Source organism: Fulvimonas soli (assembly GCF_003148905.1).
Taxonomy (GTDB): Bacteria; Pseudomonadota; Gammaproteobacteria; order Xanthomonadales; family Rhodanobacteraceae; genus Fulvimonas; species Fulvimonas soli.
This window is the reverse complement of record NZ_QGHC01000010.1, coordinates 1-102,481: the sequence shown is the minus strand read 5'-3', so window position 1 is coordinate 102,481 and position 102,481 is coordinate 1. Positions and strand designations below refer to the sequence as shown.

General features: G+C 71.5%; 90 protein-coding genes. 45 read left to right on the top strand and 45 right to left on the bottom strand.

Features of this window, described 5'->3' with window-relative positions; translation table 11 throughout:
• The 3 genes from asnB to C7456_RS13525 form a co-directional block, all read left to right on the top strand.
• Nucleotides 1–2,042: asparagine synthase (glutamine-hydrolyzing) (gene asnB / locus C7456_RS13535; RefSeq protein WP_211306324.1), on the top strand; the 2,042-nt coding region annotated here is incomplete at its 5' end.
• On the top strand, nt 2,039–2,953 hold the full coding sequence (locus C7456_RS13530; protein WP_170120221.1) for a glycosyltransferase family protein: 915 nt from the start codon (nt 2,039–2,041) through the stop codon (nt 2,951–2,953). The genes asnB and C7456_RS13530, both read left to right, overlap by 4 nt.
• Nucleotides 2,950–4,113, top strand: a complete 1,164-nt coding sequence (locus tag C7456_RS13525) for a glycosyltransferase family 4 protein (RefSeq protein ID WP_109724352.1) — start codon at nt 2,950–2,952, stop codon at nt 4,111–4,113. Before C7456_RS13530 ends, C7456_RS13525 begins: the two co-directional genes overlap by 4 nt.
• A gap of 1 nt (nt 4,114) precedes the next feature.
• On the opposite strand, the gene C7456_RS13520 is transcribed toward C7456_RS13525, so the two are convergent.
• From C7456_RS13520 to C7456_RS13505, 4 genes are all read right to left on the bottom strand, one after another.
• The gene (locus C7456_RS13520; protein WP_245889874.1) at nt 4,115–5,035 is read right to left on the bottom strand and encodes a glycosyltransferase family 4 protein; all 921 of its coding nucleotides are present in this window, start codon (nt 5,033–5,035) and stop codon (nt 4,115–4,117) included.
• 92 nt (nt 5,036–5,127) lie between these two features.
• Nucleotides 5,128–6,291, bottom strand: a complete 1,164-nt coding sequence (locus C7456_RS13515) for a glycosyltransferase family 4 protein (protein ID WP_109724350.1) — start codon at nt 6,289–6,291, stop codon at nt 5,128–5,130.
• The gene (locus C7456_RS13510) at nt 6,284–7,138 is read right to left on the bottom strand and encodes a glycosyltransferase family 2 protein (RefSeq protein WP_109724349.1); all 855 of its coding nucleotides are present in this window, start codon (nt 7,136–7,138) and stop codon (nt 6,284–6,286) included. Before C7456_RS13510 ends, C7456_RS13515 begins: the two co-directional genes overlap by 8 nt.
• Before the next feature lie 258 nt (nt 7,139–7,396).
• The gene (locus C7456_RS13505; protein ID WP_109724348.1) at nt 7,397–8,566 is read right to left on the bottom strand and encodes a DegT/DnrJ/EryC1/StrS family aminotransferase; all 1,170 of its coding nucleotides are present in this window, start codon (nt 8,564–8,566) and stop codon (nt 7,397–7,399) included.
• Nucleotides 8,567–8,742: 176 nt separating this feature from the next.
• Here C7456_RS13505 and pilB point away from each other — a divergent pair, with 176 nt between their 5' ends.
• From pilB to coaE, 4 genes are all read left to right on the top strand, one after another.
• The gene (gene pilB, locus C7456_RS13500) at nt 8,743–10,467 is read left to right on the top strand and encodes a type IV-A pilus assembly ATPase PilB (RefSeq protein ID WP_109724347.1); all 1,725 of its coding nucleotides are present in this window, start codon (nt 8,743–8,745) and stop codon (nt 10,465–10,467) included.
• Nucleotides 10,468–10,616: 149 nt separating this feature from the next.
• The gene (locus C7456_RS13495) at nt 10,617–11,885 is read left to right on the top strand and encodes a type II secretion system F family protein (protein WP_109724359.1); all 1,269 of its coding nucleotides are present in this window, start codon (nt 10,617–10,619) and stop codon (nt 11,883–11,885) included.
• A gap of 190 nt (nt 11,886–12,075) precedes the next feature.
• Nucleotides 12,076–12,933 carry a prepilin peptidase gene (locus tag C7456_RS13490; protein WP_109724346.1) on the top strand — a complete coding sequence of 286 codons (858 nt, stop codon included), beginning with the start codon at nt 12,076–12,078 and terminating at the stop codon, nt 12,931–12,933.
• The gene (gene coaE, locus C7456_RS13485; RefSeq protein ID WP_109724345.1) at nt 12,930–13,580 is read left to right on the top strand and encodes a dephospho-CoA kinase; all 651 of its coding nucleotides are present in this window, start codon (nt 12,930–12,932) and stop codon (nt 13,578–13,580) included. The genes C7456_RS13490 and coaE overlap by 4 nt, the downstream gene beginning before the upstream one ends.
• 264 nt (nt 13,581–13,844) lie before the next feature.
• Here coaE and C7456_RS13480 read toward each other — a convergent pair whose 3' ends face one another.
• Together C7456_RS13480 and C7456_RS13475 are read right to left on the bottom strand one after the other, a co-directional pair.
• Nucleotides 13,845–14,792: a Nudix family hydrolase gene (locus C7456_RS13480; protein WP_245889871.1), complete on the bottom strand. Its 948-nt coding sequence runs from the start codon at nt 14,790–14,792 to the stop codon at nt 13,845–13,847.
• Between the two features lie 12 nt (nt 14,793–14,804).
• The gene (locus C7456_RS13475; protein WP_109724344.1) at nt 14,805–15,293 is read right to left on the bottom strand and encodes a dihydrofolate reductase; all 489 of its coding nucleotides are present in this window, start codon (nt 15,291–15,293) and stop codon (nt 14,805–14,807) included.
• A gap of 99 nt (nt 15,294–15,392) precedes the next feature.
• On the opposite strand from C7456_RS13475, the gene C7456_RS13470 reads away from it, so the two are divergent.
• Nucleotides 15,393–16,397: a hypothetical protein gene (locus C7456_RS13470; RefSeq protein ID WP_109724343.1), complete on the top strand. Its 1,005-nt coding sequence runs from the start codon at nt 15,393–15,395 to the stop codon at nt 16,395–16,397.
• On the opposite strand, the gene C7456_RS13465 is transcribed toward C7456_RS13470, so the two are convergent.
• On the bottom strand, nt 16,375–17,169 hold the full coding sequence (locus tag C7456_RS13465) for a thymidylate synthase (protein ID WP_109724342.1): 795 nt from the start codon (nt 17,167–17,169) through the stop codon (nt 16,375–16,377). The genes C7456_RS13470 and C7456_RS13465 overlap by 23 nt on opposite strands.
• Before the next feature lie 126 nt (nt 17,170–17,295).
• Between C7456_RS13465 and C7456_RS13460 the strand changes: the two genes are divergently transcribed.
• Nucleotides 17,296–18,309 (top strand): TIGR00266 family protein, encoded by a 1,014-nt coding sequence (locus tag C7456_RS13460; protein ID WP_109724341.1) that lies wholly within the window; start codon nt 17,296–17,298, stop codon nt 18,307–18,309.
• A 32-nt stretch (nt 18,310–18,341) separates the two neighbouring features.
• On the opposite strand, the gene lgt is transcribed toward C7456_RS13460, so the two are convergent.
• Complete coding sequence (gene lgt / locus C7456_RS13455; protein WP_109724340.1) at nt 18,342–19,232, bottom strand: prolipoprotein diacylglyceryl transferase; 891 nt, start codon at nt 19,230–19,232, stop codon at nt 18,342–18,344.
• 250 nt (nt 19,233–19,482) lie between these two features.
• Between lgt and C7456_RS13450 the strand changes: the two genes are divergently transcribed.
• Nucleotides 19,483–21,396: an alpha/beta hydrolase family protein gene (locus C7456_RS13450; protein WP_245889870.1), complete on the top strand. Its 1,914-nt coding sequence runs from the start codon at nt 19,483–19,485 to the stop codon at nt 21,394–21,396.
• Nucleotides 21,397–21,460: 64 nt separating this feature from the next.
• On the opposite strand, the gene C7456_RS13445 is transcribed toward C7456_RS13450, so the two are convergent.
• The 4 genes from C7456_RS13445 to C7456_RS13430 form a co-directional block, all read right to left on the bottom strand.
• Nucleotides 21,461–21,964, bottom strand: coding sequence for a TPM domain-containing protein (locus C7456_RS13445; protein WP_109724338.1), 504 nt, complete (start codon nt 21,962–21,964; stop codon nt 21,461–21,463).
• A complete protein-coding gene (locus C7456_RS13440; RefSeq protein ID WP_245889873.1) occupies nt 21,964–22,848 on the bottom strand; it encodes a TPM domain-containing protein in 885 nt (294 codons plus the stop codon). Before C7456_RS13440 ends, C7456_RS13445 begins: the two co-directional genes overlap by 1 nt.
• 19 nt (nt 22,849–22,867) lie before the next feature.
• The gene (locus C7456_RS13435) at nt 22,868–23,488 is read right to left on the bottom strand and encodes a LemA family protein (RefSeq protein WP_109724336.1); all 621 of its coding nucleotides are present in this window, start codon (nt 23,486–23,488) and stop codon (nt 22,868–22,870) included.
• A gap of 67 nt (nt 23,489–23,555) precedes the next feature.
• Nucleotides 23,556–23,930, bottom strand: coding sequence for a diacylglycerol kinase (locus C7456_RS13430; RefSeq protein WP_109724335.1), 375 nt, complete (start codon nt 23,928–23,930; stop codon nt 23,556–23,558).
• Nucleotides 23,931–24,167: 237 nt separating this feature from the next.
• Here C7456_RS13430 and C7456_RS13425 point away from each other — a divergent pair, with 237 nt between their 5' ends.
• The 3 genes from C7456_RS13425 to C7456_RS13415 all read left to right on the top strand — a co-directional run bounded on the left by C7456_RS13425 (nt 24,168) and on the right by C7456_RS13415 (nt 27,740).
• The gene (locus tag C7456_RS13425; RefSeq protein WP_109724334.1) at nt 24,168–25,715 is read left to right on the top strand and encodes a peptide MFS transporter; all 1,548 of its coding nucleotides are present in this window, start codon (nt 24,168–24,170) and stop codon (nt 25,713–25,715) included.
• 107 nt (nt 25,716–25,822) lie between these two features.
• On the top strand, nt 25,823–27,088 hold the full coding sequence (locus C7456_RS13420) for an ATP-binding protein (protein WP_109724333.1): 1,266 nt from the start codon (nt 25,823–25,825) through the stop codon (nt 27,086–27,088).
• Between the two features lie 70 nt (nt 27,089–27,158).
• A complete protein-coding gene (locus C7456_RS13415; protein WP_109724332.1) occupies nt 27,159–27,740 on the top strand; it encodes a response regulator transcription factor in 582 nt (193 codons plus the stop codon).
• 316 nt (nt 27,741–28,056) lie between these two features.
• Here C7456_RS13415 and C7456_RS13410 read toward each other — a convergent pair whose 3' ends face one another.
• Nucleotides 28,057–29,058 carry an isoaspartyl peptidase/L-asparaginase family protein gene (locus C7456_RS13410; protein ID WP_109724357.1) on the bottom strand — a complete coding sequence of 334 codons (1,002 nt, stop codon included), beginning with the start codon at nt 29,056–29,058 and terminating at the stop codon, nt 28,057–28,059.
• 125 nt (nt 29,059–29,183) lie between these two features.
• A complete protein-coding gene (locus C7456_RS13405) occupies nt 29,184–29,795 on the bottom strand; it encodes a hypothetical protein (protein WP_139942812.1) in 612 nt (203 codons plus the stop codon).
• On the opposite strand from C7456_RS13405, the gene C7456_RS13400 reads away from it, so the two are divergent.
• Together C7456_RS13400 and C7456_RS17690 are read left to right on the top strand one after the other, a co-directional pair.
• Entirely contained in the window at nt 29,788–30,480 is a 693-nt protein-coding gene (locus C7456_RS13400) for a hypothetical protein (RefSeq protein WP_109724330.1), read from the top strand. The genes C7456_RS13405 and C7456_RS13400 overlap by 8 nt on opposite strands.
• 92 nt (nt 30,481–30,572) lie before the next feature.
• Nucleotides 30,573–31,928 carry a 3-oxoacid CoA-transferase gene (locus tag C7456_RS17690; RefSeq protein ID WP_109724329.1) on the top strand — a complete coding sequence of 452 codons (1,356 nt, stop codon included), beginning with the start codon at nt 30,573–30,575 and terminating at the stop codon, nt 31,926–31,928.
• Between the two features lie 91 nt (nt 31,929–32,019).
• On the opposite strand, the gene C7456_RS13390 is transcribed toward C7456_RS17690, so the two are convergent.
• The 3 genes from C7456_RS13390 to C7456_RS13380 form a co-directional block, all read right to left on the bottom strand.
• Entirely contained in the window at nt 32,020–32,922 is a 903-nt protein-coding gene (locus C7456_RS13390) for a sensor histidine kinase (protein ID WP_342767302.1), read from the bottom strand.
• A 111-nt stretch (nt 32,923–33,033) separates the two neighbouring features.
• Nucleotides 33,034–33,756, bottom strand: a complete 723-nt coding sequence (locus tag C7456_RS13385) for a response regulator transcription factor (protein WP_109724327.1) — start codon at nt 33,754–33,756, stop codon at nt 33,034–33,036.
• Nucleotides 33,757–33,879: 123 nt separating this feature from the next.
• Nucleotides 33,880–34,488, bottom strand: a complete 609-nt coding sequence (locus C7456_RS13380) for an arylesterase (protein ID WP_109724326.1) — start codon at nt 34,486–34,488, stop codon at nt 33,880–33,882.
• Between C7456_RS13380 and C7456_RS13375 the strand changes: the two genes are divergently transcribed.
• The 4 genes from C7456_RS13375 to C7456_RS13360 all read left to right on the top strand — a co-directional run bounded on the left by C7456_RS13375 (nt 34,487) and on the right by C7456_RS13360 (nt 39,522).
• A complete protein-coding gene (locus tag C7456_RS13375; protein ID WP_109724325.1) occupies nt 34,487–35,185 on the top strand; it encodes an ABC transporter ATP-binding protein in 699 nt (232 codons plus the stop codon). The genes C7456_RS13380 and C7456_RS13375 overlap by 2 nt on opposite strands.
• Entirely contained in the window at nt 35,182–37,662 is a 2,481-nt protein-coding gene (locus C7456_RS13370; protein ID WP_109724324.1) for an ABC transporter permease, read from the top strand. The genes C7456_RS13375 and C7456_RS13370 overlap by 4 nt, the downstream gene beginning before the upstream one ends.
• A 97-nt stretch (nt 37,663–37,759) precedes the next feature.
• Complete coding sequence (locus C7456_RS13365) at nt 37,760–38,389, top strand: glutathione S-transferase family protein (protein WP_109724323.1); 630 nt, start codon at nt 37,760–37,762, stop codon at nt 38,387–38,389.
• The gene (locus C7456_RS13360) at nt 38,383–39,522 is read left to right on the top strand and encodes an SLC13 family permease (RefSeq protein WP_425454637.1); all 1,140 of its coding nucleotides are present in this window, start codon (nt 38,383–38,385) and stop codon (nt 39,520–39,522) included. The genes C7456_RS13365 and C7456_RS13360 overlap by 7 nt, the downstream gene beginning before the upstream one ends.
• On the opposite strand, the gene C7456_RS13355 is transcribed toward C7456_RS13360, so the two are convergent.
• Entirely contained in the window at nt 39,523–40,296 is a 774-nt protein-coding gene (locus C7456_RS13355; protein WP_109724321.1) for a DUF4097 family beta strand repeat-containing protein, read from the bottom strand.
• Nucleotides 40,297–40,451: 155 nt separating this feature from the next.
• Here C7456_RS13355 and C7456_RS13350 point away from each other — a divergent pair, with 155 nt between their 5' ends.
• On the top strand, nt 40,452–40,991 hold the full coding sequence (locus tag C7456_RS13350; protein WP_109724320.1) for a hypothetical protein: 540 nt from the start codon (nt 40,452–40,454) through the stop codon (nt 40,989–40,991).
• 86 nt (nt 40,992–41,077) lie between these two features.
• Here the strand turns inward: C7456_RS13350 and mazG are convergent, their stop codons facing one another.
• From mazG to C7456_RS13325, 5 genes are all read right to left on the bottom strand, one after another.
• Entirely contained in the window at nt 41,078–41,875 is a 798-nt protein-coding gene (gene mazG / locus C7456_RS13345; protein ID WP_109724319.1) for a nucleoside triphosphate pyrophosphohydrolase, read from the bottom strand.
• Between the two features lie 255 nt (nt 41,876–42,130).
• Nucleotides 42,131–42,964 (bottom strand): 3'(2'),5'-bisphosphate nucleotidase CysQ, encoded by an 834-nt coding sequence (gene cysQ, locus C7456_RS13340; protein WP_109724318.1) that lies wholly within the window; start codon nt 42,962–42,964, stop codon nt 42,131–42,133.
• Nucleotides 42,961–43,515, bottom strand: a complete 555-nt coding sequence (gene nudE, locus C7456_RS13335) for an ADP compounds hydrolase NudE (RefSeq protein ID WP_109724317.1) — start codon at nt 43,513–43,515, stop codon at nt 42,961–42,963. Before nudE ends, cysQ begins: the two co-directional genes overlap by 4 nt.
• A 10-nt stretch (nt 43,516–43,525) precedes the next feature.
• Nucleotides 43,526–44,308: an inositol monophosphatase family protein gene (locus C7456_RS13330; protein WP_109724316.1), complete on the bottom strand. Its 783-nt coding sequence runs from the start codon at nt 44,306–44,308 to the stop codon at nt 43,526–43,528.
• A 12-nt stretch (nt 44,309–44,320) separates the two neighbouring features.
• Nucleotides 44,321–45,079: a type II secretion system protein N gene (locus C7456_RS13325; protein ID WP_245889868.1), complete on the bottom strand. Its 759-nt coding sequence runs from the start codon at nt 45,077–45,079 to the stop codon at nt 44,321–44,323.
• A 78-nt stretch (nt 45,080–45,157) separates the two neighbouring features.
• Here C7456_RS13325 and C7456_RS13320 point away from each other — a divergent pair, with 78 nt between their 5' ends.
• Nucleotides 45,158–46,522, top strand: a complete 1,365-nt coding sequence (locus C7456_RS13320; protein WP_109724314.1) for an adenosylmethionine--8-amino-7-oxononanoate transaminase — start codon at nt 45,158–45,160, stop codon at nt 46,520–46,522.
• 225 nt (nt 46,523–46,747) lie between these two features.
• The gene (locus tag C7456_RS13315) at nt 46,748–47,479 is read left to right on the top strand and encodes a 16S rRNA (uracil(1498)-N(3))-methyltransferase (RefSeq protein WP_109724313.1); all 732 of its coding nucleotides are present in this window, start codon (nt 46,748–46,750) and stop codon (nt 47,477–47,479) included.
• A 177-nt stretch (nt 47,480–47,656) separates the two neighbouring features.
• Here the strand turns inward: C7456_RS13315 and C7456_RS13310 are convergent, their stop codons facing one another.
• The 7 genes from C7456_RS13310 to pilG form a co-directional block, all read right to left on the bottom strand.
• Nucleotides 47,657–48,133 carry a chemotaxis protein CheW gene (locus C7456_RS13310; protein WP_109724312.1) on the bottom strand — a complete coding sequence of 159 codons (477 nt, stop codon included), beginning with the start codon at nt 48,131–48,133 and terminating at the stop codon, nt 47,657–47,659.
• A gap of 4 nt (nt 48,134–48,137) precedes the next feature.
• Nucleotides 48,138–49,874 carry a chemotaxis protein CheB gene (locus C7456_RS13305; protein ID WP_109724311.1) on the bottom strand — a complete coding sequence of 579 codons (1,737 nt, stop codon included), beginning with the start codon at nt 49,872–49,874 and terminating at the stop codon, nt 48,138–48,140.
• Nucleotides 49,867–55,836: an Hpt domain-containing protein gene (locus C7456_RS13300; RefSeq protein WP_109724310.1), complete on the bottom strand. Its 5,970-nt coding sequence runs from the start codon at nt 55,834–55,836 to the stop codon at nt 49,867–49,869. The genes C7456_RS13305 and C7456_RS13300 overlap by 8 nt, the downstream gene beginning before the upstream one ends.
• A 73-nt stretch (nt 55,837–55,909) precedes the next feature.
• On the bottom strand, nt 55,910–57,940 hold the full coding sequence (locus tag C7456_RS13295; RefSeq protein WP_109724309.1) for a methyl-accepting chemotaxis protein: 2,031 nt from the start codon (nt 57,938–57,940) through the stop codon (nt 55,910–55,912).
• Between the two features lie 119 nt (nt 57,941–58,059).
• On the bottom strand, nt 58,060–58,605 hold the full coding sequence (locus C7456_RS13290) for a chemotaxis protein CheW (protein ID WP_109724308.1): 546 nt from the start codon (nt 58,603–58,605) through the stop codon (nt 58,060–58,062).
• Nucleotides 58,602–58,973 carry a response regulator gene (locus C7456_RS13285; protein WP_109724307.1) on the bottom strand — a complete coding sequence of 124 codons (372 nt, stop codon included), beginning with the start codon at nt 58,971–58,973 and terminating at the stop codon, nt 58,602–58,604. Before C7456_RS13285 ends, C7456_RS13290 begins: the two co-directional genes overlap by 4 nt.
• A 29-nt stretch (nt 58,974–59,002) precedes the next feature.
• Nucleotides 59,003–59,362 (bottom strand): twitching motility response regulator PilG, encoded by a 360-nt coding sequence (gene pilG, locus C7456_RS13280; RefSeq protein ID WP_109724306.1) that lies wholly within the window; start codon nt 59,360–59,362, stop codon nt 59,003–59,005.
• Between the two features lie 370 nt (nt 59,363–59,732).
• Here pilG and gshB point away from each other — a divergent pair, with 370 nt between their 5' ends.
• From gshB to C7456_RS13245, 7 genes are all read left to right on the top strand, one after another.
• Complete coding sequence (gene gshB, locus C7456_RS13275; RefSeq protein WP_109724305.1) at nt 59,733–60,695, top strand: glutathione synthase; 963 nt, start codon at nt 59,733–59,735, stop codon at nt 60,693–60,695.
• A complete protein-coding gene (locus C7456_RS13270) occupies nt 60,692–61,555 on the top strand; it encodes an energy transducer TonB (RefSeq protein WP_109724304.1) in 864 nt (287 codons plus the stop codon). The genes gshB and C7456_RS13270 overlap by 4 nt, the downstream gene beginning before the upstream one ends.
• Nucleotides 61,556–61,706: 151 nt before the next feature.
• The gene (locus C7456_RS13265; RefSeq protein WP_109724303.1) at nt 61,707–62,276 is read left to right on the top strand and encodes a YqgE/AlgH family protein; all 570 of its coding nucleotides are present in this window, start codon (nt 61,707–61,709) and stop codon (nt 62,274–62,276) included.
• Nucleotides 62,273–62,710 (top strand): Holliday junction resolvase RuvX, encoded by a 438-nt coding sequence (ruvX, locus tag C7456_RS13260; RefSeq protein ID WP_109724302.1) that lies wholly within the window; start codon nt 62,273–62,275, stop codon nt 62,708–62,710. The genes C7456_RS13265 and ruvX overlap by 4 nt, the downstream gene beginning before the upstream one ends.
• A 26-nt stretch (nt 62,711–62,736) precedes the next feature.
• Nucleotides 62,737–63,663, top strand: a complete 927-nt coding sequence (locus C7456_RS13255) for an aspartate carbamoyltransferase catalytic subunit (RefSeq protein WP_109724301.1) — start codon at nt 62,737–62,739, stop codon at nt 63,661–63,663.
• Between the two features lie 82 nt (nt 63,664–63,745).
• The gene (locus C7456_RS13250; protein WP_109724300.1) at nt 63,746–65,524 is read left to right on the top strand and encodes a hypothetical protein; all 1,779 of its coding nucleotides are present in this window, start codon (nt 63,746–63,748) and stop codon (nt 65,522–65,524) included.
• A 238-nt stretch (nt 65,525–65,762) separates the two neighbouring features.
• Nucleotides 65,763–66,134 (top strand): BON domain-containing protein, encoded by a 372-nt coding sequence (locus C7456_RS13245; RefSeq protein ID WP_109724299.1) that lies wholly within the window; start codon nt 65,763–65,765, stop codon nt 66,132–66,134.
• Between the two features lie 72 nt (nt 66,135–66,206).
• Here C7456_RS13245 and C7456_RS13240 read toward each other — a convergent pair whose 3' ends face one another.
• The gene (locus C7456_RS13240; protein ID WP_109724298.1) at nt 66,207–67,373 is read right to left on the bottom strand and encodes a PilT/PilU family type 4a pilus ATPase; all 1,167 of its coding nucleotides are present in this window, start codon (nt 67,371–67,373) and stop codon (nt 66,207–66,209) included.
• A gap of 163 nt (nt 67,374–67,536) precedes the next feature.
• Complete coding sequence (locus C7456_RS13235) at nt 67,537–68,574, bottom strand: type IV pilus twitching motility protein PilT (protein WP_109724297.1); 1,038 nt, start codon at nt 68,572–68,574, stop codon at nt 67,537–67,539.
• Between the two features lie 289 nt (nt 68,575–68,863).
• On the opposite strand from C7456_RS13235, the gene proC reads away from it, so the two are divergent.
• Both proC and C7456_RS13225 read left to right on the top strand, forming a co-directional pair.
• Nucleotides 68,864–69,685, top strand: coding sequence for a pyrroline-5-carboxylate reductase (gene proC, locus C7456_RS13230; protein ID WP_109724296.1), 822 nt, complete (start codon nt 68,864–68,866; stop codon nt 69,683–69,685).
• Nucleotides 69,682–70,251 carry a YggT family protein gene (locus C7456_RS13225; RefSeq protein WP_109724295.1) on the top strand — a complete coding sequence of 190 codons (570 nt, stop codon included), beginning with the start codon at nt 69,682–69,684 and terminating at the stop codon, nt 70,249–70,251. Before proC ends, C7456_RS13225 begins: the two co-directional genes overlap by 4 nt.
• Before the next feature lie 72 nt (nt 70,252–70,323).
• On the opposite strand, the gene C7456_RS13220 is transcribed toward C7456_RS13225, so the two are convergent.
• The 3 genes from C7456_RS13220 to pdxH are packed head-to-tail and all read right to left on the bottom strand — an operon-like array spanning nt 70,324 to nt 72,182.
• Nucleotides 70,324–71,142 carry an ABC transporter substrate-binding protein gene (locus C7456_RS13220; protein WP_109724294.1) on the bottom strand — a complete coding sequence of 273 codons (819 nt, stop codon included), beginning with the start codon at nt 71,140–71,142 and terminating at the stop codon, nt 70,324–70,326.
• Nucleotides 71,143–71,147: 5 nt separating this feature from the next.
• Entirely contained in the window at nt 71,148–71,585 is a 438-nt protein-coding gene (locus C7456_RS13215; RefSeq protein WP_109724293.1) for a secondary thiamine-phosphate synthase enzyme YjbQ, read from the bottom strand.
• Nucleotides 71,586–71,594: 9 nt separating this feature from the next.
• Entirely contained in the window at nt 71,595–72,182 is a 588-nt protein-coding gene (gene pdxH / locus C7456_RS13210) for a pyridoxamine 5'-phosphate oxidase (protein WP_109724292.1), read from the bottom strand.
• A 39-nt stretch (nt 72,183–72,221) separates the two neighbouring features.
• Between pdxH and C7456_RS13205 the strand changes: the two genes are divergently transcribed.
• Nucleotides 72,222–73,052, top strand: coding sequence for a kinase (locus C7456_RS13205; protein ID WP_109724291.1), 831 nt, complete (start codon nt 72,222–72,224; stop codon nt 73,050–73,052).
• A 15-nt stretch (nt 73,053–73,067) separates the two neighbouring features.
• On the opposite strand, the gene C7456_RS13200 is transcribed toward C7456_RS13205, so the two are convergent.
• The 3 genes from C7456_RS13200 to C7456_RS13190 form a co-directional block, all read right to left on the bottom strand.
• Nucleotides 73,068–73,271: a dodecin family protein gene (locus tag C7456_RS13200; RefSeq protein ID WP_109724290.1), complete on the bottom strand. Its 204-nt coding sequence runs from the start codon at nt 73,269–73,271 to the stop codon at nt 73,068–73,070.
• A 107-nt stretch (nt 73,272–73,378) separates the two neighbouring features.
• Complete coding sequence (locus C7456_RS13195) at nt 73,379–73,723, bottom strand: YbjQ family protein (RefSeq protein WP_109724288.1); 345 nt, start codon at nt 73,721–73,723, stop codon at nt 73,379–73,381.
• Nucleotides 73,724–74,230: 507 nt separating this feature from the next.
• Nucleotides 74,231–75,070 (bottom strand): NAD-dependent epimerase/dehydratase family protein, encoded by an 840-nt coding sequence (locus tag C7456_RS13190; RefSeq protein WP_109724286.1) that lies wholly within the window; start codon nt 75,068–75,070, stop codon nt 74,231–74,233.
• 27 nt (nt 75,071–75,097) lie between these two features.
• Here C7456_RS13190 and C7456_RS13185 point away from each other — a divergent pair, with 27 nt between their 5' ends.
• The 7 genes from C7456_RS13185 (at nt 75,098) to C7456_RS13155 (ending at nt 85,165) form a co-directional block, all read left to right on the top strand.
• On the top strand, nt 75,098–75,637 hold the full coding sequence (locus C7456_RS13185) for a shikimate kinase (RefSeq protein ID WP_109724285.1): 540 nt from the start codon (nt 75,098–75,100) through the stop codon (nt 75,635–75,637).
• A complete protein-coding gene (aroB, locus tag C7456_RS13180) occupies nt 75,634–76,731 on the top strand; it encodes a 3-dehydroquinate synthase (protein WP_109724284.1) in 1,098 nt (365 codons plus the stop codon). Before C7456_RS13185 ends, aroB begins: the two co-directional genes overlap by 4 nt.
• A 209-nt stretch (nt 76,732–76,940) precedes the next feature.
• Entirely contained in the window at nt 76,941–77,201 is a 261-nt protein-coding gene (locus C7456_RS13175; RefSeq protein ID WP_109724356.1) for a WGR domain-containing protein, read from the top strand.
• 4 nt (nt 77,202–77,205) lie between these two features.
• Nucleotides 77,206–78,276, top strand: coding sequence for a uroporphyrinogen decarboxylase (gene hemE / locus C7456_RS13170; protein WP_109724282.1), 1,071 nt, complete (start codon nt 77,206–77,208; stop codon nt 78,274–78,276).
• A gap of 244 nt (nt 78,277–78,520) precedes the next feature.
• On the top strand, nt 78,521–81,454 hold the full coding sequence (locus tag C7456_RS13165; protein WP_109724280.1) for a valine--tRNA ligase: 2,934 nt from the start codon (nt 78,521–78,523) through the stop codon (nt 81,452–81,454).
• A gap of 30 nt (nt 81,455–81,484) precedes the next feature.
• On the top strand, nt 81,485–82,420 hold the full coding sequence (locus C7456_RS13160) for a glycosyltransferase family 2 protein (protein ID WP_109724278.1): 936 nt from the start codon (nt 81,485–81,487) through the stop codon (nt 82,418–82,420).
• Between the two features lie 24 nt (nt 82,421–82,444).
• Nucleotides 82,445–85,165: a hypothetical protein gene (locus C7456_RS13155; protein WP_109724275.1), complete on the top strand. Its 2,721-nt coding sequence runs from the start codon at nt 82,445–82,447 to the stop codon at nt 85,163–85,165.
• Here the strand turns inward: C7456_RS13155 and rimI are convergent.
• Genes rimI through pssA form a run of 3 tightly spaced genes read right to left on the bottom strand, consistent with a single transcriptional unit; the run spans nt 85,096 to nt 86,843 of the window.
• On the bottom strand, nt 85,096–85,572 hold the full coding sequence (gene rimI / locus C7456_RS13150; protein WP_109724274.1) for a ribosomal protein S18-alanine N-acetyltransferase: 477 nt from the start codon (nt 85,570–85,572) through the stop codon (nt 85,096–85,098). The genes C7456_RS13155 and rimI overlap by 70 nt on opposite strands.
• Before the next feature lie 3 nt (nt 85,573–85,575).
• Nucleotides 85,576–86,064 carry a hypothetical protein gene (locus tag C7456_RS13145; protein ID WP_109724355.1) on the bottom strand — a complete coding sequence of 163 codons (489 nt, stop codon included), beginning with the start codon at nt 86,062–86,064 and terminating at the stop codon, nt 85,576–85,578.
• Entirely contained in the window at nt 86,061–86,843 is a 783-nt protein-coding gene (gene pssA, locus C7456_RS13140) for a CDP-diacylglycerol--serine O-phosphatidyltransferase (protein ID WP_109724272.1), read from the bottom strand. Before pssA ends, C7456_RS13145 begins: the two co-directional genes overlap by 4 nt.
• A 106-nt stretch (nt 86,844–86,949) precedes the next feature.
• On the opposite strand from pssA, the gene C7456_RS13135 reads away from it, so the two are divergent.
• From C7456_RS13135 to C7456_RS13125, 3 genes are all read left to right on the top strand, one after another.
• Entirely contained in the window at nt 86,950–87,366 is a 417-nt protein-coding gene (locus C7456_RS13135) for a DUF4124 domain-containing protein (RefSeq protein WP_109724270.1), read from the top strand.
• Nucleotides 87,367–87,635: 269 nt separating this feature from the next.
• A complete protein-coding gene (locus C7456_RS13130) occupies nt 87,636–89,333 on the top strand; it encodes a proline--tRNA ligase (protein ID WP_109724268.1) in 1,698 nt (565 codons plus the stop codon).
• A gap of 338 nt (nt 89,334–89,671) precedes the next feature.
• On the top strand, nt 89,672–89,992 hold the full coding sequence (locus tag C7456_RS13125; protein WP_109724266.1) for an H-NS histone family protein: 321 nt from the start codon (nt 89,672–89,674) through the stop codon (nt 89,990–89,992).
• 1,143 nt (nt 89,993–91,135) lie between these two features.
• Here the strand turns inward: C7456_RS13125 and C7456_RS13120 are convergent.
• From C7456_RS13120 to C7456_RS13105, 4 genes are all read right to left on the bottom strand, one after another.
• Nucleotides 91,136–92,407 (bottom strand): threonine/serine exporter family protein, encoded by a 1,272-nt coding sequence (locus tag C7456_RS13120; RefSeq protein ID WP_109724265.1) that lies wholly within the window; start codon nt 92,405–92,407, stop codon nt 91,136–91,138.
• Nucleotides 92,404–92,856: an NfeD family protein gene (locus tag C7456_RS13115; protein WP_245889867.1), complete on the bottom strand. Its 453-nt coding sequence runs from the start codon at nt 92,854–92,856 to the stop codon at nt 92,404–92,406. The genes C7456_RS13120 and C7456_RS13115 overlap by 4 nt, the downstream gene beginning before the upstream one ends.
• Nucleotides 92,857–92,907: 51 nt before the next feature.
• Nucleotides 92,908–93,864: an SPFH domain-containing protein gene (locus tag C7456_RS13110; RefSeq protein ID WP_109724263.1), complete on the bottom strand. Its 957-nt coding sequence runs from the start codon at nt 93,862–93,864 to the stop codon at nt 92,908–92,910.
• A gap of 252 nt (nt 93,865–94,116) precedes the next feature.
• Nucleotides 94,117–95,736 (bottom strand): alpha-glucosidase family protein, encoded by a 1,620-nt coding sequence (locus C7456_RS13105; protein WP_109724261.1) that lies wholly within the window; start codon nt 95,734–95,736, stop codon nt 94,117–94,119.
• Between the two features lie 440 nt (nt 95,737–96,176).
• Here C7456_RS13105 and C7456_RS13100 point away from each other — a divergent pair, with 440 nt between their 5' ends.
• The 3 genes from C7456_RS13100 to C7456_RS13090 all read left to right on the top strand — a co-directional run bounded on the left by C7456_RS13100 (nt 96,177) and on the right by C7456_RS13090 (nt 102,385).
• Nucleotides 96,177–99,095, top strand: a complete 2,919-nt coding sequence (locus C7456_RS13100) for a TonB-dependent receptor (RefSeq protein ID WP_109724259.1) — start codon at nt 96,177–96,179, stop codon at nt 99,093–99,095.
• A 174-nt stretch (nt 99,096–99,269) separates the two neighbouring features.
• Nucleotides 99,270–100,790, top strand: coding sequence for a tryptophan halogenase family protein (locus C7456_RS13095; RefSeq protein ID WP_109724257.1), 1,521 nt, complete (start codon nt 99,270–99,272; stop codon nt 100,788–100,790).
• Between the two features lie 17 nt (nt 100,791–100,807).
• Nucleotides 100,808–102,385: an alpha-amylase family glycosyl hydrolase gene (locus C7456_RS13090; RefSeq protein WP_109724255.1), complete on the top strand. Its 1,578-nt coding sequence runs from the start codon at nt 100,808–100,810 to the stop codon at nt 102,383–102,385.
• Nucleotides 102,386–102,481 lie beyond the last annotated feature (96 nt).

Here is a 102,481-nt window from a genome sequence, read left to right as displayed (position 1 = left end):
ACTTCAGGGCGTGCGAGGTGTCGCTTGCCGACTTTGCGGGCGGCGCGAACGGCGTTATACCGCTCACGCCATGCCAAGGGAGGGGTTATTCGAGGTGCCCGTATGCAGCGAAAGGGCACCTGATTATGTGCGGGATTGCCGGCCTGTTTGTGCATGACGGCCCTGTCGATGTGAGAAGCCTCGCCCGCATGTCGCGTGCGTTGGTGCATCGAGGCCCCGATTCCGAAGGCGTATGGCGCGACGACACTGCGTCGATTGGGTTAGTACATCGACGCCTCTCGATCGTCGATCTTTCGGAGGCTGGCCACCAACCCATGCATTCCAAGGACAATCGATGGGTCATCTCCTACAACGGGGAGATTTACAACGCCGCCACGCTGAAACAGCGGCTCGAGGCGCGCGAGGCAATCCTGTGGACGGGCCACTCCGATACCGAGATCATGCTCGAAGCCATTGCCCAATGGGGCGTGGCGCGTGCGCTCGAACTGGCGGAAGGCATGCTGGCATTTGCGGCATGGGACAGACGTGACCGCAAGCTCTACCTGGCGCGCGATCGCATGGGCGAGAAGCCGCTGTATGTCAGCTTTCTGTCGAACGGCGTTGCCTTTGCCAGCGAGCTGAAAGCCTTCCACGGCCTGCGTGGATTCCAGTCAAGCCTTCACCCGGAGGCGATCCGCCAATACTTCGTTCACGGCTACATCCCATCGCCTTTGTCAATCTATCGGACGACCTTCAAACTTCCGCCAGGGAGCTGGATCTGCCTGGACCAGCACTCGATGCGGCATATAGGTACGGTAAGCGAGTTCCAGCAGGCATGCGTAACCTATTGGTCCGCGGCCGACTTGGCGGCGCAAAGCACTCCCAAGCTTGCTGCGGACGAATCGATCGAAGCCCTGAAGCATGCCTTCGAGGCATCGGTCAGCAACCGCATGCTGGCCGACGTCCCCGTGGGCGCCTTCCTCTCCGGTGGCATCGACTCGTCCCTGGTTGCCGCCGTGATGCAGCAGAAATCATCGCACCGGGTCAAGACCTTCACCATCGGATTCTCCGAAAAGGCTTTCGATGAGAGCGTACAGGCCGAACGTGTCGCCCGCTATCTCGGGTCTGACCACCAAACGGTGCGCTTCAGCCCTGAGCAGGCACTGGACTTGCTGCCCCGGTCCATTGAGGTCTACGACGAACCGTTTGCCGATACCTCGCAGCTTCCGACCATGCTGCTTGCTTCGGTCACACGCCCGCACGTGACGGTGAGCCTCTCTGGTGACGGCGCCGACGAACTGTTCGGCGGCTATCCGCGCTACTGGAACGCAATGCGCCACATGCGCACCTATCAGCGCTGGCCCGTAGCCTTGAGGCGATCAATCGGACGGTTGGCAACAACCCTCTTCGTGCACCCCGGGTTTGCCGCGGCGCGCCGGATCGACCGCGTCGCCACAGCCATGCAGCAACTCGACGCCGCCGGCGTCCATGACTGCCTTTCCTCGGTCTGGGTTCGCCCCCAAGCCGACATCCTTGCCGGCAACACCTCTTTCCCGGGGGCCGTCATGAACAACAGCTCGCTGTCCGGCAACCTAGGTGCGTCGCACATGCTTTTGAGCGACCAATTGCGCTATCTACCAGACGACCTGATGGTGAAGACCGACCGCGCGAGCATGGCTGTATCGCTCGAGGTGCGCATGCCGTTCCTCTCCCCCTCGATGGTCGAGCTTTCTTGGCGCATCCCGTTTCACGACAAGATCCAGGGTTCGCTGGGCAAACTTCCGCTGCGCCGGCTATTGCGCACCTATCTGCCGGATGACCTGATCAAGCTGCCGAAACGCGGCTTCAACGTACCCATCGCGCAATGGCTTCGCGGTCCGCTCCGGGGATGGGCCGAGCAGATGCTGGATGCTACGACGATCAAGTCCGGCGGCTATCTCAATGAACGTGCTGCACGCGCTATATGGTCCCGGCATCTTGCTGGCAAGGACGAAAGCCAAGCGTTGTGGACCATCCTGTGCTTCCAGTTCTGGCTTGGTCACACTTCAGCAAGCGCGCCATGATCACCTCAACGACTGGCGCCGCCGACACCGACGAAAACGCAGCCCACCACTCCGTCCTCGGCGCAGTGCTGATCAACTATCGCCGTGCTGACCTCACCCAGCGCTGCGTGTCCAGTCTACTGGACCAAGTGGATTACATCGCTGTTGTGGACAATTCCGAGAGCGCCGCCGAAACAACGCGCCTGCAGGATGCATTGACGGGCATTGCACGCGACTCGAAGACTATCGTAGAGATACTGGTCTCCCACACCAATGTTGGTTTCGCCCGCGGCATCCAGCTTGGCGTGGATGTCCTCGCTAGCATACCGCAGCTGGAAGCGATCCTGGTCATCAACAACGATGCCCAGCTTGGCGTGTCAGCCGTCGCTACCCTATGGCAAGCCATGCGCATGTCCCGTGGCCTAGTGTTGGTGGCCCCGCATGAAACCACGGACGGAGTGCCTTCCGTGCGCTGGTACCAGCGCACGCTGGCGCTCGTGAGCAAGCGCCGACTGCCCGGCTCTTTTGCATACATCAGCGGCGCCTGCTTGCTGATTCCGAAGCAGCTGTTGTCAACACCACTCTTCGATGCCGATTTCTTTATGTACGGTGAAGACGTCGAGCTCTCCTGGCGTCTAACCAGATCCGGCGTCGCTCTAACTACGGTCGAATGCACATTCACCCACGCGGCGAACAGCTCGTCCGTAACCAACAGCTCGTTCTATGAGTATCACACGGCGCGCGGGCATATCCTGCTCGCACGCAAGCTGGCGCACAACCTGCCCGACCGCATCGTGCTGACCCTGGGCCGCGCCATCACGTTGCCGCTCCGGGCGCTCATGCGTTCGGCGCGTGCGCGGAACCTTACCCCTGTACACGCCCTCTTGCAGGCGACCGCTCAACCCACTGTCAGCCGCAAGCCGTTGCCATGAAAATACTGTTCCTTACCTATTCGGTAGACATTACCGGAGCCGATCTCAGCATGCTGGCACTGGCGGAAGGGTTGGGCTTGCCCTGCCTGATCGCATCTCTTTCGGATGGGCCATTTCTCGAACTAGCGAGATCGAGGGGTCTCGAAGTCGAGCGCGTGTCTGCCGGAGGATCCTTGTTGGCGATGCGTTCCAAGACATCGTTGATACGACGCATATTCTCCCTCCATCAATTGCCCGCCTTGGCATTTCGCATCGCGAAGCTGGCGCACAACTATGACGTCATCTATGTCAACGCCAAGAAAGCCGTGGTTATCGGCGGGCTTGCCGCGCGCATCGCGGGCAAGCACATGATCTGGCACCAGCGTGACATCGTAGCTGTATGTTCGGGGACAAACTGGCGCAACCGCCTGTCCGAACGCATCCTGGTGGCTGCGCTCAATACCTTTGCGTCCCGCGTATTCTCGGTGTCGCACGCAGCTGCCGATACACTCGTCACTTCGGGAGCGAAGCCCGAGCTTGTGCGCATCATTCTCAATGGCGTCGATCCTGCCAAGTACGGGCAGGCAGCGCGTATTGACAACATCCGGTCCGGACTCGGGATCCCCGCCGACGCGCCTCTGATCGGGTGTTTCGGTCAGTTGCTTCCCTGGAAAGGACAGGAGGTGCTGCTCGAAGCCATGAGGAACCTTCCCACAGCCCACGCGCTCATCGTGGGTGGGGCCACCCAAGACAACCCGGACTACGCCCAAAGCTTGATGCAGCAGGCGCGAGCACCGGAACTGGCCGGTCGCGTGCATTTCCTGGGCCGACGGTCGGATATTGGCGCACTGATGCACTCGGTCGATATCGTGGTCCATCCTTCCACGGCATTCGATCCTTGCCCGCGCGTGGTCATAGAGACCCTGCATGCAGGCACTCCCATTGTCGCCACGGCCGTGGGTGGGGTTCCGGAAATCATCCGGGACGGATCAACCGGCCTGCTGATCCCGCCAGGAGATGCCCTGGCGCTGGCTTGCGCCTTACACCGACTCTTGGATGACCCACCACTGGCCCGCATGCTGGCCAACCAGGGCAAGGCCGACGCGCTGGCACGTCTGACCCTCGCCCGAGTCGTGAATGATGTTGGCCAAGCACTGGGCGAGCTGGTCGGCGTGGAATGAATCACGTACTCGACAATACGCGCCTGTAAACCTTGATGTAGTCACCAAGCATGTGCTGCAAGTCGAAACGTCTTTCGACGCTAGCCCGCGCAGCCCGCCCCATTCGCGCAAGCCTTTCGCGATCACCGGCAAGTTGACGGATGGCCGCCACAAATGCCTCGACATTGTCAGTATCGACCAGCAGCCCTGTGCAACCATCCTCCACGACTTCGGGGATGGCCGAATTCCTGGCTGCCACGACTGGCCTGCCGCAAGCTTGCGCCTCGAGCGCGACAAGACCGAAACCTTCCAGTCGGGATGGAAACAATAACGCATCGCAGGCGCGATACGCTTCAGCCAAATCCGTATCCGCCGGCAAGTCCCCAAGAAATCGGATGTTGGCCGGTACATTCCGCGACGGAGCATCGCCGGTGCACGACAGCACGAATCCATCGCCCAGAATCGTCATAATGGGGGCAAGCAGATCCGCCGCTTTGCGTCGTACCCAGCGGCCAACAAACAACAAGCGAAACGGCTTAGTCGCGCCGCGCGGCGTGCCCGGATGGAAAGGCCCATCGAGATCGATACCGTTGTGGATCACCTCGACGGGCAAGGGACCAAAGGCGTTCCGGGTAGCCCGGGCCGTGTAATGACTCACTGCGGTGATGCAGGCGGCGTTCTCGAGCATGCGACGCTCAACGCCACGAATGTAGCTGCGGTAATAGCACGCCTGCATCGCCGATCGGTATGGGGCATAAAGGGGGTCATGCACGCAATGATGCACGGTCACAACGCGAGGCAAATCCCCCTGGATCAAACTCGCCGGCAACCAGCTGTTCACATGAACCACATCGGCCCATGGCGGCGGAGACAATGGCCGTACCGTCCACGGCGCGTATTCCGCACGCGATGGAAGCCAGTCGACCTGCGTACGGATGCCCATCCGCTCGAGGCCCGACGCAAGGCGCCGTGTATAGATGTCCGCGCCACTGCCAGCACGTATAGCAGGGAACCATACGCCACGCGGCAAGCTCATCACGTGCTCCCAGTCGACGTCAAATTGCACAGGGTGCCGAAAATCTTGCGGCCGAATTGGCTCCAGTCATACGCCTGTGCATGACGCCAGACCTGCTCGCGCGGAAGCGGCCGCTCCAGTAGGGCGACAACGGCATCCGCAAACGCCTGCGGCTGGCCCGGTGCCACCAACCGTCCCGACACACCATCGGCGACCGCGTCCACTACACCGCCTGTCGCGTAAGCAACAGTCGGAACCCCGAAAGCGGCCGCCTCGATGGCCACCATGCCGAAACCCTCCGGATCACCCGGGATGGTGCGAACCGGGAACACATGCAGATCGGATCCTCGATAAATGTCCGCCAGATGCTCGCGATCCACAATCACTCCGAGGAAACGCAAATGATCGCCGACGCCGGCCCTCCGGGCTGCATCCCGTATCATCTCGGGTGTTTGCGCCTTGGCATGAAGAGCATCTTTCGGTACATCGCCCGCGATCAGGAGCATCACGTCCGGACATCTCCGGACGATCAAGGGCAGCACTTCGCTAACGAATTCGCACAATCCCTTTCTGCTGGAAAGCCGCCCCACGGACAGCAGTACCTTGCCATCCCCCAAGCCAGAGAAGGCATCCGCCACACGCTTCGGCGAATGGCCTGGTAACGCGCCGGGCACGGCGACTCCCGGATGCACGATCGCAATCCGCGCCGCTGGAATGCCTTGTGCAACAGCCATAGCCTGCGTCGCGCTACTGTTGGCAAACACGAGATCCATGCGGTGCAGGAAAGGCAACCAGAACCAGCGATAGAGCGGGTGATTCACGGCGATGTCCAGGCCGTGGAGATAAATGGCCGCTTTCGCGCCGACCAGCCGGGCCGACACCCAGGTCATCGGTGCCATCAATCCGCTGCCTCCGAAAACGACGTCGGGCCGAAACTGCCTCGCAACGGCCACGGCGCAACGCGTTGCAACGAGCAGAAAGCGCCAAAGCGGCCGCAATGGCACCTCGCGGATATCCGTCGCCGGGGGCGCAAATGCCGACGCGCCTTCCGGCCCTACGACGACGACATCGGCTGCCGCGCGAAGTTGATCGACCAGGTGCCAGTTCAACTGCTCCATCCCGCCGACCAGCGGGGGGAGATTCCGGGTGATCAGCTGCACCCGCAGCTTGCGTGCGTTATCCATCCCGCCGGTACATCAATGCCGTGATCTGCTCCGACACTAAGCCGATCAGGAACACGATCACCGCCGCGCTCCACAGCAAGGCGCTCATATTGGTAAGCCGGCCTTCACGCACGAACGTCCACGCGTAGTTCGTGCAGCCGAGCAGGAAAAACAACACGCTTGCCGGCGCAAACAGCTTCAACGGCGAATACAACGTCGCGATCTTGAAGATGATCAGCAGGAAGCGCAGCCCGTCGCGCAATGGCCTGATGTGGCTCCTGCCGATGCGCTGCGCCGCCTTGATCGGCACGTAGGCTACCGGGTAGGCGCTGCGGAAGAAGGCCATGGTGCTGGTGGTGGGGTAGCTGAAGCCGTTGGGCAGCAGGTAGAGGAATTCGCGGAACTTGTCCGCGCGCACGGCACGGAAGCCGGAGGTCAGGTCGGCTACCACGTGGCCGGTCATGCGGGTGGCCAGCCAGTTGTAGAGCGTGTTGGCCACTCCGCGCCCCACTCCGGCCTGGCTGTCCCAGTCGCGGGCGCCGACCGCCATGTCGTAGCCTTCGTCCAGCTTGGCGAGCAGGCGCGCGATGTCGGCCGGGTCGTGCTGGCCATCGCCGTCCATGAACACCAGCACGTCGCCGCTCGCGGCGCGCGCGCCGCGCTTGATCGCGGCGCCGTTGCCCATCGAATACGGCGAGGACAGGCAGGTCACGCCGGCGGCCTGGCACAGTGCCCGGGTATCGTCGGCGGAGCCGTCGTCGACCACGATGATCTCCGCGTCGGGCCGCGCGGCGCACAGGCGCGGCAGCAGGCCGGCCAGGGCGGCGCCCTCGTTCTTGGCGGGCAGGATGATGCTGAGGCGGTTCAAGGCGACTCCCCCGAGTGTGGCTGGGGATCATAGCGCGGCGGGCGAAGGGGCTGGGTGGACCGGGTGGGCAGATTCGGGAGCGGGCTTTGCCGCACTCCGCTGGCTGTCCGTGGACGCCCGGAAAGGGCAATGGATCCCCGCTTGCGCGGGAATGACGCCCTCCAATGCTTTGGCGCACGGCAGAGCCCATGCCTGCTCTCGCAAGAATGGAGTCCACTGGCCGACGCCGGCCGGAACGCAGGTTGGCGAAACGCGCTTTCAACGACGGATCAGCCCGCGCACGGCATCGATCACGCGCTCGGCGTCGGCATCGGTCATGCCGGGCGACAGCGGCAGGCTCACCGTCTGCCGTCCCAGGTGCATGGCATGGGGCCACTGCTCCGGGCGCCAGCCGAAGCGCTGCTGGTAGTAGGGGTGCTCGGGGATCGACAGGTAGTGCACGCCGGTGCCGATGCACGCCGCGTTCATACCGTCGAGGAAATCGTCGCGGGCGATGCCGCAGCGCGCCTCGTCGACCATCACGGTGTAGAGGTGGTGGCCGTGTCGGGTATCCGGCTCGGGCGTGGCCGGCAGCGTCAGCGGAAGGTCGGCGAAGGCCTCGTCGTAGCGCCGCCACAGCTCGCGGCGGCGGCGCCAGTTGGCCTCCACGCGCGCCAGCTGGTGCAGGCCGATCGCCGCCTGCAGGTCCATCATGTTGTACTTGAAGCCGCACTCCACCACCTGGTAGTGCCTGTAGCCCTTGTCGCCGAAGCGGTGCCAGGCGTCCTTGCTCATGCCGTGCAGGGCCAGGATGCGCGCGCGCGCCACGTGCTCCTCGTCGCGCCCCAGGATCATGCCGCCCTCGCCGGTCACCACGTTCTTGGTGACGTAGAAGCTGTAGCAGCCGAAGTCGCCGAAGGTGCCGGCCGGCCGGCCGTGGAATTCGGTTTCCACCGCGTGGGCGCAGTCCTCGATCACCCTGAGGCCGTGCCTGGCGGCGATCGCCATGAGGCGGTCCATGGCGCAAGGGCGTCCCGCGAAATGCACCGGCAGGATCGCCCGCGTGCGCGGGGTGATGGCCGCCTCGATGGCGTCCGGGTCGATGTTCTGGGTCAGCGGGTCGACGTCGGCCAGCACCGGGGTCAGCCCGGCGTGCAGGATGGCGTTGACGGTGGCGCAGAAGGTCAGCGGCGTGGTGATCACCTCGCTGCCCGGCTCCAGCCCGGCCGCCACCATGCTCACGTGCAGGGCGGCGGTGCAGGAGTTCACCGCCGCCACCTGCGAGGGCCGCACCCCGCGCCAGGCGGCGAAGTCCCGCTCGAAGCGCGCCACGCGCGGGCCCGTGCCGAGCCAGCCGGAACGCAGGCAGGCCTCGACCTCGGCGATCTCCTCCTCGCCGATGGCCGGGGCGCCGAAGACGAGGAAGGGAGGTGCGGCTGGGGTCGTCATGCGGGAATCCGGGCAAAAGGCGTTTTCTATCCAACCTCGGGGGCGGCGTCCATCCCGCCCTGCGGGTGCGCCGGAAGGTGACGGCGGTCGCCCCTTGCCCTCGCATGCGAGGGTGACCAGGCCGGCCATCTGGGGTAAATTCCCGTCCAATCAGGGGGCTGGGTCGGATTCCGCACATGTCATCGCAACCGCAACCATCGTTGGCCGGGCTGTCCGGCATGGCGCGCCGGCTCGTGTCCGAGGGAGTCCTGCCGGAGCTGGACGTGCGCAAGGCGGTCGCCGAGTCGGCCCAGCAGAAGGTCTCGCTGACCACCTGGCTGCTCGACCACAACCTGGTGGAAAGCCCCCGGCTCACCCAGATCGCTTCCGCCGAGTTCGGCATGCCGATGATGGACGTGGGCGCGCTGGCGCCGGCCAACATGCCGCTCAACCTGATCAGCGAGGAGCTGATCAACAAGCACAAGGCGCTGCCGCTGTTCAAGCGCGGCAAGCGGCTGTACGTGGGCATCGCCGACCCGATGCAGTCGCACGCGCTGGACGAGATCAAGTTCCACTCCAACTGCATGGTGGAGCCGATCCTGGTGGAACGCGGCCAGCTGCTGCGCACCATCGACAACGCGCTGGCCAACATGAACGCCGCCGTGCCCGACATGGGCGGCGACGAGCTGGGCGACCTGGCGCTGGAGGTCGGCGACGACGAGGCCGAGGCCACCGGCATCGACGCCACCGGCGGCGACGACGCGCCGGTGGTGAAGTTCGTCAACAAGATCCTGGTGGACGCGATCAAGCGCGGCGCCTCGGACATCCACTTCGAGCCGTTCGAGACGCAATACCGCGTGCGCCTGCGCATGGACGGCATGCTGCGCGCGGTGGCCAGTCCGCCGATGAAGCTGGCCAGCCGCATCGCCTCGCGCCTGAAGGTGATGAGCGGCCTGGACATCGCCGAGCGGCGCGTGCCGCAGGACGGCCGCATCAAGCTCAACCTGTCGAAGAACCGCGCGGTGGACTTCCGCGTCAGCACGCTGCCCACGCTGTTCGGCGAGAAGATCGTGCTGCGCATCCTGGACGGCTCGGCGGCCAAGCTGGGCATCGACGCGCTGGGCTACGAGGACGACCAGAAGCAGCTGTACCTGGAAGCCATCCACAAGCCCTACGGCATGGTGCTGGTCACCGGCCCCACCGGCTCGGGCAAGACGGTGTCGCTGTATACCGCGCTCAACATCCTCAACACCCCCGAGCGCAACATCTCCACGGTGGAGGACCCGGTCGAGATCCGCGTCGAGGGCATCAACCAGGTGCAGCAGAACGTGAAGCGCGGCATGACCTTCAGCGCCGCACTGCGCTCGTTCCTGCGCCAGGACCCGGACGTGATCATGGTGGGCGAGATCCGCGACCTGGAAACCGCCGAGATCGCCATCAAGGCGGCGCAGACCGGCCACATGGTGCTCTCCACCCTGCACACCAACGATGCGCCGCAGACCATCGCGCGCCTGATGAACATGGGCATCGCGCCCTACAACATCACCTCCTCGGTGACCCTGGTGATCGCCCAGCGCCTGGCACGGCGCCTGTGCAACCATTGCAAGCGGCCCGCGCAGCTGCCCGAGCACGCGCTGCTGGCCGCCGGCTTCACCAAGGAAGAGATCGGCGCCGGGCTCACCGTCTACGAGGCGGTCGGCTGCGACCAGTGCAACGAGGGCTACAAGGGCCGCGTGGGCATCTACCAGGTGATGCCGATGCTGGAGGAGATCCAGAAGATCGTGCTGCAGGGCGGCAACGCGCTGCAGATCGCCGAGGTGGCGCGCCAGGCCGGCATCAACGACCTGCGCGCCTCCGCCCTGCTCAAGGTGAAGAAGGGCGTGACCAGCCTGGCCGAGATCGACCGCGTCACCAAGGACTGAAGGCGGCCCCGGACGGGCCTTTTTTGGGATCGCCGTAGCGCCGGACTTGCGCCCGGCGCCACGGATTGGGTCCATGAAAATGTCGTAAGCTGCGGATATTCGCGCCGTCCCCAGGGGGCGGCCGCCGCGAACCAGAGGGGGAGATGCGCATGGCCACGGCTACCGCAACCGCAAAGAACGCCCGCGCGCTCGGCGCCCAGCGCGCCCAGGTCAGCCAGCTGACCGTCTACGACTGGGTCGCGCTGGACAAGCGCGGCAAGCGGATGAAGGGCGAGATGCCGGCGAAGAACGCCTCGCTGGTGAAGGCCGAACTGCGCCGCCAGGGCATGAACCCGCAGACCGTGCGCGAGCGCGGCAAGCCGCTGTTCGGCGCCGCCGGCAGCACGGTCAAGCCGCGCGACGTGGCGATCTTCAGCCGCCAGATCGCCACCATGATGGCCTCCGGCGTGCCGATGGTGCAGGCCTTCGACATCATCGCCGGCGGCCAGAGGAACGTCCGCTTCAAGAACATGCTCACCGACGTGAAGCAGGGCATCGAGGGCGGCTCGGCGCTGCACGAGGCGCTGGGCAAGTACCCGGTGCAGTTCGACGAGCTCTACCGCAACCTGGTGCGCGCCGGCGAGTCGGCGGGCGTGCTGGACACGGTGCTGGACACGGTGGCCACCTACAAGGAGAAGATGGAGGCCATCAAGAGCAAGATCAAAAAGGCCCTGTTCTATCCGACCATGGTGCTGGCGGTGGCGCTGCTGGTGAGCATGGTCATGCTGCTGTTCGTGGTGCCGGTGTTCGCCCAGACCTTCAAGGACGCCGGCGCCGAGCTGCCCGCCCCCACCCAGATCGTGATCTCCGCCTCGGAGTTCATGAAGAGCTACTGGTGGGTGGTGATCGGCCTGATCGTCGGCGGCATCGTGGCGATCGTGATGGCCAAGAAGCGCTCGGACAAGTTCGCCCACTTCCTCGACCGCGTGTCGCTCAAGCTGCCGGTGATCGGCAACATCCTGCGCCAGTCGGCGATCGCCCGCTTCGCGCGCACCCTGGGCGTCACCTTCCGCGCCGGCGTGCCGCTGGTGGAGGCGATGGACGCGGTCGCCGGCGCCACCGGCAGCGTGGTCTACGGCGACGCGGTGCGGCAGATGCGCGACGACGTGGCGGTCGGCCACCAGCTGCAGCTGGCGATGCGCCAGACCGGCCTGTTCCCCAACATGGTGGTGCAGATGACCGCGATCGGCGAGGAGTCCGGCGCGCTGGACAACATGCTGTTCAAGGTGGCCGAGTTCTACGAGGAAGAGGTCAACAACGCGGTCGATACCCTGTCCACCCTGCTCGAGCCGCTGATCATGGTGATCCTCGGCGTGCTGGTGGGCGGCATGGTGGTGTCGCTGTACCTGCCGATCTTCAAGCTGGCCGGTACCGTGTAAGCTTGTCCGCCACGGGCGCCCCTTCCGTTCCGGAGGGGCGCCGACGACCGGGAGGTCCCCGGGAAAACCGCCGCGCCACCGTCATTCCCGCGCAAGCGGGAATCCATACCGCAGTTCCCGCGTCCGCCCGGGACGGCGGGGCGGCCGGCGGCCTTCCGCAGGGCCTCCCGCCACCGAGCCGGAAAACCGCATGCCCGACCTGCCCCTGTGGACCTGGACCTGCCTCGCCGCCGTACTCGGCCTGCTGGTGGGCAGCTTCCTCAACGTGGTGATCCTGCGCCTGCCCGCGCGCATGGAGGCGGACTGGCGCCGCGAGGCCCGCGAGGCGCTGGAGCTGGAGGCCGTCGACGAGCCGCGGCCGCCCGGCATCGTGCGCGAACCCTCGCACTGCCCGCACTGCCGGCATCCGCTGGCGGCGGCCGACAACATCCCGCTGTTCGGCTGGCTGCTGCTGCGCGGGCGCTGCCGCTACTGCCAGGCACCGATCTCGATCCAGTACCCGCTGGTGGAGCTGCTGACCGGCGTGCTCAGCGCCGTGGTCGTATGGAAATTCGGCCCGACCTGGCCGGCGCTGGCGGGGCTGGCGTTCACCTGGCTGCTGGTCGCGCTGGCCGGCATCGATTTCCGCACCCAGCTGCTGCCCGACCAGCTCACCTATCCCCTGCTGTGGCTGGGCCTGCTGCTCTCGCTGCTGCCGATGTTCGTGGCGCCCGCGCCGGCGATCCTCGCCGCCGCCCTCGGCTACCTCAGCCTGTGGAGCGTGTACTGGCTCTTCAAGCTGCTGACCGGCAAGGAAGGCATGGGCTACGGCGACTTCAAGCTGCTCGCCGCGCTGGGCGCCTGGATGGGGCCGGGCGCGCTGCTGCCGGTGGTGCTGCTCTCCTCGCTGATCGGCGCCCTGGTCGGCGGCGGCCTGATCCTGCTGCGCCGCCATCAGCGCGAGGTGCCGATGCCCTTCGGCCCGTTCATCGCCGCGGCCGGCTGGGTGTGGTTCGTGGCCGGCGACGCCCTGTGGCAGGGCTATGCGCAGTTGACCGGCCTGCGATGAACGCGGTCCCGCGCCCCTACGTGGTCGCCCTCACCGGCGGCGTCGCCGCCGGCAAGAGCGCGGTGGCCCGGCGCTTCGAGCTGCTGGGCATGCACGTCTACGACGCCGACCAGGCCGCCCGCGCCGTGGTCGAGCCGGGCAGCGAAGGGCTGGCCGCCGTCGTGGCGGCCTTCGGGGCGGACGTGCTCACCGCGGACGGGCGGCTGGACCGCCCGGCGATGCGCGAGCGCATCTTCGCCGATCCGGCAGCGCGGCGGCGGCTGGAGGCCATCGTCCACCCGCGCGTGCGCGCCTGGCTGCACGAACGCGCGCTGGCCGACGACGGCCCCTACTGCCTGCTGGCGATCCCGCTGCTGGCGGAGAACATCGCGCATTACCGCTGGGTCGACCGCGTACTGGTGGTGGATGCGCCCGAGGCGCTGCAGCTGGAGCGGCTGGTCCGGCGCGACGGCATCGACGCCGACCTGGCGCGGCGCATGATCGCGCAGCAGGCCACCCGCGCCGCGCGGCGGGCGCTGGCCGACGACGTGATCGAGAACCACGGCGACGAGACCATGCTGGACCTCGCCGTGGCCGACCTGCACGGGAAATACCTCGCGCTGGCGGCCGAGAAGCGCCGGGCGGTCGGAAGCGCCGACCGCGCCTGAAGGCTCCGGGGCCCTGGCCCTTTTCCGAGCAAGAGCAAGCGAGAGCATGGATCGAGGCCTTGGGCGGCCCCGCACCAGGTCGATCGCGGCCGGAGGCCGCGATGTCCGACCCTCACCATCCCGCGCCGTCGTGAACCGACGTTCACGCCTATGCTCTCCCTTGGCCCGCATGCAGACGGCCCCCGGCGCGGGGGACTCGGAGACCTTGAACAGGCTGCTCCTACGAGGCGAGCGGGAAGCCATCCTGGAGTCACCGGCGCGCCGTCAATCAGCCCAGAAACCGCGGATCCCCGCCACGCCCTGCCCCGCCATGTCGCGCGCGCGCGCGGCATCCGCCGGCACCATGCCGCCCAGGGCATAGACCGGCAGCGCGGCGGCCTCGGCGGCGGCCCGGAAGCGCTCCCATCCCAGCGGCGGCTGGCCGGGATGGCTGGCGGTGGCGGCCACCGGCGACAGCGTGGCGAAATCGGCGCCCAGCCGCGCGGCCAGCGCCAGCCCGGCCTCGTCGTGGCAACTGGCGCCGACCGGCTGTCTCCATGGCAGCGGACGCGCATCCAGTTCGCGCAGCTGTGCCGCCTTGAGGTGCACGCCGATGCCGAGCCGGCGCGCCCCCTCGATGTCCGCGTTCAGCAGCAGGCGCGCCCCATACTCCTGCGCCATCGGCAGCAGTTCAGCGGCCAGTTCGCGCACCCGCGCCAGCGGCCAGCGCGGCAGGCGCAGCTGCAGCATGCGCGCCCCGCCCAGGATCGCGCGGCGCAGGCAGGCCAGCGCCTCGACTTCCAGGGAAGGCTCGAGGTCGGACGGCGTGATCGGATAATGGGGCGGCAGGCGCAGCGCCTGCAGGATCGGCCGGTCGGCAGGCGCCAGCGCCGCCGGGTCGATTTCGTCGGGAAGCCGCCACCGCAGCGCCTGCCCGTCCAGCGGAGCGGGCTCGCCGTCCCAGGCGCGTACCGTCCAGGCATCGAGCAGCAGCTCGCGGGACTCGTGGCGCCAGGGGACGCGGATCAGCGGGCCCGCCTCGCGCAGCGCGACGCCCAGCTCCTCGCGCAGCTCGCGCGCCAGCGCGTCCCGCGGCGTCTCGCCGGGCTCGAGCTTGCCGCCGGGAAACTCCCAAGCCCCGGCCAGCTGCTTGCCCGGCGGGCGCTGGGCCAGCAACACCCGCCCCCCCGCGTCGAGCAGCACGCCTGCCATCACGTGCAGCGGCATGCCCATGGCGAGGCGCGCTCAGACGTTGCGGATGTACTCGACCATGTCGAAATCGTAGGCGTGCTCGGCGTCCGCCTTGTGGTGCGTGCGCGCCACCTCGGTCCACTCGTCGAAATGCACGCCGGGGAAGAAGGTGTCGGCGCCGTCGGTCGCGGTGTTGACCCAGGTGAGATACATCCGCCGCGCCGCCGGCAGCGCCTCGCGGTAGACCTCGCCGCCGCCGATCACCATCAGGCCGGTGCCGTCCGCGCGCGCCTGCGCCTCGGCCAGCGAGCGCACGGTCACCTGGCCGGGGAACGGCGCCTCGTGCCGGCGCGACAGCACCAGGTTGTGGCGGTCCGGCAGCGCGCGGCCGATCGCCACCGCGGTGTTGTAGCCCATCAGCACGTACTTGCCGAGGGTGAGCTGCTTGAACCAGCGCAGGTCGTCCGGCAGGTGCCAGGGCAGCTGCCCCTTGCGGCCGATGGCGAAGTTCTCGTCGAGTGCGGCAACCAGCGAAATGGCCATGCAAGCTCCGGATGTGCACGAGGTCGGGGTGAGGAATGGCGCATGCAGGCCCCGGTGGAACTGGCATGCTAGCCGCACATTGTAGCGAGGAACGCCGTCATGATGATGATTCCCGGGCTGGCCGCGACAGTGCTGGCCGCCGCGCCGGCCGCGCCCGCGCCCGCGCAGGTCCTGCCCACCGCCTACGAGGCCGGCCACTTCTACGCGGCTCCCGAGACCGTCGACGGCCAGCGCCTCAGGCTCGTCGTCGACACCGGCGGCGGCGGCGCCGCCGGCATGTACTGGCTGCGGGAGGACGTGGCCGAGCGGCTGCGCCTGCAGCCCGCCGCGTGCCGCATCGGCGGCGCGTCGCTGGCCGTGGCGCGCCTTCCGGCCTACCGCCCAGGCCGGGGCCTGCCGCCGCCGGGCCCCGGCCCCTGCGGTCCGGCGGTGATGATCCAGACCGGAACGGACGGCATCTCGGGCGACGGGCAGCTCGGCGCCGGCTACCTGCCCGGCCGCGTGTGGACCTTCGACTACCCCGCCCGGCGGCTCGTGCTCGAAGGCGGCGGCTGGCGGCCCGATCCGGCCGCGCACGCGACCCGGCTCGGCTTTCCCCACGACGGCGCCGGGCGGCAGGCCTCGGGTTTCGCGCGCATCGTCATCCGCGTCGACGGCCGGCCGCTGGACATGCTGCTCGACACCGGCGCCACCGCGCACCCCACCGCCGCGGGCAGGCAGGCCAGCGGCACGCCGGTGACCGCGCAGGGCTACGGCGTCACCAGCTACATCGCCACCAGCGTGCTGGAACGCTGGCACAAGGCGCACCCGGACTGGCGCGTGGTGAACGACGGCGACGACCTGCGCCCCAGGCGTCCCACCCGCCTGATCGAGGTGCCACGGGTGGAGATCGCCGGCTGGTCGGTCGGCCCGGTCTGGTTCACCGAGCAGCCGGACGCCGCCTACCGCCAGTTCATGGCGCAGTGGATGGACAAGCCCACCGACGGCGCGGTCGGCGGCAACGTGTTCCGGCATTTCTCGATGACGCTGGACTACCCGCGCGAGACCGCCTACTTCCGCTGCGTGGAGGGCTGCGCCGCCGCTACACCGCCACCGGGGCCTTGATCGCCGGGTGCGGGGCGTAGCCCTCGACCGCGACGTCCTCGTAGCGGAAATCCTCCAGCGCGCGCACGCCGGGATTGAGCACCAGCCTGGGCAGCGGGCGCGGCTCGCGGGCGAGCTGCAGCCGCGCCTGTTCGAGATGATTGCTGTACAGGTGCGCGTCGCCCAGCGTGTGCACGAAGTCGCCCACGCCCAGGCCCGTCACCTGCGCCACCATGTGGGTGAGCAGCGCGTAGCTGGCGATGTTGAACGGCACGCCGAGGAAGACGTCGCCCGAGCGCTGGTACAGCTGGCAGGACAGCTTGCCGTCCGCCACGTAGAACTGGAACAGCGTGTGGCAGGGCATCAGCGCCATCTTCGGCAGCTCGCCCACGTTCCAGGCGCTGACGATAAGCCGGCGCGAATCGGGGTTGCGGCGGATCTCCTCCACCACCCAGCGGATCTGGTCCACCGCGCGGCCGTCGGCGGTGGGCCAGGCGCGCCACTGCCGGCCGTAGACCGGACCGAGGTCGCCGTCGGCGTCGGCCCATTCGTCCCAGATGCTGACGCCGTGCTCCTTCAGGTAGGCGATGTTGGTGTCGCCCTTCAGGAACCAGATCAGCTCGTGCACGATCGACTTCAGGTGCAGCTTCTTGGTGGTGACCAGCGGGAAGCCCTCGTTGAGGTCGAAGCGCATCTGCCAGCCGAACACGCTGCGCGTGCCGGTGCCGGTGCGGTCGGTCTTCACGGTGCCGTGGTCGAGCACGTGGCGGAGCAGGTCGAGGTAGGCGCGCATGGCGCCAAGGATAGCCGATGGGTGCGCGCCGGTTCCGGAACGGGCGGCGGCCCATGACAAGGGTCACTGCACATCCGCCCGGACGGCGGCCTAGACTGCGGCTTTCCCCCCAAGGAGTCGGCGATCATGGCGCAGTGGTATTTCAGCTACGGCAGCAGTTCGGAACGCATCGGCCCGCTCGACGACGAGGCCGCGCGCGCGCAGGCGCGCAGCCGCCCCGACGGCTACTGCTGGCGCGAGGGCTTCGCCGAGTGGCGGCCGATCCGCAGCGTCGCCGAGCTGGGCGGCGGCGCACCCGCCGTGGCGCCGCCGCCGGCGCCGTCCGGCCCGCGCAGCGGCGCCGACGAGATCGACTACCGCATCGTCGGCCACGAGATGCAGTTCGTCGAGATCGAGCTGGACCCGGGCGAGAGCGCGGTCGCCGAGGCCGGCGCGCTGATGTACAAGGAAGCGGCGGTGCAGATGGACACCGTGTTCGGCGACGGCTCCACCAGCGGCCAGGGCGGCGGCCTGATGGACAAGCTGCTGTCCGCCGGCAAGCGCGTGATCACCGGCGAGAGCCTGTTCACCACCCTGTTCACCCATACCGGCCAGGGCAAGGCCAAGGTGGCCTTCGCCGCGCCCTACCCCGGCACGGTGATGGCGATGAAGCTGTCCGAGCACGGCGGCCGGCTGATCTGCCAGAAGGACTCCTTCCTGGCCGGCGCACGCGGCGTGCGGCTGGGCATCTTCTTCCAGCGCAAGATCCTCACCGGCCTGTTCGGCGGCGAGGGCTTCATCATGCAGAAGCTGGAAGGCGACGGCTGGGTGTTCGTGCACGCCGGCGGCACCGTGGTGCAGCGCGAGCTGAAGGCTGGCGAGCGGCTGGACGTGGACACCGGCTGCGTGGTGGCCTTCCACGACACCGTGGACATGGACGTGCGCCCGGTCGGCGGCATCAAGAGCATGCTGTTCGGCGGCGAGGGCGTGTTCCTCGCCACGCTGACCGGCCCCGGCACGGTGTGGCTGCAGTCGCTGCCGTTCTCGCGCCTGGCCGGGCGCATGCTGGCCGCGGCGCCGCAGGGCGGCGGGCAGCGGCGCGGCGAGGGTTCCATCCTCGGCGGGCTGGGCGACCTGATCGGGGGAGACCGCAACTTCTAGCCGTGGAACGGGGAACGCGAACGCGGCGAAGCTCAGCCCGTTCCCCGTTCCCCGTTCCCCGTTCCCGCTTCCAGCACGGGCGCCCGCCGCGACATCACGATCAGCACCAGCCCGACCACGATCAGCGGCAGCGAGAGGATCTGCCCCATCGTCAGCCAGCCGAAGGCCAGGTAGCCCAGCTGCGGGTCCGGCAGGCGCACGAACTCCACCGCGAAGCGGAAGCAGCCGTACAGCAGCCCGAACAGGCCCGAGACCAGGTAGCGCGGCCGCGGCTTCAGCGACACCAGCCACAGCACCGTGAACATCGCCACGCCCTCCAGCAGCATCTCGTACAGCTGCGAGGGCTGGCGCGGCACGCCGCCGTACTGCTGCAGCGCGGCCAGCCATTCGGGATGCGCCTGCGCCCACGCCACGTCGTCGGTCTTCGCGTTGGGAAAGATCATCGCCCACGGCAGCGTGCTGGGCTTGCCCCACAGCTCGCCGTTGATGAAGTTGCCCAGCCGTCCCAGGCCCAGCCCGATCGGCACCAGCGGCGCCACGAAATCCACCGTGTCGAAGAAATGGACGCGGTGGCGCCGCGACCACCACCAGCCCGCGGCCAGCACGCCGAGCAGGCCGCCGTGGAAGCTCATGCCGCCGTCCCACACCTTGAACAGCGCCAGCGGCTCGCGCACCACCCAGTGCAGGTCGGTGTAGAACAGCATGTAGCCCAGCCGGCCGCCGACGATCACGCCCATCATCACGTAGAAGGCCAGGTCGCCCAGCGCGTCGCGGCTCACCGGCAGGCGCCCGCGCCGGCGGCGGTACTCGGCCAGCATCCAGCCGCCGAGGAAGCCGAGCAGGTACATCAGGCCGTACCAGTGGACCTGGACGGGGCCGAGCTGGAAGGCGACGGATTTGATGGCGACGACGGGATACACCATGGACTTAACCGCAGCGGATAAGACCCCAAGTGTATCGCGCGCCCAACGCCCCCGAAGCAAGGTTTCGCCTTGTCGATTCGCTGGCTAGAATGCCGGGTGGCCCGGCCATACTAAAAACCGGTCGATGGCCGATGCGGGCCGGAATCAACCGGCCCGGTCCAATCAGGGGTAACTAAGGGGGAATTTCTGGATGTCGCCTATCTTAAAACGGGCGTTGTTGCCCGCTGCATTCCTGCTACCGTCCGCGAATGTGACCGGCACCGACCTCATCCCTGCCGAGACATTTGCCCATCACCCGGAACTGAGCATGGTCAGGCTGTCTCCTGACGGCCAGCATATCGCACTGCGTGCCGATCTGGACAACGGAAAAACGCACGCATTGATGATCTACGCGCTGAATGACATGGCGCATCCCTTCATGCTGCGCATGCCCACGAACGAACTGCCCAACAACATAGTATGGGTAAGCAACAAGCGGCTCATCGTGGAGAAGGCCCGCCGGTTCGGTGCGTTCGACGCTCCAATGGCAACGGGCGAGATCATCACCACGGACATCGACGGCAAGCACCAGGACTACCTCTACGGCTACGACGCCGCCAAGCAGAGCAGCCGCGGCTATACCCGCAGCGACGATCAGGGATCCGGTTTCTACGATGGTCAGCCGGATATGCCGAACGACCATTTCTACATGCGCACCTATCCCTGGCAATCGAACCGCAGCAGCTTCCTTTACGACGTCGACTCCGTCCGCAACACACGGCACCTGATTGGCGACATCAACCTCGATGGCATGAGCTTCCTGGTGGGCCCGGACGGTACGGCGCGCTTCGCCTACGGCCGTGACGACAACTGGGACTTCGTCATGTTCCGCAGGATGAATGGCCAATGGACTCCTGTCCGTGCGACGCAGAGCAGCGGCTCCTTTATCCCGTGGGGATATGCGCCGGACAAAACCAGGATTTACGCCTCTTACAGTGTCGCCGGCGAACCGGCTTCGCTGGTCGAGCAGGACGAGGATGGCGGGAACCGCAGGATCCTAGCCAAGGACGGCTTCGGCGAAATCGAGAGGGTGCAGTGGACCGCCAAACCGGAGGTACCGTTCGCCTATATCACCAGCACCGGCTACCCGAAGGTCCAATACATCGATCCGAACCTGCCCACCGCAAAACTTCACATGGCACTCAGCCTGAAGTTTCCAGGCGAGTTCGTCGATTTCATCAACTTCAGCCAGGACGGTGGCCTGCTGCTGTTCAAGGTGAGCAGTGACCGCGACCCTGGCGTCTTTTACCTGATCGACACGCGTACCTACAAGGTAAGCAAGCTGTTCTCGGTCATGCCCGAAATCGATCCCGCGAAGATGGCCTCGAGGCGACCGATCCGCTTCACTGCCAGCGACGGGAAGGAACTCGAAGGCTATCTCACCCTGCCCCCTGGACGTCCCGAAAGCGACCTACCGATGGTCCTGCTTCCACACGGCGGACCGATCGACGTACGCGACGATTGGTTCTACGTCGGGGAGGATTCCGACAACACGGATGCCCAGTTCCTCGCCAACCGTGGCTACGCCGTGCTACAGGTCAACTATCGCGGCTCGTCCGGACGTGGTTACGGGTTCAAGGAGGATGGCTACCTCAAATGGGGTACGCGCATCCAGCAGGATCTGATCGATGGCGTGAAATGGGCGATCGACCAGAAAATCGCCGATCCCAAGCGGATCTGCGTCTACGGCGGCAGCTTCGGCGGCTACTCGGCCATGATGACCGTGATCCGCGCTCCCGGCATGTTCAAGTGCGCCGTGGGTTTTGCCGGCATCTACGACCTCCAGATGATGTACAGCAAGGGCGACATCAAGAGCCGGAAGTCGGGCCGCAGCTACCTGACCACAGTGATCGGCAAGAATGATGCCGATCTCGCGGCCAACTCGCCAGACAAGTTGGCCGACAAGATCGACGTCCCCGTGCTGTTGGTCCATGGCGAGGAAGACCAGCGCGCACCGATCGAGCAGTTCAAGGCCATGCGTGATGCGCTGGATGCCGCCCACAAACCCTATCAAACCCTGGTCAAGCCGGGTGAGGGCCATGGCTTCTACGACGAGAAGAACACCGTAGAGTTCTATAACACCTTGCAGGCGTTCCTGGAAAAACATATCGGCAAGGGCGCCTGAGGCGCCGCTTCACGAACGACGGAACGGCCGCCCACCGAGGCGGCCGTTCCGCTTCGCGGGGGCGTCAAAGCAGCACCGGCCGGTCCGGCAGCTCGTCGGGGTTGTCGCGGCCTTCCGCGGGAAAATGCCGCGCGAGCAGGGCGTGCACGGCGCCGATGCCTTCCAGGCAGCCCTCGCGCCAGCGGTCCTGCGCGAACGCGCCGCCCATGCGCGCCGCGATCTCGTCCCACGCCGCCTGCCCGACCTTCCGCGCGATGCCGCGGTCGGCCACGATCTCGATGCGGTGCTCGGCCATCAGCACGTAGAGCAGCACGCCGGTGTTGTGCTCGGTGTCCCACACGCGCAGCTGGGCGAACACCTGCTCCGCGCGCTGCCGCGCGCTCGTCCCCGCCAGCACGGCCGCGGGCGCCAGCCGCGATTCGACCGCCAGGCGCACCTCGCCCAGGTGGGTCCGCTCGCCGGCGGCGATCGCCCGCGCGATCTCGTCGAGCGTGCCGGGCGGGAAGCGCCGCCCCAGCTGGAACCAGCCGGCGAAGAGGTTGCGCAGCAGGCGTCCGGGCCGTGCCATCACCAGCTCCCCGAGGAGCCGCCGCCGCCGAAGCTGCCGCCACCGCCGCTGAAGCCGCCGCCGCCGAATCCCCCGCCGCTGCCGCCGCCCCAGCCGCCGCCACCGAAACCGCCCCAGCCACCCCAGCCGCCGCCGCCGATCGAACGGCCTGCGCCGGCCGGCAGCAACATCAGCGCGCCGCCGATGAGCGCGCCGAGCACCGCGCCGCCCAGCGAGGCGAGCAGCAGCCACAGCAGGCCGCCCGTGAGCGCCGCACCCAGCGGCGTGCGCACCAGGGCCGGGATGCGGCCGAGCAGGCTGCGCAGGAAGAAGGCCGCGAACACGCCGATCAGCAGGGCATGCCCGAAATCGATGCCGCGATGCGGCCGCTCGCCGCCATCCACCGGCGGCGGCAGGCTCTCGCCGTCGATGAGCTGGGTGAGCGCGCCGACGGCGTCGCTGATGCCGCCGTAGTAGTCGTTGCCGCGGAATTTCGGCGCGATGTACTCGCGGATGATGCGCGCCGTGGCGGCGTCGGGAATGGCGCCCTCCAGGCCGTAGCCGACCTCGATGCGCACGCGCCGGTCGTCCTTGGCGACCAGCAGCAGCACGCCGTCGTCGCTGCCCTTGCGGCCCACCTTGTTCGCCTCGGCCACCGCCAGCGAATAGCTCTCGATGTCGTCCGGCTGCGTGCTGCCCACCATCAGCACCACCAGCTGGGCACCCTTGCGCCGCTCCAGGTCGACCAGCTTCGCGTCGAGCTGGTCGACCTGCGACGGGGTCAGCGTGCCGGTGAGGTCGGTGACGTGGCGCGCGAGCCTGGGCACGTCGGCCGCGCGCAGCAGCGCGGGCGACAGCAGCGCCATCGCCAGCAGCCACAGCAGGCGCAGGCCGCGCCGGCGGATCATCGCCGAGTCCGCGCGCTCAGTGCGCCGAGGCCGCCGGCGCCGGCGCGCCGGTGCCGAAGTCCACCGTCGGCGCGGTGGAGATCGCCTTCTCGTTCTCCACGCTGAAGTTCGGCTTCACCTGGTAGCCGAACATCTTGGCGGTGAGATTGTTGGGGAAGGAGCGGACCAGCGTGTTGTACGCCTGCACCGCCTGCACGTAGCGGTTGCGCGCCACGGTGATGCGGTTCTCGGTGCCTTCCAGCTGCGCCTGCAGGTTCTGGAACAGGCCGTCGGCCTTGAGGTTGGGGTAGTTCTCGCTCACCGCCATCAGCCGCGACAGCGCGCTGGACAGCTCGCCCTGCGCCTGCTGGAACTGGGCCAGCTTCTGCGCGTCGTTGACGGTGTCGGCGCTCACCTGGATGGTGCCGACCTTGGCGCGCGCGTTGGTGACCTCGGTGAGCACGCGCTCCTCGTGCTGGGCATAGCCCTTCACCGTGTTGACCAGGTTGGGCACCAGGTCGGCGCGGCGCTGGTACTGGTTCAGCACTTCCGACCAGGCCGCCTTGACCGCCTCGTCCTGGCGCTGGATGGCGTTGTAGCCGCAGCCGGACAGCAGGCCGACCAGCAGCAGCACGGCGATGGCACGAAGGATTTTCATGGAGAAGGCTCCGCTCCGGTGGAGCCCGCATTCCACCATTGCCCCCGCCCGGGCGCAATCGCCGCGCTCAGCCGAGCCAGCGCGGCCCCAGCACCAGCGCCCAGCACAGCGCCAGCAGCACCAGCAGCAGGAACACCGCCGCCGAGCCCATGTCCTTGGCGCGGCCGGCCAGCTCGTGGAACTCCGGGCTGACCTTGTCCACCACCGCCTCGATCGCCGAGTTGAGCAGCTCGGCCGACAGCACCAGGAAGGCCGGCAGCGCCAGCGCGATCTTCTCCAGCGCGCCCTGCCCCAGCCACAGCCCCAGCGGGATCACCACCACCGCCAGGCACACCTCCAGCCGGAACGAGGCCTCGTGGCGCCAGCCGGCGCGCAGGCCCTTCATCGACCAGAGGAAGGCGTTCCAGAGCTGGCGCGGCCCGCGGAAGCCCTCAGCGGCCATCGCGGCGCTCCGGAACGGCGGGCGGGGTGCGGGAAAGCGGCATGCGGAAACGGACCCATGGCGGCGAAACAGGCGCCGCATGATGCCACAGCGGCGCCCGCCCCGGCCCGGCCGCGTGGTGCACCGCAGCTAGGCCGCGGGGACGTATGGGTTACCCTTCGGCGGTTGTGGCCCGTTCAGGGTTGCACGGGCGGGCCCTCGGCGGCCCCGGCAATACGCACGCATTTGGAAAGACTTATGGCAACCCGGAATCCACCCGTTTCGCAGACCCGCTCCTTCAGCACGGTGTTCCTGATCGAGATGTGGGAGCGCTTCGGCTTCTACGGCATGCAGGTGCTGATGGTCACCTACATGATGAAGAAGCTCGGCTTCGTCGACAGCAAGGCCAACCTGGTCTGGGGCGCGGCCGCCGCGCTGATCTACGCCACCCCGGCGATCGGCGGCTGGGTCGGCGACAAGCTGATCGGCACCCGCCGCACCATGACCCTCGGCGCGCTGGTGCTGATGCTGGGCTACGCGCTGCTGTGGATCCCGTCGGGCAACCCCACCCTGCTGTACTGCGCGCTGGGCGTGATCGTGGTGGGCAACGGCTTCTTCAAGCCCAACGCGGGCAACCTGGTGCGCAAGATCTACGAGGGCGACGACACCAAGATCGACAGCGCCTTCACCATCTACTACATGGCGGTGAACGTCGGCTCGATGGTGTCGATGACCGCCACGCCGTGGATCCGCGACCACGTGGGCGCGCACTACGGCGACGACTGGGGCTGGCACACCGCCTTCGGTGCCTGCGCGGTGGGCCTGCTGCTGGGCCTGGCCAACTACGCGCTGATGCACCGCACGCTGGCGCACATCGGCTCGCCCACCGACGCACGGCCGGTGCGGCCGGCGCGCGCGCTGGCGTTGCTCGGCGCCTCGCTGGCGATGGTGTTCGTGGTGGCCTTCATCCTGCAGAGCCTGCTGGCCGCCAAGGTCTGCGTGTACCTGGCCGGCGTGGTGATCCTGGGCATCTTCGCGCACCTGATCCGCACCGCGGAGAAGAGCGAGCGCGCCGGCCTGATCGCGGCGCTGGTGCTCACCGTGCAGACCATCTTCTTCTTCATCTTCTACGCGCAGATGGCGACCTCGCTGAACCTGTTCGCGCAGAAGAACGTGAACCTGGGGATGGACCTGCTGTTCCTGCACGTCACCTGGATTCCCGAGCAGTACCAGAACCTCAACGCGATCTGGATCGTGATCCTGAGCCCGGTGCTGGTGGCGATCTACAACGGCCTGGGCCGCCTCGGCAGGGACCCGTCGGTGGCCGCCAAGTTCGCCTGGGGCTTCGCCGCGGTGGCGGCGGGCTTCTTCATGTACGGCGTGGGCGCGATCTGGGCGGTAAACGGCCAGGTCTCCTCGTGGATCATGGTGTGGGGCTACGGCCTGTACTCGCTGGGCGAGCTGCTGGTGAGCGGCCTGGGCCTGGCGATGATCGCCCGCTACGTGCCGGCGCGCATGGGCGGCTTCATGATGGGCGCGTACTACGTCGCGGTGGGCATCTCGCAGTACCTGGGCAGCGTGGTGGCCAACCTCGCGCACATCCCGGAGGGACTGAACGACCCGGTGCAGTCGCTGGGCATCTACACCAGCCTGTTCAACAAGCTCGGCTTCGTCGGCCTGGGCTGCACCGCGATCGCGCTGGCCGTGCTGCCGCTGATGAAGAAGCTCTCCGACAGCCACGCCGAGCACGCCGCGGCGGCCGACCCGCTGCCGCCCGTGCACAGCGAGGAGTGGAACCAGGCCTGAGCGCCATCGAGGGGGAATCGCGGCCGGAGGCCGCTCCCACAGGGCTTGCGGCATCCTTGTGGGAGCGGCCTCCGGCCGCGATCCTTCCCCACCCGCCGGACGACGCCATGACGCACAGCCCCGCCAACCGCCGCATCGGCCCCTTCGCGCTGACCCGCACGCTGGCCTGGCTGCGGCTGTGCGCGATCGCCGGGCAGAGCATGGCGGTGCTGGTCTGCGCGCTGTGGATGCGCCTGGACATCCCGCTGCTGCCGCTGCTGGTCGGCATCGGCTCGCTGGCGGTGTTCGCCGTGTTCGCCGCCTGGCGGCTGGGCCAGCCCTGGCCGGTGCGCGAGTGGGAGACCATCGGCCACATCGCGGTCGACACGCTGGTGCTCGGCTACCTGCTGTACTTCACCGGCGGCGCCGCCAACCCCTTCATCACCCTGCTGCTGGTGCCGATCGCGCTGTCGGCGGCGGCGCTGTCGGTGCGCGCCGTGCTGGTGGTGGCGATGCTGGCCGGGCTGGCCTACCTGATCCTGCTGCGCTGGCACGTGCCGCTGCCGATGCCGGCGCAGAGCGGATTCTCGCTGCACGTGGCCGGCATGGGCGTGGACTTCGTGATCACCGCGCTGCTGCTCGGCTTCTTCATCAACCGGCTGGCGCACGCCCTGCGCGTGCAGCAGCTGGAGGTGCAGCGCGTGCGCGAGCGCGCGCTGCGCGACGAGGGCATCCTGGCGATCGCCACCCAGGCCGCCGGCGCCGCGCACGAGCTGAACACCCCGCTGGGCACCATGCGCACCCTGCTGCCGGAACTGCGCCGCGAATACGCGCACGACGGCCTGCTCGACGAGGACCTCGCCCTGCTGCAGGAACAGGTGGAGCGCTGCCGCGGCATCCTGCGCGAGATGGTGGCCTTCGGCAAGGCGCAGCTCTCGCAGGCGCCCGAGCGCATGCCGCTCAGCCAGTTCGTGCACGGCTGCCTGGAACGCTTCCAGCTGCTGCGCCCGGAGGCCGAGCTGGACCTGGTCCTGGAGCCGGCCCTGGCCGCCACCGTGCTCGGCGTGCCCGCGGGCCTGCGCCATGCGCTGATCAACCTGCTCAACAACGCCGCCGACGCCTCGGCGCTGCGCGGCTCGCAGGCAGTGGCGCTGACGATCCGGCGCGAGCGCGACTGGCTGGAATTCGTCGTGCGCGACCACGGCCCCGGCTTCGACGCCGGCGGCCAGCGCCCGAACCTCGGCCAGAGCGGCAAGCAGACCGGCCTGGGCCTCGGCCTCGCGCTGGCCGAGGCCACCGCCGAGCGGCTCAGCGGCGAGCTGCGCACCGGCAACAGCGACGACGGCGCCGAGGTGCGCCTGCGGCTGCCGCTGGCCGCGCTGGCCGCGACGTGATGCCGCGGGCTGCGCCCACACGCCGCACCCTGCGGCAAAATGCCCGCATGATCCAGAGAGGCCGTCCCCGATGAACGCCCCTTCCGCTTCCCCGCGCCCGCTGCTGATCGTCGACGACGACGCCACCTTCGCCCGCGTACTGGCCCGCGCGATCGGCTCGCGCGGCTTCGAGACGCTCACCGCCGGCAGCGCCGAGGAGGCCCGCGCGCTGGCGCGCCGCCACCAGCCGCGCTACTGCGTGCTCGACCTCAAGCTCGGCGAGGAGAACGGCCTGAAGCTGATCCCCGAGCTGCACATGCTGGTGCCGGACATGCGCATCCTACTGCTCACCGGCTACGCCTCGATCGCCACCGCGGTGGAGGCGATCAAGCGCGGCGCGCACGACTACCTGGCCAAGCCGGTGGACGCCGACGCGGTGGTGCGCGCCCTGCTCGACGGCGACGGCCCCGCCGCGCCCGACGACGAGGTGCCCGACGCGCCGGAGGCGCCGCTGGCGCTGCGCCGGCTGGAGTGGGAGCACATCCAGCGCGTGCTCACCGAGTGCGACGGCAACATCTCCGAGACCGCGCGCCGCCTGGGCATGCACCGGCGCACGCTGCAGCGCAAGCTGAGCAAGCACCCGGTGCGCGAGCGGCCGGAGCAGGGCGACTGAGCGCGCTTCTCCCGGCGGATATCCCCCACGCGGCAGCCAACGCCTTGTGCCCGGGCAACACGATGCTTCCGTGCACTCCGGGAACCCGCCCGTCATCCAGTGACGGCAAGGCTCGGGCAGGCGGCATCGTCACCGGATCCCGGCCTGCGCCGGGACGACGGGCGAAGGAGCGCGGCGCTGCCGTCGACATCGGCGGCGGCGGACCACGAACTGCTCCGAATTCGGTGGTGCGCTGGCTGCCGGACCGTCACGCGAAGAGGACGGCGCATCCCAACCCCACCGAGCGGCCGGCCACCCGCCGGCCGGCGCACCGCCCTCAGGGCTGCGCGCTGCTGTCCGCCGGCGCGGGCGGCGGCACGAGCTGGCCGGTGCCGTCGTCCTCGTCGCCGTACAGCGCCACGTGCGACACGCCGTCGTCGCCGATCCAGCCGCGGAACATGCCGTCGGTATTGAACGGCATCGCCACGTGGCCCTGGTCGTCCAGCGCGATGGCGCCGCCGTTGCCGCCCATCGCCGGGATCTCCTGGTTGATCACCTCGGCGGCGGCGCGCTGCACCGGCACGCGCATCTGGGTCACCCGCATGCAGATCTCGTGCGCCGCCACGGTGCGGATGTAGAACTCGCCCCAGCCGGTGCCGGACACCGCGCAGCCGGAGTTGGCGTAGGTGCCCGCGCCGATGATCGGCGAGTCACCCACCCGCCCCCAGCGCTTGTCGACGATGCCGCCGGTGGAGGTGCCGGCGGCCAGATGTCCCTGCGCGTCCAGCGCCACCGCGCCCACGGTGCCGAAGTGCCGCGCGGTCTCGGGGTCCGCGTGCTTCTCGTGCGCGGCGTCCTCCTTCAGCGCCTTCTGCAGCTGCCGCCAGCGCTCCTCGGTGCGGAAGTAGGACGGGTCGACCAGCGTCACGCCCTGCTCCCTGGCGAACGCCTCGGCGCCGTCGCCCACCAGCATCACGTGCGGCGAATGCTCCATCACCGCGCGCGCCAGCAGGATCGGGTTCTTCACCCGGTGCACCGCCGCCACCGCGCCGGCGCGCAGCGTGTAGCCGTCCATGATCGCCGCGTCCAGCTCGTTCCTGCCGTCGTGGGTGAACACCGCGCCCTTGCCGGCGTTGAAGTTCGGGTCGTCCTCCAGCACCACCAGCGCCGCGCTCACCGCGTCGACCGCCGGCTTGCCGGCCTTCAGCTGCGCGTAGCCCTGCTGCAGCGCCTGCGCCAGCGCGGCGCGGATGGCCTTCTCGCGCGCCGGGTCCATCTCGCGGCGGATGACGCCGGCGCCGCCGTGGACCACCAGCACCGGCGATGCGGCATGGCCCACGGACGCGATCCCCAGCCCCACGACGGCGGCGGCAAGGCGGCTGAACTTCACTGGCGCTACTCCCCACGACGTTGCGGGAGGGAGTATAGCCAGCCGCCGCGGCAACACGCCGCCATGCGGAAGCCTCAGGCGCAGCCGGGCGTGGCGGTCACGTCCAGCTTCACCGTGCGGTCCGCCGGGTGGCCGCCACCGGCCTTCTCGCCCACCTGGATCGTGGCCGTCTGCCCGGGAAACGCGTGCAGCTTCGGATGGATCGGCTGCCTGAGGATGCCGCCCTCCAGGTCGCTCAGGATTTCCACCTGTCCGCCTTGGATAGGCCGCACGCCCACCGTTCCCCGCACCGGCGGCCGCGACGCATCCCGCGTGCCGCCGAAACGGTAGACCTCGCCTTTCCCCAGGCAGACCCCGGCGGCCCTGTCCACCGGCGCGCCGTCGATGGACAGCGCCACGTCGAGCTTGAACCGCTCGACCGCCATCAGATCCCGCGCCGGCCCCGGCGGAACGGGCCGGTATGCGCAGGACGCGGCAAGCGCCTGCACGTCCGGGATGTCGGCGCTGGAGCAGGACCAGCCGACCTTCCCGGCCTGCCCGGCCGGATGCATGGCGAGGTCGAGGTGCCCCGCGGTCGCGCCGCGCGCAACGCCGGCGGGCGGCAGGTTCCTTCCCGCCGGCAAGTCAACGCATCGGCCGCCCATGCGTCTTGGCAGGATGGCCGGAGGAATCCATCGCATGCGCATCGCCCGCTCCCACCCTTTCCGCTGGCTCCTGCAGGCCTCGTTCCTGTGCGTGCCGGCCGGTGGCGCGGTGGCGCAGGCATCCGCCGGCGCGCCCGATTTCTCCGGCGCCTGGCGCCTGGACGAAGCCGGCAGCGACACCGCCGACGCCCTGCAGGACCTGCTGCGCGCCGAGGCGCAGCGCGAAGCGCCGCCCGCCCCGGACGCGGCCGGACCGGCCCCCGGCGCGGATGCCGGAGGCGGCCGTCGCGGCGGCATGGGCCATGGCGGCAGGGGCATGGGCGGCCACGGCCAGCACGGCGGCGGCCGCGGCCGCGCCGCCCCCGGTGCCGGCACCGCGCCGGCCGCGCCGCGCGCCTACGCGCTGCCGCCGCTGCTCAAGGCCGATTCGGTGCTGCTGGTGCAGCAGGCCGGCGCGTCGGTGCAGGTGCAGCTCGACGACGGCGAGCGGCTGGAGGTCCGGCCCGACGACCGCGAGCGGCAGACGCTCAACGGCAGCGCGCTGGCACGCTGCCGCTACGACGGCGCGGCCCTGCGGGTCACCCTGCGCTACGCCGGCGGCGCCCGGCTCGACCAGCGCTGGGAACGCTCGCCGGACGGCCGCCGGCTCACCGTGACCGGCGACTGGAAAGTGCCCGAGCTGAAGCAGGCCGTGCGCTTCCGGCGCAGCTACGCGATCCTGGACTGACGACGCGGCGCCCCCTGCACCTTCGTACAACATGGCCCCGACCGGTTCCGTCGTATCCTAGGAGGCTGGCTTCCAGCGAAAAGGCAACGGCAATGGACAAGGTTTACGCGACCGCGTCGAAGGCGCTCGACGGCCTGCTGTTCGACGGCATGACCATCGCGGCCGGCGGCTTCGGCCTGTGCGGCATCCCCGAGAACCTGATCGGCGCGCTGCTCGCCGCCGGCACCAGGGAGCTCACCATCGTGGGCAACAACGCCGGCGTGGACGACTTCGGCATGGGGCCGCTGCTCAAGACCCGGCAGGTCAAGCGCGTGTACGCCTCCTACGTGGGCGAGAACAAGGAGTTCGAGCGCCAGGTGCTGGCCGGCGAGCTGGAGCTGCACCTGGTACCGCAGGGCACCCTGGCCGAGAAGCTGCGCGCGGGCGGCGCCGGCATCCCCGGTTTCTACACGCGCACCGCGTTCGGCACCAAGCTGGCCGAGGGCAAGGAGACCAAGGTCTTCGACGGCAAGGAGTACGTGCTGGAGGAGGCCATCCGCGCCGACCTGTCCATCGTCAAGGCGTGGAAGGGCGATCCGCTCGGCAACCTGGTGTTCCGCGAGACCGCGCGCAACTTCAACCCGATGATCGCCACCTGCGGCAAGGTCTGCGTGGCCGAGGTGGAGGAGCTGGTCGAGGTCGGCGCGCTCGATCCCGACGCGATCCACGTGCCGGGCATCTACGTCGACCGCATCGTGCAGGGCGAGAAGTACGAGAAGCGCATCGAGTTCCGCACCGTGGCCGGCGCCAACACCGGCAAGGAGAGCCCGGCGCGCATGGCGATGGCGCGGCGCGCGGCGAAGGAGCTGCGCGACGGCTACTACGTCAACCTCGGCATCGGCATCCCCACCCTGGTGGCCAACTTCATCCCCGAGGGAATGGACGTGACGCTGCAGTCGGAGAACGGCCTGCTCGGCATCGGCCCCTTCCCCGGCGAGGACGAGGTGGACCCGGACCTGATCAACGCGGGCAAGCAGACCATCACCGCGCTGCCCGGCGCCAGCTTCTTCTCCAGCGCCGAATCGTTCGCGATGATCCGCGGCGGCCACATCGACCTGTCGATCCTCGGCGGCCTGGAAGTGTCCTGCACCGGCGACCTCGCCAACTGGATGGTGCCGGGCAAGATGGTCAAGGGCCCCGGCGGCGCGATGGACCTGGTCAGCGGCGTCAAGCGCGTGGTGGTGCTGATGGAGCACACCGCGAAGGACGGCTCGCCGAAGATCAAGCAACAGTGCGACCTGCCGCTGACCGGCAAGGAGGTGGTGGACCTGATCATCACCGACCTGTGCGTGTTCGAGGTCGCCAAGGGCAAGGGCCTCACCCTGGTCGAGCTCAACGCGGGCGTGACGCTGGACGAGGTGAAGGCCAAGACCGGCTGCGGCTTCGCGGTGGCGCCGGGCCTGGGCTGAGCGCGGCGGCGGCGGTTTTTCAGTGGAGGTCGCCCTTGCAGGGCGACCTTTGTGGGAACAGCCCTGTGGGCGCGCTCCCACGGAAGTGCCGCTAGGCCGGCAGCGGATGCGGAAAGCGGATGCTGGCCACGCGCTCGTTGCCCTCGCGTGTCTCCAGCTCCAGCGTCCACGCGAAGCGCTCGCTGATGCGCTGGGCGATGGTCAGCTCGAAGGCCTGCCCCTCCGCCCGCAACCGCCCCGCCTGCGCCAGGCAGGCGACGGTGACCGCGCCCGGCAGCACGGTGAGCACCACGCGGCCCTGGTCGAGGTGCTGGCAGGCGTTGCGGATCAGCTGCCAGCACAGCACCGCGAACACCCGCGAGGAGCCGTGCAGCGCGAAGCGCGCCGGCTCCTCCAGCGCGAACTCCACCGTCTGCCCTTCCAGCACCTGGCGCAGCTCGCCCAGCTCGCGGCGCAGCACCTCGTTGACCACGAACTCCTCGTCGCCGGTGCCCTGGTCGCCGCCCCGGGCCAGCACCAGCAGGGACTCCACCAGCGCCTCCATCTCGCGGGCCGCGCGCTTGATCCGCTGCACGGAACGGTCGCCGAACTCGCTCAGCCCGGCCTCGTCGCCCAGCATGTCCGCCGACATCTTGATCACGGTGAGCGGGCTGCGCAGCTCGTGGCTGGCGTCGCGGGTGAAGTTGCGCTCGCGCTCGTTGTAGCCGGCGATGCGCTCGGCGAAGCCGTACAGGCCGCGCGCGAGCCGGGCGAGGTCGGCGTCGGTGCGCGGCGACAGCCGCGCGAGGCTGAACAGCTGCGGGTCGGGCTGCTGCTCGTTCCAGCCGTCGATGACCCGCGCCAGCGCGCTGACCGGCGCCCACTCGCGGCGCGCGGCCAGCCAGGCCAGCACGCTGATCACCCCGATCAGGGCCAGCACGGCGGCCAGCGGCGCCACGTCGAACACGCCCAGCAGCACGGCGATCACCACGCCGGCCAGCTGCAAGGCGAACACCAGCGCCAGGCGGCGCTGGAATGCCCCCCGCCGGAACGTCGGTTCCGGCGGCGAATGACCCCTGCTGGTTTCCATGATGCGGACAGCGGGCTTGGCCTTACCTCTCGGGTTTCAGGTGGTGGGCGCCACTTCCGCGGCGAGATCGGCCAGCCGGTAGCCGGCCGAGTGGATGGTGTGCAGCAGCGGGCGGTCGAACGGCTTGTCGATCACCCGGCGCAGGTTGTACAGGTGCGAGCGCAGCGTATCCGAGTCGGGCAGCGTGTCGCCCCAGATCTCGCGCTCGATGTCGCGCCGGCTGACCACGCGCGGCGATTCGCGCATCAGGATCGCCAGCAGCTTCAGGCCGATCGGCGAGACGTTGAGCTCCTGCCCCGCGCGGGTCAGCCGCAAGGTGGCGGTGTCCAGCGTCATGTCGCCCACGGTGAGCACCTCGGCCGAGACCTGGCGGCGGTCGCGGCGGATCAGCGCGCGCAGCCGCGCCTCCAGCTCGCGCACCTCGAAGGGCTTGACCAGGTAGTCGTCGGCACCGGCCTCCAGGCCGACCAGCTTGTCCTCCAGCGTGTCGCGCGCGGTCAGCATCAGCACCGGCGTGGACTTCTTGCCCTCGCGGCGCAGCTTGCGGCACACGTCCAGCCCGTCCAGGCCCGGCAGCATCAGGTCGAGCACGATCACGTCGTAGCTGTTGGACACCGCCAGGTGCAAGCCGCTGACGCCGTCGGCCGCGTAGTCCACCGAATAGCCGCGGCGCTCGAGGAACTCGCCCACCATCTCGGCGATCTGGCGGTTGTCCTCCACCAGCAGGATCAGCCCGGCCTGCTCTTCACGCTGCGTCATGATGCCCTCCTCGCGTGCTTTCACGTCTGTGAAAGCTAGCGGCCCCGTGGGTGAGGGATACGTGAAACGAATGTATCCGGTTCAGAGTAAATTGAGGTTCGCGCTACCCGCTCGTTCGCGCCGTCACCGCAATAGCGGCTGCAAGGCGGGCCACACGTTGCCCAGCACCGCCGGCTCGCCGGCGGCGTTGGGGTGCAGGCCGTCGTCCTGCATGCGCGCCGGGTCCAGCGCCACGCCCTCCAGCAGGAACGGCACCAGCGCGGCGTGCTTCTGCCTCGCCAGGTCGGCGTACACCGCGCGCAGGCCGTCGCGGTACTGCGGCCCGTAGTTGAGCGGCAGCTCGATGCCCAGCAGCAGCACCTTCGCCCCGGTCGCCTGGGCGGCGCTGACCATCGCCGCGAGGTTGTCGCGCAGCTGCGCCAGCGGCAGGCCGCGCAGGCCGTCGTTGGCGCCCAGCTCCAGCACCACCACCCGCGGCCGGTAGGTGGCCAGCAGCGCGGGCAGGCGGTGGCGTCCGCTCAGGGAGGTCTCGCCGCTGATGCTGGCATTGACGACCTGCCAGGGCGGCACCATCTTGCCCAGGCGTACTTCCAGCAGATGCACCCAGCCCTGCTCCGCGGCGATGTTGTGCGCGGCGGAGAGCGAATCCCCCAGCACCAGCACCGTCTTCGGCGCCGCGTGGAGCGCGCCGGCGGCCAGCAGCGACAGCAGCAGAGCAAGGAACCGACGCATGAGCGAACCATCCCGTCTTCTTCTCGATGCCCGCGATGTTAGCAAGTCGGTGCGCGGGCCCGAGGGCCGGCTCGACATCCTGCGCGGGGTGGGCCTGGCCGTGCGCGAGGGCGAGAGCTTCGCCATCGTCGGCGCCTCCGGCTCGGGCAAGACCACCCTGCTCGGCCTGCTGGCCGGGCTGGACGTGCCCAGCGGCGGCTCCATCCGCCTGGACGGCCACGCGCTGGAGACGCTGGACGAGGAGGCGCGCGCCGACCTGCGCCGCCGCCTGGTCGGCTTCGTGTTCCAGTCCTTCCACCTGCTGCCCGCGCTCACCGCCGAGGAGAACGTGATGCTGCCGCTGGAGCTGGAGGGCCGCGACGACGCGCGCGAGCGCGCCCGCGAGGCGCTGCAGGCGGTGGGGCTGGACGCGCGGCGGCGGCACTACCCGGCGCAGCTGTCCGGCGGCGAGCAGCAGCGCGTGGCGATCGCCCGCGCCTTCGTGCACGGCCCGCGCCTGCTGTTCGCCGACGAGCCCACCGGCAACCTCGACCAGCGCACCGGCCACCACGTGGCCGACCTGCTGTTCGCGCTCAACCACGACCGCCGCACCACCCTGGTGCTGGTGACCCACGACCCGCAGCTGGCCGCGCGCTGCGCGCGGCGCATCGAGCTGGAGGAGGGCCGCGTGGCCGGCGCGGCGGAGCGCGCGGCATGAGGCTGCTGCGGCTGTCCCTGCGCAGCCTGCGCCGCGAGTGGCACCTGCCCGAGCTGCGCACGCTGGCGCTGTCGCTGCTGCTGGCGGTGGTGGCGCTGGGCGTGGTGGCCACGCTGTCCACCCGCGTCGAGCGCGGCATGCTGGCCAACGCGGCGGAACTGATCGGCGGCGACGCCGGCCTGGGCGCGCCGCAGGCGACGCCGGCGGAGTTCGCCGCCGCCGCGGCGGCACGCGGCCTGGCGGTGAGCCGCGACGCCGGCTTCCCCAGCGTGGCCTTCGCGCACGAGCGCAGCCAGCTGCTCGACGTGATCGCCGCCGACGCCGCCTGGCCGCTGCGCGGCACGCTGGAGGTGCGCGACGCGGGCGGCGCGCACGCCGCGCACGCGCCGCCGCCCGGCGCGGTCTACCTGGACCACCGCGCGCTGGTCGCGCTGGGCCTCGCGGTGGGCGACCGCGTGCAGGTCGGCGGCCGCGACCTGCGCATCGCCGCCGAGCTGCTGCGCGAGCCCGACGGCGGCGAGCTGGTGGCGATGGCGCCGCGCGCGCTGATGAGCCTGGCCGACGCCGAGCAGGCCGGCCTGCTCGGCGCCGGCAGCCGCGCGCGGCACCGCCTGCTGGTGGCCGGCGCGCCGGAGGCGGTGCGCGCGTGGCGGCGCTGGCTCGACGCGGCGGCGCTGCCGCAGGGCGCGCAGCCGATCACCCCGGAGCAGACGCAGGAGCGCATGCGCAGCGCCTTCGATCGCGCCGGCGCCTTCCTGCGCCTGACCGCGCTGCTTTCCGCGCTGCTCGCCGGCGTCGCCATCGCGCTGGCGGCGCAGCGCTACGCGCGGCGCAAGACGCGCGAGGTGGCGCTGCTGCGCGCGCTGGGCACGCCGCGCCGGCGCGTGCTCGGGCTGCTGCTGGGCACGCTGGGCGCGCTCGTGCTGCCCGCCGCCGCGCTCGGCGTGGCGCTCGCGCTGGGCCTGGCGCAGGGCGCCTGGCTGCTGGCCAGCCAGCTGTTCACCAGCGTGCCGACCGCGCTGCCGCTCGCGCCCGCGCTCGCCGCCGCGGCGATCGGCGTCGCCGTGCTGTTCGGCTTCGCGCTGCCGCCGCTGGCGCGGCTGGGCGAGGTGCCGCCGGTGGCGGTGTTCCGCGAGAGCGCGGCGCGGCGCGTGCGCCGCTTCGACGCGCTGTACCTGGTGCCGGCGCTGGTGGCGCTGGCGCTGATCTGGAGCCAGAGCGACTCGCTCAGGCTCGCCGGCATCCTCGCCGCCGGGCTGGCCGGCGTCGCCGCGGTCGCCGCGCTGCTCGCCGCGCTGCTGCTGTGGCTGGCGCGGCACGCGGCGCCGGGCGTGCATCCCGCGCTGCGGCTGGGCCTGGCCGCGCTGGCGCGGCGGCGCGGCATGAGCCTGGTGCAGGCCACCGCGCTCAGCCTGGGCCTGGTGGCGCTGCTGCTGCTCGCGGTGGTGGCGCCCGCGCTGCTGGAAGGATGGCGGCGCGAGCTGCCCGCCGACACGCCCAACTGGTTCGTGCTCAACCTGCAGGACGACCAGCGCGGGGACTTCGCGCAGGCGGTGGCGCGCATCGGCGGGCGGCGGCTCAACATGCTGCCGCTGGCGGTGGGCAAGCTCACCGCGATCGACGGCCGCCCGGTCGACCGGCTGCATTTCCAGGACGAGCGCGCCAGGGACTGGGCCGACCGCCAGCTGCGGCTGTCCTGGACCGGCGCGCTGCCGCCGTCCAACCAGGTCGTCGCGGGCCGCTGGCCCGGCGCCGCGCCCGCGCAGGCGGAGGTCTCGGTGGACACCTCCTGGCGCGACATGTTCGGGCTGAAGATCGGCGACAGCATGCGCTTCGACGTCGGCGAGGGGCAGATCGAGGCGCGCGTGGCCAGCGTGCGCAAGGTCGACTGGAGCTCGTTCCAGGTCAACTTCTTCCTGCTGCTCGACCCCGCCCACGCGGGGCGGCTGCCGCACACCTGGATCGCCAGCTTCTACCTGCCGCGCGGCCACGCCGACGCGCTGGCGCGGCTGTCGCGCGACTACGGCAACCTCAGCCTGGTCGACGTGGACTCGCTGCTCGACCGCGTGCGCGAGATCGTCGACCGCGTGGGCAACGCGGTGCGCTGGGTGCTCGGCTTCAGCCTGCTCGCCGGCGCGCTGGTGCTGGCCGCGGCGCTGGCCGCCAGCGCCGCCGAGCGCCGCCACGAGGCCGCGCTGCTGCGCACGCTGGGCGCACGCCGCGGCCAGCTGCGCGCCGCGGCGGCCTGCGAGTTCGCCCTGCTCGGCCTGGTCGCCGGGCTCACCGCCGCGCTCGGCGCGGCCGGCACCGGCATGTGGATGGGCCGCGTGGTGTTCCGCATCGCCGGCTTCGTGCCGCCGCTCGCGCCGCTGGCGCTGGCCGCGCTGGGCGCCGCGCTGGTGGTGATGCTGCTGGGCCTGGCCGGCACGCGGCGGATCGTGCGCACGCCGCCGATGCGGCTGTTGCGCGAAGCGTGAGGCATCGCGGCCGGAGGCCGCGACGGCCAGGCCCCGCGAGGCTTGCCGCATCGCCCGCCGCGCCGCCATGATCCGCCGACCCGCACCGGAGCCCGCGATGTACGTCCTCTACTACTCCCCCGGCACCGCCAGCATGGTGGTGCATCTGGCGCTGCTGGAGATCGGCGCGCCCTACGAGCTGCGCCTGGTCGACTTCGACAAGGACGCCCAGCACGCGCCCGACTACCTCGCGCTCAACCCGGACGGCAAGGTGCCCACGCTGGTGATCGACGGCCGCCCGCGCGCCGAATCGGCGGCGCTGCTGCTGATGCTGGCCGAGCGGCATCCCGAGGCGAAGCTGATCCCGCCGCCGGGCACCCCGGAGCGCGAGGCCTGGCAGCAATGGGCGGTGTACCTGAGCAACACGCTGATGTCGGCCTACCGGCTGTGGTTCTACCCGCACGAGCTGGGCGCGGAGGAACACCCGCCGGCGGTGCGCGCGGCGCTGCAGAAGAAGATCGAAGGCGCGTGGGACCTGCTCGAGGCGCGGCTGGCCGGACGCGGCCCCTACCTGCTCGGCGGCGAGTTCTCCGGCGTCGACCTGCTGCTGACCATGCTGATGCGCTGGTCGCGCAACATGCCGCGCCCGGCTACCGGATGGCCCGCGCTGAAGCGGCTGGCCGACCTGGTGCGCGCGCGGCCGAGCTGGCGCCGGCTGTACGAGCTGGAAGGCCTGGCCGGGTGGTGAGCGCCGCGCCCGCCGCCTGGCCCCGCCGCGCGCTGGAAAGGCTCGCCGCCGAATGGCTGCTGCTCGCCTTCGCGCTGCTGGCGCTGGCGCTGGCGGTGCTGGACCCGCAGCCGCTGGAGCAGTACCGCCGCTGGCTGCGGCTGCCCACGCTGGCGGGCCTGCTCGGCCTGATGATCGCCATCCAGGGCATCCGCGACAGCGGGCTGGTGCAGCGCCTGGCCGCCCTGCTGGCGGCGCGCGCGCACTCGCTACGCGGGCTCGGCCTGCTGCTGGTCGCCGCCACCGCGCTCGCCTCCACCGTGCTGACCAACGACGTGAGCCTGTTCCTGCTGGTGCCGCTGACCGTGGCGATCGGCGGCATCTCCAACCTGCCGGTGCTGCGCATGGTGGTGCTGGAGGCGCTGGCGGTGAACGCGGGCTCCACGCTGAGCCCGATCGGCAACCCGCAGAACCTGCTGCTGTGGCAGTACGGCCACCTGCCCTTCCTCGGCTTCGCCGCCGCGATGCTGCCGGCCGCGGCGACGATGTTCGCGCTGGTGGCTGCGCTCGCCTGGTGCTGGCTGCCGCGCGGCCGCATCGCCATCGAGGCGGCCGCGCTGGACGGGCACCGCGTCTCGCCCGCGCTGGCGGCGCTGTCGCTGCTCGCGCTGGCCGGCATGGTGCTGATGATGGAGCACGGCCACGCACTGCTCGGCGCGCTGCTGCTGCTGGCGCCGTTCGCGCTGCTGGAACGGCGCACGCTGGCGCGGCTGGACTGGCTGCTGCTGGCCACCTTCGCGGCGATCTTCCTGGGTCTGGGCCACTTCGCCGCGCTGCCCGCCGTGCAGCATGCGCTGGACGGGCTGGACTTCGGCCGCCCGGCGGTGGTCTACCTCGCCGGCATCGCCGCCTCGCAGCTGATCAGCAACGTGCCGGCCACGGTGCTGCTGGTCGAGCGCGCGCCCGACACCGTGGCGCTGGCGGTGGCGGTGAACGTGGGCGGCTTCGGCGTGGCGATCGGCTCGCTGGCCAACCTGATCGCGCTGCGCCTGGCCAGGCAGCCCGGCGGCATGCGGCTGCTGCACCTGGTGTCGGTGCCGTTCCTGCTGCTGTGCGCGCCGCTGGTCTATCTGGTCACGCGCTGGCTGGGCTGATCAATCGTCGTCGTCGTCGCGCGGCACGCTGACCTTGCCGCGCACGCCGCGGTGGTTCACGTCGCCGCTGCCCTTGGCGCCCAGGCTGAAGTCGCCGCCGACGTCGTCCACGTCCAGGTCGCCCGAGCCAAGCGTGTCGGCATGCACGCTGCCGCCGACCTGGCGCAGGCCGACGTCGCCGGAACCGATGCTGCCCACCTTCGCGTCGCCGCGGATGCCGCTGGCCTTGAAGTCGCCCGAGCCGACCGAGCCCAGCTCCAGGCTGCCCAGGTCGTGCGCCTCGACGTCGCCCGAGCCGACGCTGGCGGCGAAGCGGCCGATGCCGTTCGCATGCAGGTCGCCCGAGCCGACCCGCGCGGCGAGGTCCTGCAGGCCGCCGGCGTCGGCATCGCCGGAGCCGACGTCGAGCTTCACCGGCAGCGCCGCCGGCAGCGTGACGGAGACGTCCAGGTCGGTGTACGAGCTGCCGAACAGGCTGAAGCCGGCGCGCCCGCCGCCGAGCTCCAGGATCAGCTGGTCGCCCTCGCGGCGCTGCTGCACCACCAGCTGGTCGAGCAGCTCGCGGCTGGAGGCACAGGCGCGCCCGTGCAGGTCGAGCCCCCTGGCCTGGACGTCGCCGTGCAGGTGCAGCTCGTAGCCGTTGACCTGGATCTGCACCGCACGCACGCCCGCCAGGTCCAGCTGCAGGTTGCGCGGCGCCTCGAACTCGCAGCGGTCGTCGGCGACGGCGGCAAGCGGGACCAGCAGCAGGACGGAGGCGATGAGGCGGCGCATGGCGGCTCCCGGATGGTGGATGGGCATGCCGCTACGATGCGCGCCGCCCGCGCAGGGTTGCAAGCCTGTCCGCCCGCTGACCGCGGCGGCCGGCACGTCAACCGCCCCGTCGCACCCGCGTTTCCCGGATCACCAACCCGTGGAGACGACCACCCATGCGACACAAGACCCTGATGGCTTCCGCCCTGGCCCTGCTGCTTGCCGGCGCCGGCTCCTTCGCGCTCGCGCAGCAGGCCACGCCGCCCTCGCCGCCGCCGGCCGCCGCCGCGCCGGGTGCCAAGCCGATGCCGCACCGCGGCGGCCACGGCGACGGCGCCGGCAACGGCTTCCGCCACGGCTTCGGCATGATGCGCGGCCATGGCTTCGGCGGCCCCGGCTCGGGCACCATCGCCGACCTGCGCGCGCTGGAGCGCCTCTACCTGGTGTCCGGCCGCACCAAGGAGCTGCCGGCGCTGTACAACGAGGTGCTGTCCAGGTCGCAGGACCCGAAGGTGCGCGAATACGCCTACCACCACCTGGCCCGCGCGCAGGCGCAGCCGGCGAACGTGGACGCGGCCATCGCCACGCTGCGCAAGAGCCTGGACGAGAACCTGGCCAACGAGGCGAAGATGCGCGCCGAGCACGAGAAGATGCGCCAGGAGTGGGAGCAGCGCCGCAGCCAGAAGGCTTCCGCGGCGGGCGCCGGCCAGCCGTAGGCGGCCCGGCTGCGCGATGCAGCTGACCGAGGGCGGCTCCGGCCGCCCTTCTTTTTTCCGGAGACCTGAGCCGCGCGACGCCCGGCTCAGGTCTCCTCGCCCTTCGCGCGACGCCACAGCGCCTCCTGCTCGGGCAGCGCGTGGTCCTGCAGGCGGCTGCCGTCCGCGGCGGCCAGCGCCTCCATGCGGCGGAAGCGCCGCTCGAACTTGGCGTTGGCGTGGCGCAGCGCGCGCGAGAAATCCACGCCGGCATGGCGCGCCAGGTTGACGGCGACGAACAGCAGGTCGCCCAGCTCGTCCTCCAGCCGCGCCGGGTCGGCGCCGCCGTCGAACTCGGCGCGCAGCTCGTCCAGCTCCTCGGCCAGCTTGTCCAGCACCGGCCGCGGCGAGGGCCAGTCGAAGCCCACCGTGGCGGCGCGCTGCTGCAGCTTGAGCGCGCGCTTCCATTCCGGCAGCCCGCGCGAGACGCCGGCCAGCGCGCTGGCGTCGGCCGGCTCGCCCCTGGCGGCGCGCTCGCCGGCCTTGATCGCCTCCCACGCGCGGGTCTGCTCCTCGACGTCGGCGTAGCTGGCGTCGCCGAACACGTGCGGATGGCGGCGCAGCATCTTCGCGCTGATCGCGTGCGCCACGTCGGCGAAGTCGAACAGCCCGGCCTCCTTCGCCATCTGCGCGTGGAACACCACTTGAAGCAGCAGGTCGCCCAGCTCGTCGCGCAGGTCCGCCCAGTCCTGGCGGTCGATCGCGTCGGCGACCTCGTAGGCTTCCTCGATGGTGTACGGCGCGATGCTGGCGAAGTCCTGCTGCAGGTCCCACGGGCAGCCGCCCTGCGGGTCGCGCAGGCGGGCCATGATGGCGAGCAGGTCGTCGAGGCTGTGGCGGGTCATCGGTTTCCGGCGGGGTTGGGTGGAAGATCGGATGGCGATGGCGTCGCGCGTCCGGGCATGCCTGGCGCGACGCATCCCTCCACCGTCATTCCGGCGCAAGCCGGAATCCAGTGCAAATACGTCCCGCGAAGCGGACAAACCCCGAGGTCGTGTGCTTCGCACGGCATTGCTCGACTGGATTCCGGCTTGCGCCGGAAGACGGGTCGGAGGGTGCGGGACATCACGGTCCGCGACATGCACCGGACCGTCAACGCCCTAGGCATCCGCGCCGGGCCCCGCGCGCCGCAGCCGCGCCGCCCAGTCGATGTCGGTGTCGCCCACGGCGAGGAACTCGGGGTTGGTCAGCGATTCGCGCGTGTTGTAGCGCAGCGGGTCGCCGGCCAGGTCCAGCACCGCGCCGCCGGCCTCCTCCAGCACGCATTGCGCGGCGGCGGTGTCCCACTCGCTGGTGGCGCCCAGGCGCAGGTAGAGGTCGGCGTCGCCGCGCGCGATCAGGCAGAACTTGAGCGAGGAGCCCATCGGCAGCGGTACGTGCTCCGAGCCGAGCAGCGCGGCGAGCATCGCGTGCGTGTCGGCGCCGTGCGAGCGGCTGCCCGCCGCCACCGGCGGCGAGGCCAGCGCGCGCGTGCGCAGCGCCTGCCAGGGCGCGCCCGCGGCCGCCTGCAGCCAGGCGCCCTCGCCGCGCGCGGCGGCGTACAGCTCGCCGGTGACCGGCGCCAGCACCACGCCGAGCACCGGCCGGTGGCCCTCGACCAGCGCGATGTTCACGGTGAACTCGCCGTTGCGCTTGACGAACTCGCGCGTGCCGTCGAGCGGATCGACCAGCCAGTAGCGCGGCCACGCGCGCCGCTCGCCCCACGCCGCCGCGCGCGCCTCCTCCGACAGCACCGGCAGCGCCGGCTCGATCCCCGCCAGCCCGTCGAGGATCACCCGCTGCGCGGCCAGGTCGGCGGCGGTGAGCGGCGAGGCGTCGGCCTTGCGCTCGACCGCGAAGTCGCCCTCGTAGACGTCGAGGATCGCCTGGCCGGCCTGCCGCGCCACGCCGGCGACGGCGTGCAGCAGCGCGGACGCGGGCGTGCCGTCGCTCATGGCCGGAAGCGCCCGGCCAGGTACTCGCGCGCCATGAACAGCGCGGCGATCGAGCGGCCCTCGGTGACGTCGTCGCGGGCGACCAGCGCGTGCAGCTCGGAGAGCTTCCACGGCACCACCTCCAGCTCCTCCGGCTCGTCGCCGGGCAGCCGCTCCGGGTACAGGTCCTGCGCCAGCACCACGTGCGCCATGTGCGTCATGTACGCGGGCGACAACGAGAGGTTGTGCAGGATCTTCAGCTTGCGCGCGCCGTAGCCGACCTCCTCCTTCAGCTCGCGGTCGGCGCCCTGCTCCACCGTCTCGTCCTGGTCCAGCCGGCCCTTGGGCAGGCCCAGCTCGTAGCGGCCGACGCCGGCGGCGTACTCGCGCACCAGCAGCACGGTGTCCGCGTCCAGCATCGGCACCACGATCACCGCGCCCAGGCCGTGGCCGGTCAGGCGCTCGAAGGTGCGGCGCTCGCCGTTGGAGAATTCCAGGTCGAGCTGCTCGGCGCGCAGGAAGCGGCTGTGCTCCAGCTCGCGGGTGGCGTGGACGATCGGCGGTTTGCGCATGGGTGGCATTCTAGCGCGCCGCGCCGCGCAGCCGCGCCAGCGCCTGCGCGTGGATCGCCGGCACGCCGGCCAGCACGCTGCGCGTGTCCAGGGTCAACGCGCCGCCGTCCAGGTCGGTGAACACGCCGCCGGCCTCGCGCACGATCACCGCCAGCGCGGCGACGTCGAGGATGTGCACGTCCGACTCGATCACCAGGTCGAGGCCGCCGCGCGCCAGCAGGTGGTAGTGGCAGAAGTCGCCGTAGCCGCGGATGCGGCTGGCGTCGCGGATCAGCGCGCCCAGCGCGTCCCAGCGCGCGTCGAGGGTGAGCGTCCTCAAGTTGCCGGTGGAGATCGAGGCCTCGCGCATCGCGGCGGTGCCGGCCACCCGCGCGCGCGCGCCGTCCAGCCACGCGCCCAGGCCGCGCGCGGCCCACATCGTCTCGCCGTACACCGGCGCGCAGGACACGCCGAGCACCGGCTCGCCGCGCTCCATCAGCGCGATCTGGGTGGAGAAGAACGGCGTGCGCCGCACGAAGCTCTTGGTGCCGTCCAGCGGATCGACCAGCCACAGCAGCTCGCCGCCGCCCTCGCGGCCGTATTCCTCGCCGTAGATGCCGGCCTCGGGCAGCGCGCGGGAGAGCACCGCGCGGATCGCCCGCTCGGCCTCGCGGTCGGCCGCGGTGACCGGGGTGGCGTCGCTCTTCCACTCCACGTCCACGCCGCGGTCCCAGTAGCGGCGGATCACCGCCGCCGCCGCGTCGGCCGCTTCGCGCGCCGCGCGCAGCGCATGCTCGAGTCGTTCCGGAGTCACCGTGCCTTGTCCTTAGTCCTTGCGCAGCAGGCCGCCGCCGCGTTCGATCCGCACCGAACCGTCGGCCTGCGCCGTGCCGAAGCCGGCCAGCCAGCGGCGCAGCGCGGGATCGTCCGCGCGCGGGCGCAGCCCGGCCGTCGCCCGCCAGCCTAGCGGAATCAGCCGCAGCTCGCCCGCGGCGGCGAGCGGGCCGCTGCCGTCGTCGGCGAAACGCGCCTGCACGGCACCGCCCTCGGCGCGCAGATCGGCGTGGAAGTCGCCCAGCGCCACGCGGCCGGCGGGCGTGACCACCACGGCCTCGCGCCAGCGCGCGGTGCCGTCCAGCTGCAGCGGCCAGCCGCCCTGCAGCCGCGCGTGCGGCAGGGCCAGCTCGAACCGGCCCTGCGGCGTGCCGCCGAGCGGCGGCAGCGGCTGCGCGAAAGCGGCGAGGTCCACGGCGAGGCGCACGTCGCGCCAGTCCAGCGTCGACGGCGCCGCGCGCCGCACGTGCCCGGCGAATTCCAGCCCGTCGCCCGCCAGCGCGAGGTCGGCGACCGCCTCGCCCAGCAGCAGCCGGCGCGACAGCCGCCAGTCGAGCCGACCGAGCGCGCGCCCGTCCGGCGTGCGCACGACGTCGGCGTGACCGTCCCACACCGTGCCGCCCACGCCTTCCAGCGCGACGCCGTGCAGGCGCGGCGCGAGCCACGGCCAGGCCCAGCGCGCCGGCAGCCAGCACAGCAGCGCGGCCGCGGCGACCGGCAGCGCGACGAGGGCCGCGAGCAGCCTGCGCAACCATGACCTCACCGGCACCGCCTCCCTCGTCCGCCGCGCGGCTTGAGCCGCGCCGTCGCAAACCCCGATCATAGCCGGATGGACGACACGCCCCGCAGCAACGCCGCGCTCGCCGCGCGCGACCTCCGCCACGTCTGGCATCCCTGCACGCAGATGCACGACCACGAGCGCGTGCCGCTGGTGCCGATCGTGCGCGGCGAGGGCGCCTGGCTGGTCGACGCCGACGGCCGCCGCTACCTCGACGGCATCAGCTCGTGGTGGACCAACCTGTTCGGCCACGCCAACCCGCGCATCGCCGCCGCGCTGGCGGAGCAGGCGCGCACGCTGGAGCACGTGATCTTCGCCGGCTTCACCCACGAGCCGGCGATCCGGCTTGCCGAGGAGCTGGTGCGCGTCGCGCCGCCGGGCCTGGCGCGCGTGTTCTTCGCCGACAACGGCTCGGCGGCGGTGGAGGTGGCGCTGAAGATGAGCTTCCACTGCTGGCTCAACCGCGGCCATGGCGAAAAGACCCGCTTCGTCGCGCTCACCGGCAGCTACCACGGCGAGACGCTGGGCGCGCTGTCGGTGAGCGACGTGGCGCTGTACCGCAGGACCTACGCGCCGCTGCTGCTGACGCCGATCCTGGCGCCCTCGCCCGACGCCTACGAGGGCGCGCCGGGCGAGACGCCGGCGCAGGTGGCCGCGCGCCGCCTCGGCGAGCTGCGCGCGCTGCTGGAGCGCCACGCGCACGAGGTGTGCGCGGTGATCGTCGAGCCGCTGGTGCAGTGCGCCGGCGGCATGCGCATGCACCACCCGGACTACCTGGCCGGCCTGCGCCGGCTGTGCGACGAGTTCGGGGTGCACTTCATCGCCGACGAGATCGCGGTGGGCTTCGGCCGCACCGGCACGCTGTTCGCCTGCGAGCAGGCCGGCGTGTCGCCCGATTTCCTGTGCCTGTCCAAGGGCCTCACCGGCGGCACGCTGCCGCTGTCGGCGGTGCTCACCACCGAGCCGGTGTACCAGGCGTTCTACGCCGAGTATTCGGCCGGCAAGGCCTTCCTGCACTCGCACAGCTACACCGGCAACCCGCTGGCCTGCCGCGCGGCGCTGGAGACGCTGGCGATCTTCCGCGACGAGCCGGTGCTGGAGCGCAACCGCGGGCTCGCCGCGCACCTGGCGCGGCGGCTCGAACCGCTGCGCGCGCATCCGCACGTGGCGGACGTGCGCCAGACCGGCATGATCGCCGCGGTGGAGCTGGTCGCCGACAAGGCCGCACGCCGTCCCTTCCCCGCCGCCGAACGGCGCGGACTGCGCGTCTACCTGCACGGCCTGGCGCACGGCGCGCTGCTGCGCCCGCTGGGCGACGTGATCTACTTCATGCCGCCCTACGTGGTGGACGAGGGCGAGCTCGACCATCTGGTCGACACCGCCGTCGCCGGCATCGCGCGCGCCGTGGCGGGCTGAAGCCCGCGCGCCGGCGTGCGCGCAGGGCATCGCGGCCGGAGGCCGCTCCCACGGGCTCGCGGCAAGCTTGCGGGAGCGGCCTCCGGCCGCGACGGGTTTCCTCGCCGTCCAAGGGCCGCCGGCACCCGGCCGCCCGGGCGGCCAGGGTTCCCACCAGGCGCCAACCGGACCCGCCTGCCCGCCGCCGCAGTATGCTGGGCGGTCCTTCCCCATCCCGCCGCACCGATGCGCACGATCCGTATCCACGTCGACCTCCCGCTCGCCGCCGGCGACACCCTCGGCCTGCCGCCGCAGGCCGGCGAGCACGTGGCGCGCGTGCTGCGCCTGGGCGCGGGCGATCCGCTGGTGCTGTTCAACGGCGACGGCATGGACTACGACGCCGTGCTGCTCGCCGTGGGCAAGCGCGAGGTGACCGCGCAGGTGCGGGCGGCGCGGACGGTGGCCAACGAGTCGCCGCTGCGCCTCACCCTGGCGCAGGGCGTGGCGCGCGGCGAGAAGATGGACCTGATCGTGCAGAAGGCCACCGAGCTGGGCGCGGCGCGCATCGTGCCGCTGCTCACCGAGCGCGCGGAGGTGAAGCTGGACGGCGAGCGCGCCGGCAAGCGCCTGGCGCACTGGCGCGCGGTGGCCGCCAGCGCCTGCGAGCAGTGCGGGCGCGCCCGCCTGCCCGTGATCGAGCCGGCGCAGGCGCTGCCGGACTGGCTGGCCGCGCAGGCCGCCGGGGAGGCCCTGCGCCTGGCCCTGCTGCCCGAGGGCACCCACGCCGCGCGCGGGCTCGCGCCGGCCGGCGCGGCGACGGTCGTGGTCGGCCCCGAGGGCGGGCTGGGCCCGCGCGACGTGGCGCTGCTGCAGGAGGCCGGCTTCCTCGGCCTGCGGCTCGGCCCGCGCATCCTGCGCACCGAGACGGCCGGGCTGGCCGCGCTCGCCGCGCTGCAGGCCCTTTACGGCGACGGCTGAGCGGCCGGCCGCCGCCCGGCCGGCGGAGCCGCGCCCCTCGCGCAGGCAGCCGGGCCCGGCACGGCGAACGCGGCGGCGAGCCCGTGGAAGGGCCGGCCTGCCGCCCGGCACGGCGGCCGCCAGGAAGGCCAGCGCTGCCAGCAAGAACAGGATCTGGACGGGCGCGCGCCGGGCGCGTCAGCCGGCCAGGTCGAGCAGCCCGGCCAGCTCGTTCTCGACCCACTCCAGGTCGGGGATCACCGCCAGGTCGTCGCGCACCAGCACCTGCGCCTTCACGCCCGGCGGCAGCGGCGTGCCGTCGTGGGTGGGGATGATCAGCTCGGCGTTGAGCGTGGTCAGGCGCGGGAAGCCGCGCGTCAGCACCGCGACGAACGGCAGCTTCGGGTTGCCGCCCAGCGCCTTCAGCACGGCCACGCGCAGGGCCAGGTCGGGGTCGCCCTCGCCGGCGCCGGCGAGCTTGGTGAAGGCGACCAGCGGCACGCGCCAGCCGCGCCAGGCGATGCGCCCGAGCACCCATTCCGGCGCGCCCTCGACCGGCTCGGGCGTGGGCAGGGTGATCACCTCGGCCACGGTGGCGTTGGGCAGCAGCAGGCGCAGGTTGCCGGCCGGCACCAGCACGCAGCGGATTTCACGCGGCAGGGGGAGTTCGCTCATGCCTTCAGTCCGTCGGGATCAGTTCGACCAGCTTCGCCGCGAGCTCGCGCGGCGTGCCGGCGTAGTGGGACAGGTGCTCGGCCATCACCGCGCCGACCATGTCGGCGAAATGCTCGTGGGAGGCCTCCACCCACACCTGGCCGCCGCGGTCGTGCACGGCCTGGCAGCCGCCCACCGCGTCGGTGGACTGGCCGGCGAACAGGATCGCCACCGCGTCGCGGCCGAACACGTTGGCGGCCAGGGTGAAGCTGACGTCGATCGAGGGCGAGTGCAGCGCCTGCGCGTCGCCCGGCAGCAGCTCCACGCGGCCGTCGCGCAGCAGGCGCACCTGCTGCCCGGTCGGCACCACCAGCACCTCGCCGGAACGCGCGCGCATGCCCGGCCCGGCCAGCCGCACCGGCAGGGCGCAGTGCCCGGCCAGATGCTCCACCAGGGCGTCGGCGGGCTTGCCGGCGGTGTGCTGGGTGTGCAGCACGGTGGCGCGCAGCCCGGCCGGCAGCGCGGACAGGAACTCGCAGACCGAATGGGTGCTCTCGGTGGTCGCGCCCAGCAGCACCACGCGCGAGATCGCCGCCTGCAGGTCGTCCAGCACCATCTCGTTCGGCTGGTACTCCTGCGGCGCGATGGCCTCCTCGATCGAGACCAGCTCCAGGGTGAGGCCCGGCGTGATCGGCGACTCGGCCTCCGACCCGCTGTCCGGGGCGAGGAAGTCGGCCGCGTCGACCTTCTCGATGCCGAAGGCCGCGGCCTTTTCGCGGCGCTCCGGCGGCAGGAGGTCCGCGTCGTCGACCAGCGACCAGCTGTCGGACAGGCGCGGCGCGACCGGCGCCGCCGGCGCGGCGGCCGGCGCCTGCGGCGCCGCGGCGGACTCCGCCCGTTCGTGTTCGGCCAGGTCCGGGTCCGGGCCGCCGGAGAAGGCATGGGTGTCGCCGGCCGGCACGGCGGCGGACAACAGCGCCTCCAGCTCGTCCACCTCGTCGACCGGCGCAGCGATCGCCTCGGACAGCGCCGCGTCGTCGAGCAGCACCGGCGACCCGCTCCGCGCCTGGTCGGCGTCGTCGACGAAGCCGCCGTCGGCCAGCGCGTCGCCGGCCAGCAGCGCGTCGATGTCGCCCATGGTGTCGGCGCGGATGGCATCGGCCTCGGCCGGCACGGCGGCGGCATCGCCCTCGGCCGCGAACGACACGGGGTCCTCGCTGGCCAGCAGGGCCTCGAGCTCGGCGGCCAGATCCTCGGAGGACTCGGCCGCGTGCGGGTCGTGCGGCACCTCGTCCAGCACCGGCAGCGGCGCGGGCGCCGGCGGTTCGGCCGGCGGCTCCGCCGTCGGCGCGGCGGGCGCGGCGGCCTGCGGCGCGGGCGCCGGCGGCTCCAGCGGCCGCGCGTCCTCCGGGCGCGGCGGATCGGCGTCGCCGGAGGCCAGCACCTTCATCGCCAGGTGGCGCGCCCAGCGCGCGCGATCCCAGCCTTCCAGCGCGCGGCTGGCCTGCGCGTCGTTGAACACCACGCGCGGGTGATCGCCATCGATGGCGTCGTACAGCCGGTCCAGCGCGTCGTCGTCGCCGTCGTCCAGGTTCACCACCACGACGTCGGCGCCGACGCCCTGCAGCAGCGCGCGGTCGAGCCCGTCCAGCGGCCCCTCGTGCACGATGCGCGCGCCGTGCTCGGCCAGCGCCTCGCGCAGCTGCGCGCCCAGCGCGCCGTCGTCGAACAGCAGCGCGACCGCCGTTGCCCGCTCAGCCATTGGCCAGCTCCATTGCCCGTTGCTCCAGCACCTCGCCGATCTGCGCCAGCAGCTCGGCCTCCTGGTACGGCTTGCCGAGGTAGCGGTCCACGCCGATGTCGAACGCGCGCTGGCGGTGCTTCTCGCCGGTGCGCGAGGTGATCATGATGATCGGCACGCCGCGCAGGCGCGGGTCGGCCTTCATCTGCGTGGCCAGCTCGTAGCCGTCCATGCGCGGCATCTCGATGTCCAGCAGCATCAGGTCGGGCACGCGCGCCTCGTGCAGCTTCTCCAGCGCGTCGAGGCCGTCCTTCGCGGTGCTCACCTCGTACTCGTGGCGCTCCAGCACGCGGCTGGTGACCTTGCGCATGGTGATCGAGTCGTCCACCACCATCACCAGCGGCCGCACGCGCGACTCCTCCGCCACCGGCGCGGGGGCCGCGAGGCCCTCGGCCAAGCGCTGCTCGCGGCGGGCGACGCCGTGGCGGACCAGCGGGGCGAGGTCGAGAATGATCAGCACCGAGCCGTCGCCCATGATGGTGGCGCCGAGCACGCCCGGCACCGAACTGATCTGCGGGCCGACCGACTTGACCACGATCTCGCGCGAGCCGATCACCGCGTCGATGCGGATCGCCGCGCGCAGGTCGCCGGCGCGGGTCAGCAGCAGCGGCAGCTGCTCGTCCTCGGCGGAGTGGCCGGGCGGCAGGCCGAGCAGCTCGGACAGGTCGTGGATGCCGTAGGCCTCGCCGTTGTAGTCGAAGATGGGCGAGTCCTCGGCCATGCGCGCGGCCAGCTCGCTCGGGCTGATCCGCGCCACGCCCTGCACCGAGGTCATCGGGATGGCGAAGGTGGTCTCGCCGATGCGCACCAGGATCGCCTGGGTCACCGCCAGGGTGAACGGCAGGCGCAGCACGAAGGTGGTGCCCTGGCCCGGCTGCGACTCCACCGCCAGCGAGCCGCCGAGCTGCTTGATCTCGTTGGCCACCACGTCCATGCCCACGCCGCGGCCGGCGAGCTGGGTCACCGTGCTGGCGGTGGAGAAGCCCGGCTGGGTGATCAGCGCGAGCAGCTGGTCGTCGCTGGGCCTGGCGTCCGCGCGCAGCAGGCCGCGCTCGATGGCGCGCTTGCGCACCATCTCGCGGTCCAGGCCGCGGCCGTCGTCGCTGACGCGCACCACCACCTCGGTGGCCTCGCGGGCGACGCGGATGCGCACCGCGCCCTCCTCCGGCTTGCCGGCCCTGCGGCGCTCGGCGGGCGGCTCGATGCCGTGCGCGATGGCGTTGCGCAGCATGTGCTCGAACGGCGCCTTGAGGCGGTCGAGCAGGTTGCGGTCCATTTCGCCGTGGGCGCCGTCGACGAACAGCTGCGCCAGCTTGCCCTCCTCCTGCGCCGCCTGGCGCAGGGTGCGGCGCAGGTTCGGCACCATGGTGTCGAACGGCAGCATGCGGGTGCGCAGCAGGCCCTCCTGCAGGTCGGCGCTCACGCGCGACTGCTGGATCAGCAGCGTCTCGGCCTGGCGGGTCAGCTCGTCGAGCATGTTCTGGATCGACACCAGGTCGGACACCGACTCGGCCAGCGCGCGCGAGTACTGCTGCAGCTGCGAGAAGCGGTCCAGCTCCAGCGGGTCGAACGCGGCGATGCCCGCCTCGCGGTGCTCGCGCTGGTAGCGCGCGATGATCTGCGCCTCGGTCTCGATCTCCAGCATGCGCAGCTGGCTGCGCAGGCGCGACACGGTCTGCTCCAGCTCGACCAGGTTGAAGCGGTAGGCCGAGACCTGCTGCTCCAGGCGCGAGCGGTAGATCGCCACCTCGCCGGCATGGTTCACCAGGCTGTCGAGCAGCTCGGCGCGGACGCGGATCTGCTCCTGCTGCGGCGAGCGGGCCTCGTCCTCCGGCTGCTCCTCGGGCAGCAGCTCGGGCAGCGCGGCCAGCGGCGCGGCGGGCGCCTCCTCGTGGCCGGCGAGGCTTTCCTCGCCCGCCATGCCGAGGAAGCGGTCGATCAGGTCCTGCGGGTACTCGATGGCCTGGCCCTGGCCGATGCGCTGGACCAGCGCGTGCAGGCGGTCGAAGCCGCTCTCCAGCGCGCGGATCACGCCCACCGCCTGCTCCTGGCCACCGACGATCGGCTTCTCCAGCAGCGTCTCGATGGCGTGGGCCAAGTCGCCCACCGGCACCAGCCCGGCGATGCGCGCGCCGCCCTTGAGCGTGTGCAGGTCGCGCTGCAGGTCCACCACGTGGGCCAGCTCGGCCGGCTCGGTGCGCCACTGCGCGAGCAGGCCGTCGGCGTGGTCGAGGATGTCGCGGGCCTCCTCGACGAACACCTCGAGCAGGTCCGGGTCGATCTGGCCGGTCCAGATCTCGCCGACCGGCGCGGGCACGGCGCTCGGCACGGGCGCGGCGGCCGGCCGTTCCGCAAGCGCTTCCACCTGCGGCTGTGGCTCGGCTTCCGGCACCTCGGCGGCTTCGGACGGTTCGGCGGATTCCGACGGCTCCGTGGGTTCCGGCGCTTCGGCGACTTCCGATGCCTCGACCGCGGGGGCCTCGTGCTGCGCGATCCCGCTTCCCGGTGCCTCGATCTCCGGCTGCCCGGCTTCGGAAGGCTCGGCCACCGCGGGCTCGGCCCCGGCGGAAGCGGCAAGCTCCTCCGGCAGGGCCTCGAACGGCTCCGGCGCGGCGCCGGCGTCCGCGGACGCTTCGGCCGGTTCCGGCGCCGCCTCGTCGGCCGCGGACAGGCCGGCCTCCTCCGGCGCCGGCTCCTCCAGCAGCCCGTCGATCAGGGCATCGAGCTCCTCGTCGCCGGCGTCCGCCGCCGCGCCGTCCTCGCCCAGCGACGTCGCCGTGGCGGGGTCGAACGAATCCAGCGCGGCCAGCAGCTGCGCCTCCAGCTCGTCGTGGCCGTCCTCGTCCTCCGCCGCGGCCGGCTCGTCGGCCGGCGCGGCAGCGGCGGGCTCCGCCACGGCCGCCTCGCCTTCCTCCGGCACCTCGGCGTGCGGCTCGAACAGCACGTGCGCCACCTGCGGCTCGGGCCGCGCGTCGCGCAGCTCGGTGAAGCGCGCCACCAGCGGCTCGACGTCGGGCAGCTGCGGATCGGGCACGTCGAACTGCGCCATCACCTGGTCGACCACGTCGGCGGCGCGGGACAGCAGCCCCACGCCCTCCACCGACAGCGGCTCGCCGGCGGCGCGCAGGCGCTTGAGCAGGCCCTCGAGCGGCGAGAGCAGGCGGGTCAGCAGCTCGATGTCGACCATCGCGATGGCGCCGTGCAGGGTGTGCACGGCGCGCAGCAGGCCGTCGTCCACCGGCAGCTCGCCCTCGCTGCGCGACAGCGCGGTGCGGATGGTCTGCAGGTACTGCGCGACCTCGCTGCGCAGGATCTCCAGCAGCACCGGGTCGACCGGCGGCATCGCCGGCAGCGGGATGGCCTCCTCGGCCGCCGGCGCGGGCTCGCGCGCCGGCGCGGCGGTGGCGTCGGTGAACGCGGCGGCCGGCACCGCCTCGGCGGCGCTGTCCAGGCGCGGCACCAGCCGGCGCACCACCCGGCGCACGGTCTGCGTGCCGCCGCCGGTGGCGTACTGCTCCACCGTGGCCATCTCGCCGGCGGCCAGCCGGTCGGCGGCCTGCATGATCGCGCTGAGCGGCGCGGTGGGCGCGGCGCCGCCCTTCAGCGCCACGTGCAGCTGCGGCAGCGCGGCGATCGCGTGGCGGACCAGCGCCTGCACGCCCTCGTGCGGCTGGATCGTCTCGTCCAGCACGCGGTTGAGCATGTTCTCGACCTTCCAGGCGAACTCGCCCAGCACCGCGGCGCCGACCAGCCGGCCGGAGCCCTTGAGGGTGTGGAAGGAGCGGCGGATCGGCACCAGCGCCGACAGCTGGGCGGGATCGGCCAGCCAGGCCTGTTCGGCGGCCTGCAGGTTGTCGATCTCCTCCTGCATCTCCTCCAGGAAGATCTCGCGGATGTCGTCGTCGATGCCCTCGGCGCTGAGCTGGAAGCCGGTGCTGGCGGCCAGCGGATCGGCGGCGGGGACTTCCTCGAACACCTCCTCCTCGATCTCCTCCCAGTCCTCGCCGCCGGCCACCGGCTCCGGCGCGGACTCCCCGGTCTGCGCCAGGCGCAGGCCGTCCAGGTCGTGCGCCGGCGCGGCCGCGGGCTCGGCCTCCGCGCCGAGGAACAGCCCGCTGAGGTCGTCGCCGGGCAGCAGGCTGACCGGCTCGGACAGGGCCGGCGGCGGCGCGGCCGCCTCGGCCGGCGCGGCCTCCTCCTGCACCGCCGGCCGCGCCTCGGGCAGCGGCCAGTAGCCGAGCGCGCCGAGGCTGTGCTCGGCCACGTCGAGGATGTGGTCCAGGCCGCCGCGGTGCTCGCGCGCGGCCTCCAGGTAGTACTCCAGCGCGGCCAGCGCGTCGGCCAGGTGGTCCATCTGCTGGCTGCCCGGCACGCGCCGGTCGGCCAGCAGCTCGTTGCCGACGAAGCGGCCGATGCCCTCGGCCAGCTCGGCCGGGCGCATCGCCGACAGCATGCGCAGCGCGCCGGCGACGTCGCCCATCAGCGCGGGCACGCCGGCCAGCGCGGCGTGCTGCCAGCCGGACTCGATGAAGGCGACGATCGCCTCCTTCACCCTGCTGGTGTTGCCGATCGCCTCCTGCATCAGGGTGGCGAGGATGTGCCGCGCCTCGCTGCGCGGCAGCACCGGCGCGATTTCCTCCGCCGCGCTCTCCTCCGCGCCCAGGCTCTCGATGTGGTCGTCCAGCGAGGCCTCGACGTAGAGCAGCGCGCCGGCCACGTCGAGCAGCGTCTCCTCCTCGACCGGGCGCACGCGCTGGGCGATCTCCTCCAGCACGCGGCGCTGCTCGTTGATCACCCGGCGCGGCACCGCCAGCGCCAGCATGCCCAGGGTGTCGCCCACGCGCTCGAGCACCTCGCCCTGCGCGCTGAGCGAGGCCGGGTCGGCGCCCTGCTGGCGCAGGAACAGGTCCAGCGCGTCCTTCACGCGCAGCAGGTCCTCCTTCAGCGCCTTGGCGACCGAGTCGAGCAGCGCGCGGTTGTGGCCGGACATCGAGCCGCGCGCGTGCTCCAGCTCGCCGGCGTCGGGCAGCAGGCTGTCCAGGCGGTAGGTCTGGCGCAGCAGCTCCATCTGCGGGCTGCGCTGCTTGGCCTGGGCCACGATGTAGAGCAGCTTGCGGGCCAGGTCGTCGGCGTCGCCGCCGCGCAGGCTTTCCTCGCCCTGGTCGAGCAGCTGGCGGATGTTGCGGTCCACCTTGCCCACCAGCTGGCGCACCTCGCCGGCCTGGCTCTTGAGCAGGCCCTGCTCCAGGCCCTCCAGCACGCCGGCGGTGATCCACCACAGGCGGCGGCCCGGCACGCTCCAGCAGCGCGCGCTGATGGCCAGCAGCGCCTGGCGCATGCCGGCCAGCTGCTGCGCCGGGTTCTGGCCGCGGAACCAGGCCAGCAGGTGCTGCTGGAAGCGCACGCGCAGGTCGGCGATCTCGCCCAGGCGGCGCTCCGCCTCGGCCTCGTCGGCCGCGCCCGGCAGCTGCGCGGGCAGCGCGGCCTCCAGGTTGGGGGTGAACAGCGCGGCCTCGGAGAGCGCCTGCTGGTCGCGGCTGGCGCGCAGCTCGTTGAGCAGCGGCAGCAGCACCACCGGCACGTCGCGGTGGCCGCCGGAGAGGCGCTCGAGGTAGTCGGGCAGCTGCATCAGGCCGCGCATCAGCGCGGCATAGGCCTCCTCGCGCTGGCGGACGTGGTCCTCCAGCAGCGAGATCGCCAGCGTCTCCATTTCCTCGGCCACCAGCGCCGCGCCGTACAGCTCGACCATGCGCAGGGTGCCCTGCACCTGGTGCAGGTGGTCCACGCAGGCGCGCATGGGGGCCGGGTTGCCCGGGTTGTCGACGTAGGACTCCAGCGCCTCGCGGGCCCGCGCGAGCGTCTCGTCGAGCTCCGGCTTGACCCACTGCAGGGTGGTGAAATCGATGTGTTCTTGAAGTCTCATGCGCCCCTCTCAGCGGCTGCGCCATGCGCGCATTGCGCAACCGGCGAGGTTGCCCCCTGTGATAAAGCCCTTGTCAGCCCGGCAGCTTGAAGTGCGCCACCGAGCGCCGCAGGTCGCTGGCCAGCTGCGCCAGGTAGCCGATCGACTCGGCGGTCTGGCTCGCGCCCTGCGAGGTCTGCGAGGTGATCTCCTGGATCGCGTTCATCGACTGCGAGATGTCGGTGGCCGCCTCGGACTGCTGCCGCGCCGCGGTCGAGATGTTCTGAATCAGCGCCGACAGGTCGTGCGACACGCGCTCGATGTCGCCCAGCGCGCTGCCGGCGTCCTCCGCCTTGCGCGCGCCGGCCACCACCTCGGCGGTGGTCTGCTCCATCGAGTTCACCGCCTCGTTGGTGTCGGACTGAATGGTCTGCACCAGCGCCTCGATGCGCTTGGTGGCGCTGGCGGAGCGTTCCGCCAGGCGCTGCACTTCGTCCGCCACCACCGCGAAGCCGCGGCCCGCCTCGCCGGCCGAGGCCGCCTGGATGGCCGCGTTCAGCGCCAGGATGTTGGTCTGCTCGGCGATGTCGTTGATCAGTTCCACGATCGAGCCGATCTCCTGCGAGGATTCGCCCAGGCGCTTGATGCGCTTGGAGGTCTCCTGGATCTGGTCGCGGATCGAGTCCATGCCCGAGATCGTCTCGCGCACCACCTCGGCGCCGCGCGAGGCGATCTTCACCGAGCGCTCGGCCACGTCGGCCGACTCGGCGGAGTCCTTCGACACGCCGTCCATCAGGCTGGCGATCTGGTTGATCGCGCTGGTGGCGGTGCTGATCCGCTGCGCCTGGTGCTGCGCCGCGTCGGCCAGGTGGCGCGCGGTGGTCTGCGTCTCCTGCGCCGAGGTCGACACCTGCTCGGAGGTCTCGTTGATCGTGGTCACCAGGGTGCGCAGCTCGTCGATGGCGTAGTTCACCGAGTCGGCGATCGCGCCGGTGATGTCCTCCGACACCGTGGTCTTCACGGTGAGGTCGCCTTCCGCCAGCGAGCCCATCTCGTCCAGCAGGCGCATGATCGCCTCCTGGTTGCGCTGGTTGAGCTCGGCGCTCTCGCGGAAGCGGCGGCGCTGGTCGCCCACCAGGGCCACCACCAGGAACAGCGCGAAGGCCACCGCGGCCACCGCGCTCAGCACGCCCCACCACACGTTCGGGAACAGGCGGCGGAACGGCAGCTTGCCGATCTGGTCGGACAGCTCGTTGGCACGCAGCAGCACGTTCTGCGAGTTCAGCGAGGCCTGGTTGCCGGCCTGCTTCACGTCGACGATGTTGCCGGCGGTGGCGACCAGCTTGGCGATCGGCTCGGCCAGGCCGTCCCAGCTGGTCTGCATGTCGGCGAGGATCTTGCGCGCGTTGGCGTCGTTCATCGCCTTCACGCCGGCCTCGGCGTTGCCTTCCTGCAGGCCCTTGAGCACGGTGCCGTACAGCTGCGCGTCGCGGGCCAGGCCGTCGGCGGCGGCCTGCGCGCCGTCGCCGCCCTGCAGCACCTCCTGCACGCGGCGGATGATGCGGTCGGCCAGCAGCATCTGGCGCGAGGAGCCGAGCATCTGCTCGGCGCTGCCGTTGCGCTGCTGCAGGATGTTGGTGACCTGGTCCATGCTGGAGTTCAGCAGCGGCACCTGCTGCGAGATCTTGTCGGCGCGGTCGGCCGAGTCCAGCACCACCGCCTTGTTGGACAGGATCTTGCGGATGTCGCCGTCGAGCTGCGCCCAGGCGTTGTTGAGCGCGGTGACGGCGCGCCCGGCCGGGCTGGCGTTGTTGTCGGCGTAGGCGGGCATGCCGCCCTTCGGGTCGCCCTTGGTCAGGCGCTGCACCGCCGAGTCGATGGCGTTGCGGGTGCTCTCCAGCTCCTTGAACGAGTCGACGTTGCCGCCGGCCGATTCCAGCGCGTACTTCGCGGTCTGCTGCGAGAGCACCTGGATCTGCGTGGTCAGCGCGATGGCCTGGCGGTCCTCGCCGTTCTTCTGGAAGAGCAGGAAGAAATCCAGACCGGCGAAACCGATCGCCAACAGCAGCAGGACAATGAGGCCCGTATAGCCCCGCTCCTTGCCGACGCCCCCTGTAGTGCTCATCTTTGCCACCTCGTCCGTTCTGCATCCGCCGGCCGTGCTGGATCGCACCGGCGCCGGCATGGAACCTCTCGCCCGGAACCGGCCCCTGCGCCGGCTCCGTCCCCTCGAAGCGTGTCCCGTCAGGCCGCGGCCTGGCGGAAATCCGGCGCGCGCACCAGCCGGCCCATGCTGAACAGCGCCAGGCGCTGCTCGCCCACGTCCACCCGCTGCTCGACGAAGCGCAGCAGCCGCGGATCGTCCTCCGGCTGGGCCGCCTGGCGCTGCGTCTCGTCCACGGTGCGCTGGCCGAACACCTCGTCCACCATCAGCGCCACGCTGCCGCCGCCCTGGCGCACCACCAGCAGGCGGGTGCGCTCGGTGGGCTGGGTGCGCTCGCCGAACAGGAAGCGCGCCAGGTCGATCACCGGCACCAGGTTGCCGCGCACGTTGGCGATGCCCAGCAGCCACGGCTGCGTGCCCGGCACCTGGGCGAGCGCCGGCACGGCCAGCAGCTCGTTGATCTCCTCGATGCCGCTGACGAACAGCCGCGAGCCGACGCGGTAGCCGATGCCGCGCCACAGGCCGGGCGCGTCCATCCGCTCCTGCACGTCGGAGGCGTGGGCGAGCGACAGGCGCTCGTAGCGGGCGAGGATCTCGAACGGCGAGAGATGGGCGGTCTCGTTCATGCCGCGCTCGGCAACAGGTCGTTGATGCAGGCCAGCAGTTCCTTCTCGTTCACCGGCTTGGTGATGAAGGCGCGGGCGCCCTGGCGCAGCCCCCACACGCGGTCGGTCTCCATCGACTTGGTGGTGATCATCACGATCGGCACGTTGGCGGTGGCCGGGTCGCGGGTGAGCGTGCGGGTGGCCTGGAAGCCGTTCATGCCGGGCATGATCACGTCCATGATGACCAGGTCGGGCAGCTCGGCGCGCACGCGCTCGATGCCCTCTTCCGCGGTGCTGACCGCGGCGACGTTGTAGCCGGCCTTCTCCAGCAGCGTGGTGAACACGCGCACGTCGGTCGGAGAGTCGTCGATGATGAGGATGTTCGCCACTATGCCCCCTTCAGGCGCAGCGTCCGTCGTCAGACCGTACTGCCGACATGGCGGTGGATCGCGCCGAGCAGCTCGTCGCGGGTGAACGGCTTGGTGAGGTACTGCTCGGCGCCGACGATGCGGCCGCGCGCCTTGTCGAACAGGCCGTCCTTCGAGCTGAGCATGATCACCGGCGTGCTGCGGAACTGCGGGTTGTTCTTGATCAGCGCGCAGGTCTGGTAGCCGTCCAGGCGCGGCATCATGATGTCGACGAAGATGATGGCGGGCTTCTGGTCGGAGATCTTGGCCAGCGCCTCGAAGCCGTCCACCGCGGTGAGGACCTCGCAGCCTTCCTTCTTCAGCAAGGTTTCCGCCGTGCGGCGGATGGTCTTGGAGTCATCGATCACCATGACCTTCAGACCGGCCAGGCCGTTCGCATTCGAATTCAAGTTCACTCATCCCCCCTGCGGCCCGCCCTAGGCTCAGGTAAGCCATCGGTCGCCAGGCTGGGCCGCCGGCCGATGTGCATGAAAAAAGTCCCGCAAATGTACGTACCGGCGCCGGCTTCTTCGGCCGCGCGTTCAGGCCTTGCTGTTTACCGCCTGCACCGCGCAACGTCAAGCCGAAGCCGTCGCCGGGGCACCGGTACGCCCCGCCACGGTATCGGCCGCCGATGACGTCCGCTTGAAAGCGCGCGCGGGCTTGCCGGCGGCCGGCGCGCTCGGCGAACATCCCGTCCCCACCCGTGGCCGCGCAGCGGCCGCCCCACTGGAGAGTCCGATGCCCCGCTCGGTCGCCGTGCTGATGGACCCCATCGGCTCCATCAAGATCGCCAAGGACACCAGCTTCGCCATGCTGCTGGAGGCCCAGCGCCGCGGCTACGCCCTGTACTACATGGAGCAGGGCGCCCTGGCGCTGCGCCAGGGCGCCCCGTTCGCCCGGCTGGCGCCGCTGTCGGTGCGCGACGACCCGTCGGGCTGGTACCTGCTCGGCGAGCCGCGCTGGCGCGACCTGCGCGAGCTGGACCTGGTGCTGATGCGCAAGGACCCGCCGGTCGACGCCCAGTTCCTCTACGACACCATGGTGCTGGAGCTGGCCCAGCGGGGCGGCGTGCAGGTGGTGAACGACCCGCGCGCGCTGCGCGACTGCAACGAGAAGCTGTTCGCCCTGCACTTCCCGCAGTGCATGGCGCCGACCCTGGTCGCGCGCGACGCCGGCGAGCTGAGGCGCTTCGTGGCCGAGCACGGCGAGGCGGTGCTCAAGCCGCTGGACGGCATGGGCGGGCGCGGCATCTTCAGGGTCCGGGCCGGCGACGGCAACCTCAACTCGATGCTGGAGACCCTGCTCGGCGGCGGGCCGCACGGCGAGGGCCGCCAGTTCGCGGTGGCGCAGAAGTTCATCCCGGCGATCAGCGCGGGCGACAAGCGCATCCTGCTGGTCGACGGCGAGCCGGTGCCCTACGCGCTGGCGCGCATCCCGCAGGGCGACGAGTTCCGCGGCAACCTCGCCGCCGGCGGCCGCGGCGAGGGCGTGCCGCTGACCGAGCGCGACCGCTGGATCGCCGCCCAGGTGGCGCCGGAGCTGCGCAAGCGCGGCCTGCGCTTCGTCGGCCTGGACGTGATCGGCGACTGGCTGACCGAGATCAACGTCACATCGCCGACCTGCGCGCGCGAGCTGGACGCCCAGTTCGGCCTTAATATCGCCGGCCTGCTGTTCGACGCGATCGAGAACACTCCAGCGTGAATGCCGCCGCCCGCCGCCCAGGCGCCCCCGAGCCGATCGGGGCCACCTTCCTTTTCTCGCTGCTGCTGCACGGCGTGCTGATCCTCGGCATCACCTTCCATTTCGTGAGGTCGGCCCCCGGCCTGCCCACGCTGGACGTGACCCTGGTCGACGTGGCCAACCGGCAGGCGCCGGACAAGGCCGACTTCCTGGCCCAGGCCAGCAACCGCGGCGGCGGCGAGAGCGAGCGCAGCGAGCGGCCCTCGCAGCCGTTCTCCGGCCCGCTGCCCAAGGCCACGCCTGGCACCGCGCCGCAGCCGGTGGAGGCGGCCGTGCCGCGGCCGCAGGAGGCCACCGACGCGCGCATGGTCACCACCGCCGGGCGCAGCCGCTTCAGCGTCAGCAGCGACACCGCCCGCCAGGCGCTGGACGCGCAGGACCAGCCCACCGTCGACGAGCTGCGCCGCCGGCAGGAGATGGCCCAGCTCGCCGCCGAGCTGCGCAACCGCACCGAGGCCTACGCCAAGCGCCCGAAGAAGAAGTTCATCTCGGCCAACACCAAGGAGTACGTCTACGCCGCCTACATGCGCGGCTGGGTGGACCGGGTCGAGCGCATCGGCAACCTCAACTACCCCGAGGAGGCGCGCCGGCGCGGCCTGCACGGTGAGCTCGAGCTCACCGTCACGCTCGGCCGCGACGGCAGCGTGAAGGCGATCGACGTCAACCGCAGCTCCGGCGAGCCGGTGCTGGACAAGGCGGCGATGCAGATCGTGCGGCTGGCCGCGCCGTTCCCGCCGATCCCCGCCGGCGACGGCATCGACGAGCTGCACATCACCCGCACCTGGCAGTTCCTGCCCGGCGACGTGCTGCGCAACCGCTGATTGCGGCACGGCCCGTTCGCGGCCGGAGGCCGCTCCACCGGCTTGCCGCGACCCTGTGAGTCCGGCCGCGATGTCCCCGCCCCATGGCAGGGGATCGACCCCCCCCCGCATTAACGGCCGCGACGCCCCGCCCCCGGTTACAATGCGCCCCATGAGCTCCACCAAGCCGCAAACCCTCGCCGGCCACTTCCTGATCGCCATGCCCGCCCTGGCCGATCCGCCGTTCTCGCGCGGCGTGACCTTCCTGTGCCAGCACGACGAGGACGGCGCCGTCGGCCTGCTGGTCAACCGCCTGTCCGAGTACCGCCTGGGCGACGTGCTGGCGCAGATGAAGCTGGAGTGCCGCGACCCCGAGGTGGCCGACCGGCCGGTGCTGATCGGCGGCCCGGTGCAGCAGGAGCGCGGCTTCGTGCTGCACAGCGAGCACGGCCACTGGGAGTCCAGCTACCGCATCAACGACAGCTGGTCGGTGACCACCTCGCGCGACATCCTGGTCGCGATCGCCGCCGGCGAGGGCCCGCGCCAGGCGCTGCTGGCGCTGGGCTACGCCGGCTGGAGCGCCGGCCAGCTGGAGCAGGAGCTGAAGGACAACGCCTGGCTCACCGTCGAGGCCAACGACCGGGTGATGTTCAGCACGCCGCTGGAGGAGCGCTGGGCCGCCGCCGCCGGGCTGGTCGGGATCGATCCGCTGCAGCTGCCCGGCTACGCCGGCCACGCATGAGCTGCGCCTTCGGCTTCGACGTCGGCAGCAAGCTGATCGGCGTCGCCGTCGGCAACCGCCTCACCGCCACCGCCCGCGCCCTGGCCGTGCTGCCGGTGCGCGACGGCGCGCCGGACTGGCCCAGGCTCGACGCCCTGCGCGCCGAGTGGCAGCCCGCGACGCTGGTGGTCGGCCTGCCGCTGACCCTGGACGACGCCGAGCAGCCGGCCAGCCGCCGCGCCCGCCGCTTCGCCGAGCAGCTGCGCCGGCGCTACGCCCTGCCGGTGGCGCTGGTGGACGAGCGCCACAGCTCGCAGGAAGCCGCGCGGCGCTTCGCCGGCGCGCGCGCCGCCGGCCTGCGCAGGCGCGGCGACGCCGCCGCACTCGACGCGATGGCCGCCGCGGTGATCCTCGAGCGCTGGCTGCTCGATCCCGCCGCCGTCCCCGCCGACTGACCCCCTCCCACCGCCCGACCGCCTCCATGAGCCCACGCCTGCGCCACCTCACCACGCTGGAAAACCTGCCGCGCGAGACCATCGAGCGCCTGCTCGACCGCGCCCTCGCCGTGCGCGACGCCTGCGCGCACGGCACCCGCAAGCTCGACCTGCTGGCCGGGCGCACCGTGCTCAACCTGTTCTTCGAGCCCTCCACCCGCACCCGCACCTCGTTCGAGCTGGCCGCGCGCCGGCTCGGCGCCGACGTGGTCAACTTCGACATCGGCTTCTCCTCCGCCAACAAGGGCGAGGAGCTGTACGACACCCTGCACACGCTGGAGGCGATGCACCTGGACGCGATCGTCGTGCGCCACAAGGTCTCCGGCACGCCGGACGAGCTGGTGCGCCACGCGATGAGCGGCGTGTCGGTGATCAACGCCGGCGACGGCAACCGCGCCCATCCCACCCAGGGCCTGCTCGACGCGCTGACCATCCGCCAGCACCGCCCCGACTTCGGCAAGCTGGTGGTGACCATCTGCGGCGACGTGAAGCACTCGCGCGTGGCGCGCTCGGACGTGCACGCGCTCGCCGCGCTGGGCGCGAGGGAGATCCGCCTGTGCGGCCCGGCGCCGCTGATGCCCGACCCGGCCGAGTTCCCGCACTGCAGCTTCCACGACGACTTCGACGAGGCCATCGCCGGCGCCGACGTGGCGATCATGCTGCGCCTGCAGAAGGAGCGCATGGCCGCCACCGAGCTGCCCGACGAGGCGGCCTACTTCCGCCAGTACGGCCTGGACAACCGCCGCCTGGCGCTGGCCGCGCGCGGCTGCCTGGTGATGCACCCCGGGCCGATCAACCGCGGCATCGAGATCGCGCCGGAAGTGGCCGACGGGCCGCAGTCGCGCATCCTGGAGCAGGTCGGCAACGGCGTGTTCGTGCGCATGGCGGTGCTGGGCGAGATGCTGACCCGCTGAACGGCCGCCGCGCCGGCGCGGCGTGCGCCCGCCCGAACGGGCATAATGGCCGCGCGACACCACACCTGACTTGGGGAATGACATGCGAATGACGACGCGCACCCTCGCGCTGGCCGTCGCCGGCGCGCTGCTGGCCGGCTGCGGGCACAAAGACAAGGACGCCCCCCTGGCCTTCGTGCCGGCGGACACGCCCTACGTAGTCGCCAACCTGGACGTGATGGACGACGACACCCGCGGCGCGCTGCTCGCGCAGGCGGACGTGCAGCTGCCCGCCCAGGTCAAGCAGCTGCAGTCCGCGGCCGACGACATGGCCGCCAAGGACCCGGACGGCGCGCGCCTGCTGCGCGCCTTCGCCGGCGAGCTCGACGGCAAGACCATCGAGCAGTTCGCGCGGAACGCCGGCCTCAACATCAAGGGCTACTCCGCCTTCTACGGGCTGGGGCTGGCGCCGGTGGTGCGCTTCGAGCTGACCGACGCGCAGGCCTTCAACGCCTTCGTCGGCCGGCTGGAGACCGCCTACGGCAAGAAGTTCGACGTGGCCGACGTGGACGGGCAGAGCTACCGCCGGCACGCCTCGGCCGAGGCCGGCGTGCAGGTGATCCTCGCCGTGGTCGGCAAGCAGGCCGTCGCCGCGCTGCTCCCGGCCGACGCCGCCAAGCCGCTGCTGCGCCAGGCGCTGGGCCTGGACCGCCCGGCCCGGAGCCTGCAGGACGACGGCCGCCTCGACAAGCTGGCCAAGGCCAAGGGCTACCAGAAGTGGGCGGTGGGCGAGCTCGACCTCACCCGCGCGCTGCCGCTGGCCGCCAGCGGCAAGGACCCGCTGTTCGCCGCGCTGTTCAAGGCGCACGCCGAGGCCGAGTCGGCCAAGACCGGCGAGCCGGTGGCCAACCAGCTGCAGATCCCGCCGGCCTGCGCGGGCGACGCCGCGCGCATCGCCGCCCGCGTGCCCGAGCTCAGCTTCGGCTACACCCGCCTGGACGCCAAGCACCAGGAGATCCGCTGGGACGCGGCGCTGGCCCCCGACATCACCCAGGCCTTCGCCGGCCTGAAGGTCGAGCTGCCCGGCCTGGGCGCCGACGCGCAGGCGCCGTTCGACCTCGCGCTGGCGCTGCCGGTGGCGCAGCTGCGCGCGTTCTGGAGCGCGCAGTCCGACGCGGTGGCGGCCAAGCCCTTCGCCTGCCCGGCGCTGGCCGACCTCAACGACACCTTCGCCAAGCTCGGCCCGGCGATGCAGAAGGCGGCGATCCCGCCGTTCGGCGACCTGCTCGGCGTGCGCGTGGCGCTGGACAGCCTCGACGCCGGCAAGGACAAGCCGATGCCTTCCTTCACCGGCCGCCTGGTGCTGTCCACCAACAACCCGGCCGGCCTGCTGGCGATGGGCCAGATGATGAACCCGGCGCTGGCCCAGCTGAAGCTCGCCGCCGACGGCAAGCCGGTGGCGCTGCCGCCGGCGATGACGCAGATGCTCAACCAGCCGGCCTGGCTGGCGATGGGCGACAAGAGCCTGGCGCTGGGCATCGGCGCGGGCGAGGACGCCAAGCTGGCCGACACGCTCAAGGCCGCGCCCGGCAACGCCGGCCAGATGCTGCGCATGAACCTCGACGGCGCGATGTACCGCACCTGGGTCGGGCTGATGCAGGACAAGGCCGACAGCATCGCCGCGGCCGCGGCGGCGCTGGACAAGGACGGCACCGGCGCCCCGCCGACGCCCGCCGACCAGGCCCTGGCCGCCAGCCGCGCGCGCACCAAGGCGCAGTTCGACGCCATGCGCGCCCAGGCCGAGCGCATTCGCAACATGCGCATCGAGGCGCACGTCGAGGACAAGGGGCTGGTGGTCACCGGGCAGACCGAGCTGAAGTAGCCGGCTCCTCCGCCCGCACCACCTTCGCAAGGGGCGCCTCGGCGCCCCTTCGCGTTTTCACGATGGCGACGACGCGGCCCGCGCGCGCCGCATGCGCGGCCTTCACCTCCGCGAGCCGCCACTGAACGGCGGCGCCGCAGCCCACGCGGCGTTCACCGCCCGGCTGCTGCCATGGCCCCACCGCAGGCGCCGCCTGCCCTTCTCTCTCGACGGGACTTCACTCAAGGAGAACACAGCCATGCCCATTCCCATCCGCTTCCGCAAGGCCCTGCCGGGCATCGCCCTGGCCGCCTTCGCCCTCGGCGCCGCCGCCGCCGGCGCGCAGGAAACCAGTGCGCAGGCCCAGGCGCAGTCAACGAACCAGACCGTCCCGGACAAGGCCGCCGACGCCTGGATCACCACCAAGGTGAAATCCGAATTCGCCACCACCAAGGGCATCCACGCCACCGACATCAACGTCGACACCACCGACGGCGTGGTCACCCTGAGCGGCGGCGTCGCCAGCAGCAGCGAGAAGGCGGCGGCCGTGAAGGTCGCCCGCGCGGTGAAGGGCGTGAAGAGCGTCGACGCCACCGGCCTGACCGTCAAGGCGGCCGCGGGAACGCCCTGACCCGCGTCGCGGGGACGAACGGAAAAGGCGCCCGAGGGGCGCCTTTTCCGTGCCCGTGCCGCCCGCGCGGCTTCAGCGGTACAGCATGCCGCCGCCGAAGGTCTTGCCGTCGCGGGTCTCCTCCAGCTCGACGCCCTCCAGGCCCTGCGACAGGGTGTGCGCGTCGCCGCCCTGGGCGAGCTTGATGCGCAGGCGCACCTCGTTGGAGCTGTCGGCGTGGCGCAGCGCGTCCTCGTAGCTGATCTCGCCGGCGTGGTAGAGCTCGACCAGGCTCTGGTCGAAGGTCTTCATGCCGAGGTTGGTGGATTCCTTCATCACTTCCTTGAGCTTGTGGATCTCGCCCTGGCGGATGTAGTCCTGCACCAGCGGCGTGCCGAGCAGCACCTCCACCGCCACGCGGCGGGCCTTGCCGTCCGGGGTGGGGATGAGCTGCTGCGCCACGATGCCCTTGAGGTTCAGCGACAGGTCCATGAACAGCTGCGGCCGGCGGTCCTCCGGGAAGAAGTGCAGGATGCGGTCGATCGCCTGGTTGGCGTTGTTGGCGTGCAGCGTGCACAGGCACAGGTGGCCGGTCTCGGAGAAGTTGATGGCGTATTCCATCGTCTCGCGCGTGCGCACCTCGCCGATCATGATCACGTCCGGCGCCTGGCGCAGGGTGTTCTTCAGCGCGTTCTCCCAGCTGTCGGTGTCGATGCCCAGCTCGCGCTGAGTGATGATGCAGCCCTCGTGCTTGTGCACGTACTCGATCGGGTCCTCGATGGTGATGATGTGGCCGGTCGAGTTCTGGTTGCGGTAGCCGATCATCGCCGCCAGCGAGGTGGACTTGCCGGTGCCGGTGCCGCCGACGAAGATGATGATGCCGCGCTTGGTCATCGCCAGCTGCTTGATGATCGGCGGCAGGTTGAGCTCCTCCACCGTCGGGATCTTCGACTCGATCCGGCGCAGCACCATGCCGACGCAGTTGCGCTGGTAGAAGCACGACACGCGGAAGCGGCCTACGCCCTGCGCGGAGATCGCGAACTGGCACTCGTGGGTCTTCTCGAACTCCTCGCGCTGCGAGGGCGTCATCACGTTGAGCACCATGTCGCGCGACTGCTGCGCCGACAGCGGGCTCTGCGTGATCGGCACGATGCGCCCCTGCACCTTCATCGACGGCGGCACGCCGGCCGTGATGAACAGGTCCGAGGCCTTCTTGTGCACCATCAGCTTGAGGAAGGAGGTGAAGTCGAAGTCGCTCATGGCTGGGAGCCTCCCGGGGCGGGGAACGGGGAACAGGGAACGGGGAACGCATGGCACGGGAAGCAGCCGAAGCGCGGGCTCTGATCAGCCGGCCGGGCAGCGCCGCGGGCCGCCGTCCGCGGCAGGCGCGACGTTCCCCGTTCCCTGTTCCCGGTTCCCCGCCTCACTTGAAGATGTCCTTGTTCTTGGCATACGCCGCCGCCTGCTGGCGCGCCACCAGGCCGCGCTTGACCAGGTCCTGCAGGTTCTGGTCCAGCGTCTGCATGCCGTACTGCTGGCCGGTCTGGATCGCCGAGTACATCTGCGCCACCTTGTCCTCGCGGATCAGGTTGCGGATGGCGGGGATGCCGACCATGATCTCGTGCGCCGCGATGCGGCCGCCGCCCACCTTCTTCAGCAGCGACTGGCTGATCACCGCGCGCAACGATTCGGACAGCATCGAGCGCACCATCGGCTTCTCGCCGGCCGGGAACACGTCGATGATGCGGTCGATGGTCTTGGCCGCCGAGCTGGTGTGCAGGGTGGCGAACACCAGGTGGCCGGTCTCCGCGGCGGTCAGCGCCAGGCGGATGGTCTCGATGTCGCGCATCTCGCCGACCAGGATGTAGTCCGGGTCCTCGCGCAGCGCCGAGCGCAGCGCCTCGTTGAAGCCGTGCGTGTCGCGGTGCACCTCGCGCTGGTTGACCAGGCACTTCTGCGAGGTGTGCACGAACTCGATCGGGTCCTCGATGGTGAGGATGTGGCCGTACTCGTTCTTGTTGATGTGGTCGACCATCGCCGCCAGCGTGGTGGACTTGCCCGAGCCGGTGGGGCCGGTGACCAGGATCAGCCCCTGCGGCTGCTCGATCAGCTCGCGGAACACCTTGGGCGCGCCCAGGTCCTCCAGCGTGAGCACTTCCGAAGGAATGGTGCGGAACACCGCGCCGGCGCCGCGGTTCTGGTTGAACGCATTGACGCGGAAGCGCGCCAGGCCGGGGATCTCGAAGGAGAAGTCGACCTCGAGGAATTCCTCGTAGTCGCGGCGCTGCTTGTCCGACATGATGTCGTACACCAGCGCGTGCACCTGCTTGTGCTCCAGCGCCGGGATGTTGATGCGGCGCACGTCGCCGTCCACGCGGATCATCGGCGGCAGGCCGGCCGAAAGGTGCAGGTCCGAGGCCTTGTTCTTGACCGAGAAGGCAAGCAGTTCGGCGATATCCATCTGTCGTTCCCCTCAACCGATCGTCTGGACGGAATTCCCTGCTGCCGCTGGACGCGGGCGGGAGAACCGACGACCGGCTGGCCGGCGTCCGGCCGGATGCGCCGTCGTACGACCGTTGCCCCGGAATCCCCCTTGCAGCGGGCCGATACTACTCGCGCCGGGGCCGGCGCGACCAGTCTTTCCTCGGGTGGATGGCGAAAGTGCGAACCCGGTTGCGCCGGTGTCGCGCCCCGGTGCCCGGACGCGGCCGCTCCGGTAAGGTAGGCGCTCCCATCGACGAGGACTGACGATGACCCGACTCGCCTTCATCGGCGGCGGCAACATGGCGCGCAGCCTGATCGGCGGCCTGCTCAAGACCGGCGTGCCGACCGGCGCCATCCGCGTGGCCGAGCCGCAGGCCGGCGCGCGCGAGGCGCTGGGCCGCGAGTTCGGCGTGGCCGCCTACGCCGAGAACCCGCTGGCCGTGGCCGACGCCGACGTGGTGGTGCTGGCGGTGAAGCCGCAGGTGATGCCGGCGATCCGCGACGGCCTGCGCGACGCCCTGCAGCGCCAGCGCCCGCTGCTGATCTCGATCGCCGCCGGCGTGCGGCTGGACCAGCTCGAGCGCTGGTTCGGCGCGCTGCCGATCGTGCGCTGCATGCCCAACACCCCGGCGCTGATCGGCGCCGGCGCCACCGGGCTGGTCGCCAACGCGCGGGTGAGCCCGCCGCAGCGGGCGCAGGCGCAGCACATCCTCGACGCGGTGGGGCTGACCCGCTGGATCGACGACGAGCGGCTGATGGACACGGTCACCGCGCTGTCCGGCTCGGGGCCGGCCTACTTCTTCGCCCTGGTCGAGGCGCTGGAGGACGCCGCGGTGGCGCAGGGCCTGCCGCGCGAGACGGCGCGCGCGCTGGCGGTGCAGACCTGCCTGGGCGCCGGCCGCATGCTGTCCGAGGGCGGCGAGGCGCCGGGCGAGCTGCGCCGGCGGGTGACCTCGCCCAACGGCACCACCCAGGCGGCGCTGGAGAGCTTCGCCGCCGACGGGCTGGGACGCATCGTCGCCCGCGCCGTGGCCGCCGCCGCCCGCCGCGGCGAGGAGCTCGCCGCCGAACTGGACAAGACGGCATGACCTACCTGCTCAACGCCTTCTCGCTGCTGCTCGGCCTGGTCTTCGACGCGGCCGCCGCGCTGTTCGTGCTGCGCCTGCTGGCCGAGGCCAGCCGCGCGGACTTCCACAACCCGCTCAGCCAGTTCGTCTACCGCTATTCCAACCCGGTGCTGGCGCCGCTGCGCCGGGTGCTGCCGAACTGGCGGCGGCTCAACCTGGCCGCGCTGCTGGTCGCCTGGCTGGTGCTGCTGCTCAAGCAGCTCGCGCTGGCGGCGCTGGCCGGCTTCGTGCCCGCGCTGCCGGGCCTGCTCGTGCTGGCGGTCGCCGCGCTGGTCGACTTCGTGCTGATCACCTGGCTGGTGCTGGTGTTCGGCTGGAGCCTGCTCAGCATGCTGCAGCCGGACGGCTACCACCCGCTGCTGCGCTTCGCCGGCGCGCTGGCGGCGCCGCTGCTGCGTCCGCTGCGCGGCCGGCTGACCGTGGGCATGATCGACTTCTCGCCCACCGTGGTGATCGTGGCGCTGCTGCTGGCGCGGCTGCTGGTGGCCGCGCCGCTGTACGACCTCGGGGCGAGGCTGGCGGGATAAGAGCGAGTGGAGAGAAGTGAGGAGTGAGAGAAAGGCCGGCTCGGCCACCCGCTTCGGCTCCCCGCTCACTTCTCACTCCTCTTCACCCGCTCCCCGTCTTACCGCCCATGCCGCGATCACGGCATGCAGCGCGTCCAGCCCGTCGAACAGCGCCGCCGGGCCCGGCTGCAGGATGAGCGGCGACTTGATCTCGTGCAGCTCGCCGTCGCGCACCGCGGGGATCGCCGCCCAGCCCGGCCGCGCCGCGACCTTCTCCGGGCGGAAGCGCTTGCCGCACCACGAGCCGAGGATGAGGTCCGGCGCGCGGCGCACGACCTCGCCGGGATCGGCCAGGATGCGCCGCTTCGCCAGCGGCTCCCGTGCCAGCTCGGGAAACACGTCGTCGCCGCCGGCGATGCGGACCAGCTCGGCCACCCAGCGGATGCCGGTGATCGGCGGCTCGTCCCATTCCTCGAAGTACACCTTCGGCCGCCGCGGCAGCTTCGCGGCCGCCGCGCGCACCGCGGCGAGGTGGGCCTCGGCGCATCGCGCGTAGGCCTCGGACCGCTCGTGCGCGCCGACCATCGCACCGAGCCGGCGGATGTAGGCGAGGATGCCGTCCACGCTGCGGTGGTTGCTGATCCACACCTCCACCCCGGCGGCGATCAGCTCGCGCGCGATGTCGGCCTGGATGTCGGAAAAGCCGATCGCCAGGTCCGGCGCGAGCGCCAGGATCTGGCCGATCTTCGCGCTGGTGAACGCCGAGACCCTGGGCTTTTCCCGGCGCGCCCGCGCCGGGCGCACGGTGAAGCCGGAGATGCCCACGATGCGCCGCTCCTCGCCCAGCGCGTAGAGCACCTCGGTCGGCTCCTCGGTGAGGCAGACGATGCGCTGCGGGTAGGCGTCGGCCATGCCGCTCAATGCCCCAGCACGGTTACCGTCACCTTGCGCTGGTGCGGGTCGCGCCGGTGCTCCCACAGGTAGATGCCCTGCCAGGTGCCCAGCAGCAGCTTCCCGCCGTGCACCGGCACGGTCAGGCTCACCCCGGTGAGGATGCTGCGCACGTGCGCGGGCATGTCGTCCGGGCCCTCGGCGTCGTGGCGGAAGATCGGATCGCCGTCCGGCACCGCGCGGGCGAACCAGCGCTCCAGGTCATCGCGCACGGTCGGGTCGGCGTTCTCGCCGATCAGCAGCGAGCAGCTGGTGTGCGCGGTGAACACGTGGGCGAGGCCGGCCTGCACGCGGCTGGCCGCCACCGCGTCGTCCACCTGCGCGGTGATCTCGCTGAAGCCGCGCCCGCGCGTGTGGACGGCGAAGCCGCCCTGCGCCACGTGCTGCACCGGCTGCGCGCGCATCGCCGCCGCCTACGGGTACAGCAGCCGGCTGGTCCAGGTCTGGCCGTGCCGGCTCCAGCGCACGCGCTCGTGCAGGCGGAACTGGGCGCCGTACCAGAACTCCACCATGTCCGGCTCCAGCACGTAGCCGCCCCAGTGCGGCGGGCGCGGCACCTCGCGGCCCTCGAACTCGTGCCCGTAGCGCGCCAGGCGCTGCTCGAAGGCCTCGCGGTCGGGCAGCGTCTGCGACTGCAGCGAGGCCCAGGCGCCGAGCTGGCTGCCGCGCGGGCGGGTGGCGAAGTAGGCGTCGGACTCCTCCGCCTGCAGCTTGCGCACCGCGCCCTCCGCGCGCACCTGCACGCCCTCGCGCAGCAGCTTCCAGTGGAAGCACAGCGCCGCCTGCGGGTGCGCCTCCAGCTGCGCGCCCTTGTCGCTCTGGTAGTTGGTGAAGAAGCGGAAGCCGCGCTCGTCGGCGCCCTTCAGCAGCACGATGCGCGAGCTGACCCGGCCGGCCGCGTCGGCGGTGGCCAGGTTCGTCGCGGTGGGCTCGGGTTCGCCGGCCGCCTTGGCCTGGTCCAGCAGCAGCAGGAAGGTGTCCAGGATCTCGGGTTTCAGCATGGCTCTTGCATCGCGGCCGGCTCGCGCCATCATGGCGCGATGAACCCGGATGCTAGCATGCAGAACCAGGCCCTGGCCGGCCATCTGCTCGACCATTACGCGGGCCGCATCGCCCGCGCCAAGCGCCCCTACCTGCTGGGCCTGTCCGGCCTGCAGGGCAGCGGCAAGAGCACCCTGGCGCGGGTGATGAAGGCCGAGGCGGAGGCGCGCGGCTGGCCCACCGAGGTGCTCTCGCTGGACGACTTCTACTACTCCCGCGCCGAGCGCGAGACGCTGGCGCGCGAGGTGCATCCGCTGCTGCGCACCCGCGGCGTGCCGGGCACCCACGAGATCGAGCTGCTGCTGTCGGTGCTGGCCGCGCTGCCGCACGCCTCGGACAAGCTGCCGGTGGCCTGGCCGCGCTTCGACAAGGGCCGCGACACGCGCATCCCGCCCTCGCGCTGGCCCAAGGTGGTCCGCCCGCCGCGGCTGGTGATCCTGGAGGGCTGGGCGCTGGGCCTGCGCCCGCAGCTGCAGTCGGCGCTGGAGAAGCCGGTCAACGCGCTGGAACGCGCCGATGACCCCGACGGCGCCTGGCGCCGCTGGGTCAACAAGCAGCTGCGCGCCTACCAGCCGCTGTGGCGCAAGCTCGACGCGCTGATCGTGCTGCAGGCGCCGAACTGGGACGTGGTGCGCCGCTGGCGCAGCGAGGAGGAGGAGCGCCTGCTCGCCCGCCACGCGCCGCTGGCGATGGACGCGGAGGCGATGGTGCGCTTCCTCGCCCACTTCGAGCGCCTGAGCCGGCACGCGCTGGCCACGCTGCCGGCGCTGGCCGACAGCGTGGTCGAGTACGACACCGAGCGCCACGTCACCGGGCTCAGCCACAACTGAGCCCGGCCGGCGCGCTCACTCCACCACGAAGTTGACGCGCATGTTGACGCGCCACTCGGTCACCTTGCCGTTCTCCGCGGTGACCACCTTGATGTCGTTGACCCAGGCGCCCTTGATGTGCTTCACCGACTCGGCGATCTTGGACAGGCCCTGCTGCACGGCATCCTCGATGCCCTTGCCGGACGAGGAGCTGATCTCGATGACCTTGGCGACGGACATGGCGTGAACCCTCCGCTGGTGCCGCGGCGAACGGCGCGGCGCGCTCCCCCTGGTCCGCGCAGTCTGAAGCCGCCGGCCGCGGCGGGCAAGCCGCGCCGCGGCAAAGCTCAGCCGGCCGGCTCGGCCTGCACCGCGGTGCCGTAGGCCAGCACCTCGGTCACGCCCTGCGCCACCTCGTTGGCGTCGTAGCGCATGCCCACCACCGCGTTGGCGCCCATCGCCGCGGCGTGGCGCAGCATCAGCTCGAAGGCTTCCTCGCGCGCCTTCTCGCATAGCTCGGTATAGATGGTGATGTTGCCGCCGACCAGGGTCTGCAGGGCGGCGCCGACGTTGCCCACCACGCTGCGCGAGCGCACGGTGATGCCGCGCACGATGCCCAGCGGGCGGACGATGCGGTGGCCGGGGATCTCGTTCGTGGTGCTGACCAGGTGGGGCTGGATGCTCGCTGGCATGGCGCGGACTCCTCGTGCGGCGGGCCGTTCCCGCCCTCGCGGCGAAGCATGCCGCGAAACGCGGGCGCGCGCTGCGGCCGGCAGCGCGCCGTCCGCCATGCCCTCGGAGCCAGTTCCGTCTTCCGGGGAAGATCGCCGGGAAGGCCGGCGGGATGAAGCGCGGGCCGGTGTGGAGGTCGCGCCTGCTGTTCTTCCCTCTCGCCCGCGTGCTTCTCCGGCCGGGCAAAACCGCGCACGACCATTCGGCGCCGGCAACCTCGCGTCAGGTCGATCGCGGCCGGAGGCCGCTTCCACGAAGGCCCCGCAAGCCCTGTGGGAGCGGCCTCCGGCCGCGATGTCCGGCTCCCTCGCCCAATTCCCGCCATGCCGCGCCGTCGCGGGCCGGCGTCCACTCCTCGCGCCCCAAAGCCGGCGCCATCCACGGCGCCTCCCCGCGGACCTTCGCGCTTCCCTGTGCCCACGCGCGGACTGCTCCAGGCGGGGCATAGGCAGCGCGCGAACAGGCCCTCAAGCCACCTCCCCCAGCAGGGCCGCATAGCCCGCGCGCGCGTCCGGCCAGCGCGGCGCCCAGCCGCTGGCGCGCAGGCGCGCGTTGCGCAGCCGCTTGCCGCCCGCGCCGGCCGGCGCGGGGCCTTCCGCGGGCAACGGCGCGCCGAGCAGGCGCGCGAGGTGGTCGTACAGCGCGTCCAGCGGCAAGGGCGTGTCGTCGGCGCCCACGTAGACCGGCGCCGGCCGCTCCAGCGCCAGCAGGTGCGCCACCGCCGCGGCCGCGTCGTCGACCTGGATGCGGTTGGCCCAGTACGGCCGCGCCCGCGGCACGCGCGCCTCGCCGCGGCGCAGGCGGTCGAGCAGTTGCAGCCGGCCCGGCCCGTACAGCCCCGCCAGGCGCAGCGCCACCGCGGGCAGCGGCTGCGCCGCCAGCCAGCGCTCCGCCGCCAGCAGCACGGCGCCGTTGAAGCCCGGCGGCGCGGGCGGCGTGTCCTCGTCCACCCAGGCGTCGCCGTGCCCGCCGTACACGGCGCTGGAGGACACGAACAGCACGCGCCGCAGCACCGCGCCATCGAGCGCGCCGAGCAGGTGGCGCAGGCCGTCGACGAACACGGCGCGATAGGCCGCCTCGTCGCGCGCGGCGGGCGCGGGGGCGTAGACCACGCCGGTGATGCCGCGCGGCAGCCCGCGCAGCGTGGCCGGCTGCGTGAGGTCGCCGGCGAGCCAGCGGATGCCGTCGCCGTCCCGCGCCGGCGGGCGGCGGCGCAGCGCGTGCACCTCGGCGCCGCGCGCCAGCAGCAGCGCGGCCGCGCGGCGCCCCAGGTCGCCGCAGCCGGCGATCAGTATCCGTTCGGACATCCAGACTCCTGCTGCTACATTGCGCGCATGAACCCGTCGCGCAACCTGTTCGTGATCGGTCCCACCGGCGCCGGCAAGACCTCGGTGGGCCGCCGCCTCGCCGCGCATTATGGCCTGGCCTTCCTCGACCTCGACCAGGAGATCGAGCGCCACTGCGGCGTGCCGGTGGCGACCATCTTCGAGATCGAGGGCGAGGCCGGCTTCCGCCAGCGCGAGAGCGCGCTGCTGGACGAGTGCAGCCGGCGCGAGGGCGTGCTGCTGGCCACCGGCGCCGGCGCGGTGCTCGACGCCGCCAACCGCCGCCGCCTGGCCGAGCGCGGCTACGTGCTGTGGCTGGACGCCACCGTGGAGCAGCAGCTGGAGCGCCTCGCGCGCGACCACAAGCGCCCGCTGCTCGCCGTCGCCGACCGCCGCGGCCGGCTGGAGGCGATGGCCGCCCGGCGCGGCCCGCTCTACCGCGAGGCCGCCGACCTCGCCGTCGCCGGCGCGCACGAGGACGTGGCCGCCGCCTGCGCGCGCTGCATCGCCCTGCTCGACCAGCACTGGAAACGCCAGCACGCCGCATGAACGCCCCGCAGATGCAGACCATCGACGTCGCCCTCGGCCGGCGCGGCTACCCGGTGTGGATCGGCCGCGGCCTGCTCGCCGACGCCGCGCGCTGGCGCGCCGCGCTGCGCGGCCGCCATGCGCTGGTGGTGAGCAACACCACCGTGGCGCCGCTCTACCTCGAGCGCGTGGCGGCCGGGCTGGACGGGCTGCGCTGGTCGAGCTTCCTGCTGGAGGACGGCGAGGCGCACAAGAGCTTCGCCAACGTGGGCCGCGCGCTGGAGGCGCTGGCCGCGCTCGGCGCCACCCGCGACGCCTGCGTGATCGCGCTGGGCGGCGGCGTGGTCGGCGACCTGGCCGGCTTCAGCGCGGCGTGCTGGATGCGCGGCATCGACTTCGTGCAGATGCCGACCACGCTGCTGGCGATGGTGGATTCCTCGGTGGGCGGCAAGACCGGGGTGAACCTGCCGGCCGGCAAGAACCTGGTCGGCGCCTTCCACCAGCCGCGCGCGGTGGTGGCCGACCTGGACACCCTCGCCACCCTGCCGGAGCGCGAGTACCGCGCGGGCCTGGCCGAGGTGGTGAAGGGCGCGGCGATCGGCGACGAGCCGTTCTTCGCCTGGCTGGAGGCGCACGCCGGCGCGCTGGCCGCGCGCGAGGACGCGGCGCTCGCCGAGGCGATCGCGCGCAAGGTGCGCTACAAGGCCGGCGTGGTGGCGCGCGACGAGACCGAGCAGGGCGAGCGCGCCCTGCTCAACCTCGGCCACACCTTCGGCCACGCGCTGGAGACCGCCGGCCACTACACCGCGCTGCTGCACGGCGAGGGCGTGGCGGTGGGCATGCTGCTCGCCGCGCGGCTGTCCGAGCGGCTCGGCCTGGCCGTCGGCGCCGACACCGCGCGGCTGCAGCGGCTGCTGGAAAGGCTCGGCCTGCCCACCGCGGTTCCCGCCGGCATGGAGCCGGAGCAGCTGCTCGCGCTGATGCGGCTGGACAAGAAGAACACCGCCGGCACGCTGCGGCTGATCCTGTGGCGCGGGATCGGCCGGGCGGAGATCGTGCCGGGCGTGGACGAGGGCGAGGTGCTGGCCGTGCTGCGCGCCGGCGCGAGCGGCTGACGGCGGGCGCTCCCGGTGGGAGCAACCTCCAGCTCTATGGTGGGAGCGGCCTCCGGCCGCGATGGCCAGGCACCCGGAAATCGCGGCCGGAGGCCGTTCCCACAGGGGAGTCCTCACGGAGGCCTGCCCTTGGCGCCGCTCCCACAAAGCTCCCCGGCCCTTCTACAATGCACGCCTCTGCGGCCGGTCCGCCGCCCATGCCGAACCCCATGCGCCTCTACCTGCAAACCATGCCCGCCGCGGCCGAGGCGCCGCGCTACGTCCAGATCGTGCTGGAGCAGGACCTGCTCGGCGGCTGGACGCTGTACCGCGAGTCGGGCACGCAGGGCGGCAAGGCCACGCTGCGCCGCGAGCAGTTCCTGGAGCGCGACGCCGCCATCGCCGCCTTCGAGAAGGCGCGCGACAGCCAGCTCAAGCGCGGCTACCGCCTGATGTTCGCCCAGGGCCTCGACGGCCCGCACGGCCGCTGACCGCATGAACGCACCGCTGAAGAACGACCGCTTCCTGCGCGCGCTGCGCCGCGAGCCCACCGACACCACGCCGGTCTGGGTGATGCGCCAGGCCGGGCGCTACCTGCCCGAGTACCGCGCCACCCGCGCGCGCGCCGGCAGCTTCATGGCGCTGGCGCAGAACCCCGAGCTGGCCTGCGAGGTGACGCTGCAGCCGCTGCAGCGCTTCGAGCTCGACGCGGCGATCCTGTTCTCCGACATCCTCACCGTGCCCGACGCAATGGGCCTGGGGCTGTCCTTCGCGCAGGGCGAGGGCCCGCAGTTCGCGCGCCCCGTGCGCAGCGCCGCCGACGTCGGGCGGCTGGCCGTGCCCGACATGGACGGCGAGCTGCGCTACGTGATGGACGCGGTGCGGCTGATCCGCCGCGAGCTCGCCGGCCGCGCGCCGCTGATCGGCTTCTCCGGCAGCCCGTGGACGCTGGCCTGCTACATGGTCGAGGGCCAGGGCTCGCGCGACTTCGCCGCGCCCAAGGCGATGTGCTGGAACGAGCCCGCCCTCGCCCACCGCCTGCTCGACGTGCTGGCGCGCAGCGTGGCCGCCTACCTCGCCGCGCAGGCCGCCGCCGGCGCGCAGGCGCTGATGGTGTTCGACACCTGGGGCGGCCTGCTCGGCCCCGCGCCGTTCCGCGAGTTCTCGCTGCGCTACATGGCGCAGGTGGTCGAGGCGCTGAAGGCCGACCCGCACGCGCGCGACCTGCCGGTGATCCTGTTCTCCAAGGGCGCCAACGGCCACCTCGCCGAGCTGGCCGGTACCGGCTGCGCCGCGCTCGGCGTGGACTGGACCGTCGACCTGGCCGACGCGCGCCGCGCGGTGGCCGGCAAGGTGGCGCTGCAGGGCAACCTGGACCCGGCCGTGCTGCGCGCCTCGCCCGAGGTGATCCGCCGCGAGGCGCGCGCGGTGCTGGACAGCTTCGGGCCGCATCCCGGCCACGTGTTCAACCTGGGCCACGGCATCACGCCGGAGGTCGACCCGGCGCACGTGAAGGTGCTGGTGGACGAGGTGCACGCCTACGGGCGCGCGCTGCGCGCCGGCTGACCCGCCCTTTCCCCGGCGGCGGCCGCCCGCGCATCCACCCCGCGCCGTGGCCGACCGCCATCGTCGTGGGCCTCCCCTTCCTCGAAGCGCGGCGCCGATGCCGTCCGCAAAGGCGCGGCGCGTCCAGCCCGGCCCGTCACGCCGTCGCCGCTTGGGGTCGCGCCCCGGCGACCGTACAATCCGCCCTTCACGTCCGCTGACAGCCACCGCGCGGCGCCCCGGGCGCCGCCACCGCGAGTCCCCGATGGAAAAGAGTTTCGAGCCCCGCCCGATCGAGTCGAAGTGGTACGCCCGCTGGGAAGCCCGCGGCGACTTCAGGCCCACCGGCCGGGGCGAGCCGTACTGCATCCTGCTGCCGCCGCCCAACGTCACCGGCACGCTGCACATGGGCCACGCCTTCCAGCAGACGGTGATGGACATGCTGGTGCGCTACCACCGCATGCGCGGCTTCGACACGCTGTGGCAGGTGGGCACCGACCACGCCGGCATCGCCACGCAGAAGATCGTGGAGAACCAGCTCGCCGCCGAGGGCAGGACCCGCCACGACCTGGGCCGCGCGCCCTTCGTCGAGCGCGTGTGGCGCTGGAAGGAGGAATCCGGCTCCACCATCACGAACCAGATGCGCCGCCTCGGCGTGGCCGCCGACTGGTCGCGCGAGCGCTTCACCATGGACGAGGGCCTGTCCGCCGCGGTGCGCAAGGTGTTCGTGGAGTGGTACCGCGCGGGGCTGATCTACCGCGGCAACCGCCTGGTGAACTGGGACCCGGCGCTGGGCACCGCGGTGTCCGACCTGGAAGTGAACAACGTCGAGCGCGACGGCCACCTGTGGTCGATCCGCTATCCCGTGGCCGGCGGCGACGCATCGCTGGTGGTCGCCACCACGCGCCCGGAGACCATGCTGGGCGACGTCGCCGTGGCCGTGCACCCGGAGGACGAGCGCTACGCGCACCTGGTCGGCAGGATGCTCAAGCTGCCGCTGAGCGGGCGCGAGATCCCGGTGATCGCCGACGACTACGTGGACCGCGAGTTCGGCACCGGCTGCGTGAAGATCACCCCCGCGCACGACTTCAACGACTACGCCATCGGCCAGCGCCACGGCCTCGCGCCGATCAGCATCTTCACGCTGGACGCCAGGGTCAACGACAACGCGCCGGCGAAGTACCGCGGCCTGGACCGCTACGAGGCGCGCAAGGCGGTGCTGGCCGACCTGGAGGCCGCCGGCCTGCTGGTCGAGACCAAACCGCACAAGCTGCAGGTACCGGTGAGCCAGCGCTCCGACGCGGTGATCGAGCCGATGCTCACCGACCAGTGGTTCCTCGACCTCACCAGCGAGGCGCTGGCCGACGGCCGCCCCGGCGGCCGCAGGGCGATCACCGGGCCCGCGCTGGAGGCGGTGCGCTCGGGCGCCATCCAGTTCGTCCCCGAGAACTGGGCCGCCACCTACACGCAGTGGCTGGAGAACATCCAGGACTGGTGCATCAGCCGCCAGCTGTGGTGGGGCCACCGCATCCCGGCCTGGTACGACGAGGCCGGCAACATCTTCGTGGGCGAGGACGAGGCCGACGCGCGCGCGCATGCGGGCATCGCGCCGGTCGGCGCGCTGCGCCAGGACGAGGACGTGCTGGACACCTGGTTCAGCTCCGCGCTGTGGCCGTTCTCCACGCTGGGCTGGCCGCTGGACGGCCCGGTGAAGGACGCCGACGGCAACGTGGTCGCCGACTGGTCGCACGACCGCATCTACCTGCCCAGCGCGGTGCTGGTCACCGGCTTCGACATCATCTTCTTCTGGGTCGCGCGGATGGTGATGGCGACCCTGTACTTCACCGGCAAGGTGCCGTTCCGCGAGGTGTACATCAACGCCATCGTGCGCGACGCCGAGGGCCAGAAGATGTCCAAGTCCAAGGGCAACACGCTGGACCCGCTGGACCTGATCGACGGCATCGCGCTGGAGCCGCTGGTGGAGAAGTCCACCCGCTCGCTGCTGATCCCGCAGGTGCGCGAGAAGGTGGACAAGCGCATCCGCAAGGAATACCCCGACGGCATCAAGGCGATCGGCACCGACGCGCTGCGCTTCACCTTCGCCGCGCTGGCCAGCTACAGCCGCACGATCAACTTCGACATCAGGCGCGCCGAGGGCTACAAGGCGTTCTGCAACAAGCTGTGGAACGCGGCGCGCTTCGTGCTGATGAACGTGCAAACCCCTCTCCCCTCGGGAGAGGGTGGCGCGGAGGCGCCGGGTGAGGGTCCGGTCGAAGCGCAAGCTTCCGGCACATCCGCGCCCTCATCCGGCGCTTCGCGCCACCTTCTCCCGGAGGGGGAAGGGAACAAGCCGGTCACCGAGGCCGAGCGCTGGATCCTCACGCGCCTGAAGCAAACCCTGGCCGAGGTCGAGCAGCACTTCGCCAGCTACCGCTTCGACCTGCTGGCGCAGGCGCTGTACGAGTTCGTGTGGAACGAGTACTGCGACTGGTTCCTGGAGCTGTCCAAGCCCGCGCTCAACGGCGGGGACGCCGCCGCCGCGGCGTCCACCCGCCACACCCTGCTGGTGGTGCTGGAGACGGTGCTGCGCGCGCTGCACCCGATCATCCCGTTCATCACCGAGGAAATCTGGCAATCGGTGGCGCCGCGGCTCGGCATCGACGCCGCGGGCGGCATCCTCGGCCAGCCGTGGCCGTCCGCCGACGCCATCGCGGCGGACGAGGCGGCCACGGCGGAGATCGAGTGGTTCAAGGCGGTGCTCTCCGGCATCCGCCGCATCCGCGCGGAAATGAACATCGCGCCGGGCAGGACGCTGCCGCTGCGGCTCGCCGGCGGCGACGCGGCGGACCGCGCGCGCGCGGCCAAGTTCGCCGCGCAGATCGCCTTCCTCGCCCGCACCGAGGCGCCGCAGTGGATCGAGCCCGGCGCCGACGAGCCGGCCGCCGCCGCCGCGGTGGTCGGCTCGCTGCGCGTGCTGATCCCGCTCGCCGGCCTGATCGACCTCGGCGCCGAGAAGGCGCGCCTGGCCAGGGAGATCGCCCGCATCGAGGGCGAGATCAGGAAGTGCGAGGGCAAGCTCGGCAACGCCAATTTCGTCGCCAACGCGCCGGCCGAGGTGGTGGCGCAGGAGCGCCAGCGCATCGTCGACTGGGGCACCCAGCTGGCCGCGCTGCGCGAGCAGGCGCGGAAACTGGGCTAGGCTACGGGGAAGCCAGCACCGGGGCGCCGCATGCAGAAGCTCGAGGTCGCCGTACTCATCCCCTGCTACAACGAGGCGACCACCATTGGCGACGTGGTGGCCGACTTCCGCGCCGCGCTGCCGGAAGCGCGCATCTACGTCTACGACAACAACTCCACCGACGGCACCGCCGCGGCGGCCGCCGCGGCCGGCGCGGTCGTCCGGCACGAGCCCGAGCAGGGCAAGGGCGCGGTGGTGCGCCGGATGTTCCGCGACGTCGAGGCGGACTTCTACCTGATGGTGGACGGCGACCGCACCTACGACGCGGCCTGCGCGCCGCGCATGCTGGCGCTGGCGCAGGAGCGGCTCTGCGACCTGGTGAACTGCGCGCGCGAGGAGGCCGACGACGGCGCCTACCGCGCCGGCCACCGCCTGGGCAACCGCATGCTCACCGGCGCGGTGCGGTGCATCTTCGGCAACCGGCTGCACGACATGCTGTCCGGCTACAAGCTGTTCTCGCGGCGCTTCGTGAAGTCGTTCCCGGCCACCTCGATCGGCTTCGGCATCGAGACCGAGCTGGCCGTGCACGCGCTCGAGCTGCACATGCCGATCGCCCACGTCGCCGGCCCGTACCGCGGCCGGCCGGCCGGCTCGACCAGCAAGCTCAGCACCTACCGCGACGGCCTGCGCATCCTGCTGCTGATCCTGCAGCTGTTCAAGCACGAGCGCCCGCTGCTGTTCTTCTCGGCGATCGGCGCGGCGCTGGTCGCGCTGTCGACGGCGCTCGGCATCCCGCTGCTGCAGGAATACCTGCGCACCGGCCTGGTGCCGCGCTTCCCCACCGCGATCCTGGCCACCGGCATCATGCTGCTGGGCTTCCTCGGCTTCGTCACCGGCCTGGTGCTCGACACGGTCACGCGCGGGCGGCGGGAGACGAAGATGCTCACCTATCTCAACCATCCCTTCCCGGCGCGGCATCTCGAATAGGGTGCACACGCCTCCGGACGCGGCATGAACCTTCCGAAGACGCCTCTGAAGAACCTCCTGCCGCCGCTGTTGCTGCTGCTCCTTCCCCTGCTGGTCAACCTGCCCGCCCTGGCCGGGTGGTACGTGACCGACCCGCTGGCCTTCTTCGGCGGCACGGGAGTGAGCGGGAAGCACCACGCCGGCTATCCCTGGATCGACCCGAACGTGGGCTTCCAGGCCCAGGCGCTGGGCAGGCTCTCGGCCGAGCAATGGCTCTCGGGCCGGGTTCCCTGGTGGAACCCGTACAACGGGGCCGGGCTTCCGCTGGCCGCGGAGGCGCAGCCCGCGGCCCTCTTCCTGCCGTTCATCCTGCTGATGCATTTCCAGTCGGGCGGGCTCTGGCTGGAGGTGCTGCTGCAGATGCTGGCCGGCATCGCCACGTATGCGCTGCTGCGCCGGATCGGCCTTTCCCGGACGGCGGCGCTGGGCGGGGCGCTGCTGTTCGAATTCAACGGCACGTTCGCCTGGCATGGCGCGCCGATCAGCACGCCCATCGCGTTCCTCCCGCTGCTGCTGCTGGGCATCGAGCAGCTGCGCGCGCGCGTGGCCGCCGACCGCGCCGGCGGCTGGCTGCTGGTTCCGGCGGCGCTGGCCTGGTCGATCTACGCCGGCTTTCCCGAAACCGCCTATATCGACGGCCTGTTCGCCGGGCTCTGGACCCTGTCCCGGCTGGCCGGGCTGGAAAGGCGGCAACAGGTCCGCTTCGCAGGCCGGCTGTGCCTCGCCGTGGGCGTCGGCCTGCTGTGCTCGCTCCCGCAGATCGTGCCTTTCGCCGAATTCGTGGCGCTGTCCCACGTGGGCGGGCACGAGGGCTTCTTCGCGCACGTTCCGCTTCCCGCGCCCTCGCTCGCGCAGACCCTGATGCCATGGCTCTACGGGCCGATCTTCGCCTACGACGGCCCGGCCGGCGCCGTTGCCGCGAGCTGGCGCAACGTCGGCGGCTACTTCAGCGTGCCCGGGCTGTTCGTCGCCCTGCTCGGCCTGGCGTACGGCCGGCGAGGCCTGTGCCTGCCGCTGCTGGGCTGGATCGTCCTCTGCCTCGCCAAGACCTACGACGTGCGCCCGGTCAGCGACCTGGTCAACCTGCTGCCGATGATCAAGTCGGTCGCGTTCTTCCGCTACGCGCCGCCTTCCTGGGAGTTCGCGGGCGCCGTCCTCGCGGCGATGGCGCTGGACGGCATGCAGCGCCGGCCGCAGCCGGCGCACCTCGCCGTCCTGGCCGCCCTCGCCGCGACGGCGCTGTGCGCGGCCGTCGCCCTGCGGCTCGCGGGCGATCCGGTTCGCGCCCTGCTGGAAGCCCCGCATCATGCCTTCACGACCGGCTCCCTCGCCTGGGCTGCATGCACGGCCGTCGTCGCCGCCGCGCTCGCGCTGTCGCACGGCCGTCTGCGGCGGGCGCCGCACCTGCTGGCCGTCCTGCTCGCGCTGGACGCCTGCCTGCTGTTCGTGCCGCCGATCCGCAGCGGTTTGCGCGAACCTGTCCAACACGGCCATGGGACCGCCTTCCTGCAAGCCCATGCCAGGCTGCAGCGGGTCTACTCGCTGGGGCCGCTGGCGCCGAACTACGGCGCTTTCTTCGGCGTCGCCCAGATCAACCACAACTATCTGCCCGTCACGCGCGATTGGGTGGACTACATCCATGCGCGGCTGGACCCGCAGGCCGACATGGTCACCTACACCGGCACCGCGAACCTGTCCGGCAAGGATTACGTCGCGGAACTGGCCGGCACCCGGCGCGGCGCCTATGAGGAGCTCGGCGTCAAATACGTGCTGGCCCAGGCGGGGACCCACCCGTTCGCGGAGGCCATGCTGGCAACCACCGCGCGAAGCCAGCCGACGCGCGCGTTGCCGCTGGAGCCCGACCGTCCGGTCGTCGTCGCATGGACGCCGGCCGCATCGTCATCCCTGTCGTTCGATGCCGTCACGGTGCTGATCGGCAACTACCGCGGCGAGTCCGACGGCGTGCTGAGGGCCCGGGTCTGTGTCGCCCTGGCGGATTGCGCCGAGGGCGAGCGGGCGCTCGCCGGTTCGGTCGACAATGCGCCGCTGGCGATCCGGCTGGACCGTCCGCTGCGCATCGACGCCTCCGGTCCGCATCCTCCTGTCGTCGAGGCGACGATCACCCAGGCCGGAAGCCGCCATCCGGTGGCGCTGTGGCTGATGGACGCGGACGAAGGGCGGCGAGCGCGCATGGACGGAAACCGCGCGACGCTGGTTCCGAAGCTCGGCCTGCTTCCCGCGCCGGGCCAGCAGGACACGCTGCCGCGCGCCGTCTACGAGGGCGACGACATGGCCATCTACGAATTGCCCGCTCCCAGGCCCTACTTCGAAGCCGAAGGCGGCGACTGCAGCCTGCAGCCGTCCGGCCGTACCCGGGTGTCCCTCCACTGCGAGGAACCGGCCCGCCTGCTCCGCCGCGAGGCGTTCTATCCCGGCTGGACCGCCACGGTGGACGGCCGGCCGGTACCGCTCGAGCGGGCCCACGGGCTGTTCCAGGGCCTTGCGGTCCCCGCTGGCACGCATGCGGTCGCCTTCGACTATCGCCCCACCCATGCGCTGCCGATGCTCGGCGGATTCGGCATCGGCCTGTTCGCCCTTGCGGCGGGAGGGGTGCGCGAATGGCGCAGGAAGCCGACTCAGCGCAACGGGGACGCCAGGTCCAGCTCCATCACGATGGCGTCCTCGCGCCCGTCGCGGGCCGGGTAGTAGCGCGGCCGGCGGCCGATCTCGCGGAAGCCGATGGAGTCGTAGAGCCGCTTGGCGACCGGGTTGGACGGCCGCACTTCCAGGAACACGCGCTCGGCGCCGTTCCAGCGCGCGATGTCGAGCAGGCGGCGCAGCAGGTGGCGGCCCAGGCCGCGGCCGCGCCAGTCGGCGCCGATGCACACGTTGAGCACGTGCGCCTCGCCCGCGCCGACGGAGAGGATGCCGTAGCCGGCGGTCTCGCCGTCCACGCGCAGCACCCAGCAGGGATGGCCGGCCTTCAGGCAGTCGGCGAAGATGCCCTGCGACCAGGGGAACTCGTAGGAGGCGTTCTCCAGCGCGCTCACCGCCGGCAGGTCCTCGCGGCGCATCGCGCGGATCTCGACCTCGGGCCGTGGGGCCGCGACCATCGCTCAGCCCCCCGCGCCCGCCAGCGCGCGGCGCAGCTGGCGCAGCGCGGTCCACAGGCGGCGCTTGCCGGCCGCGCCGGCCAGCAGCTGCGCCGGCTCGTCCACCAGCACGATCTGCGCGGCGTTCAGCGCCGCGGCCGGCAGCTCGCGGCCCAGCGCCTGCGCCTGCGCCGGGCCGAACACCAGGTAGGCCGGCAGCTCCGGCAGCGCGCCGGCGGGGCGGCCGTCCACCACCATGATGCGCGGCGCGCGCGCCAGCTCCGCGCCCGCGGCCAGCAGCGCGCGGCCGAGCAGGTCCAGCTCGCGCGCCGCGCAGCCGCCGGGCAGCAGCAGCGCGCAGCGGGCGGCGGCGATGGCATCGGCCGGCGACGGCGCGCCGGCCGGCGTGGCTTCGGCGGATGCGGGCAGGCGCAAGGTCCACGGCGTCAGACCCAGCGCCCGCAGCACGCGGGCGCGGCGGGCGGGCGCGGCGGCGGCCGGCGACGGGTTCATGCCGCCGCGCCGCGCCGCGCGCGCCGCCGGCTGGCCAGGCCCCACAGGGTCAGCACCGGGCCGGACAGCAGGTAGAGCGAGAACACCGCCAGCAGCACGGTCGGCGGGTCGAGGTAGAGCAGCACCAGCAGCAGCACCAGCACCACCACCCACCAGAACGGGATGCGCTCGCCGTGCCCCATCGGCAGCGACTTGAAGCTGTAGTAGCGGAAGCGGCTGACCATCAGCAGGCCCACCACCACCGCCAGGAACGGCGTGACGAAGCACAGCTCCGCGCCCGGCACGCCGAACTTCTCCATCGTCCAGACGAAGGACATGCACACCGCCGCCGCCGCCGGGCTGGCCAGGCCCTGGAAATAGCGCTTGTCGATCACGCCGACCTGGGTGTTGAAGCGCGCCAGCCGCAGCGCCGCGCAGGCGGCGTAGAGGAAGGCCGCCGCCCAGCCGATCTTGCCCCACAGCGGCCCGAAGCCCTTCAGCGCGGCCAGCGACCAGTCGTACAGCACCAGCGAGGGCGCCAGGCCGAAGCTGACCAGGTCCGACAGCGAGTCGTACTGCACGCCGAACTCGCTCTGCGTGCCGGTGAGCCGCGCCACGCGGCCGTCCATGCCGTCCAGCAGGGCCGCCACGAACACCGCCACGGCGGCCTCGGCGAAGCGGCCGTCGATGCTGGCCACGATCGCGTAGTAGCCGGCGAACATCGCGCCGGTGGTGAACAGGTTCGGCAGCAGGTAGATGCCGCGGTGGCGCGGCGTGCGGACGGGCGTGCTGTCGCTCATGAAACAATCCGTGACGGGCTGCGCGCAGTGTAAACCATGCGGCTTGAGTCCAGCCCGGCGGGGTGCTAACAAGGGCGGCGGAATCCAGACACCTCCGGAGAGGCCCATGCGTCGTCCCCTGCTCGCCCTCGCGCTGCTGCTGCTCGCGCCGCTCGCCGCCGCCCAGGTCTACAAGTGGACCGACGCCTCCGGCACCGTGCACTACTCCGAGACGCCGCCGCCGCAGGGCACCAAGTACCAGCAGATGACCCTCAGCGGCAGCGCCGAGCCGATCGCGCAGCCGTCGAGCAGCGAGTCGAGGGAGAACCGCCCCGAGCCCGAGGCGCCGGCCAGCGTCGCCGACACCCCGGCCAACCGCGCCAGGCTGTGCGCCTCGCTGAAGTCGAACCTGGAGACGCTCAAGGGCAGCGGCCCGGTGGTGATGCAGGAGGGCGGCCAGCAGAAGGTGCTGGACGACAGCCAGCGCAAGGCGCAGATCGACGCCGCCGGCCGGCAGTACCAGCAGTACTGCGCCGCGCAGTAGGCATTGCCTGCCGGCGCGGCGGGCTGCCGTCGCCATTCGGATTTGCCTTGCCTCGCACGCCTGCGTCATTCCCGCCTGCGCGGGAATGGCGCCCGTTTACTCCGTGCGCATCCGCGCGTATCGCCACCATTGAACCACTGACAATCGACGCCTGGAGAACCCGGGCACGACGCCGCCTCTGCCGCCCGGCCGCTGGCCCGCACGGACCGGCCAGGCGCCGGCCGCGCCCGCTATAATCGGCGCCTTTATCGCCGGAAATCCCAAAGCCCATGCGCCTCAGCCAATTCCACCTGGCCACCGTCAAGGAAGTGCCCGCCGACGCCGAGATCGCCAGCCACAAGCTGATGCTGCGCGCCGGCATGATCCGCAAGCTCGCCGCCGGCCTGTACACCTGGTCGCCGCTGGGCCTGCGCGTGCTGCGCAAGGTGGAGGCCGTGGTGCGCGAGGAGATGGACCGCGCCGGCGCGGTCGAGCTGCTGATGCCGACCATCCAGCCCCGCGAGCTGTGGGAGGAGAGCGGCCGCTGGGCGAAGTTCGGCCCGCAGCTGCTGAAGATCAGGGACCGCAAGGAGCAGGAATTCTGCTACGCGCCCACCGCGGAGGAAGTGATCACCGACTACGCGCGCAACGAGCTGAAGAGCTACAAGCAGCTGCCGGTGAACTTCTACCAGATCCAGACCAAGTTCCGCGACGAGATCCGCCCGCGCTTCGGCGTGATGCGCGCGCGCGAGTTCCTGATGAAGGACGCCTACTCCTTCCACCTCACGCAGGAGTCGCTGGCCGAGACCTACCAGGCGATGTACGACGCCTACGCGCGCATCTTCGCCCGCCTGGGCCTCGAGTTCCGCGCGGTGCAGGCCGACACCGGCGCGATCGGCGGCAACGCCAGCCACGAGTTCCAGGTGCTGGCCGATTCGGGCGAGGATGCGCTGGTCTTCTCCGACGGCTCCGACTACGCCGCCAACATCGAGAAGGCCGAGGCGCTGGCGCCGGCCGCCGCGCGCCCCGCGCCGGCGCAGGAGCTGAAGCGCGTGGACACCCCGCGCGTGCGCACCGTGGAGGACGTCGCCGCGCACTTCGGCGTCCCCGCGTCCGCCGTGCTCAAGACCCTCCTGGTGCAGGGCAAGGACGGCCTGGTCGCGCTGTGCCTGCGCGGCGACCACGAGATCAACGAGGTCAAGGTCGGCAAGCTGCCGGAAGTCGGCGGCGAGCCGGTGCTCGCCACCGAGGAGCAGATCCTCGCCGTCACCGGCACGCGCCCCGGCTTCATCGGCCCGGTCGGCCTGCCCGCCGAGGTGCCGGTGATCGTGGACCGCAGCGCCGCCGTGCTGGCCGACTTCGTCTGCGGCGGCAACGCCGACGACACCCACTACACCGGCGCCAACTGGGAGCGCGACGGCCGCGTCACCCGCGTGGAGGACATCCGCAACGTGGTCGAGGGCGACCCCTCGCCGGACGGCAAGGGCACGCTGCGCATGGCCCGCGGCATCGAGGTGGGCCACGTGTTCCAGCTCGGCGCCAAGTACGCCGAGGCGCTGGGCGCCACCGTGCAGGACGAGGCCGGCAAGCAGCGCGTCATGCTGATGGGCTGCTACGGCGTCGGCATCAGCCGCATCGTCGCCGCGGCGATCGAGCAGCGCCACGACGAGGCCGGCATCGTCTGGCCCGAGCCGATGGCGCCCTGGCGCGTGGCGGTGTGCGTGATCAACCCCAAGGGCGACGCCGCGGTCGCCGCGGCGGCCGAGTCGCTGTACGCGGAGCTGTCGGCGCGCGGCGTGGAGACCGTGCTGGACGACCGCGGCCTGCGCCCCGGCGCGATGTTCGCCGACATCGAGCTGATCGGCATCCCGCACCGCGTGGTGGTGAGCGAGCGCGGCCTGGCCGCCGGCACGCTGGAATACCGCAAGCGCGACGAGGCCGAGGCCCGCGCGATCACCCGCGACGAGCTGTTCGCGCTGCTGGACTGAACCGCGCGCCCTGCCGTGCGGCCGTCCGCGACGGCCGTGCGGCGGCCGGTCGCCGGTTATCTCCGGGCCAATGCCGGCCCGAATCCCGCGGCGTTCCCCGGCTTATCCCGCGCGGCAAGGCGCATTACCGCAAGGCGCGAGTGGGGCGCCAATTCCCGGCAAATGCCCGCCCCGGCATGCCGCTAATTGATGATTCCATCACACTGATTCGCCGGTTTTGCAATCATCCTCGGAATAAGCGAGAATTCGCCGCGAACCAGGAAGGCGCATTACCTGTCAATGACGACGGGCGACGTTTTTCCCTTTACTTTGCGCGATGGCTACCCGGAGATAAAACCATGGCGGTCGATATCAAAAGCCTAAACCACAATCAGCTCAACGACCTCATCAGCAAGGCGCAGCAGCGCCAGCAGGAACTGCGCAAGGAAAAGGTCGCCAAGCTGCGCGAGAAGATCCACGCGCTGATCAAGGCCGAGGGTTATGCCTTCGAGGACATTTTCGGCGGGCGCAGCAAGGGCCGCCGCAGCGGCGGCACCGTGGCGCCGAAATACCGCAACCCGGCCAACCCGGAGCAGACCTGGTCCGGTCGCGGCAAGCGGCCGCGCTGGTTCAACGATGCGCTGAAGGCCGGCAAGAAGGAAAAGGATCTGGCGATCTGAGCGCCATGTTCCGCGGGGATGAAAGACGCCGGCCTTGTGCCGGCGTTTTTTTGTGTCGTCTTGTCGGTGGCTTTTTTCGATTGACGCTGGCCGGAGAGGGGGGTTGGTCTCATGCCGGTGTCGTGTGATGCGTGCGGTGGCTTGGCATGCGCTTTCGCCGGGGTTCCGCCGTTGAACGGCGAGTGCCGATACTTGCGCCCTGCATTCCGTGCGAGCGTGCCGCGATTGGGCCGCCTGCGGCGGGTTTCGGTCGCCTGCCGGCGACCCAATCACTCTCGACGGGTTTACGCCGCCGAACGGTGAGTGCCGATACTTGCGTCCCGCATTCCGTGCGAGCGTGCCGCGATTGGGCCGCCTGCGGCGGGTTTCGGTCGCCTGCCGGTGACCCAATCACTCTCGACGGGTTTCCGCCGCCGAACGGTGAGTGCCGATACTTGCGCCCTGCATTCCGTGCGAGCGTGCCGCGATTGGGTCGCCTGCGGCGGGTTTCGGTCGCCTGCCGGCGACCCAATCACTCTCGACGGGTTTACGCCGCCGAACGGTGAGTGCCGATACTTGCGTCCCGCATTCCGTGCGAGCGTGCCGCGATTGGGCCGCCTGCGGCGGGTTTCGGTCGCCTGCCGGCGACCGAGCTACTTTTCTTTGCGGGCCCAAAGAAAAGTAGCCCAAAGAAACGGCCTCGATGAGCCCGCCGGGACTACCAGCCCGCTATGTCGAGGAGCCTGGATCAACGGGGCGCCTCCCGATCTACGGTGCGGCCACCCCGCCCCGCTCGGGAACCGGGGCACAGGGTGTCGCACCACGTGCGGTTGGGTTGTGGATGGGTGCGTGCGGCAGCTCGATGCCCCTGAGCGCACCGCTCCGCTTCTCTTGCTTCGGCTCCCGAGCGGTCGCGGGGTGGCCGCGCCGGCTCCTCTGGAAGCCGCAAGCTGGCAAGGCAAGGCGTGGCCGTGCACGCTCTTCCCTTTCATCGGGATGAACCAGGCCGTTTCTTTCGGTTCCCTTTCTTTGGGCCAGCAAAGCAAGGGAACTCGCTGGCCGGCAGGCCAGCGAAACCCGCCGTAGGCGTCCCACTCGCGGAAGCCCATGGGCAGCGCCGAAGAAAACCCGACAAGCGCCCCCAGTGCCATCCCGGACGCGAGCTCAGAGCGAGCGCCGCGGCGACACCAGCAGGTCGCCGAACAGCAGCCCCGCCACCAGCGAGATCAGCAGCGTCACCAGCAGGATGCCGGTATCCATCCCCAGCGTGGTGTCGCGCTCGAACAGGTAGGACACGCTGCGGAAGCCGACGCTGCCCGGCACCAGCAGGATGATGCCCGGCTCGCGGATCACCGCGCCGGGCCGGTGCGCGAAGCGCGCGTACAGGTTGGACAGGCCGCCCAGCAGCAGGCCGCCGAGGAAGACGCCGAACGGCGCGCCCGGGATCGCCCCGGAAATGGCGCCGCCCCAGCGCGTGGCGGCGTAGCCGAGCACCACCGCGCCCATCACCACCGGCCAGTCGCGCCAGGCCGCGCGGAACAGCAGCGCGAACGCCGCCGCGCCGAGCAGCAGCGCGGGATAGTCGGTCCACGCCGGCAGCGGCGGGAGCGCGTAGCTGCCGCCCTCGATGCCGAGCGCGGCGCACACCTGGCTGGCCGCCACGGTGCCGAAGGTGAGCTTGAGCAGGGTCGCCACCGCGCCGCCCATGCGCGCCACGCCCGACACCAGGTGCTGGCTGGAGATCTCGCGCACCGCGGTGGTCAGCGACATGCCGGGCACCAGCACGATCAGCGCGGCCAGCACCACCGACTTCACCGCCAGCGGCACCACGTAGGCGCTGACCAGGGTCGCCACGAAGGTCGCCACCAGCGCGCTGATCGCCTCGCTGGCGGCCGCCAGCCGCGGGCGCGTGGCCGACAGCACGGTGATCAGGCCGATCACCAGCCCGATCGCGCCGGCCGCGAGCAGGTCCGCCCAGGCGCTGTGCAGCAGCAGCGCCACCACGCTGGCGGCGGACAGGCCGTAGCTGCCGACCACCGCGGCCTGCGCGCGCCGCGTGTCCGGCCGGCCGAGCTCGCGCAGGCGGTGGAAGCCCTCGCGCAGGTCCAGCTCGCCGGCGATCGCGCGGTCGGCGATGTCGTCGGCCTCGCACAGCCGGGCCAGGTTGACGTCGCCCGGCGCCAGCCGCATCACCTGGGTGACCTTGGCCAGCGCCTCCTCGCCCTCGGCGAGATCGGCGAAGGAGATGATGATCGCGGTGGGGCTGGACCACACGTCGGCGACCAGGCCCAGACGCTGCGCCGAACCGGCCACCGCCATCTCCAGGCGCGGCGCCGAGGTGCCGTACTGGTGCAGCCGGCGCGCCAGCTCGACCAGGAAGGCGATGCGCGCGTTGAGCGGCGCGGCGGCGGCCGGCGCCAGCACCGCCGGACTCATGCGGCCGGCCGCACGCGCAGCGTGGTGCCTTCCACGCCCGTCACTTCCACCGTCGCCCCCGCCGGCAGGTCCGGCCCGCTGACCAGCCACTGGCCGTCGCCCACCTGCGCCTTGCCGCGGCCGTTGACGATGGCCTCGGCCAGCACGTAGCGCTGGCCGATCATCTGCTCGCCGCGCCGGTTCAGCCGCTGCGCATGGCCGCCGTGGCGGCGCTGCAGGCGCGGCCGCAGCGCGTACCAGTACAGCGCGCAGGCGGCCAGCGCGAAGGCCGCGAAGGCCAGCGCCTGCGCCAGCGGCGACAGGCCGGGCACGAGCAGCAGCAAGGTGCCGGTGGCCGCGGCGCCGATGCCGATCCACAGCAGGAAGTAGCCGGGCAGCACGATCTCCGCCGCGATCAGCAGCAGCGCGACGATCCACCACAGGTAGTGCATGGCGAAGGTTGGCGACATCGTTGGTCCCCTGAAGCGTTGCGGGGCCGCGGCGGCCGCCGCGGCGTTGCGTCAGCCCACCGGCGGCGGCGCGCGGCGGCCGGCCGCCAGCTTCTCCTGCTGCTGGCCCAGCGATTCCCTGGCCAGCTCGGCGATGCCGGCCAGCGAGCCGAGCACGCCGGTGGCCTCGATCGGCAGCAGCAGCATCTTCTGGTTGGGCGAGTTGGCCATCTCCTTCAGCGCCTCCACGTACTTGTTGGCGACGAAGTAGTTGAGCGCGTTGACGTTGCCGCCGGCGATCGCCTCGGACACCATCCTGGTGGCCTGCGCCTCGGCCTCGGCCAGGCGGATGCGCGCCTCGGCCTCGCGGAAGGCCGCCTCCTTCCTGCCATCGGCGGCCAGGATCGCGCTCTGCTTCTCGCCGTCGGCCTTGAGGATCGCGGCCTGCTTGAAGCCCTCGGCCTCCAGGATGTTGGCGCGCTTCTCGCGCTCGGCCTTCATCTGCCGCGCCATCGAGTCGACCAGGTCGCGCGGCGGCGCGATGTCCTTGATCTCGATGCGGTTGACCTTGACGCCCCACGGGTGCGTGGCCTCGTCCACCACGCGCAGCAGCTGCGCGTTGATGGTGTCGCGCTTGCTCAGGGATTCGTCCAGGTCCATCGAGCCGAGCACGGTGCGGATGTTGGTCATCACCAGCGCCAGCGTGGCCTGCTCCAGGTTGGCCACCTCGTAGGCGGCCTTGGCCGCGTCCAGCACCTGGTAGAACACCACCCCGTCCACGCGCACCACCGCGTTGTCCTTGGTGATGACGTCCTGCGAGGGCACGTCCAGCACCTGCTCCATCATGTTCATCTTGCGGCCCACCGCCTGGTAGATCGGGACCAGGAAATGCAGGCCGGGCGTCAGCGTGCGGGTGTACTTGCCGAAGGTCTCCACCGTCCATTCGTAGCCCTGCGGCACCACGCGGACCAGCTTGGCCAGGCCGATCACCACCAGGGCGACGATCACCAGCGCGAATATCTGTCCCATCGACTTACCCCCTCCGTGTGACGTTCGGGCGAGTATAGGCGAGGTCGCGCGTGCGGCCGGAGTACGTCATTACATAACGGTGGCGGGGTGGCCTCGGTGCGAGCCGCCCCCTGCGGAAACAGTCTCTCGTGGGGCAGCTTCCTGCGGGAGCGGCCTCCAGCCGCGATGGCCCGCGGATCGCGGCCGGAGGCCGCTCCCACAAGGGTCATCCCCACGGAGGCAGGCCCCGCGAGGAAATGGCCCGCGCCCGCTTCAGCCGAGGCGCGCGAACAGGCTCCCGCTGCCGGGCAGGCGCAGGCGGCGGCCGTCGAGCGCGCCCTGCAGCAGGCCGTGGCCGTCGAGCGCGGCCGGCGGGGCCTCCAGCGGCAGCTCCAGCTCCACCGGCTCGCCGGAGAGGTTGAAGGCCACCAGCAGCTCCTGCCCGGCAACGCTGCGCACGAAGGCGAGCACCGGCTCGGCGGTGTCGAGGAAGCGGATCGCGCCCTCGCGCAGCGCCGGCTGCGTGTGGCGCCAGCGCAGGAAGGCGCGGAAGCCGTGCAGCGCCGAGCGCGGATCGGCCTCCTGCGCGTCCACCGCCAGCGCGCGGTGCTCCGGTGGCACCGGCAGCCACGGCGTGCCGCGGCTGAAGCCGGCGTTGGCGCCGTCCGCGGTCCACGGCATCGGCGTGCGGCAGCCGTCGCGGCCCTTGAAGTTCGGCCAGAAGGCGATGCCGTAGGGGTCCTGCAGCGCCTCGAACGGCACCTCGGCCTCGGTCAGGCCCAGCTCCTCGCCCTGGTACACGCACACCGAGCCGCGCAGCGAGCAGACCAGCGCGGTGAACTGGTTGGCCAGCCGCGCCGACGGCCGCGCGCCGCCCCAGCGGCTGAGCACGCGCGCCACGTCGTGGTTGGAGATCGCCCAGCACGGCCAGCCCTCGCCCATCTGCGCCTCCAGCCGCTCCACCGTGCCGCGGATGTAGCCGGCGCTGAAGTCGTCGGTGAGCAGCTCGAAGCTGTAGCCCATGTGCAGGCGCCGGCCGCGGGTGTACTCGGCCATGGTGGCGAGCGAGTCCTCCGAGGAGATCTCGCCGAGCGCGGCGACGTCGGGATAGCGGTCGAGCAGCGCGCGCAGCTCCTCCAGGAAGCCGAGGTTCTCCGGCTGCGTGTTGTTGTACCAGTGGTACTGGAACGCATACGGGTTGTCCGGGCTGAAGCCGCGGCCCACGCGCGCCTGCGGCGGCTTGGGCGGGTTGTCGCGCAGCTGCGCGTCGTGGAAGCAGAAGTTGATCGCGTCCAGGCGCAGGCCGTCGACGCCGCGGTCGAGCCAGAACTTCACGCCGTCCAGGATCGCCGCGCGCACCGCGGGATTGTGGAAGTTGAGGTCGGGCTGCTGGGTCAGGAAGTTGTGCAGGTAGTACTGCCCGCGGCGCGGCTCCCACTGCCAGGCGCTGCCGCCGAACAGCGACAGCCAGTTGTTCGGCGGCGTGCCGTCCTCCCGCGCGTCGGCCCACACGTACCAGTCGGCCTTCGGGTTGCCGCGGCTCTGCCGGCTCTCGCGGAACCAGGCGTGCTCGGCCGAGGTGTGGCTGAGCACCTGGTCGATCATCACCTTCAGCCCCAGCGCGTGCGCCTTCGCCAGCAGGCGGTCGAAGTCGGCCAGCGTGCCGAACAGCGGGTCGACGTCGCGGTAGTCGGCGATGTCGTAGCCGAAGTCGGCCATCGGCGAGGTGAAGAACGGCGCGATCCAGATCGCGTCCACGCCCAGGCCGGCGACGTAGTCCAGGCGCTCGATGATGCCGGGCAGGTCGCCCACGCCGTCGCCGTCGGTGTCCTGGAAGCTGCGCGGGTAGATCTGGTAGATGACGGCGCCACGCCACCACGGTGAACCGGTCATTCAATAATCCCTGGCTTGGCCAGCTGCGCGGACGGCGCTCTGGCGGACCGGCGCAGCTTAGCCTCAGCGTCCCGACGCGACGCAGGGGCCTGCATACGTATTCATGCCTGCTGCGCCTGCACAAAACGCGGCACCGAGCAAACGCTTCCGCGCACCCGCCGCGGGCGCGCCGCGCGCGCGGCCCGGGGCTTGCGGGCGGCGGTCCGGCGGGCCTTCCGCACGGCCCGGCGCGGCGCCGGCGGCGGCTCGTGCTGCATCGCAATGACGCCGGTCGCGGCTGCGTCATGAATACGTATGCAGGCCTGAGCTGCGCCGAAAACAACGTCACTATGATCCGCCCCGACACGCTCGACCAGAGAAGCGTGGACATTCGCCGCGGGAGCGCTGTCCCGCCACCACGCCGAGTGCGTGAACTCGAAGAGTTTTCCGGAGGGGAGAAAATGAGCAGATTTGAGCGCAACATCCTGGCGATGGCCATCGCTACCGCATGCTTCGGCATGGGCACCGTTGCCGTCGCGGGGACTGCGCCCACCGCGAACGCGGCGGGTTCACGGCAGACGGCGCAGGACCAGGGCCAGGACCAGTCCAAGCCGGATGCGTCCGACAAGGACAAGGACCGCCGCAAGGAGCCCAAGAAGCTGGAAGGCGTCGAGGTCAACGGCTTCGTCAGCAGCATCGAGAACTCCACCGCGCTCAAGCGCAACGCCGACACCATCGTCGAGGCGGTCTCGGCCGAGCAGATCGGCAAGCTGCCGGGCGTGTCCATCGCCGACTCGCTGGGCCGCCTGCCCGGCCTGGCCGTGCAGACCGTCAGCGGCCGCCCGCAGGTGCTCACCATCCACGGCCTGGGCCCGGACTTCTCCACCGCGCTGGTCAACGGCGGCGAGCAGGTCTCGACCTCCAACAACCGCGACGTGCAGTACGACCAGTACCCCTCCAGCTGGTTCGACAACGTGGAGGTGCACATCAGCCCCGAGGCCCGGCTGGTCGGCCAGGGCCTCGCCGGCACGGTGGACATGCACACCATCCGCCCGCTCGACAAGAGCGGCCCGGAGGCGGCGGTGAACGCCCGCTACATCTGGAACGACATGTCGCAGCTGGCCGACGGCCCCGGCGTGAGCAACAAGGGCTACAACCTCAACGGCGTATGGGTGCACCAGTTCGCCGACCACACCCTCGGCGTCACGCTGGGCGTGGACATGGAGAACAACCCGTCGCAGATCGAGCACCAGGCGCCCTGGGGCTACCCGGCCGACGCCAACGGCGACGCCGTGGTCGGCGGCTCGAAGAACTACGGCATCACCGACTCGATGAAGCGCAACGGCCTGCTGGCCACCGTGCAGTGGCAGCCGAACGAGCACTACACCGGCATCATCGACGTCACCGCCGACAACTTCAAGGAAGTGCAGCAGGCCAAGGGCATGGAGTTCCCGCTGTTCTGGGGCACCAACGTCACGCTGGACCCGGGCACGGTCAACCGCGGCTTCGTCGAGAACGGCACCTACGGCAACGTCAAGCCGATCGTCCGCAACGACTACAACAGCACCACCGCCCGCGTCTACAACTTCAACTGGGACAACCAGTTCACCATCAACGACAACTGGACGGCCGACCTCGACGGGAACTACTCGCGCGCCACCCGCCGCGACATCAACCTGGAGAGCTACTCCGGCACCGGCTACAACATCGGCGGCGGCGCCAGCGACACCGTCGGCTTCGACGAGCGCGGCAACGGCCTGCTCTACCTCGACCCGTCGCTGGACTACGGCAACGGCGTCGTGCTGACCGACCCGGACGGCTGGGGCGCCGGCAGCGATGTGGTGCAGGCGGGCTTCATCAACGCGCCGCGCACCGTCGACTACCTGGCCAACCTGCGCCTGAGCGTGCAGCGCTCCTTCCTCAGCGGCCCGATCTCCAGCGTCGAGTTCGGCGTGGTGCGCGGCACCCGCAACAAGACCTACGACATCGACCAGACCTTCCTGACCCTGGGCGGCGGCTTCATCAGCGGCGGCGGCGCCGTCGAGACCGCGCCGATCACCGGCGGCGGCACCTGCGACCCGCTGGCGTGGATGGGGATCGGCTCGCAGGTCTGCTACAACCCGTTCGACCTGATCGACAACGGCACGCTGGTGGGCGTCCCCACCTTCATGTCGTCGCTGTCGCTGCCGCCGAACTGGAAGGTGCGCGAGCGCGACCTCACGCCGTACCTGCAGTTCAACATCGACACCAGCCTGGGCGGCGTCAGCCTGCGCGGCAACGTGGGCATCCAGGTGGCGCACACCAGCCAGACCTCGCAGGGCGAGCGCGTGGCGCCGGGCAGCGACCTCACCGGCGGGCACACTCAGCTGGTCCCGGTGAGCGGCGGCACCAGCTTCACCCGCTACCTGCCCAGCGCCAACCTGATCTTCGGCTTCACCGACAACGACGACCTGCGCGTCAGCGCCGCGCGCACCATGGCGCGCCCGCGCATGGACCAGATGAACGCCAGCCTGGCGCTACACACTGATGTGGATCATCTGCAAAGCACTGATCCTAACCAGTCCTACTTCAGCGCCTCGGGCGGCAACGCCAAGCTGCTGCCGACCATGGCCGACAACTACAACGTCAGCTACGAGCACTACTTCTCCGGCGACGCCTCCGGCTACCAGTGCAACTCGGCCGACTCGAAGGCCTCCGACCTGTGCCGCAGCGGCGGTGGCGGCGGCTACGTCGCGGTGTCGGGCTACTTCATCAGCCTGCGCGACTACATCAACCCGAATGCGGCCTACTTGTACGACTTCAGCGCTTTCCTGCCCTACAACCTAAGCCCGTCAGACTTGGCGCAGTTGGGCACTACCTTGGGTACGATCTCGGGCCCGACCAACGACGGCCACGGCTACGTGAAGGGCGCGCAGCTCACCCTGAACCTGCCGTTCAACCTGCTCACGCCCGCGCTCGACGGCTTCGGCACCATCCTCACCGGCAACCGCACCAAGAGCTCGCTGGTGTACGCCGGCAACAGCTCGCCGATCACCGTGCCGGGCCTGTCCAAGTGGGTCGCCAACGGCACGCTGTACTACCAGCACGACGGCTTCGAGGCCCGCGTCAGCGACAGCTACCGCTCCGACTTCCTGGGCGAGGTGTCGGGCATCAGCGCCTCGCGCATCGAGCAGACCCTGCGCGGCGGCAGCACCTACGACGCGCAGGTGAGCTACACGTTCAACAGCGGCCCGCTCAACGGCCTGACCCTGATCGCGCAGGGCTCGAACCTGTCGAACAAGATCTTCACCACCTACCAGAACGGCGACCCGCGCCAGGTGCTGACCTGGGAGCGCTACGGCCGGCGCTACGAGGTGGGCGTCTCGTACAAGTTCCAGTAACCCTGTTGCGCGACTCCTCCCAAGTGCCCCGCCGGACGTCCTTCGGCGGGGCTTTTTTTCCATGGCCGCGCCCCGTGACGGCCATGCGCCGCAAGGCGCCGCGCCCGCCGAAGGTCTAGGCTGGGAGCATTCCCGGCCGCGGCGGGGACGCGGCCATCCGAGCGAGAGACTGCCATGGGCAACCAGACCAACGAGCTTCCCGTCCGGCGCGTGGTGATCGTGGGCGGCGGCACCGCCGGCTGGATGACCGCGGCGCTGCTGGCCAAGGCCTTCGGCCCGCGGCTGTCGATCCGGCTGGTCGAGTCCGACGAGATCGGCATCGTCGGCGTGGGCGAGGCGACCATCCCGCAGATCCGCCACGTCGGCCGCTTCCTCGGCATCGCCGAGGACGAGCTGCTCAGGGCCAGCCGCGGCACGATCAAGCTGGCGGTGCAGTTCAACGACTGGCGGCGGATCGGCGACTCCTACGTGCACGCCTTCAGCGACGTCGGCCTGCCGCTGGGCCTGGCCGCGTTCCAGCACTACTGGCTGCGCAGCCGGCGCGAGGACCCGCGCGCGCCCGACCTGTGGGCGTACTCGATCTGCGCGCGGGCCTGCGCCGCCAACCGCTTCGCGCCGATGGAGAACGTCGGCGGCAGCCCGCTCACCGGCATCCGCTACGCCTACCACTTCGACGCCGCGCGCTTCGGCCGGCTGCTGCGCCGGAACGCGGAGGGCAACGGCGTGGTGCGCACCGAGGGCAAGGTGGTCGACGTCGCGCTGCGCGGCGACGACGGCTTCATCGAATCGATCCGCCTGCACAGCGGCGAGGTGATCCCCGGCGACCTGTTCGTCGACTGCTCCGGCTTCCGCGGCCTGCTGATCGAGGGCGCGCTCAAGACCGGCTACGAGAGCTGGCAGCACTGGCTGCCGTGCGACAGCGCGGTGGTCGCGCCCAGCGAGCACGGCGGCACCATCCGCCCGTACACCCAGGCCAGCGCCCAGCAGGCCGGCTGGCAGTGGCGCATCCCGCTGCAGCACCTGGCCAGCAACGGCCACGTGTACTGCAGCCGCTTCGTCAGCGACGACGAGGCGGCCGCCACGCTGGTGCGCAACATGGAAGGCCCGGCGCTGGCCGCGCCGCGCCAGCTGCGCTTCCACACCGGCATCCGCAACAAGGTGTGGAACCGCAACTGCGTGGCGCTGGGCCTGGCCAGCGGCTTCATCGAGCCGCTGGAGTCGACCAGCATCCACCTGATGCAGTCGGCGGCCGGCCGCCTGCTGACGATGTTCCCCGACCGCGGCTTCGACCCCGCGCTGGTCGACGAGTACAACCGCCAGACCCGCGCCGAGTACGAGCAGACGCGCGACTTCATCATCCTGCACTACAAGGCCACCGAGCGCGACGACACGCCGTTCTGGCGACGGTGCGCGACGATGGACGTCCCCGAGGGGCTGGCGCGCCGCATCGGGCTGTTCCGCCGCACGGGCCACGTCTTCCGCGAGGGCGAGGAGCTGTTCACCCTGATGGGCTGGCTGCAGGTGTTCATCGGCCAGGGCATCGTCCCCGAGCGCCACCACCCGCTGGCCGACGCCCTGCCGAAGGCGCAGCTGGACGAATTCCTCGCCAACATCCGCACCCTGGTCGACCGCGCCGTGGCCGCGATGCCCACGCATGCCGAGTACATCGACCGCCACTTCAAGGCCGCCGACTGAGCGGTCCGGAGCCGTCCATGAGAAAGCGCACGCCCGCACGATCCTGCCTGTGGCTGCTGGCCTCCGCCGCGCTCGTCCTGGCGTCCGCCGCCCCCGCGCGGCAGGACGGCGGCGCGCGGCCGGACGCGCCCGCGACGGCGCAGCCGCCGTCCGGCGTGTGGTACGAGATCTTCGTGCGCGCCTGGTACGACACCGACGGCGACGGCATCGGCGACTTGAACGGCGTCACCGCCAAGCTCGACTACCTGAAGTCGCTGGGCGTGGACGGCCTCTGGCTGATGCCGGTCAACCCCTCGCCCAGCTACCACGGCTACGACGTCACCGACTACGAGGCGATCAACCCGCAGTACGGCAGCATGGCCGACTTCCGCCGCCTGCTCGCCGAGGCGCACAAGCGCGGCATGCGCGTGATCATCGACCTGGTGATCAACCACACCAGCGACCGGCACCCGTGGTTCCAGGCCGCGCGCGATCCCGCCGACCCGCACCACCGCTGGTACACGTGGGCCGGCACGCGCGCCGACCTCGGCGCCGTCAGCGCCACCGGCGGCCCGGCCTGGCACGCGCTGGACGGGCGGCACTACCTGGGCGTCTTCACCGGCGAGATGCCCGACCTCGACTACGACACGCCCGCCGTGCGCGAGGCCATGGTCGGCGTCGGCCGCTACTGGCTGGACCTGGGCGTGGACGGCTTCCGCCTCGACGCCGCGCAGCACATCTACCTCGACTTCCAGTCGCAGTGGGGCGACCCGCGCGCGGTGGCGAAGAACGTGCGCTGGTGGCAGGACTTCCGCGCCGGTCTCGCCGCGTCGAACCCGCGCGCCTACCTGGTCGGCGAGGTGACCCAGGACTCGCCCGCCGGGCTGGCCCCGTACGTGCGGCCGCTGGACGCGGTGTTCGACTTCCCGCTGGCGGTGCGGCTGATCGAGAGCGTGAAGCAGGAGCGCGACCGCGGCATCCTCGCCCAGGCGCTGCCGATGGCCGCGGCCTACGCCGCCGCCGGGCGCGCCACCGGCGACGCGCCGTTCCTGTCCAACCACGACCAGGAGCGCGTGATGAGCCGGCTGCAAGGCGACGCCAGGCACATGCGCGTGGCCGCCGCGCTGCTGCTCACCCTGCCCGGCGAGCCCTTCGTGTACTACGGCGAGGAGCTGGGCCTGCAGGGGAAGAAGCCCGATCCCGACCTGCGCGAGCCGATGCGCTGGAACCGCCGCGCCGACGCGCCCGGCGAGACGCGCTGGAAGCCGCTCACCGCCAACCGGGGCGGCGACGTCTCGGTGGAGGCGCAGGATGCCGACCCGCGCTCGCTGCTCAACCTCTACCGCACGCTGATCCACTGGCGCGCCGGGCTGCCCGCGCTGCGCGAGGGCGACCTGCACGGCTTCGACGCCGGCGATCCGCAGCTGGTGGCCTACACGCGCGCCACGCCGGGGCAGAAGCTGCTGGTGGTGCACAACCTGTCGGGGCGCGCGAAGACGCTGCCGCTCGCCCCGACGCAAGGCTTCGCCGAGCTGCTGCGCAGTACCAGCGCCGGCGCGCGGCTGGACCATGGCCGCCTGCTGCTGCCCGCCTACGCCAGCGCGGTGCTGCGCTAGCTGTGGAGCTTCAATAGGTTGTTTTGATCAAGCGTCAGTCGAGCCATGGGTGTCTGACCACCAAGTGCGCTGTGCGGACGGTGGCAGTTGTAGTGG

Coding starts and splice junctions, on each gene's coding strand:
- C7456_RS13530 (WP_170120221.1), top strand. CDS start 2,039: ATGATCACCTCAACGACTGGCGCCGCCGACACCGACGAAAACGCAGCC.
- C7456_RS13525 (WP_109724352.1), top strand. CDS start 2,950: ATGAAAATACTGTTCCTTACCTATTCGGTAGACATTACCGGAGCCGAT.
- C7456_RS13520 (WP_245889874.1), bottom strand. CDS start 5,035: ATGGGCATCCGTACGCAGGTCGACTGGCTTCCATCGCGTGCGGAATAC.
- C7456_RS13515 (WP_109724350.1), bottom strand. CDS start 6,291: ATGGATAACGCACGCAAGCTGCGGGTGCAGCTGATCACCCGGAATCTC.
- C7456_RS13505 (WP_109724348.1), bottom strand. CDS start 8,566: ATGACGACCCCAGCCGCACCTCCCTTCCTCGTCTTCGGCGCCCCGGCC.
- pilB (WP_109724347.1), top strand. CDS start 8,743: ATGTCATCGCAACCGCAACCATCGTTGGCCGGGCTGTCCGGCATGGCG.
- C7456_RS13495 (WP_109724359.1), top strand. CDS start 10,617: ATGGCCACGGCTACCGCAACCGCAAAGAACGCCCGCGCGCTCGGCGCC.
- C7456_RS13490 (WP_109724346.1), top strand. CDS start 12,076: ATGCCCGACCTGCCCCTGTGGACCTGGACCTGCCTCGCCGCCGTACTC.
- coaE (WP_109724345.1), top strand. CDS start 12,930: ATGAACGCGGTCCCGCGCCCCTACGTGGTCGCCCTCACCGGCGGCGTC.
- C7456_RS13480 (WP_245889871.1), bottom strand. CDS start 14,792: ATGGGCATGCCGCTGCACGTGATGGCAGGCGTGCTGCTCGACGCGGGG.
- C7456_RS13475 (WP_109724344.1), bottom strand. CDS start 15,293: ATGGCCATTTCGCTGGTTGCCGCACTCGACGAGAACTTCGCCATCGGC.
- C7456_RS13470 (WP_109724343.1), top strand. CDS start 15,393: ATGATGATGATTCCCGGGCTGGCCGCGACAGTGCTGGCCGCCGCGCCG.
- C7456_RS13465 (WP_109724342.1), bottom strand. CDS start 17,169: ATGCGCGCCTACCTCGACCTGCTCCGCCACGTGCTCGACCACGGCACC.
- C7456_RS13460 (WP_109724341.1), top strand. CDS start 17,296: ATGGCGCAGTGGTATTTCAGCTACGGCAGCAGTTCGGAACGCATCGGC.
- lgt (WP_109724340.1), bottom strand. CDS start 19,232: ATGGTGTATCCCGTCGTCGCCATCAAATCCGTCGCCTTCCAGCTCGGC.
- C7456_RS13445 (WP_109724338.1), bottom strand. CDS start 21,964: ATGGCACGGCCCGGACGCCTGCTGCGCAACCTCTTCGCCGGCTGGTTC.
- C7456_RS13435 (WP_109724336.1), bottom strand. CDS start 23,488: ATGAAAATCCTTCGTGCCATCGCCGTGCTGCTGCTGGTCGGCCTGCTG.
- C7456_RS13430 (WP_109724335.1), bottom strand. CDS start 23,930: ATGGCCGCTGAGGGCTTCCGCGGGCCGCGCCAGCTCTGGAACGCCTTC.
- C7456_RS13425 (WP_109724334.1), top strand. CDS start 24,168: ATGGCAACCCGGAATCCACCCGTTTCGCAGACCCGCTCCTTCAGCACG.
- C7456_RS13420 (WP_109724333.1), top strand. CDS start 25,823: ATGACGCACAGCCCCGCCAACCGCCGCATCGGCCCCTTCGCGCTGACC.
- C7456_RS13415 (WP_109724332.1), top strand. CDS start 27,159: ATGAACGCCCCTTCCGCTTCCCCGCGCCCGCTGCTGATCGTCGACGAC.
- C7456_RS13400 (WP_109724330.1), top strand. CDS start 29,788: ATGCGCATCGCCCGCTCCCACCCTTTCCGCTGGCTCCTGCAGGCCTCG.
- C7456_RS13405 (WP_139942812.1), bottom strand. CDS start 29,795: ATGCGCATGCGATGGATTCCTCCGGCCATCCTGCCAAGACGCATGGGC.
- C7456_RS17690 (WP_109724329.1), top strand. CDS start 30,573: ATGGACAAGGTTTACGCGACCGCGTCGAAGGCGCTCGACGGCCTGCTG.
- C7456_RS13385 (WP_109724327.1), bottom strand. CDS start 33,756: ATGACGCAGCGTGAAGAGCAGGCCGGGCTGATCCTGCTGGTGGAGGAC.
- C7456_RS13375 (WP_109724325.1), top strand. CDS start 34,487: ATGAGCGAACCATCCCGTCTTCTTCTCGATGCCCGCGATGTTAGCAAG.
- C7456_RS13380 (WP_109724326.1), bottom strand. CDS start 34,488: ATGCGTCGGTTCCTTGCTCTGCTGCTGTCGCTGCTGGCCGCCGGCGCG.
- C7456_RS13370 (WP_109724324.1), top strand. CDS start 35,182: ATGAGGCTGCTGCGGCTGTCCCTGCGCAGCCTGCGCCGCGAGTGGCAC.
- C7456_RS13365 (WP_109724323.1), top strand. CDS start 37,760: ATGTACGTCCTCTACTACTCCCCCGGCACCGCCAGCATGGTGGTGCAT.
- C7456_RS13355 (WP_109724321.1), bottom strand. CDS start 40,296: ATGCGCCGCCTCATCGCCTCCGTCCTGCTGCTGGTCCCGCTTGCCGCC.
- C7456_RS13350 (WP_109724320.1), top strand. CDS start 40,452: ATGCGACACAAGACCCTGATGGCTTCCGCCCTGGCCCTGCTGCTTGCC.
- mazG (WP_109724319.1), bottom strand. CDS start 41,875: ATGACCCGCCACAGCCTCGACGACCTGCTCGCCATCATGGCCCGCCTG.
- cysQ (WP_109724318.1), bottom strand. CDS start 42,964: ATGAGCGACGGCACGCCCGCGTCCGCGCTGCTGCACGCCGTCGCCGGC.
- nudE (WP_109724317.1), bottom strand. CDS start 43,515: ATGCGCAAACCGCCGATCGTCCACGCCACCCGCGAGCTGGAGCACAGC.
- C7456_RS13320 (WP_109724314.1), top strand. CDS start 45,158: ATGGACGACACGCCCCGCAGCAACGCCGCGCTCGCCGCGCGCGACCTC.
- C7456_RS13315 (WP_109724313.1), top strand. CDS start 46,748: ATGCGCACGATCCGTATCCACGTCGACCTCCCGCTCGCCGCCGGCGAC.
- C7456_RS13310 (WP_109724312.1), bottom strand. CDS start 48,133: ATGAGCGAACTCCCCCTGCCGCGTGAAATCCGCTGCGTGCTGGTGCCG.
- C7456_RS13305 (WP_109724311.1), bottom strand. CDS start 49,874: ATGGCTGAGCGGGCAACGGCGGTCGCGCTGCTGTTCGACGACGGCGCG.
- C7456_RS13300 (WP_109724310.1), bottom strand. CDS start 55,836: ATGAGACTTCAAGAACACATCGATTTCACCACCCTGCAGTGGGTCAAG.
- C7456_RS13295 (WP_109724309.1), bottom strand. CDS start 57,940: ATGAGCACTACAGGGGGCGTCGGCAAGGAGCGGGGCTATACGGGCCTC.
- C7456_RS13290 (WP_109724308.1), bottom strand. CDS start 58,605: ATGAACGAGACCGCCCATCTCTCGCCGTTCGAGATCCTCGCCCGCTAC.
- pilG (WP_109724306.1), bottom strand. CDS start 59,362: ATGGTGATCGATGACTCCAAGACCATCCGCCGCACGGCGGAAACCTTG.
- gshB (WP_109724305.1), top strand. CDS start 59,733: ATGCCCCGCTCGGTCGCCGTGCTGATGGACCCCATCGGCTCCATCAAG.
- C7456_RS13265 (WP_109724303.1), top strand. CDS start 61,707: ATGAGCTCCACCAAGCCGCAAACCCTCGCCGGCCACTTCCTGATCGCC.
- ruvX (WP_109724302.1), top strand. CDS start 62,273: ATGAGCTGCGCCTTCGGCTTCGACGTCGGCAGCAAGCTGATCGGCGTC.
- C7456_RS13255 (WP_109724301.1), top strand. CDS start 62,737: ATGAGCCCACGCCTGCGCCACCTCACCACGCTGGAAAACCTGCCGCGC.
- C7456_RS13250 (WP_109724300.1), top strand. CDS start 63,746: ATGCGAATGACGACGCGCACCCTCGCGCTGGCCGTCGCCGGCGCGCTG.
- C7456_RS13245 (WP_109724299.1), top strand. CDS start 65,763: ATGCCCATTCCCATCCGCTTCCGCAAGGCCCTGCCGGGCATCGCCCTG.
- C7456_RS13240 (WP_109724298.1), bottom strand. CDS start 67,373: ATGAGCGACTTCGACTTCACCTCCTTCCTCAAGCTGATGGTGCACAAG.
- C7456_RS13235 (WP_109724297.1), bottom strand. CDS start 68,574: ATGGATATCGCCGAACTGCTTGCCTTCTCGGTCAAGAACAAGGCCTCG.
- proC (WP_109724296.1), top strand. CDS start 68,864: ATGACCCGACTCGCCTTCATCGGCGGCGGCAACATGGCGCGCAGCCTG.
- C7456_RS13225 (WP_109724295.1), top strand. CDS start 69,682: ATGACCTACCTGCTCAACGCCTTCTCGCTGCTGCTCGGCCTGGTCTTC.
- C7456_RS13220 (WP_109724294.1), bottom strand. CDS start 71,142: ATGGCCGACGCCTACCCGCAGCGCATCGTCTGCCTCACCGAGGAGCCG.
- C7456_RS13215 (WP_109724293.1), bottom strand. CDS start 71,585: ATGCGCGCGCAGCCGGTGCAGCACGTGGCGCAGGGCGGCTTCGCCGTC.
- pdxH (WP_109724292.1), bottom strand. CDS start 72,182: ATGCTGAAACCCGAGATCCTGGACACCTTCCTGCTGCTGCTGGACCAG.
- C7456_RS13205 (WP_109724291.1), top strand. CDS start 72,222: ATGAACCCGGATGCTAGCATGCAGAACCAGGCCCTGGCCGGCCATCTG.
- C7456_RS13200 (WP_109724290.1), bottom strand. CDS start 73,271: ATGTCCGTCGCCAAGGTCATCGAGATCAGCTCCTCGTCCGGCAAGGGC.
- C7456_RS13195 (WP_109724288.1), bottom strand. CDS start 73,723: ATGCCAGCGAGCATCCAGCCCCACCTGGTCAGCACCACGAACGAGATC.
- C7456_RS13190 (WP_109724286.1), bottom strand. CDS start 75,070: ATGTCCGAACGGATACTGATCGCCGGCTGCGGCGACCTGGGGCGCCGC.
- C7456_RS13185 (WP_109724285.1), top strand. CDS start 75,098: ATGAACCCGTCGCGCAACCTGTTCGTGATCGGTCCCACCGGCGCCGGC.
- aroB (WP_109724284.1), top strand. CDS start 75,634: ATGAACGCCCCGCAGATGCAGACCATCGACGTCGCCCTCGGCCGGCGC.
- C7456_RS13175 (WP_109724356.1), top strand. CDS start 76,941: ATGCGCCTCTACCTGCAAACCATGCCCGCCGCGGCCGAGGCGCCGCGC.
- hemE (WP_109724282.1), top strand. CDS start 77,206: ATGAACGCACCGCTGAAGAACGACCGCTTCCTGCGCGCGCTGCGCCGC.
- C7456_RS13165 (WP_109724280.1), top strand. CDS start 78,521: ATGGAAAAGAGTTTCGAGCCCCGCCCGATCGAGTCGAAGTGGTACGCC.
- C7456_RS13160 (WP_109724278.1), top strand. CDS start 81,485: ATGCAGAAGCTCGAGGTCGCCGTACTCATCCCCTGCTACAACGAGGCG.
- C7456_RS13155 (WP_109724275.1), top strand. CDS start 82,445: ATGAACCTTCCGAAGACGCCTCTGAAGAACCTCCTGCCGCCGCTGTTG.
- rimI (WP_109724274.1), bottom strand. CDS start 85,572: ATGGTCGCGGCCCCACGGCCCGAGGTCGAGATCCGCGCGATGCGCCGC.
- C7456_RS13145 (WP_109724355.1), bottom strand. CDS start 86,064: ATGAACCCGTCGCCGGCCGCCGCCGCGCCCGCCCGCCGCGCCCGCGTG.
- pssA (WP_109724272.1), bottom strand. CDS start 86,843: ATGAGCGACAGCACGCCCGTCCGCACGCCGCGCCACCGCGGCATCTAC.
- C7456_RS13135 (WP_109724270.1), top strand. CDS start 86,950: ATGCGTCGTCCCCTGCTCGCCCTCGCGCTGCTGCTGCTCGCGCCGCTC.
- C7456_RS13130 (WP_109724268.1), top strand. CDS start 87,636: ATGCGCCTCAGCCAATTCCACCTGGCCACCGTCAAGGAAGTGCCCGCC.
- C7456_RS13125 (WP_109724266.1), top strand. CDS start 89,672: ATGGCGGTCGATATCAAAAGCCTAAACCACAATCAGCTCAACGACCTC.
- C7456_RS13120 (WP_109724265.1), bottom strand. CDS start 92,407: ATGAGTCCGGCGGTGCTGGCGCCGGCCGCCGCCGCGCCGCTCAACGCG.
- C7456_RS13115 (WP_245889867.1), bottom strand. CDS start 92,856: ATGTCGCCAACCTTCGCCATGCACTACCTGTGGTGGATCGTCGCGCTG.
- C7456_RS13110 (WP_109724263.1), bottom strand. CDS start 93,864: ATGGGACAGATATTCGCGCTGGTGATCGTCGCCCTGGTGGTGATCGGC.
- C7456_RS13105 (WP_109724261.1), bottom strand. CDS start 95,736: ATGACCGGTTCACCGTGGTGGCGTGGCGCCGTCATCTACCAGATCTAC.
- C7456_RS13100 (WP_109724259.1), top strand. CDS start 96,177: ATGAGCAGATTTGAGCGCAACATCCTGGCGATGGCCATCGCTACCGCA.
- C7456_RS13095 (WP_109724257.1), top strand. CDS start 99,270: ATGGGCAACCAGACCAACGAGCTTCCCGTCCGGCGCGTGGTGATCGTG.
- C7456_RS13090 (WP_109724255.1), top strand. CDS start 100,808: ATGAGAAAGCGCACGCCCGCACGATCCTGCCTGTGGCTGCTGGCCTCC.